The following is a 115,343-nucleotide window of genomic DNA, read 5'->3' as shown; positions in this document are numbered from 1 at the left end:
CCGGTGGCGGCGGCGCTGGGCTGGTGGGTGTCGCGCATCCCTCTTCAGCGGGGTCGGCTCGCGGCCGCGGCGGTCGCTGTCGCCGTTGCGGTGCTGGGCGGTGTGTTCGGCGGCCCGAGCCCGTATCTGCCGAGGAACCTGGTGTGGGTGGCCGTGGCCATCGGGGCGATCCTGGCACTCACCGCGTTGGGCATCGGCTCGATATTGGGTTGGGCCGCCCGGGTGACCCTCGCGCATCTGAGCGCGGCGGGCTCACTGCTGCTGCGGGCGCTGCCCGTGCTGCTGCTGACGTTCCTGGTGTTCTTCAACTCGCCGGTGTGGCTGATGGCGGCGACGATCTCGCGCTCCCGGCTCTGGTTGGCGCTGTCATTCCTCACCGCGATCGCGGCGGCGTTCGTCGCGTCGGTGATCGTGGACCGGTTGCGCCCCATGGTCAACGACACCGATCCGGACCCGGGTCACGCCGCAATGCTGGACGGGACTCCGTTCGCCGACATGCCCGACCCTGCGCGGGTGAAGCCGCTGAGCCGGCCCGAGCGGTGGAACGTGTACTTCGTGCTCGCGGTGTCGCAATTGGCCCACATCCTGGTCGTGGCCACGGTCACCGCGCTGTTGTTCCTGGTGTTGGGGTTGATACTGCTCTCGCCCGAGCTGCTCGCGGCATGGACGCGAAACGGATCCAGCGACGGGCAATTCCTCGGCATGACGATCCCTGTTCCGGATGCCCTGATCCAGGTGACGTTGTTCCTGGGCGCCTTGACGTTCATGTACGTCAGCGCCCGCGCGGTGGGCGACGACGCCTATCACGACCGGTTCATCGCCCCTCTGCTCGACGATCTGTGGCTCACGCTGACCGCCCGCAACCGCTACCGGGCCGCCGTTCCGGCGCGGTGAGCGCCTGCCGGAGCGAATCTCGCGCACAATATGCCCGTGTCGGACATGCGTCGGGTGCACAACTGGTTCCTGCATCGCGGGCTGCCGCTGGTTCTCACGCGACGGGTTCGCTCCGGGGCGCTGATCGAACGCTCCGCCCCGACGGTGAGCGGTGTCGGAGCGGTGATTTCGCTGACGATGTTGCTGGCCGATCTCACCGGCGATGATCCCGACATCGGCTATGCGATCCGGTTGGGGGTGCTGACCGCGCTGTTGGTGGCGGCTCCGTTCGGGTTGCATCTTCTGCACCGCATCGGCACCGCGCACAGCGAGACCGGACGACGCTCAGCGGCGTTGGTGGTGATGGCGGTGTTCGTGCTGGGACTTCCGTTCGCCGACAGCGGTTTTTCGGGCATCGCGGCTGTCGAGGCGGTGGGGTTCGCGGTCGTCGCCGTCGTCGCGATCTGGCTCACCTATCTCGGTATCGGCGCGATCGCGTTGTGGGCGCTGCGGTTCGCCTGGGTGCAACTCGGTGCGCTCGGAACACTGATGAGTCGGGCGCTGCCGCTGCTGATGCTCACCGTCGTCGTGTACTTTACCGGCGAGCTTTGGCAGCTGGCCGCCCGGATGCCACGCCAACGGCTCTGGCAGACAATCGGTTTCCTGGCCCTGGTCGGGCTTATCTTCGTGGTCACCACGATTCGCGACGAGGTTCGGGCGCTGCGCGAAGATCGCGCCGAACAAAACGACCCGGCCACGCTGCTCGAGGGCACACCGCTGGCCGTCGCGCCCGGCACGCGCCTGGAACGCACGCCGCTGTCGCTGGCCGAACAGGTCAATGTCGTTGCGGTGATGGTGTTTTCCCAGACGATCCAGGTGGTGTTCTTCACGACCGGACTGTTCATATTCTTCCTCGCGCTCGGCATCGTCGCCGTGCCTGACGATGTCGCGGTGCTGTGGGCATCGGAGCAGTCCTGTCCGGTCGGCGAACCACCTTGTCCGGGAACGTGGTTCGGCGTCAACGTGCCGGTGCCGCAGACCATCGTGCACGTATCGCTTTTCGTCGCCGTGTTGTCGGGGTTGTACTTCACCGTCAGCACCAGCGTGGACCCGTTGTACCGCGAGCGCTTCTTCGACCCGCTGATCGCCGACGTCGCGGTCAGCCTGGCCGGCCGCGACGCCTATCTCATGCTTGAGAATCGGTCCTGATCAGGCACTGTGCTCGACGGTATTCGGGTAGCTCGCAGTCAGCGGGAAGCATCCCGATCGCCTCGGTCAACGCATCAACGGCCGAGATGCCTCGCAGTTCGAAATCATCGATGGCAGACCGTAATTCGAACAGAGGGTTCCCCTGGCGACGACTCAACGCGATCGCTGCGGCGAAGTCGCGATGTCGATCGGCCGGCTCGGCCCAGGTATGAGCGCGGGTCCTCAAGAGCTCCGCGTCGTACATGTGCATCTCGGTATTTCTCGCGATATCGAGTGCGATCTCGACTCGGTCGCGCGCTTCATCGAGACGCCCAGCTGCGACAAGAAGTTGAGCGAGCAGACAGTCGTAGTGGGTCTGGTAGGCGTACAAGCCGACCGAGCGCCAGAATTCGATGAACCCAGTGACCGCATCGATTTGGGTCTGCAAAGCGCCGGCCTCGGGTTGGGCGTCGGTCAGCAACTCGGTGGCCTCGACGAGCGTCTGCTCGGTTGCTCCGAAGAGCTGCCAAAAATCGAACCCATAGCGTTCCGCCCGTTCGATCATGTCGGTGACAAGCGCCCTGGCCTCATCGAATTGCTGGGCCTCGGCCCGCATCCAGATCTCGATGTCGATCGCATACACATGGTTATAAGGGCCTTGCGGAAATTCGAGTTTCTGAGCGCGACGCACCGCATTGGCGAACTCGGCTTCGGCGCCGGAGATGTCGCCCTGAAATAAGCGGTTCATCGCCAGATGCTCATGGGCTAGTGCAATCGGATCGTCCGGAATGAACCATAGTGCGCCGATTTGATGTGCATCGTCTTCGGCCAGTCCGGTAGTCGCTTGCTCGAAACGGATCTGAGCGTCACCGAAGTCACCTCTTAGGAAGGCCACCATGCCGAATGCACTCTGTATCGCCGGACGGAACCAATGCCGCTCGCCCTCAGCGCCGGCATCTACCAGCTCCAGCACCTGGGAGGCGCGACGTAGGTCGGCGCGCGGGACATAGTAGCTACTGAGTGCCACCAGCGTCGCGAAGACTTCGTCGGCGCGGATGTCGGTACCGGCAAGTTGCAGGCAGCGTTCGAAGTCCTCCGCTACAGCAGGGCTCTGGTAGCCCTCCACAGCCGATGCGAGAAACCCGCGCACGAGCCGGGGCGCTATCTCCAGGCGATCACGATGCGTGCTCGGTGGGCACTTGCCGAGTTCCTCGAGCGCATGCCCCAGGTGGGACCGTGCCTCGCCGAGCGCACCCCGCAGGCGCGCATCCGCGGATGCCTTCTGGAAGGCCGAAGCCGCGTCGGTGTGTCGTTCGGCGTGTCGGTAGTGGGCGGCGACCAGACGCCAGTCCGGCTCACCCGCCGCTTGCTCGATCAGCTCGTCGGCGATCTTGGCGTGCAAACCTCGCCGCACGCTCGGCGGCGCCAACTCGGCTGCCACCTCGCGCAGCAACTCGTGGCGGAACCGGAATTCGGATATCCCGTGCGGCTCAATGACTCGTGCTTTTTCGAGCTCGTCGAGAACGTCGTCTACCTCATCCTCGTCCAGAGATGTCACAGCGCACAGCAGGCTGCGATCTACGTGGCGACCGATGACCGCGGCCGCTTCGACCACCGGCACCACGTTCGGCGCCGAGAGCAACCGTGCGAAAAGCGGTTCGTAGAGCGGGTCAGGCACCTGGGACAGGTCGTCTGCTCCAGCAGATGACGTAAGCCCGGCCACCACTTGTTCGATGTAGAAGGGCACTCCGTCACATCGGCGGCGCACAGAGGCACATTGTTCTGCGGTCACGCCGGGATTGAGAGTCTGGATGAGTTCATCCGTCTCTGCGTCGCTCAACGGCTTGAGGTCGAAAAGTTTGACCTGCCATTGCGGATCCAGCCAGGTACCGTCGCGCCCGGTGATCACTACCAGGAGCCGCCCCTCAGCGCCGCCGAGCACCTGTCCGAGCACCTCGAGCGTGGAACTGTCGAACCAGTGCGCGTCCTCAGCGAGCAGCAGGCCAGGTGCTTCTCCAAAGCAAGCTCGGAGATAACCCTCCACGGCGTCGTTGATCATCTCTTGTAGCTTTCGGCCTTCTGCGGGCACCGGACGGTATCCGTGCTCCGGTGCGATGCCGAGGACCGGCGCAAGAAGCGGAGCAACGGCTTCGGGATCCAGTGAAAGGGCCGCGATCTCGTCATGCAGCCTGCTGAGTCGCTGCGCGGCGTCGGTCTGGCGGTCGATGCCACAATGGCCCTCGAGCAGGGCACGGACCGGATGCAACCCGGCGTCAGGATGGAACGGTGAACCCACCAGCTCGACGACCCTCCCACCGTCTCGCCTGACGAGATTGGTTGCGGCCGCCGCGAGTCGCGACTTTCCGATCCCGGCCTCCCCGCGGAAGGTCACCCCGGGCGTCGTCAGTGTCCCAGCTTTTGCTCGGGCCCAGCTTTTCTCGAGCCGAGCGAGTTCGCGATCGCGACCGACAACCGGCCCTGATTGACCACTCGAAGTGGTCTGTCGCTCACCGACGACGCGGTAGTGCCGGATCAACTCCTCGACGCCCTTGACGGGTGCGGGAGCCAGTTCCTCGACTTGGAACTCCGCCTTGATCAACGGCTCTACTGCGTCCGAGACGACGAGGGTGCCCGGCGCGGCCAGACCTGACACTCGTGCTGCCAGATTCGCCGCGAGCCCGTAGACGTCGTCTTGAGCCGTGTCGAGGTACACGACACCGCGATGCACGCCGACTCGTACATTCACCTGCAGACCGAAACGGCGCTCCGCTTGCTCGCTCAGGCGGCTGACCTCCCGGGTGATCTCAAGACCGGCCTGTACTGCACGGCGCACATCGTTCTCGTGAGCCGTTGGGTAGCCGAACACCACGAGGAGACCGTCGCCCTTTGTTGAACCCACGTGGCCTTCGTAGCGGTCTACGATACGAAGAACCTGTTCGCGATAGCGGCCCACTAGCAGCCGATACGTCTCGGGCTCAACCCGCGTGGACAACACCGTCGAATCGACAAGATCCGCGAAAAGAATTGTCAGGCGCCGTATCTCACCCGCATCGGGAGGAGCGGTGAGAAGATCCTCAGCGTCGATGTTTCCGTCATCGACTGCAAGCACCTGTTCGACCAGAGCCGACGCCGCCTCCCGGTCACCGCGGTTGATAGCTGCGACAGCGCGCTCAAGGAGGTCATCGATTCCGACATGCTCGTCGTCACCCGATGGATCCTCGACGGCGGCGGAGGTGACGGGGTCGAACAGCGGCGTTCCCGCGGCGGCGACGGTGGGTGCGATGCGGTAATCACGTTCGAGTCCGAACAACTCGGCTATCACCGAACTAGGGTCAGCAGTCGAATCGGGCCGGGCCGATTCGCCCGCATATTTCGTTGGTGGGGGCATGTCTGCCAGGATGCTGTCGATCTCGACGGCGACCTTGAGCGTGACGTCGTCGCGATTGCGCAGCGCGCTTAACAGGCGATGAATGTCGTGCTGCGTCGTCGGGGCTTCTTCATCACTGGCGGCACGCAATTCGAGCAGGAGCTCCAGTTGATCGGACGGCGTCAAACCGGCTTCATCGTGCACCTGAGCGTCCAATCGATGCAGGTACTCACGCGGCATGGGAGGCGGCTGTGGTAGCGGGTCTGGCAGCTCCCGACGCTCGCAGGCGTTCTCGTGTAGAGCGGAGACGAGGTCGATGCCGCAACGTCGCGACGGTTCGCGGTAGTCGATCATGTGCGTATTCGAGATCTGTTCGCCCTGATAGCCGGAAACCTCACCGACCTGAACCGGCAGGACCGGCAACCCGAGGGTCTTGGCGTAGGCGAGTTCGGCGCGGCAGCGTTCGGAATTCAGCGCCTGGTTCGAGACGGCGAGAACGAACACCTCGGAGTGACGAATCTGCTTGAGGATGGTCGTCCACCGAGCGTCGTCGCGTTGAGAGGCCGTGGTGGGCCACGCCTGCATCCTGGCTTGGCGGACATCGGCAAGCAGAGAGTCGACCACGCTCTCGTCGAGGGACGAGCAGCTGACGAATACTGTGACCACGCTGGGCTCCCTGAGCTAGATCGGAGCGTAACTCGCAGCATAACGACCTACGGCACCCACGCGGCCTGATTGCGCAGTGTCGCCCCTCGGCGAAGCTTGCGACAGCAATTACATTGGGTCTCAACGATTCACGCGCGGCAGTCCCAATTTAGACACGAAGATGGTCTCGCACTACCAATGCGCAGGGGAGTGCGTAGATAGCCCACGCTTTCTACGTCTGCAACGAGTAGCTGTTGGCGAGATCGTCCTGCGTCACGCAGGCGTCCTCGGTGGCGGTGTCGACGACGAGCGGCGATGTCGGCGTGCGCGCCCGATACGACCAGCCATCGGGTAGCGACAGCCTTTCGGCAAGGCCGGGAAGGTCTCCCAGCGTGAGCGACGGGTCGACCGTCTGGCTGAACGTCTGCATGACCCAGCACCGGCCGTCCGGGTCGACGAGTTCGTAGATCTCGCGGCCCGCATCGAAGGTGAAGACCGCCTTCCGGTCCACCCGGTTCAGTTGATACGGAGCGGGGTTCATCGACGCGAGCTTGACGGTGGCTTGCCGCAGCATCTCGATACCACCGAAGCTCTTGCGCTCCAATGTCTCCCGGCCTCTCTTACCGATGCTGCTCATCAGCCAGTACCGCGGCCCGTTGAGCAGTGTGGCCACCGCGCCGTTCTCCTGGGCGATCGCCTTCGCGTCGAGCGCGTTCCACAAGTCGGCCGGGCAGTCGTTGAGCGGAAACGTGTTGTACACCGTGGCCTCGGCGCCGGACGGCGTGGATTTGACGAGCAGCACTTCGCCGTACCGCTTGCCGAAAACGCCGTCGGTGACCGACAGCTCGTCCGCAGACATGACGCGACGGTAGCGCTCGACGGGCGCGAGCGTGCGCGAATTGCTGCACAACCGCGGCGGGTTGTGTGCAGACACGCCCGCTCGCGGAAGAAAGCGGAGGTGGGCTACAGGTACTGACCCAGGTTGGACTCGGTATCAATAGCCCGGCTGGCCGACGAGCTCTTGCCGGTGACCAACGTGCGGATGTAGACGATCCGCTCGCCCTTCTTGCCCGAGATCCGTGCCCAGTCATCGGGATTGGTGGTGTTGGGCAGGTCCTCGTTCTCGGCGAACTCGTCGACGATCGAGTCCAGCAGATGCTGGATCCGCAGACCCTTGCTGCCGGTCTCCAGCACCGACTTGATCGCGTACTTCTTGGCCCGGTCGACGACGTTTTGGATCATCGCACCGGAGTTGAAGTCCTTGAAGTACATGACCTCTTTGTCGCCGTTGGCGTAGGTCACCTCGAGGAAGCGGTTGTCGTCGATCTCGGCGTACATCCGGTCGACAACCTTCTCGATCATCGCCTTGATCGTCAGCGAGCGGTCGCCGTCGAACTCCGCGAGGTCGTCCTCGTTGACCGGCAGTTCTTCGGTGAGGTACTTGCTGAAGATGTCTTGGGCCGCTTCGGCATCCGGCCGCTCGATCTTGATCTTGACGTCCAGGCGGCCGGGCCGCAGGATCGCCGGATCGATCATGTCCTCGCGGTTGGAGGCGCCGATGACGATGACGTTCTCCAGCCCCTCGACGCCGTCGATCTCCGAAAGCAGCTGCGGCACAACCGTCGTCTCCACATCGGAGCTCACACCGGTGCCACGGGTGCGGAAGATCGAGTCCATCTCGTCGAAGAACACGATCACCGGGGTGCCTTCGGACGCCTTCTCTCGCGCGCGCTGGAAGATCAACCGGATGTGACGCTCGGTCTCACCGACGAACTTGTTCAACAGCTCCGGGCCCTTGATGTTGAGGAAGTAGCTCTTCGCCTCGCGGGCGTCGTCGCCACGCACCTCGGCCATCTTCTTGGCCAGCGAGTTGGCCACTGCCTTGGCGATCAGCGTCTTACCGCAACCGGGCGGACCGTAGAGCAGCACACCCTTGGGCGGGCGCAGTGAGTACTCCCGGTACAGCTCCTTGTGCAGGAACGGCAGTTCGACGGCGTCGCGGATCTGCTCGATCTGGCGACCCAGGCCGCCGATGTCGTTGTAGCTGACGTCGGGCACCTCTTCGAGCACGAGGTCCTCGACCTCGGCCTTGGGAATGCGCTCGAACGCATATCCGGCCTTGGTGTCGACCAGCAGCGAGTCCCCCGGGCGCAGCTTTCGCGGACGGGTGTCGTCGTTCAGGTCGTCGTCGTAGCGCTCCGGCAGGTCCTCGGCCGCCACCAGCGGCTCGGCGAGCCAGACGATGCGCTCCTCGTCGGCGTGCCCGACCACCAGCGCGCGGTGTCCGTCGGAGAGGATCTCGCGCAGCGTGCTGATCTCGCCGACCGCTTCGAAGTTGCCGGCCTCCACGACCGTCAGGGCCTCGTTGAGGCGGACGGTCTGGCCCTGCTTGAGCGACTTGGTGTCGATGTTCGGCGAGCACGTCAGCCGCATCTTGCGCCCGGACGTGAACACGTCGACGGTTTCATCGTCCTGGACGCCGAGCAGTACGCCGTATCCGCTCGGCGGCTGGCCCAGGCGGTCGACCTCTTCGCGCAATGCGAGCAGCTGCTGACGGGCCTCTTTGAGGGTCTCCATCAGCTTGGTGTTGCGGGCGGCGAGGGAGTCGATGCGCGCCTCGAGCTGGTGAACATCTCGGGCGCTGCGCAACCCACTCAGGGGCCCGACCGCGTTCTCCAACTGCTCTCGCAAGACGGCAGCCTCCCGGCGGAGCTCCTCGAGCTCGGCCGCGTCCTCACTGGACAGGCCGGATCCTCGGGCGTCAAAACCCTCTGCGAAAGCGTCAGAACGGTCTGATTCACTCATATTGCGCCCCTCCCCGCACCGAAAGTTGGTGCAGTAACAACTTCAAAGCTACCGGCGATTCAGCCTTTGTGTGCGGTGTAGCAATTCGACACACCTGCACCACTGTTAACCTCTCTGATGTGTTGGTCCGATCGAAAGGAAAATCGTGACCCTGAAAGCCCTCGTTACCGGCGTCGCAGCGGTTGCTGTTGTCGGCGGTGCTGCGGCAGGTGTGACGTCCATTGCATCCTCCAACGTAGCCGCCGCACCGACCGTCACCCCGGTCGTTTGGGACATCCCGATGCCGCAGGCCCCGGCTCCCGAACTCGAAGGCGCGCTTCTGCAGACGCTGCAGGCGCTCGGCACGTCCGGCACGGCCGCCAGCAAAGCGCCGTACATCCAGGGTGGCATCGGGCGCATCGAGAGCCGCGTTGCCGACACCAAGCTTCGTGAGGCGGCCGCCGAAGGCAAGTTCCCGTTGAGCTTCTCGGTGGCCAACATCGACCAGAACGGCCCCGTCGTGTCGGCCGATGTCACCGCGACCGCCGCCACCGGCGGCACGGCCAGCCAGAACATCCAGTTCGTGCCCGGCCCGAGCCCGACCGGCTGGCAGATGGCCAAGCAGTCGCTGATGGCGCTGCTGTCCGCCGTCGGCTAGGAGCCCGGTGCGCCGCACCAACCGTTTCGCAGTCCTGAGCGCCGTCGCGTTAGCGGCGGCGCTCGGGCTTTGCGGATGTGGCGCCGACGAACCGGCAACCGAATCCCCCGCGGCGACCGAGCCGCCGGTCGCGACGTCGCCGACGGTGCAGCCGCCGGACCCGGGGGCGACGAGCGCACCCCTGCCGCCTCCCGAGGCGCTCACCGACGTGCTGGCGCGCATCGCCGACGCCAACGTTCCCGGGGCCGAGAAGCTCCACCTGATCGAGGACGCCACCGCGGCCGACGGTGAATCGATGGACAAGTTCGCCGTCGCGCTGCGCGACGGCGGCTACGCACCGGCGACGTTCGAGGCCAAGGATCTGACGTGGTCCGACGGCGCGGACGGTGTCGTTCAGGCGATGGTCACCGTGCGGACCGCCAACCCGGCGGCGGGCGAGTTCACGTTCCCGATGCAGTTCCGCTTCGCCGACAACCATTGGCAGCTGACCCGTTCGACGACCGATGCGCTGTTGCAGCTCGGTCCGGCCCCAACGCCGACACCGACGCCGTGAGCCGCCGATGTGGATCGGTTGGCTCGAATTCGACCTGCTGCTCGGCGACGTGCGCTCGCTCAAGCAGAAGCGCTCGGCGATCCGGCCGGTAATCGCCGAACTGCATCGCCGATTCGCCGTCTCGGCCGCCGAAACCGGCGCCCAGGAACTGCACCGGCGGGCCAACGTCGGGGTGGCTCTGGTGGCCGCCGACCGTGGGCATGTCGTCGAGGTGCTCGACGCCGCCGAACGTCTGGTGGCCGCGCGCCCGGAGTTCGAGCTGCTGTCGGCCCGGCGCGGCCTGCGGCGCAGCACCGACGACTGACTATCGCGCCCTAGCTGGTTGATCGCCCTCACCTGGTGCGTGTAACCAACCCGTCAAGGTCAGCTGCCGAGTTGCCGTTTACGCCGCAGCGGCATCGGCGCCACCGCGCCAGGCGCCAGCTTGCGCGCGCATACCAAAAACGCCGTGTGGCCGCGCATCGTGTGTTGCGGGCGCACCGCCAGACCGACGACGTGCCAGTTGCGTTGCATGCTCTCCCAGGCCCGGGGCTCGGTCCAGCACTGCTGCTCGCGCAGCGCCTCCACCACTCGCGACAACTGCGTGACGGTCGCGACGTAGACCATCAGCACGCCTCCGGCGACCAGTGCATCGGCGACCGTGCCCAACACCTCCCATGGAGCGAGCATGTCCAGGACGACGCGGTCGACCTCCGGACCGCTGAAGGTGGTCAGGTCGGCGACCACCAGATCCCAATTCGCCGGGGGCTCACCGAAAAAGGTCGCGACGTTGCGCTCGGCGTGGTGAGCGTGGTCCTCGCGGACCTCGTAGGAGATCACCCGCCCCTCGGGGCCGACGGCCCGTAGCAGCGAGCACGTCAGCGCGCCGGAGCCGGCACCGGCCTCCAACACCCGGGCACCGGGGAAGATGTCGCCCTCGTGCACGATCTGCGCGGCGTCCTTGGGGTAGACGACCTGGGCGCCGCGCGGCATCGACATCACGTAGTCGACCAGCAGCGGCCGCAGCACGAGGAACTGGTCGCCGTTGGTGGACTTGACCACGCTGCCCTCGGGCAGCCCGATCACGGAGTCGAGGGCGATGACGCCGCGATGGGTGTGGAACTCCCCGCCGGGCGTCAACACCATCGTGTAGTGACGACCCTTGGCGTCGGTGAGCTGCACCCGATCGCCGACGGCGAACGGACCGGTTCTTGGCACAGTCGTTCAGCCTGCCAGTAGACGCGCCGCCGTGGGTACCGGGGTTGTCGGACACCGGTCTTAGGCTGGCGCTATGAACGAGCAGGGCGAGCAGAAGCCGCGGCGCCCGGCGCTGTCGCCCTCGCGGGCCGCCGACTTCAAGCAGTGCCCGCTGCTGTACCGCTTCCGCGCGATCGACCGGCTGCCGGAGCCGTCCTCGGTCGCCCAGGTCCGCGGTTCGGTGGTGCACGCGGCACTCGAGCAGCTGTACGCGCTGCCGGCCGCCCACCGCGGTCCGGAAACCGCGATGACGCTTGTCGAGCCGGCCTGGGACCGCGTGGTCGCCGAACGCCCGGACATCGCCGACGAGTTCGCCCCCGAGGTGCGGGCCACGCTGCTGAGGGAGGCGCGCGACCTGCTGGCCGGCTATTACCGGCTCGAGGATCCCACCCGCTTCGACCCGGACAGTTGTGAGCAGCGCGTCGAGGTCGAACTGGCGGACGGGACGCTGCTGCGCGGCTTCGTCGATCGCATCGACGTCGCCTCGACCGGTGAGCTGCGGGTGGTCGATTACAAGACCGGCAAGGCGCCGCCCGAGGCGCGCGCGCTCGCGGAGTTCAAGGCCATGTTCCAGATGAAGTTCTACGCGGTGGCGCTGCTGCGTTCGCGTGGCGTGCTGCCTGCGCGGCTGCGGCTGCTGTACCTGGCCGACGGTCAGATCCTCGACTACACCCCGGACCTCAACGAGTTGACGCGGTTCGAGAAGACGCTGACCGCCATCTGGCGAGCCATCCAGGACGCCGGAGCCACCGGTGATTTCCGCCCGAAGCCGTCGGCGATGTGCGACTGGTGCGCCCACCACGCGCATTGCCCCGTGTTCGGCGGCACCCCGCCGCCGTACCCGGGTTGGCCCGAGGCCCCCGACGAGGGGTCGCCGACCGCCGAGGACATCGTGCTGCGCGCGGCGGAGCCTGCGGCGTGATCGCACGAAGGCGACCGCGAGCGAGGATCGCAGCGCAGCGAGGACCGGAACGAGCGGGAGTCGAGGCTTGATCGATTGCCACTACCGCCGAACGGGCACCGACGACGAATTCGAGGTCTTCGAGTCCACAGACGGCACCCGCAGCAACTGGAATCCCGAAATCCAGCACGGCTCACCGCCGTTGGCGCTGATGACCAAACGCATCGAGGAGCTGGCCGGCGACTCGGGACTGCGCATCGGGCGCTTGACTCTGGACATCCTGGGGGCGATTCCGGTCGAGCAGGTGCGGGTCCGGGCTTGGTTGGAACGCCCGGGCGCGCGAATATCGCTGATGGCCGCCGAGATGCTCCACACCCGGCCCGACGGCACACGGCGCGCGGTGGCCCGCGTGACGGCATGGCTGTTGGCGACCAGCGACACCGCCGACGCGGCCACCGACCGCTATCCCCCACTCGTGGAGGGCACCGCCGTGGAGGTGCCGCACGGCTGGGTCGGCGCGAAAGGCTACCTGGAGACGGTGAGCTGGCGGCGCCAACCCGAGACCGGCGAGACCGGACACGTGGTGTGGATGAGTCCGCTTGTCGCGCTTGTTGATTCGGAGCCGACGACCGCGCTGCAGCGGCTCGCGATGGTCGTGGACAGCGCCAACGGTGCAGGTGCGGCGTTGGACCCGGAGTCGTTCGTGTTCATGAACACCGACACCGCGGTGCATCTGCACCGCCTGCCGACGGGTGACGACTTCGCGGTGCGCGCCCGTGGCTCGATCGGCCCCGACGGCATCGGGGTGACCACGGCCGAACTCTTCGATCGGCAGGGCTTCATCGGCACCTCGGCGCAGACCCTGCTGGTGCAGCGCCGCCCGTGACCGTCGACCTCCAGTGGCAGTTCGAACTCGTGTGGGCGCTGGCCGACCTGCACTTGGCCGCCCTCGCCGATGACGACTTCCTCTGGGAGCCGGCCGAGGTGACGTGGACGGTACGGCCGGATGCGGACGGTGTGTGGCGTGCGGACTGGTCGGTCACGGAACCCCAGCCCATCCCGGCGCCGACGGTCGCATGGCTCACGTGGCACGTCGACTGGTGGTGGTCGAGCGCGATCGATCATCTGACCGGCGAAGCACCGCGGGAGCCCGGCGTCGTCACCTGGCCGGGTGAGGGCGCCGCCGCCGTCTCCCGCCTGCGTCACCTCGCCGACCGCTGGCGAGAGGTGTTGGCCGGCGTCGACCCGAACACCCCCTCGGCGTACCCGTGGGGCGAGGACTCGGGCCACACCGTCGCGCACACCGCGCTGTGGGTGAACGTCGAATTGACCAGGAACACCGCAGAGATCGGCCAGTTGCGCCTGATACGCGCGGCACACAGGTCGAAGGTCGGGTAGTTCTACCTACCCCCGCCGTCCGCTGCGCCTGCAGGCTGGCGGCATGGACACACCTACCACCTCGCGGACCACCGCCGCCTACTTCCTCCAAGCCGCAATCGCTTTCGGCGTCAGCCTGCTCGGACTGGTCGGCGGGATCTTGTTCCTTCCCCTGGACTCCTGGCAGCGACTGTTCCTGGGCATGACGGCGCTGTTTCTAGTCACCAGTTCGTTCACCCTGGCCAAGGTGATCCGCGACCAACAGGAAGCCGCCACCATCCGGGTGAGGCTCGACGAGGCCCGGCTCGAGAAACTCATCGCCGAGTACAACCCCTTCAGCGCGAGCTGAACAATATGTGCTTGCGTCTATATAGATGACCTGTAATACTAGCCGCATGGACGTCTTCGAAGCGGTCGCCGAGCCGAGTCGTCGCGCACTGCTCGACCAGCTCGTCAACGGTGAACGCACCGCGGGTGAACTGGTCGCGAGCCTGCCGGGGCTGACCCAGCCGACGGTGTCCCGGCATCTTCGGGTGCTGCGGGAAGTCGGCCTGGTGGAGGTGCGGCCCGATGCGCAGCGCCGCATCTATGCGCTTCGCGCCGACGGACTGATGGCAATCGACGACTGGATCGCGCGTTACCGCCGCATCTGGACCGACCACCTCGACGCACTGGAGCGTCATCTGGAAGCAAGGCACGGGAGCGGCGATGAATGACCGCAACGGCCGGTTGACCATCGACGGCGAGCGCGCCGTCCTGACGTTCGAACGCCGGCTGCCCTTTCCGATCGAGGCGGTCTGGTCCGCGATCGCCGACCCCGACGAACGCCGAGAGTGGTTCGGCGCGACGACGATCGAACCGCGGCGAGGCGGGACGATCGAGATGGTGCCCATCGGACCACCACTACCCCCGGACCGGATGCGCATGACCGGGCGCATTCTGGTGTGGGATCCGCCGCACGTCCTCGAACACGAGTGGCGTCAGCCCATCGTCGAGGACAGCACCGTGCGCTACGAACTGACTCCCGACGGCACCGGCACCCTGCTGAAGTTCACCCATCGGGGACTCGGTGTGCGCAACGCCGGCGGGTTCCTCGGCGGATCCCACGCCTATCTGGATCGGCTGCAGGCATACCTGGAGCACGCACCGCTACCGGACTGGCTGCGCAGGCGCGCAGAGATCAACAGCACGCAGACAGGATGAGTTGACATGACGCACAACGGATCTGACATCGCCGCACCTGCCGTCGCGGTTGCCTACCACTCGGGTTTCGGGCACACCGCGACACTCGCCGAAGCCGTGGCCGCGGGAGCGCGCGAGGCGGGCGCGGTCGTGGCGACCGTTGCCGTCGACCGGATGACCGACGCCGACTGGGACGTTCTGGATTCGGCCGACGGCATCGTGCTCGGGAGCGCGACCTATATGGGCAACGTGTCCGCGGCGTTCCAGGGCTTCGCCGAGTCGACCGGGCGGCGTTGCTTCACCGGCGCGTGGCGCGACAAGGTCGCGGCCGGGTTCACCAATTCCGGCGGTAAGAGCGGCGACAAGTTGAACACGTTGGTGTCGTTGGCGGTATTCGCCGCGCAGCACCACATGCACTGGGTCAGCCTCGGTCTGCCTCCGGGCTGGAACCATTCGGAGGCGAGCGAGAACGACCTCAACCGGCTCGGCTTCTTCCTCGGCGCCGGCGCGCAGACCGACGTCGACGCCGACCCCGACGGGGTCCACCCCGCCGATGTTGCCACCCACCGTCACCTCGGTCACCGGTTCGCCTTGGTGACACGGCAATTCATCGTCGGCCGCTCGGTCACGGCAGCGGCGTCATCGCCTGCGGCCTCGTAGGCTACGCCCGGTCACCGCGTGGAAATGCAGTGAAGAACGCGTACGAGGGGTCCTGCTCGTCCATGCGCCCCTCGGCCAGCTTGCCGGACACCGGGTTATTGACATCGGTCGCGAGCGGCGACGAGAACTCGTGTGTCCAGTCGGCTACGCATTTGCGGTGGGCGAACTTCCACCGACCTTCCCGCTTTGAATAGAGGTCGAGATAGCGGCCACCGGTGATCAGCACATACCCGACACCAGCACGCTCGGCGCGGTGGTAGGCGACCACGTAGACCTCTCCTTCGGCGGTATCGGGTCCGGTGATCCGGATGAGGTGATTTGTGACGTTGTGCTGGAGCGCCGCCAGTCCCCCGATTAAGGCTCCAATCGAGTCGATGAACTCTTGGGCGGTGTTCGTCGCGTTGAAGCCGTGCTCGTCGCGGGCGCCTTGTTCGTACAGCGTTGCGGCCAGCGCGACGTCGCCGCGATCCATCGCGCGACAGTATTGAAGGACGAGATCTCGGATCTCGTCCTTGGCGATCAGTGCATCGAGACTCGGCAGCGCGGTGGGCATGCGTCGACGATATTCGATCGTCGCCACGTTCCGGTCAGTTGATGCGGCCGATAATCACCTGCGAGATATCGGAGGCGATCCGTTCGGCATCCGATAAAGCCATTACCGAGACTTCAGACAGGATCGCTGATTTCACGACGAAGACGAACGCCCAGCCGCCGGTGCTGTTGGTGTACACCGCGGTATCGGGATCGCGATGCGCGACGGTGCCGCTGTAGCCAGGAATGTTCAACCCGACGCACTCGGTCATGGCTGCGACACGACGGTCGAACACATTGCGTGCCTCGACGTCGCTCGGGTAGAGCGCGATGGTTTGCAAGGCGGATGCCACCACGGGCACCGTCGAGGGAGCGACGGCGGGACCCGGCGCCCTCGTGCGCGGCCGACCGCTGACCAACTCACCGTTGTCGGCGATCGATCGAAACCGGATCCAGGTGTCTCCGAACGCGACCCGTTGGTCCGCGAGCGCCTGACAAGGCCCGTCGGGCACATACGTGTCGGCAGCGGGTCGCTCGGTATCGGCGTCGCGTGTGAATCCGTCGAATCCGCTGATCTGCTTCACTTCGTCGAGGCTGAGAGGGAGCCGGTCGACGGCGTCATCAGCGCCAGGTTCGCTGTGACGTTGGCACGCGAGCGTACCCAGCGCCATGACGCATCCGACAGCAACCATCTTCGGCATCAAGTCGGCGTTGCCTTTCCGGCAGCGGTTGACGGATATCTGCCCACTGGCCAGGCTACCCAGCCGTCACGTCAGCGGCGTCATCTCCTGCAGCATCGTAGGCACCAGCTCGCTGACCGTCGGATGGATGTGCATCGTGCGCGAGATCGCGGTGTAGGGCTTCTCGGCGGTCATGATGTCGAGGATCGAGTGGATCACCTCGTCACCGCCGACGCCGAGGATCGCCGCACCCAGAATCTGCTCGGTCTCGGCGTCGACGACCACCTTCATGAAGCCCTGCGTCTCCCCTTTTTCCACCGCGCGGCCGACCCGTGTCATCGGACGCTTGCCGACCAACGCATTTCGACCCGACTCGCGCACCTGCGCCTCGGTCAGACCGGCGCGTCCCAGCGGCGGGTCGATGTAAAGCGCATACGTCGTGATGCGGTCGCTGACCCGGCGCGGGTCGTCGTCGAGCAGGTTCGCCGCGACGATCTCGAAGTCGTTGTACGACGTATGCGTGAACGCCCCCTTGCCGTTGCAGTCGCCCATGGCCCAGATGTGTTCGACGTTGGTGCGCAATTGATCGTCGACGACGATGTAACCGCGGGCGTCGGTTTCGACCCCGGCGTTCTCGAGCCCCAGGTCGTCGGTGTTGGGGGTGCGCCCGACCGCGATGAGCAGATGGGTTCCTGCGATGGGTGCCGCACCGTCGCTCGGGATGACCTCGAAACCGCTGTCGGTCTTGGTGAATTGGATCGCGTCGGCGTCGAGGACGATATCGATGCCCTCGGCCTCCAGGATGTCTTTGACCGCGGCCGAGACGTCCCCATCCTCACGTGATGTCAGCCGCGGCCCCTTCTCGATCACGGTGACCCCGGCCCCGAAGCGGCGGTACATCTGCGCGAACTCCAACGCGATGTAGCTGCCGCCGATGATGACAAGATGTTCGGGCACCGTGTCGAGTTCGAGAATGCCGACGTTGGTCAGGTAGTCGATGTCGGCGAGCCCAGGCATGTCGGGTGCGACGGCGCGACCGCCGACGTTGAGGAAGATCCTGTCCGCGTGCAGGACTCGGTCGTCGACGCGGATAGTGTGCGGGTCGGAGAAGCGTGCGTGGCCGCGGATGAACGTGCATCCATCCATGCCTTCGAGCCAGGACTCGACGCCGTCGCGGTCATCGAGCACGATCTTGTCCTTGCGCGCCTTGACCTTTGTCATGTCGACGCCGATATCGCCTGTGCTGACACCGTATTCGGCGCCGCGGCGGGCCAGATGGGCGGCGTGCGCGCTGGCGACCAGGGTCTTGGTCGGAATACATCCGTAGTTCACGCATGTCCCGCCGACGAGTTTGCGTTCGATCACCGCGACCTTCTGCCCCGCCTGCGTGAGCCGGCCCGCCAATGGTGGCCCGGCCTGTCCCGCACCGACGATGATCGCGTCGAAGCGTTCTGTCACCTCAGCCATTTCAAACGGCATCCGTTCACACCAGGCTGACCAGGAACACGATCAGGAAGCCGCCACCCACCGCGACGATGTCTTCGAGGATCGCGCCAGGGCGGTCCTGGCCGTTGCGCAGGTCGGCGAACCGCTGACGTGCCGCCGCGCCGCCCATCGTGCCGAGCACCGCGCCGATGACACCCGCGCCGAGCGCACTGAACGTGTGGAAGTACGCACTGCCGATCACCGCGCCGGCGAAGGCGCCCGTGATGAGACGCGTCGCGAACTGGGGAGTCGTCTTACGGCTGGGGGTTTTCGGCAGCTGATCGGTGACCAGCTCGACGAGCAGGAAGATGGTCAACACGGTGACGGTGATCGGATGCGCCGTCCACTCCGACCATTTCCCGTCTACGTCGATCCACCCCAGCAGCGCGCCCCAGGACACCACCGCCGGTGCGGTCAGTGCGCGCAGGCCGGCGATGACGCCGATCAACAGTGCGAGTACCAGAATCAGGACCTGCGTCATGGCGACCTCCGGCCGGTGTTATGGACCTCCGGACGCTAACACGCAGGCCGGAAGGGTTCGCGCTGAATCACAGGCGACAGAATCGGATGTCAGAAGCCAGAATCGCCTTGGCGCCGATGGCGGCGAGTTCGTCCATGATCTTATTGACGTCGCGGCGGGGCACCAGAGCGCGCACCGCCGCCCACGCCGGGTCGGCGAGCGGAGCGATCGTCGGCGACTCCAGGCCGGGGGTCACCGCGACCGCACGGTCGAGAACGCTGCGCGGGCAATCGTAATCGAGCATCAGGTACTGCTGGCCGCGAACCACGCCCTGCACACGGGCCACCAGCTGGGCACCGGTGGGGCTGTCCGGCGCGCCGTCCCGCTCGATCAGCACCGCCTCGGAGTCACACAGGGAATCTCCGAACGCCACCAGGTTGTGCAGTCCCAGTGTTCGTCCGGAGCCCACCACATCGGCGATCGCGTCGGCGACGCCGAGCTGCACGGAGATCTCCACCGCGCCGTCGAGCCGGATCACCGTCGCCTCGATGCCGTGCGCGGCCAGGTCTTTTCGCACCAGGTTGGGGAACGCGGTCGCGATCCGCTTTCCCGCGAGATCCTCGACCCGCCAATCGGGCCCGGCCGGGGCCGCATACCGGAACGTCGACGAGCCGAAGCCCAGCGCCAACCGCTCCCGCACCGGCGCATCCGATTCGGCGGCCAGATCGCGGCCGGTAATTCCGAAGTCGAGTTGCCCCGAGCCGACATAGATCGCAATGTCTTTGGGCCGCAGGAAGAAGAACTCGACGTTGTTGGCCGGGTCGATGACCGTCAGGTCTTTTTGGTCGGTGCGGCGACGGTAACCGGCTTCGGACAGGACCTCGCTGGCGGGTTCGGAGAGTGTGCCCTTGTTGGGGACCGCGACGCGAAGCATGCGATTCACAGCTTCCGGTAGACGTCGTCGAGGGTGAGTCCGCGAGCGATCATCAGCACCTGCGTCCAGTACAGGAGCTGGCTGATCTCTTCGGTGAGCGCGTCATCGCTCTCGTGTTCGGCCGCCAGCCACACCTCGCCGGCTTCCTCGAGGACCTTCTTGCCGATCCCGTGCACGCCGCCGTCCAGTGCGGCGACGGTGCCGCTACCGGCGGGGCGGGTCCGGGCGCGTTCGCTGAGCTCAGCGAACAGGGCGTCGAAGGTCTTCACGGCACGCGATTGTGTCACGCTCGCACCCGTCGGGTCACGCCGGTTTGCCCGACCCCGGTCACGTACGCGCCATGTGCAGTGCGGCGCGGTGGCTGAACAACAGCGACGCCCCGATCGGGTTTCCTCCACCGGGGTAGGTCTCCCCCGAGACGGCCGCCATCGTGTTCCCCGCCGCATACAGACCCGCGATGGGCCGGTCGGAGGTGTCCAGGACGCGGGCATCGGTGTCGGTGCGTAGCCCGCCCTTGGTGCCGAGGTCGGATATGCCGAACGCCGCCGCGCGGTAGGGCGGGGTGTCGATCGGCACCAGCGGCGACGCGCCGCCGGTGAAGGCCCGGTCGAACGATTCGCGGCCGCGACCGAAGTCCTCGTCGACACCGCGCGCCGCGAACTCGTTGAAACGACGCACGGTGTCTTCCAATTGCGTTGCCGGAACATCGATCTGATCGGCGAGTGCGGCCAGGGTGTCGGCCTGCACCCACAGACCCCCGGCGAAATACTGTTCGGTTGGGGAGAAGGAGACGTTGGTGGCCATCACGGGCGGTTGTTCGCCGGTTCGGCTGTCATAGACCATCCAGTACCGCGACCCGACCGTGCCGTCGCGCATCGCGCGCAGGATCGCGCGGCCCAACCGGTCGTAGGCCGCCGACTCGTTGGCGAAGCGGCGGCCGGAACGGTCGACGAAGATGCCGCCGGTGAAGCACAGCGCGAACGCGGCGCGGCCGTCCGGATGGATCAGCCCCGGCGACCACCACGCCTGGTCCATCAGGTCCACGTCGGCCCCGACGGCAATCGCCGCCCGATGGGCCAATCCCGTGTTGGCCGGGGCGCCCATGGTGTCGCGGGCGCTTCCCGGGACGCCGAATTCGGCCCGCATGTCGGGGTTCTGTTCGAAACCACCCGTGGCGAGCAGCACGCCGCGCCGCGCCGTGATCGTGCGGCGCTCGCCGTCATGCTCCACGACCGCTCCGACCACGCCATCTCCCTCGACGACCAACTCGACCAGGCTCGTGGACAGATGCGCCGTCACCGCCGGGTTGTCGGCCATAGCCCACAGAAACCGTCCGACCAGCGCACGCCCGCCGGTGAGCAGATCGGGCTGCGGCGCCCCGAGGCGCTCATGGTCCAGCGGCCCACGAACCAGGCCCGCGAACCGGCCGAGACGCTCGTCGGGCACCGCCTTGGAGACGATGTGGCGCATGCCGTCGGTGCGGGCGCCGGCCGCCGAACTGTAGTAGTCGGGCCACGGCAGGATCTTGAACGCGAAGTGCTCGTCGCGTTCGAGGTAGTCGATCAGGGCGGCACCGCCGCGGACGTAGGTCTCCTGAAGAGCCGCGGGTGTGCGGTCGCCGACGACCTCGCGGTAGTAACGCAGCGCGTCGGAGATCGTGTCGTCGCATCCGGCGCGGGTGAGCACCGCATTGCACGGATACCACATGCCGCCGCCCCCGGAGTAGGCGAAGGTGCCGCCGAACCGGTCGCTCGCCTCCACGATCGCGACCGAGAGTCCTTCCCGCGCAGCGGTATAGGCTCCGGCCAGTGCCCCGGCAGAGCCGGCGACGAGGACGTCGACCGACTCGTCGATGCCGCTCAGACGGTTTCCTGCTGCGATGCGACCTCGTTGCCCATGTCCTCGAGGTGTTTGCCCTTGGTCTCGGCGACGAACTTCCACACGAACAGCAACGACAGCACCGCGCAGATCGCGTAGAAGCCGTAGGCGATGCCGAGCGAGAAGTCACCGAGTGCGGGGAACGACGCGGTGATCGCACAGTTGGCGAGCCACTGCGCTGCGGCGGCCAGACCCAGCGCGGCGCCGCGGATGCGGTTCGGGAACATCTCGCCGAGCAGCACCCAGACCACCGGGCCCCACGACATGCCGAACGACACCACAAAGAGGTTCGCGGCGACCAGTGCAATCGGACCGGCGATGCCGTCCAGGCTCGGCTGCCCGTCGACCACCGGCGCCGTGCCGAAGATGACTGCCATCGTGCCGAGGGTGATGGCCATACCCGTCGACCCGACCAACAACAACGGCTTGCGTCCGACCTTGTCGATCAGCGCGATCGCGATGAGCGTGGTCACGATGTTGGTCACCGACGTGATCACGGTGATCAGGAACGCCTGCTGCTCCCCGAAGCCGACGGCCTCCCACAGCACGTTCGAGTAGTAGAAGATCACGTTGATGCCGACGAACTGCTGGAACACCGACAGCAGCACACCCACCCAGACGATGCCGTAGAGCCCTCCGGTCGGCTTACGCAGATCGCGCCACGACGGCGGTTTCTCCGACTTCAGCGATTCCTTGATGCGCGTGATCGTCAGCTCGAGGTTCTTCTCCCCCAGCAGCTTCGTCAGCACCCGCCGCGCCTCCGGAATCCGGTACCTGGCAACGAGATAACGTGGTGATTCGGGGATTGTGAACGCCAGAACGCCGTAGACCACGGCGGGCACCGCCATCACGAGGAACATCCACCGCCAGGCCGCCATCCCCAGCCAGAGTTCCTCGCGCGACCCGCCCGCGAGGTGGGCCAGCAGCGCATCGATCGCCAGCGAGATGAAAATGCCGGAGACGATGGCCAGCTGTTGCAGCGAGCCCAACCTGCCCCGGATCCGCGGCGGCGAGGTTTCGGCGATGTAGGCCGGTGCGATGACCGAAGCCACACCGACGCCGATACCACCCACGATGCGGAAGATCGTGAACATCCAGACGTTTGTCGCCAGGCCGGTGCCGAAGGCGCTGATGAAGAACAGCAGCGCGGCGACCTTCATCACCGACAGCCGACCGATCTTGTCCGCGAGACGGCCGGCGACCAGCGCACCCAACGCGGCGCCGATCAGGGCCGCCGCCACGGCCACGCCCGTTACCGCCTTGCTGATCTGGAAGTGGTCCTCGACCGCCGCAACCGCGCCGTTGATGACCGCGCTGTCGTAGCCGAACAGCAGGCCGCCGAGCGCGGCGACGGACGCGATGAGAACGACGCGGCCGCTGTGCTCCGACTCCTCGTAATCCACAGCTGTCGAGGAGTCACCTGCGGGTCCGTGAGTCATGTGAGACCTTTCCACAGCGCGTGATGGACGTCACATTCAATCACAGACCGGTACTCAGGCGGTGCGTTCTCCCGGCCTGTTCACCAGTTCGGAATGGACCCGGCGAAGGTCCGCGGCACGCAGCCCGGCGAGGGAGGAAACGTGGTGTCGACGTGGCCCGCTGGGTACCGCTACGTCGTTGGGCACCACCAGCACCGGGCATCCGGCACGTTCGGCGGCCGCCGAGCCGGTGACGGAGTCTTCGACCGCCAGACACGCCACCGGATCGAAACCCAGCAGTGCGGCCGCGCGTTCGTATACGTCGGGTGCGGGTTTGCCGCGGGTAACCTCGTCACCGCAGACGGACACCGAAAAGTAGTGCGCACCAATGCTGTTCAGTGCCTTGTCAGTCAAAGCACGCAGCGTGTTAGTGACGAGTGCCATCGGGACTTCTTCTGCGGCAAGCTCATCCAGCAATTCTTCCGCACCGTCACACCACTGCAGGCCGCCGTCGAACAGCTCGGCGGTGTAGGCGTGCAGCCATCGGTTCGATTCGGCCATCGCGCGAGCATCGTGGTCGAGGCCGAGGTCGGTGTACACGGTCCGAATGGTGTCCTCGGCCGAGCCGCCGACCAACGCCTCGCGCACCTGTGGGGTCAGCTCGCCCCCGAGTTCGGCGTAGAGCGCGGCCAGCGAGACGTCCCACAGCTTTTCCGAATCGACAAGGGTGCCATCCATATCGAAGAGGACGGCGCGCAGCACCGCCTCCATTCAGTCCTCCGGGTTGTAGCCGAGGTTGGGCGCGAGCCAGCGCTCGGCCTCCTTCAGCGTCCAACCCTTGCGCTTGGCGTAGTCGGCGACCTGGTCCTGGGCCAACCGGCCGACCACGAAGTACTGGGACTGCGGGTGCGAGAAGTACCAGCCGCTGACCGCGGCCCCCGGCCACATCGCCATCGAATCGGTCAGCTCGATGCCGGTGCGCTTCGTGACGTCCAGCAGGTTGAACAGCGTCGCCTTCTCGGTGTGCTCCGGGCATGCCGGATAACCCGGCGCGGGACGGATGCCCACGTATTTCTCGCCAATGAGCGCGTCGTTGTCCAGCTGCTCGTCGGGCTGGTATCCCCAGAACTCCTTGCGGACCCGTTGGTGCATCCGTTCGGCGAACGCCTCGGCGAGCCGGTCGGCGACCGACTCCAACAGGATGGCGCTGTAATCGTCCAGCGCTGCCTTGAACTCCATGATCTTGTCCTGGCTGCCGAGCCCCGCGGTGACGGCGAAACCGCCGACGTAGTCGGCCAGACCGGTGTCTTTGGGTGCGACGAAGTCGCCGAGCGACCGGTTCGGGATGCCCTCGCGGTGCTCGCCCTGCTGGCGCAGGTTGTGCAGTGTGGTCAGCACCTCGGTGCGGGTGTCGTCGGTGTAGACCTCGACGTCGTCACCGACGGCGTTGGCCGCGAAGAAACCGATCACCCCGTTCGCGGTCAGCCATTTCTCCTTGATCGCCGTGTCGAGCATCTCCTGCGCGTCGTCGTAGAGCTTGCGGGCGGCCTCCCCCGTGGCCGGGTTGTTGAGGATGTCGGGGAATCGGCCCTTCATCTCCCAGGCGTTGAAGAACGGCTGCCAGTCGATGTACTCGCGCAATTCGGCGAGGTCGTAGTCAACGAACTCGCGCACGCCGAGCCCCTGAGCGGGCACCGGCGGCGTGTAGCCGTCCCAGTCGATCGGCGTCCGGTTCGCGCGGGCCTTCTCCAGGGTCAGCATCGGCCGGTCGTTCTTCTGGGCGTGCCGCTCGCGCAGGGATGCGTAGTCCTTCTCGGTGGCCTCCAGCAGTCCCGGCCGCTGTTTGTCGTCGAGCAGCGCGGCGGCCACCGGAACCGAGCGGGACGCGTCCTTGACCCAGACCACCGGACCGCTGCGGCGCGGCGAGATCTTCACCGCCGTGTGCGCGCGCGAGGTGGTCGCACCGCCGATGAGCAGTGGGATCTCCAGCCCTGCGCGTTCCATCTCGACGGCGAAGTTGGACATCTCGTCCAGCGACGGGGTGATCAGGCCGGACAGCCCGACGATGTCGGCGTCGTGCTCCTTCACCGCGTCCAGGATCTTCTGCGCGGGCACCATCACCCCGAGGTCGATCACTTCGAAGTTGTTGCACTGCAGGACAACCCCGACGATGTTCTTGCCGATGTCGTGGACGTCGCCCTTGACGGTCGCCATCACGATCGTGCCGTTGGTGTCTTTGGAACCCGTCGTGCCGGACTCCTCCTTCTCCGCCTCGATGAACGGAAGCAGGTATGCGACGGCCTTCTTCATCACCCGGGCCGACTTCACGACCTGGGGCAAAAACATCTTGCCCGAGCCGAACAGGTCGCCGACGACGTTCATACCGTCCATCAGCGGACCCTCGATCACCTCGATCGGTCGCCCGCCCGCGTCGGCGATCTCGACCCGCAGTTCCTCGGTGTCGTCCTCGACGTGGGCGTCGATGCCCTTGACCAGCGCGTGCGTGATCCGCTCGCGGACCGGTAGGGACCGCCACTCCGCTGCCGCCGGGTCGTCGGCCTTGTCCTTGGTGTTGAAGCGCTCGGCGATCTCGAGCAGCCGTTCGGCCGCATCCTCGCGACGGTTCAGCACGACGTCCTCGATGCGCTCCCGTAGTTCGGCGTCGATCGAGTCGTAGGGCACCAGCGCGCCTGCGTTGACGATGCCCATGTCCAGGCCCGCCTTGATGGCGTGGAAGAGGAATACCGCGTGGATCGCCTCGCGGACCGGGTTGTTGCCGCGGAACGAGAACGACACGTTCGAGATGCCGCCGGAGAGGTGCACCCCGGGCAGGTTCTCCTTGATCCAGGCGCACGCCTCGATGAAGTCGATCCCGTAGGTCGCATGCTCCTCGATGCCGGTGGCCAGCGCGAAGCAGTTCGGGTCGAAGATGATGTCCTCGGCGGGGAAGCCGACCTCTTCGGTCAGGACCCGGTAGGCGCGACCGCAGATCTCCTTGCGGCGCTCCAGGTTGTCGGCCTGCCCCTCCTCGTCGAAGGCCATCACGACGACGGCGGCGCCGTACTTGCGGCACAACCGAGCCTCGCGGATGAACTTCTCCTCGCCCTCCTTCAGGGAGATCGAGTTGACGATCGGCTTGCCCTGCACGTTCTTCAGGCCGGCCTCGATGACCTCCCACTTGGAGGAGTCGATCATCACCGGCACGCGGCTGATGTCGGGTTCGGACGCGATCAGCCGGGTGAACCGGTCCATCGCGGCGACGCCGTCGATCATGCCCTCGTCCATGTTGATGTCGATGACCTGCGCACCGACCTCCACCTGCTGCAGGGCCACCGACAGCGCGGTGTCGTAGTCCTCGGCCTTGATGAGGTTGCGGAACCGGGCCGAGCCGGTGATGTTGGTGCGCTCACCGATGTTGACGAACAAGGTGTCGTCGTCGATGTTGAGCGGTTCCAGGCCCGACAGCCGGGTGGCCACCGGGACCTCAGGCACCTGGCGCGGTGGCTTGCCCTCGACGGCCTCGGCGATCTTGGCGATGTGCGCGGGCGTCGTTCCACAGCAACCACCGACCAGGTTGACGAAGCCCGCCTCGGCGAAGTCCGCGACGTAGCCGGCCTGACGCTCGGGGGTTTCGTCGTACTCGGCGAACGCGTTGGGCAGCCCGGCGTTCGGGTAGCAGGAGACGAACGTGTCCGCGATTCGCGACATCTCGGCGATGTAAGGCCTCATCTCCGGTGCACCGAGCGCGCAGTTGAGGCCGATCGCGAGCGGCCTGGCGTGCCTGACCGAGTTCCAGAACGCCTCGGTGACCTGGCCGGACAGCGTCCGCCCGGAAGCGTCGGTGATGGTGCCCGAGATGACGACGGGCCAGCGGCGGCCGCGTTCCTCGAACAGCGTCTCGATCGCGAACACGGCGGCCTTGGCGTTGAGCGTGTCGAAGATCGTCTCGACCAGGATGATGTCGGCACCACCGTCGACCAGGCCGTTGGCGGCTTCGAGGTAGGCGTCGACCAACCGGTCGTAGGTGATGTTGCGGGCGCCGGGATCGTTGACGTCCGGCGAGATCGAGGCGGTCCGCGTGGTCGGTCCCAGCGCTCCGGCGACGTAGCGGGGCCGGTCACCGGTGCCGACCTCGTCGCAGGCCTTCCGCGCCAGCGCCGCGCCGGCGTAGTTCACCTCGTAGCTGAGCTCTTCCATGCCGTAGTCGGAGAGCGAGATCGCGTTCGCGTTGAACGTGTTGGTCTCAATGATGTCGGCGCCGGCGTCGAGGTATTCGCGGTGAATCGCCTCGATGATCTGCGGCTGGGTCAGGTTGAGCAGGTCGTTGTTGCCCTGGACGTCGCTCGGCCAGTCCTTGAACCGTTCGCCGCGGTATCCGGCCTCGTCGGGCCGGTCCCGCTGGATCGCCGTGCCCATCGCGCCGTCGATCACCATGATCCGCTGACCCAGTGTCGCGGTCAGTTCGTCGGTGCAGTCGGGGCGGATGTCCGGCGTGAGAGTGTTCGACTCAACGGCAGTCATGCGCGCTCCTTCCCTAGGGGAAGGCGTCCTTGAGTCTGCCGAGCGTGGCGGATAACGGTGAAGACCGGAATCCGTTGCAACGCCTCTCGACAGGCAAAGTCTACGTTGTCAGCCAAACGATTCTCGGACGCCCGCCTCGACGTGGCGATCGGTCCGACCCGCACGGCGACGCGCGCCCATGAGCGAACGCTGGCGGATCTTGTCGGCACTGTCGTCGACACCATGGTTAACCAGATTGCAGCCGAGCGTATTTCGTCTTGGCTGGCAGCCGGGTGCACATCGCGCGGCCACCGATTACGAGGGCGTCGAGCAAATCGGTGGTGTACGCGCGGTCCTTCACATCAGCCACGAATCCAGGGTAGTCGGCGAATCAAGTCAGCACGTGTGGCGATGGCGCTCCTACCCGCCTCAGAGGGCTTACGCTGGCGTTGTGACCTTGTCGGATGCGAGCGGTTTGAGACCGCCCGACCTGCCCGAACTGAACGACACCATCGTCGTCGCAGCGTTCGAGGGCTGGAACGACGCCGGCGACGCGGCCAGCGATGCGGTGGAGCACCTCGACGCGATCTGGGAAGCCGAGACGATCGTCGAGATCGACGACGAGGCCTACTACGACTACCAGGTGAATCGGCCGGTGATCAGGCAGGTCGACGGGGTCACGCGGGAACTGGTGTGGCCGTCGATGCGGATTTCGCACTGCCGTCCCCCGGGTTCCGACCGTGACATCGTGCTGATGCACGGCGTCGAGCCCAACATGCGCTGGCGCACGTTCTGCTCGGAGTTGTTGGCGATCGCCGACAAGCTCAACGTGCAGACCGTCGTCATCCTCGGCGCCCTGCTGGCCGATACGCCCCACACTCGGCCGGTGCCGGTGTCCGGCGCGGCCTACTCGTCGGATTCCGCGGCGGTGTTCGGGCTGGAGGAGACGCGGTACGAAGGCCCGACCGGCATCGCCGGCGTGTTCCAGGACGCGTGTGTGCAGGCCGGGATCCCCGCGGTGACGTTCTGGGCCGCGGTGCCCCACTACGTTTCCCAGCCGCCGAACCCGAAGGCGACCGTGGCCTTGCTGCGCCGCGTCGAGGACGTGCTCGACATCGAGGTGCCGCTGGCCGACCTGCCGACCGCGGCCGAGGAGTGGGAGCAGGCGGTTTCGGAGATGACCGCCGAGGACGACGAGATCGCCGAGTACGTGCAGTCGCTGGAGGAACGCGGCGACGCCGAGGTCGACATGACCGAGGCGCTCGGCAAGATCGACGGCGACGCGCTGGCCGCCGAGTTCGAGCGCTACCTGCGCCGCCGCGGCCCGGGCTTCAGGGGCTGAGGGGCTTCACCCCGCGCGAGCGACCACTTTTGCACGGCAAAGTGCGGCCTGTCGCGGTACAGACACGGTCGCTCGCGGCAGGGAGGGTTAGCGCTTTTCCAGCGCCTCGGTGCGCGCGCTCATCGACCGGCCCAACGCGGCGACCTCGGCGTCCATCTTCGGCAGCAGATCGGGCACCGTCTTGAGCGTGGCCCGCTCCCCCAGCCGCGACGCCAGCAGCGGCTTGAGCCAGCGCATCAGGCCGACGAACCGCGGGCAGTTGATCTGCCGCTTGCGGGCCTCGATGCCAGCGACGAACAGCTCACCGCACTTGTCCACCGAGGTGGTCTTGCCCAGCGGCCCGGGCAGAGAGTCGAGCATCTTGCGCGCGCTCGGCAGGTCCGAGCGACTCTCCCGGACCAGCGGCGTGTCGATCCACAGCATGTGCGCCGACCCGACGTCGACACCGTGGTGCGCGACCTCCAGGCGCAGCGCGTTGGCGAAATGCTCGGCGGCCGCCTTCGAGGCGTCATAAGGAGCCATGCCGGCCGAGGCGGCGTAGGCGGCCGCCGACGACACCACCAGGACGTAGCCGCGCCGGTCGATCACCGAGGGCAGCGCAGCGCGCACGGTGTGGAACACACCGACGACGTTGACGTCCATGATCGTCTGGAACGCCTGCGGGTCGACCCCGAGCACCGACCCGTAGGTCGCGATGCCGGCGTTGGCCATCACGATGTCGATGCCGCCGAACCGTTCGACCCCCTTGGCGACCGCCGCCTCCATCGCCGCCAGGTCGCGCACGTCGGCGACCGCTGTCACCACCCCGTCCTCGCCGAACCGGGCAGCGACCTGGGCCAACCGGTCGGCGTCGAGGTCGGTCAGCACGAGCTTGGCGCCCTTGTCGTGCAGCCGCCGGGCCACCTCTTCGCCGATGCCGTTCGCCCCGCCGGTGATCAACGCGACTTTGCCGTTCAGTGAACTCATGGCGGCTAAGGTACCGCGCCGGCGGCGACGTTCGACGCACGTTCAGCGCGCCGCGAGGGTGCACAAATGGCTGGAAACCAGCGGCGCGTCGTCGACAGACGCGCACACTCGCCGCAACGGGGTTACAACCGAATGCCCAGCAAGGCGTCGACGGCGGTCGCCACCGTGTGCCCCGCCTCGGGGTCGTGGCCGCCGTAGCTCAGCGCGTCGGTGGTCCAACCGTCCAGCGCCGCAAGCGCTTTCGGGGTGTCCAGATCGTCGGCGAGGTACCGGCGAACCCGCTGCACGACATCGGTCGCATCCGGCGCGCCGGGCAGCGCGACCGCCGCACGCCAACGACCCAGCCGCTCGATCGCCTCGGCCAGCACCGCGTCACTCCAGTACCGGTCGGCACGGTAGTGACCGGCGAACAGCCCGAGCCGGATCGCTGCGGGGTCGACGCCCTCGGCGCGGAGCCGCGAGACCAGCACCAGGTTCCCGCGGCTCTTGCTCATCTTGTGGCCGTCCCAGCCGATCATGCCGGCGTGCACGTAGTGACGCGCGAATCTGCGCTCGCCGGTGACGGATTCGGCGTGCGCGGCGGAGAACTCGTGGTGCGGGAAGATCAGGTCGCTGCCGCCGCCCTGGATGTCGAGGTCGGTGCCGATGCGGCTCAGGGCGATGGCCGCACATTCGACGTGCCATCCCGGGCGGCCCGGCCCGAACGGCGACGGCCAACTCGGCTCCCCCGGCCGTTGCGCCTGCCACAGCAGCGCGTCGAGTTCGTCGCCCTTCCCCGGTCGCTCCGGGTCGCCTCCGCGTTCGGCGAACAACCGAGCCATGGTGTCGCGGTCGTAGCCGGACTCGTAACCGAACTGTGCGGTGGCGTCGGCGCGGAAGTACACGTCGGGATACTCGGCGTCGTCGACGATGTAGGCGGCACCTGAGGCCAACAGCTTCTCCACCACCTCGATGACCTCGGCGATGGCCTCGGTGGCCGCGACGTAGTCGTGCGGTGGCAGCACCCGCAGCGCGGCCATGTCCTCGCTGAACAGCCGGGTCTCGCGGTCGGCGAGTTCGCGCCAGTCGATGCCGTCGCGCTGCGCGCGTTCGAACAGCGGGTCGTCGACGTCGGTGATGTTCTGCACGTAGTGCACCCGATGTCCGGCGTCCAGCCAGATGCGGTGCACGAGGTCGAAGGCGAGGTAGGTGGCGGCGTGGCCGAGGTGGGTCGCGTCGTAGGGCGTGATGCCGCAGACGTACATCGTGGCCGTTTCGCCCGCACTGACGGGACGGACCTGCCGATCGGCGCTGTCGTAGAGACGCAGCTGCGGTCCCCGGCCCGGCAGCGCCGGGACGACGGGAGCCGGCCACGAATTCATAGTCTCGACTCTAGGCATCGATCTGACCGACATCGCGGGCGGCCGTTTCATTCCCGGTCAGTCCCTCCAGCGGCTCCGATACGCCGAGAGGATCTCCTTGAGCAGCGCCTCGCTGAGCTCGGGCCGGCACATCAGCAGGTCGGGCAGATAGGGGTCGCGCCGGTTGTAGACCAGCTCCGAGCCGTCGATGCGCGACGCGTGCAGACCCGCGGCCTGCACCACGCCGGCGGGCGCGGCCGAATCCCACTCCCACTGTCCGCCGGCGTGCAGGTAGGCGTCGACGTCACCGCGCACCACCGCCATCGCCTTGGCGCCCGCGGACCCGATGCGCACCAGCTGGATGTCCATCCGGTCGCGCAGCCACCACAGCACCGGCGGCGGCCGGTTGGAGCTGGCCGTGATCAGGATGGGGCCGTCGGCGCGGGGCGGCGGCGGGATGACGGTGTCGGTGCGGTAGACCTCGTTGCGCGCGGGTAGCGCGACCGCGGCGTCGGTGATGCGCCCGTTCGGCCCGCCGTCGCGTCGCCACAGCGCGATGTGCACCGCCCAGTCCGTGCGCCGCGGCATCGAGTACTCGTGGGTGCCGTCGACAGGGTCGACGATCCACACCCGGTCGGCGTCGACGCGCGACAGATCGTCGACCGCTTCTTCGGAGAGCACCTTGTCGTCGGGCCGCTCAGCGCGAAGCCGCTCGAGGATCAGCCGGTTGGCCAGCTTGTCGCCGGTGTCGCCGAGGTCGTACGGGTCGTAGAAACCCACTTCCTCGCGGACCTTCAGCAGCATCTCGCCCGCCTCGGCGGCCACCTCGGCGGCCAACGCCGCATCAGTCAGGGTCATCGCTCAGAACGCCGGCCACGGGATCGGGCGATGCCGATCGGGTGTGGGCATCACCGGATCGGTCAGCAGCGCAACGGTTCTGGAGAGCAACGCGGCGATCTCGCGCTCGGTGATGAGGGCGCACAGTTCGTCGCCTAACCCGTTGCGCAGCTGATCGCGCAGCGCCGCCACCGATTCCAGCGTCTGATCGTCGACGGGTTTACCGGCCCAACCCCACAGCACGGTGCGCAGCTTGTCCTGGCTGTGCAGGGTCACCCCGTGGTCGACGCCGTACACCCGACCGTCGACGCCGGACAGGATGTGTCCGCCCTTGCGGTCGGCGTTGTTGACCAGCACGTCGAACACCGCCATCCGGCGCAACCGGTCGTCGTCGGCGTGTACCAGGGTGACCTCGTCGCCCGCGTAGTCGTAGGCCTGAAGGATCGGCAGAAAGCCCGGCGGAATGCGGCCCGCGGGAAGCAGATCCACCAGATCCGGCCCGTCCGGTCGTGCGTCGTCGACCTCATCGCCCGGCTGGTCCACCCACAGCTGCACCATGCCCTCACCCGCCGGCCCCTCACGAATAATGGTGTAGGGCACGACATTCCATCCCAACGCGGCCGACACCAGATAGGCCCCGCGCTCACGACCGGCCAGCGTGCCGTCGGGGAAGTCCCACAGCGGCGCCTCGCCCGCCACCGGCTTGTAGACGCAATGGACTTGGTGCTGCCCGAGATTCGCCTCGCACAAGAAGGTCGCGTTGCTGGCCGATCGGATGCGCCCGATGACGGTCAGTTCACCGCGCCGCAACACCTCTTCGCGGACCGCATCGGCCCCGCCGTCAGATGTCGACGTCATCGTCGGACTCGGCGAAGGCGCCGCGCCGATAGCCGTTGGTGCGCACGCAGATGTGACCTTCGGGGTCCAGCGGTTCGTCACAGAGAGGACAGGGCGGGCGGCCTGCCGAGATCACCCGGTTGGAGCGCGTCGCGAACTCGCGCGCGGATTCCGGTGTGAGGAACACACGGACCGCGTCGGGGCCCTCCTCTGCGTCGTCGAGCACCACCGACGCGTCGAATTCGGTTTCCGACACCGCCAGCAGTTCGACGACGACCGTCTGGGCTTCGGAGTCCCAGCCCAGTCCCATCGTGCCCACGCGGAACTCCGCGTCGACCGGAGTGATCAGCGGGCTGAGATCCTCGACCTCACCGGTGTCGGGCGGAATCGGCGTTCCGAACCGGCGATTGATCTCGAGCAGCAGTGCGGCAATCCGTTCGGCGAGCACAGCGACCTGCTGCTTCTCCAGAACCACCGACACGACGCGCTTGTCGTGGACGGCCTGCAAGTAGAACGTGCGATTGCCGGGTTGGCCGACGGTCCCGGCCACGAATCGGTCGGGTGTGCGGAAGACGTGGATTGCGCGGGCCATGGCACTTCCCAAAATACCGGTTGGGGCTCCTCAGCCGTAATTGCGACTAGCCGGTGGACCCGCCGACGACGGCATCCTCCGGCGGCACCTCGCCGTCTTCCGCGTCGCTTTTCGCGGGTTTGGGCGCCAGCCCCGACGTGAGTTGGTCACCAGTGTGGTTGACGTGGATCACGAACGGCCGCACCGCCGTGTAACGGATCACGCTCATCGACGCCGGGTCGGCGGTGATCCGTTGAAAGCTGTCGAGATGGGTGCCGAGCGCGTCGGCGACGATGGCTTTGATCACATCGCCGTGAGTGCAGGCGACCCACAGCACGTCGCCCTCGTGCTCCTCGGCGAGTCGACGGTCGTGCTCGCGGATCGCGGCCACCGCGCGGGCCTGCACGTGGGCCAGTCCCTCCCCGTCGGGGAACACCGCGGCGCTGGGCTGCTGCTGCACCACCGCCCACAACGGCTCGGAGACCAAGTCAGCGATCTTGCGCCCGGTCCAGGCCCCGTAGTCGACCTCCGAGATCCGGTCGTCGACGATCGGCGTCAGGCCCAGCGCTGCGGCCAGCGGTTCCACGGTTCGTTCGCAGCGCAACAGCGGCGAGCGCACGATCGCGCGGATCGGCAGCGAACCGATGCGGGTTGTAACCGCATGCGCCTGTTCGCGCCCCTTGTCGTCGAGGTCGACGCCCTCGGACCGGCCCGCCAGCGTGTGCGCGGTGTTGGACGTCGAGCGGCCGTGCCGCAACAGGATCACCGTCATGTCGCTGCCACCACACCCGTCCCCAACAAGATCAGCACCACGGTGCCCAGCATGACGCGATACCCGACGAACCAGTACATGCTGTGCCTGACCAGGAACCGCAGGAACCAGGCCACTGCGGCGAAACCGACCACGAACGCGATCACCGTGGCCACCAGCAACTGCGGGCCGGTCGCGCTCATCCCCTCTCCGACGGGATGGAACGCGTCGGGAAGCGAGAACAACCCGGAGGCGAACACCGCGGGGATGGCCAGAAGAAAACCGAACCGGGCCGCCAGCTCGCGGTTGAGACCGAGGAAGAGCCCGGCGCTGATCGTCGCGCCGGAACGGGACACACCGGGCAGCAGAGCCAGGCACTGCGCGAAGCCCACGATGATGCTGTCCTTCCACGTCAGCTGTTCGACGGTGCGCGCCTGGCGGCCGAAGTACTCGGCGGCGGCGATGACGGCCGAGAACACGATCAGCGCGATCGCGATCGCCCACAGATTGCGTGCGCCGGTGCGGATCTGGTCCTTGAACAGCAGCCCGAGGACGGCGATGGGGATGGTCCCGACGATCACATACCAACCCAACCAATAGTCGGCGTTGCGGTGCGCGGTGACGAACAAGCCGTTGAACCAGGCCTTGACGATGCGCCCGATGTCCTTGGCGAAGTAGAGCAGGACAGCGAACTCGGTGCCCAACTGGGTGACGGCGGTGAACGAGGCCCCGGCGTCGTCGGCGAAGAACACGCGCGACGTGATCGCCAGGTGCCCTGAGGAGCTGACGGGCAGGAACTCGGTCAGCCCCTGCACAATCGCGAGGACGACGACCTGCACCCACGACATCGCCGGCACGTCCGTCACGACGACGACCGTACCGTGGGCGGGTGTTAGCGACCGGTCCGCGCCACCGGCTCTGCGGACGCGACGAGATCACGCACCGCCGCGCCCACGCTTCGTCGGTCGGTGAGGTCGATGTCGGTCAGCTTGCGGCTGGACACGGCGACCACGTCCTCCTCGTGCGGGACCGGTCCCGCCAACCGCGGGCGGTAGATCTCGACCACCAGCATCTGGCGCTCGACATGGAACGAGAAGCTGCGGCCGTCGCCCACCTGGCCGAAGCCGCTGGCATACAGGCCGGTGGTCATGTCCTCGATGACAAACTCACCGGCGCCGGTCGCACGGTCCGTGGCGAGGGTCATGATCGCACCATACCGTTGACGCGGCCGCTAATTGGGAGGGCACGGCGAGCGGACGAAAGCCGACGCGCAGTTGTCTGCCTAGACTGGCCGTTCAGTCGCTTAACCGTACGCACGACCGAGAGCTACCCCTTGGCGCCCGTGGTAAACACATCGAATCAGCCGATTCGCCGGATCGTGGCGGCGCTGGCTATCGTGCCGGCATTTGTGCTGGTCGGGGGCTGCTCATCGGAAAGCACCGACGCTCCTGCCACCATCGCTCCCGCGCAGGCCGCGGTGTCCCCACCGGTGGCCGGCCGGCCCGACGGCGTCGTGCGCCCGCTGGGTGCCGATGCGCAGGCGGCGATCGTCGACGCGGAAAGCGGCTCACTGGCGGTGCTGGCGCCCGATCCGGCGGACCGATCGCAGGTCACGGTGTATTCCACCGGCGGCGAGGACGCGGCGACGGTGTCGTTGTCCAGTCCCGCAACGGCGTTGACGGGTGACGGCGACGGCCAGGTCTACGCGGCGACGCGCGGCGGCTACCACCGGATCGACGTCGCCGGTCGCACCGCCACCAAGGTCGAGGTCGAGGGCCTGCCTGACACCGACTTCACCGCGATCGCGCGGCGCGCGGACGGCCGACTGGTGCTCGGAAGCGCCGACGGCGCCGTCTACACGTTGGGCTCAGATACCGCCGTAGCCGCTACGCTGAAGATCTTTGCCCGTGTCGATGCGCTTGTCACACAGGGGAATACGGCCGTGGTACTGGATCGCGCCCAGACGTCGGTGACGGCGCTCACCGAGAACGGCGATGAGCAGGCGCAGGCGCTGCGGGCGGGCGAGGGTGCGACGACGATGGTCGCCGACCCGGCCGGTCGGGTGCTGGTGGCCGACACCCGCGGCGAGGGTCTCCTGGTCTTCGGCACCGATCCGCTGATCCTGCGTCAGCGGTACCCGGTGCGCGACGCCCCCTACGGCCTTGCCGGGTCGTCGACGCTGGCCTGGGTGTCGCAGACTGCGGCGAACGAGGTCGTTGGCTACGATCTGGCCACCGGCATTCCCGTCGAGAAGGTGCGATATCGAACCGTGCAGCAACCGAACTCCCTGGCATTCGACGAATCCTCTGGCACGCTGTATGTGGTGTCCGGATCGGGAGCGGGTGTGCAGGTGATCGTCGACGCGGCGAGAGCGCACGCATGAGCGCACTTCACCGCGGACGGATGCCGGCGGCCTGGGAGGACGCCGTCAAATCAGACCTCTCAGACGACTACGAATGGATTCCGCTGCGGTTGCCGCCGGACGTCACGCGAGTCAGCGCCTCGACCCGGTTGTCGATCGAGGCCGAATACCGAGGCTGGGAACTCACCCGCGTCAGGCTCTACACCGACGGTTCGCGACGGGTGTTGCTGCGCCGCAAGAAAACCGCAGCCAGCCGGATGAATATCCCGGAGCAGCCCGCACAGTGAAGCGATGATGTACGGCGCGCTGCGGCGGGCGCTGTTTCTCGTTGCACCCGAACGGATTCACACGTGGGTGTTCGCGCTGCTGCGGGCCGTCACGTATCCGCCGTGGACCAGGCGCGCGTTGAGACGGTGGTTGGGACCCCGCGATCCGATACTGGCCAGCACGGTGTTCGGTGTCCGGTTCCCCGGGCCGCTGGGCCTGGCCGCCGGGTTCGACAAGAACGGCAGCGGACTGCACACGTGGGGCGCACTCGGCTTCGGGTACGCCGAGGTGGGCACCGTCACCGCCCAAGCCCAGCCCGGCAATCCGAAACCGCGGATGTTCCGGCTGCCCGACGACCGTGCGCTGTTGAACCGGATGGGATTCAACAACCACGGCGCGGGCGAACTCGCCGTGAGGCTCGCCCGGCACCTTCCCGATGTTCCCATCGGCGTGAACATCGGCAAGACGAAGATCACGCCGCCGGAGGAGGCGGTACAGGATTACGCGACATCGGCGCGCCTGCTGGGACCGCTCGCCTCGTTCGTGGTGGTCAACGTCAGCTCTCCGAACACCCCGGGGCTGCGCGACCTGCAGGCGGTTTCGTCGTTGCGCCCGATCCTGACCGCGGTGCTGGCGGAGACGTCGAAACCGGTGCTGGTGAAGATCGCCCCGGACCTGTCCGACGAGGACGTCGATGAAATCGCCGACCTGGCAGTCGATCTCGGCCTGGCAGGCATCGTCGCCACCAACACGACCGTGTCGCGCGACGGGTTGGCCACCCCGGGCCTCGACGAACTGGGGCCCGGCGGGATCTCCGGGCGGCCGGTGGCCACACGTTCGGTCGAGGTGCTGCGCAGGCTCTATCGCCGCGTCGGGGACAGGCTGGTGCTGATCAGTGTCGGCGGCATCGAAACCGCCGACGACGCGTGGGACCGGATCATCTCCGGAGCCTCACTCCTGCAGGGCTACACCGGATTCGTGTACGGCGGCGGGCTGTGGGCCAAAGGCATCCACGATGGAATCGCCCGCCGCCTTCACGAGGGGGGCTTCGGCTCACTGGCCGAAGCGGTAGGTTCTGCGGCCTAGCTTGCGCGCTTGCGCTTGCGGATGAACTCACCCGCCTCGGCTTCGCGGTGACGCTTCTCAGCGCGCCGGTCCTTGAGGGACCGTTCAGCCTTCTTCAGGCTTCTACCGGGTTTCTTGTCAGCCATTGTCGCTCCTTAAGCAGAAGTGGCAATCACTCACCTGCGACCATACGTCAGTTCCTCAGAAAAGCCAGTCGTGCAGGAAATCGGAGCGCGCAGAGCAGATTTCGGCGTTCTGCTACTTCTGCTCGTAGGTGCCGTGGATCAGCGCCCGCGCGATCGCGTGCTGAAACAGGTTGAACCCGAGGTACGCCGGGGTCGCATCCTCGGGCAGATCGAGCTTTTCCACGTCGACGGCGTGCACGGCGACGATGTAGCGGTGAGGGCCGTGTCCCGGAGGCGGGGCGGCGCCGATGAAGCGCTTGAGGCCGGCGTCGTTGCGCAGCGTGAGCGCATCGCCGGGAAGGCCGCTGCCGTCACCCACTCCCTCGGGCAGTTCGGTGACGGTGGCGGGCAGGTTGGCCACCGCCCAGTGCCAGAAGCCGGACGCGGTCGGGGCGTCGGGGTCATAGACCGTGACCGCGAAGCTGCGGGTCTCCTCGGGGAAGCCCGACCAGGTCAGGTGCGGCGAGACGTCGTTGCCTCCGGCGCCCATGATGCCGCTGACCTGGTCGTTGCCCAGCGCGTCTCCGTCGTTGAAGGTGTCCGAGGACACCGTGAACGAGGGCAACTCGGGGAGGAACTCGTAGGGGTTGTAGTCAAACGCCATGACTCGTCCTTTCTGGATCAGCAGTGCAACAGGAAGTGTTCGAGGACCTGGGTACCGAACTTCAACGCGTCAACGGGTACCCGTTCGTCGACGCCGTGGAACAACGCGGTGAAGTCGAGGTCGGGCGGCAACTGCAGCGGAGCGAAGCCGAAGCAGCGAATTCCCAACTGCGCGAAGGCTTTTGCGTCGGTTCCGCCGGATAGCATGTACGGCACGATGCGGGCGTCGGGGTCCACGGACAGGATCGCGCCGTTCATCGCGTCGACCAGGTCGCCGTCGAAGGTGGTCTCGTAGGACGGCAGTTCGGTGACCCACTCGCGGGTGACGTTCGGGCCGATCAGCTCGTCGACCTCGCGTTCGAAGGCGGCCTGGCGCCCCGGCAGGATCCGGCAGTCCACCACCGCTTCGGCGGAGGCCGGGATGACGTTGGCCTTGTACCCGGCCTTGAGCATCGTCGGATTGGCGGTGTCGCGCAGGGTGGCGCCGACGACGCGGGCGATCGGGCCCAGCTTGGCGATCGCGCCGGCCAGATCCGGCGAGTCGACGTCGAACGAATAGCCGGTCTCCTCGGTGACCGCCTGCAGGAACTGGCTGACGGCGTCGGTCATCACCAGCGGGAACTCGTGGCGGCCCAGCTTGGCCACCGCTTCGGCCACCGCGGTCACCGAGTTGCTGTCGTGGATCATCGAGCCGTGGCCGGCGTGGCTGCGCGCGGTCAGCTTCATCCAGTTCATCGACTTCTCGGCGGTCTCGACGAGGTAGAGGCGCCGCTCGCCGCCGTCCTGGCGCGGCACGGTCAACGAGAAGCCGCCGACCTCTCCGACCGCCTCGGTGACCCCGGCGAACAGGTCGGGCCGGTTTTTGACCAGCCAGTGTGAGCCGAACTTGCCGCCGGCCTCCTCGTCGGACAGGAACGCGAAGATCAGGTCGCGCGGCGGGGTGATGCGCGCGCGCTTGAAGTGCCGCGCGATCGCGATCATCATGCCGCACATATCTTTCATGTCGACCGCGCCGCGACCCCACACATAGCCGTTCTCGACCGCGCCGGAGAACGGGTGCACGCTCCAGTCGGACGCCTCGGCGGGCACGACATCGAGGTGGCCGTGGAGAAGCAGCGACCCACGCGAGCTGTCGGAGCCCTCGAGCCGGGCGAACACGTTGCCCCTGCCCGGCGCGCCGGCCTCCACGTACTCGGTCGCATAGCCGACTTCTTCGAGCTGTTCGGCCACCCAGCGCGCGCATTCGCCCTCACCCACGGTGGTGGCCGGGTCGCCGGTGTTGGACGTGTCGAACCGGATGAGCGCGCTGACGAGGTCGACGACCTCCGCTTCGGCGTTGACGGGACCAGTCACAGTCACCATTCGTACCATTGACCTGGCGGCTGGGTTTGGGTCACGCCTCAGTGATCCGATAGCCTTAGCTGCCCACAACGAGTCCGAGTGGCGGAATGGCAGACGCGCTAGCTTGAGGTGCTAGTGCCCTATTAACGGGCGTGGGGGTTCAAGTCCCCCCTCGGACACTCAATCACTGCCGCCATGCGCGCATGGCCCCCAACCGAATTGGCTCACCGAAGGGTGCTTGCCGATCGTCAATCACCGGCTCGGCTCGGCTTCGAGCGCGGCCTTCGCGTCATGGTCTCGACCGGGGCGAACACCGCGATCAACACCACGAGGACGGCAAGCGGTGCCAGCAGCCAGAGCCATCGCTGCGCCCACCAGTCGGCGGTCGGCTCCACCGGAAGCGTGTGGCCCAGGCCTTCGTAGACCCACACCACGACGAGGTATGCGGTCATGTGCCACAGGAACACGGTGATCGCCACCACGTTGAGGGCGACCACCGGCTTCCACACACGGGGTCGGCGCAACACACGCGCGGCCGTCGGCGTGATGAGCGCTACCAGTCCGAGCTGGAACACGGCGAGCGCCGCGATGGCGGCGTTGGTCGGGAAGATGTTCGACTCGTTCTCACCGACCGTGGCGACCATTGATCGTGGGTAGCCGGCGAACATCGTCAGCACCACCAGCGTCAGCAGGCCGGCCCCGGCAACGGCCAGCCGCTGCGCCACCGGCTTGGTTCCGAGCTGCCAGCTCCGCCAGGCGAAGCCGAGCTGGTGGCAGAACAGCCACACCAGGGGGACAGTCGCCCACTCGGCCCAGGCCAGGCCCACACCGCGACCGAGCACGCTGCCGACGCCGATGAGGACGACGAACACCACCAGGACGCGGGAACCGAAGCGGGCGTGCAGGGTCGCGGTGACCGGGACGGTGGCGATCAACAGGCCGTAAACGCCGAGGAACCACAGCGGCACCAGGTAACCGGGGAACCACTCCCACATCCAGCGGTGCGGTCCCGGCAGCATCGCGGCGATCAACTCCCCCGCGAGCCACACCGCGGCCCATACCGCGGTGGGCACCAACAACCGGCGAAGCCGGTCAGTGACGAACCGTGAACTGGAAATTCCGTTCGCCCGCGCGCGCTGCCAGCCGACGAGGTTCGCGTAACCGCCGACCAGGAAGAACAACGGCATGACTTGCAGCACCCAGGTGGCCAACCAGCCACCGGGCACGGTGTGGATCGGGTTGGGCATCGCGAGAGCGCCGTCAGAGGTGCGATGGGTGACCGAAAGCGTCCAATGCCAGAGGGTGACGACCCCGATGCTGAGTGCTCGGGCGGCGTCGACGACGCGGTCTCGGGAGTCCGGTGTGGCGCTCACCAGCCGGTCAAGTGGGCGGGGCGCCCCACTTGACCGACGCCACCGTCGCAAGTGCGCGGTCACGGCGGCGATCATGCGAAGCGTTCGAGGCAGTGGTCCTGGTCGCTCAGCACGCCGGTGCGAAACGCATCGATGCGAGCAAAACCCGCAGGCGCCGACTGCCCGTTGGCGTCACTGGCCGCCAAACCATTCGTGAGCAGGCCGGCGACGGCTTCGTCGAGGTCACCCGCGGTTAGGGCGACGGTATTGCCGTCCGGTGTGTTCACTTGCTGACTGAGCTTGCGCGTGGCGACACCGGTGAGGCAGGCGGTCCGCAGACCGGTCTCGGCGGTATCCAGGGGTAGCCCCAATCCCTTCTGCACGGCCAGCACGTACCGCGATATCACCACCGAATACGCGGTGTTGTCACCGGTCAGCCCGGTCGGACCCTCGCTGGCGGCGCCCAGCTTCTTCAGCGCCGCGAGATCGACCGCGATGGTGTTGGTTGCGGGGCAGAACGAGGCAGGTGGTGTCGACCGGGCGTCGGGGCACCTTTTCGCCGCGGCCGGATCGAAGGTGAGCCGCGGCGGACTCGCAGGCTTGAACAAGATGTTCATCGCTGCGATGACGGACCTCACGGAGTTCTGCGATACCGGCCAGTTGCCGGTCTCACCGCGCTGCAGCGCCACCGGCAGGTCGCCGCGTCGCGACCGGACCTCCTCCACGTCGATCCCTTTACATGTCTGCGGCCCGTCGGTGAATCCGAATTGGAACGCCGAGACGCGCTCGAAGGCCGACCCGTGTTCGCCGCCGCCCGAGGACACTCCGTTGCGGTTGAACAACGGGTCTCGGAACGAGATCACGCTGGCGAGAAGCGAATTGAGCCCGTCGCCCGTGGACAACCTGAAGCGGCGCGAGTGTCCCTCCGCTACCCAGCGCATGTAGGCGCCTGCGAAACAGTCGGCCTGTTGCTCGGCGACCAGCGTCGGTGTGTTCGGCCGGTTCAGTTCGGCCTGGTATTGCACGGAGTGGCCGTACTCGTGGGCCAGCACCATGGCCACCGCCATTTCACCGTAGGACTTGCGCAGCGACGGCAACAGCACGCCGCGGTCCCAGCCGATGGAGCTGTCCGGCGGACAGAACGCGGCGTTGACCAGTCCCGCGGTGGTCTCACCGCAGAACGACGTGGACCTGTCCCGACGATTGGCATCCCAGGACAGCAGTTTGCGGACAGGCGTGAATTCCCCTGCGAGAGCACGGGCGAACGTGCCGTTCCAGTAGTCCTCGACGTCGCTGACGGACTGCACAGCGAGCGTGTCGATGGGCCCGCCGTCGGTGTTGGTGACGGTTCGCGACGGTGGGGGCGCCCCGGCCTTCAATCCCGACGGTCCATCGGCGACTTGCATGCCCGCCACTGTGAACGCGTCGGCGGGCTTCTGAGTTGCGCCGCACGCCGTGGCCAACGCTGCCGCGGTCAGCACGGCAGCGCTCTTGGCCGCAATGTGAATACAGCGATTCACGAACCGTCATTATTCGCGCCCGCGATCGTCGCTCGTCGCACTTTCTCGATATGGCCAGCATCTTGTGGTGCTGAGCGCCTCAGTACACGTCGCGTACGTAGCGTTTGGCCGCGACCAGTTCGCGTTTGTAGTCGTGGGCCTGTTCGTGTGACATGCCGCCGTGCCGCTCGATGATCGTGGTCAATGCGGCGTCGACGTCCTTGGCCATGCGGCCGGCGTCGCCGCACACGTAGAAGTGCGCGCCGTCGTCGAGCCAGCGCCACACCTCGGCGCCGCGGTCGAGCATCCGGTGCTGCACGTAGACCCGCGACGCCTGATCGCGGGAAAACGCGAGGTCCAACCGGTCGAGCAGCCCCTCTCGAGCCATGTCCTCGAAATCGTCGCGATAGTAGTAGTTCTGAGCGCGGTGCTGCTCGCCGAAGAACAACCAGTTGCGGCCGCCGTGGCCGAGGGCCCGTCGCTCCTGCAGGAAGCCACGGAAGGGCGCGACGCCCGTGCCGGGGCCCACCATGATCATCGGGACCGCGCCGTCCTCGGGCGGGCGAAAATGTGGTGAGCGCTGCAGAAAAACCGGCACCGACGACGCGCGGTCGGCCAGGAAGGTCGAGCAGACGCCGCCCCGATGACCGCCGTCGGCGCCGCGGTAGCGCACCACCGACACCGTCAGCTGCACCTCGTGCGGGCTGACCAGCGGGCTCGACGAAATGGAATAGCTGCGCGGAGTCAAGCGGACCAGCACCTCGCGCCACTCGTCGGGATCGGCGTGCACGACGAATTCCTGGACGAGGTCAAGGCCGTTGCGCCCGGCCAGCCACTTGTCCAGCTTGGCCTTGGGCGCCCGCAGCGCCTTGGCGTCGCGGCTGTGCTCGGCGATGAAGCGCACCAGGTCGGGAGTGATCCGGCAGAAGTCGAAGTGCGAGATGAGCGCATCGCGCAACGACATCTCGGCGCCGTCGACCTCGACGGTGTGCTGAGCCGGCATTCCGGTGGCCGCCAGCCACGCGTCGACCATCACTGGGTCGTTGGTGGCGCACACTCCCAGCGAATCACCTGCTGCGTAGGTCACGTCGTGTTCGGAGATGTCGAATCCGAACTGCCGCACCTCTTTTCGAGACGCCGGTCCGGTGAGCGCTACGTTGCGGGACAGCGGCACCACGAGGGGGCGCGCGCGGGTGAACGGCTGAGCGACGGTGGCTGGGCGCGCGAGTGTCGTGACGCCTCCCCTGGGCGGCGATGTGTCGATGCCGAGGGTGAGCAGTGCGGTGACATCGTCGGCCCAGCGTCGCATCCGCTCGTCGTCGTAGGCCTCGCAGTCGGCGCGTTCGAGCAACCGGACGGCGCCGAGGTCCGCCAGCCTCGTGTCGACGGCCTTGGCGTGTCCGCAGAAGTCGTCGTAGGACCGGTCACCGATGCCCAGCACCGCATACCGCACGCCGGTCAGCGGCGTCGCCTCCGAGGACTGCAGCCGCTGCCAGAAGCTCGCGCCGTTATCGGGCGGTCCGCCGTCGCCGAACGTGCTCGTGACCACGAGTACGTCACGGGCCGCCGCGAGGTCGGCTGGCGCGAGGTCGTCCATGTTCACCAACTGGGCGTTGCCGAGCCGCTCGGCGAGTCGGGAGGCGAAGTCCTCGGCGTTGCCGGTCTGCGACGCCCACAGCACGAGCGGCCCATCGTCGAGTTCTGGTCGAGGGACCGGTCCTTCGGAGGAACGGTGGGCCTGGCCCGCGAGCAGGCCGTTGATCCACTGTCGTACCTCGGTGCATACGGGCGCCGAATTGGGCAGCACCGGAACATCGGCCCCGGCCTCGGCCAGTCCGCTGAAAAAGCCTGACACGTAGAGCGATTCCTGCTCGCTGAGCGTCGGCGACGCGACCGGTCGCAGGTCGACCGCGCAGACCTTGAACTCGGGCTGCAGCGAGTCGGGGTCGACCGCGTCGTTGGTCAACGCGTTGACGGTGAGGTTCTGACCGTGCTCGTCGTTCCAGTGGAAAGGCACGAAACAGCTGCCAGCACGAATGCGTTCGGTGACGACGGCAGTCAGCACCGCGCCCCCGCGCCGCGTCGTGAGCTCGACGGGTCGCCCGTTCTCGATGCCCAGCCGCAGCGCATCCTCGGGATGCACCTCGACGAACGGCTCACCGGTGAGTTTGTTGAGCGACTCGACGCGTCCCGTCTTGGTCATGGTGTGCCACTGATGTTGCAGCCGACCGGTGTTGAGCACCATCGGGTAGTCATCGTCGGGCAGTTCCCGCGCGTCCATATGCGGGCGGGCGTGAAAGATCGCCCGCCGCGACGGGGTCGGGAAGGCCAGTCGCGGCGCCTGCCCGTGCGCGTCGACGAAGTACTCCTGGCTGACGCCGTCGTTGACGTAGCGGATGGGATGGCGATCAGACTCGTCGTCCGGCGGGCACGGCCATTGCACCGAGGTCTCCCGCAGCCGCGTGTAGCTGGCACCGCGAATGTCGTAGCCGGTCTTCGGGTTCGAGAACCGCCGGATCTCGTCGAAGATCTGCTCGCTGGAGGTGTAGGCGAAATGCTCGCCGAAACCCATGTGGGCCGCGACCTGGCAGATCAGTTGCCAGTCGGGCCTGGCCTGTCCCGGCGCCGGAATGGACTGCTGCAGCAGCGTGAGGTTACGTTCGGAGTTGACCATCACCGCATCGGATTCCGCCCACATGGTCGCGGGTAGCACGATGTCGGCGTAGGTGTTGGTGGCGGTCGCGCTGTAGGTGTCCTGCGTGATGACGAGCTCGGCGGCACGTAACCCATCGATGACTGTCGACCGGTTGGCCACGCTGGCAACGGGATTGGTACAGATGATCCAGCACGCTTTGATGTCGCCGTCAGCGAGTTGCCGGAACATGTCGACGGTGCCTGGGCCGACGTCCGCACGGATCGTGCCGGGGGCCACGCCCCACTGCTTCTCGACGAATGCGCGGTCCTGCGCCGAGGTCACCGAGCGCTGACCCGGCAGCCCCGGGCCCATATAACCCATTTCGCGTCCGCCCATCGCGTTGGGTTGTCCCGTCAGCGACATCGGCCCGCTGCCCGGTCGGCAGATCGCGCCCGTGGCCAGATGCAGGTTGCAGATCGCGTTCGTGTTCCACGTACCGTGAGTGCTCTGGTTGAGCCCCATCGTCCAGCAGCTCAGCCACTCCCCCGCGTCGGCGATCATCTGAGCGGCGAGCCGGATGCCGGCCTCCGCCAAACCCGTGACGCGAGCGACCTTTTCGGGCGTGTAGTCGGCGAGAAACGCCGGCATCGCCTCCCAACCCTCGGTGTGTTGGTCGATGAAATCGCGGTCGATGTCACCGTTTTCGACCAACAGGTGCAGCAGCCCGTTCAGCAGCGCGAGATCAGTTCCCGGCTTGATCTGCAGGAACAGGTCGGCGCGTTCGGCGGTCGTCGTGCGGCGGGGGTCGACGACGATCAGCCTGGCGCCTGCCTTGAGCCGGTCGGCCATGCGCAGGTACAGGATGGGATGACAGTCGGCCATGTTGGAACCGATGACGAAAAACAGGTCGGTGCAATCGAAGTCGGCGTACGACCCCGGCGGGCCATCGGCACCCAGCGATTGTTTGAAGCCGGTTCCGGCGCTGGCCATGCACAGCCGTGAGTTCGACTCGATATGCACCGTACGCAGGAACCCCTTGGCCAGTTTGGTCGCGAGATACTGCGCCTCGATGGACATTTGGCCCGACACGTACAGCGCCACCGCGTCGGGACCGTGCTGTTCGACGATCTCCCGCAGCCGCCGGCCGGCCTCGGCGACGGCATCGTCGACGGGCGTGGGAACCAGTTCCTCGTCGCGGCTGGGCCGCAGCATCGCCGACGTCAGCCGGCCGTCGGTAGCGCGCATCAACTCGGCGTGGGTGGCGCCCTTGGTGCACAGCCTGCCGAAGTTGGCCGGGTGCAGCTTGTCCCCGGACACCCGCGCGATCACCGGGTTACCGGTCTGCCGATCGGTGGTGGTGTGCACCTCGATACCGCAGCCCACGCCGCAGTACGAGCACGCCGTCCGAGTCACCATGGGCGTCAGGCGGGCACCGGTGAAGCGACGCGGCCGACCTGCTCACCGGCGCCGGCCCGCGAGGTCTGCATGCGCAGGAACACGAACCACGTGACGATCGCGCAGATCACGTAGAAGCCGAGGAACACCCAGAACGCGTTGGTCGCGGACTTGGCGTCGCTGACATACGACGCGCGCAGGACGACGTTGATGAACACGCCGCCGAGAGCGCCGACCGCACCCGCGAAGCCGATCAACGCGCCGGACATGCTGCGCGACCAGGCGGCCTTGTCCTCGCGGCTCCAGTCGTCGCGGCCCTGGGCCTTGGCTTCGAAGATCGACGGGATCATCTTGTAGGTCGAGCCGTTGCCGATGCCCGACAAGACGAACAACAGGATGAAACCGGTTACGTAGGCGGCCATCTGCCCGCTGGAAGCCGCACCTGCCATACCGTCGTCGAGCACGCCGGCCGCCACCAGGATTGCGGCGGCGAAGATCATCGCGATGAAGGTGTAGAGGGTGACCCTGCCCCCGCCGACCCGGTCGGACAGCTTGCCGCCGAACGGACGCGAGATCGAACCCAGCAGCGGACCGATAAACGCGATCTGGGCGGCGTGCAGCGAGGCCTGCGCGGGGGTGTCGCCGCCGGCGAGGAAGTTGATCTGCAGCACCTGCCCGAAGGCGAACGAGAAGCCGATGAACGAGCCGAACGTGCCGATGTAGAGAAAGCTCATCACCCAGGAGTGCTTGAACCGCAACGCCTCTGCCATGGCGCCCAGATTCGACCGCTGATTGCCGAGGTTGTCCATGAACAGGGCGGCCCCCAGCGCAGCCAACGCGATCAGGACAAGGTAGATGGCGCAGACGATTTCGGGTGCCGTGTTGCTGACGGTGGCGATCACCAGAAGCCCGACCAGCTGGATCACCGGAACCCCGATGTTGCCGCCACCGGCGTTCAGGCCGAGCGCCCAGCCCTTGAGCCGCTGCGGATAGAACGCGTTGATGTTGGTCATCGACGACGCGAAGTTGCCGCCGCCGACTCCCGCGACCGCGGCCACGATCATGAACGTGGTGTAGGACGTGCCGGGGGTGTTCATCACCCACAGCGTCAGCACGGTGGGGATCAACAGCAGCAGGGCGCTGACGATGGTCCAGTTACGCCCGCCGAACCTTGCGGGTGCGATGGTGTACGGGATCCGCATGAATGCGCCCACCAGGGTGGGCATGGCGACCAGGTAGAACTTGCCCGCCGCATCGATGCCGTAGATGTCCTGCGGCATGAACAGCACCATCACCGACCAGATCGACCACACCGAGAATCCGACGTGCTCGGCGAAGATCGACCAGATCAGGTTCCGCTTGGCGATCTTCTTGCCACCGGATTCCCAGGCCTCGACGTCCTCGGCGTCCCATTTGTCGATGGTGCGGCGGCGGCTCAGAGTCTTCACAAGCATCACGATGAAGTGCGGCCATTCCGTAGCCGTTGCACGTCCGTGACCGAAAGGTCAACTCCCGCTCACATGGGCGGTGGACGGCGGTCCGGTCGCTGGAAACGTCGACGAAACAAATGTGGCGTGGGTTACGCCGTCTCGCAGGCGATCAGAACGGTGGGATGTCCGCGGCGTAGCGTGCGGCGTTGATGGCGCGTAGCCGGCTGATGCGATACGCGCGATCCTGAGCGCGGGTGCGTTTTCGCTTCGGCATCGCCAGACCGCGCCATTCATTGGGCGGCGGTCCGGTGCTCGAGGTGAGGACACCTGTAGGAGTCGCGAGTTGGGTGAACAGCTGCGCCCCGAGCGGTTCGGTGCGGTACTTGCGACCGCTTGGCGAGGTGAAAATTATTGTGCCGTCCGGTGATTGCTGCTCGGCCCAGCCGCCGGGACCACAGTGGAACGTTTTCATGAGGTGGTGGAAGCGGCAGTAGCAGGCGTTGTTCGACGGATGCGTCGGCCCCGCCGGGTAGGGCACCGTGTGGTCGATATCGGCTTTCCAGGCCGGCTTGTCGCATCCGGGCCATCTGCAGGTCAGATCGCGGCAGCGGACGAAGTCGGCGAGTGCGGCCGACGGTCGATACCGACGATCGGCGACCGTATCCTTCGGGATGACGAGGGGCTTGAGCTTGGCGGTTCTGGCCAGGTCGCGCACCATCGGCGCCGGCACCGGGCCGACGCCGGCCACGTATCCCGGTGTGTTCTTCTCACCGCTCACGGTCGCGGCCTCGGCGATCATGTGGATCACGACATCCGTCGTCGCGGTGCGGCGACCCGCCGCGGCACACCGTTGTGTTTCGCACCGGCATGCCATCGAGGTTTCCCTGTTGACGAGCGCCATCACGGCATCGGCACGGCGTTGTCGTGCGGTGCGCGGGTCGTCGCGGCAGACGGTGGCGGTGAGCTGGCTGAGTGTCTCGTCCAGTGCGGCGGCGTCGGTCGCGCGGATCTTGCCCTCGATATCGGCCATCCCGTACTTGTCGAAGGTGATGTCGATGTAGCGGTCGTCGTCGCGTTCCTTGGCGACGCGCAGCGCGTCGGGATCGACGTCGAGCACCATCCAGTCGACCAACTGAGCGATCTTCTTGTCGGACAGCTTGTTCCACGACGGCGCCTTGTGCGCCACCATCTCGTCGATCGCGGCGATCGCCTCGTCGTCGACGACCAATCCGGCCCGGTAGTCGATGATGCTGATCACCCGAAAGTCGACCTGCCCCCCGAGGAAGACCTCACCCAGCCGCGGCATGTGCTCGATAAGATTTCGGCCGTAACCGATCATCGAGGACGCCCGCCCCCGACTCATCCCGAGTTCGGCCGCGACCTCGGAGGCGATGACATCCCAATCGTCGACGCACCAGTTGTCGTGTGTGTTGCCCATCGCAGCGAAGCGTTGCAAAGCAAACCGGCCTGCGGCGAGGAACCTCCGCGCGACGGCGACGCGCTCGGCACGCTGCGCATCGCGCATCGTGTCGAGCAACTCCCCATCGCCCGCGGATTCGAACATGTCTTCGACACTAGTCGCGGGGTGTGACAGGTCGGCCCCGTCAGGCAGCCGTCTCCCAGAATCGGGTAAGAACCTCGGCTCCGCGTGCGGGATCCTGCACCATCCACCAGTGCCCTAAGCCGTCGAGAACCTCTGTGCGTGCACCTGCTCGCGCCGCAGCACGCCGGCGCATCTCCTCGGTACCCACGTACGGGTCCTCGGTGGCGAGAAACGACAACCCCGGACGGGCGGCGGCCTTCTCGAGCTGGCGGGCCGCCTCGGACAGCACCGGCTGGGCCGCAGATCGGTACAGCGCCAGGATCGCGCGACCCATCTCGGGACCTTGCGCCCGGGCGAGCGCGGTCGCGATATCGGGTGGGAGCCCCAGATCGGCCATCTGGGCCGTCCGGTCTTCGACCGTGCCGTCCATCATCGCCTCGACCAGTTCCTCACCGGCTCCGGGCGTCTGCCACACCTGAGCGAGGTCGTGCCACACGTAATCGGGATCGAACAGCCCCACGACGTCGCTGGCCCAGGTACGCAAGAGTTCGGGACGGTGCATCGCCACGTTGACGACGTGACCGCCGCCCAGTCGTGTCCGACCAGGTCGACCGGCTCGTCGAAGCGCTCCAGCTCGCGCTCGAGCCAGTCGCGATAGTCGAGGTAGGTCGCTCCGAAGCCGTCGGGCACTGGTGCACCGAATCCGGGCGGGGAAAGCCGCACCACGTCGTCGCGTCCGAGCGCGTCGACCATGGGACCCCATATTGCGTCCGTCTCCGGATTACCATGCACCAGAACCACAGTCATACCGCGATACTAGGCGTGCCGTGCGGCTTCCTGAGCCAGCTGCACGCGCGAGGCCAGTCCGAGCTTGGTGTAGACGTGGGTCAGATGCGTCTGCACCGTCCGATGAGACACGAAAAGCCTTGCGGCGATGTCCTTGTTAGCGAGCCCCTCGGCGACCAATCGGACCACGCCGAGCTCGGTCGGCGTCAACGAGGCCCAGCCACTGGACGGACGCTTGCGCTCACCGCGTCCGCGTAGCGCGTACGCGATCGCTTCCTCGATGGACAGTGCTGATCCTTCGTCCCATAACGCCTCGAAGTCGCCCTCCCCGAGGGACTCCTCGAGAACGGACACCGATTCCGCATACGCCGCATCGTGCACCCGGAGTCGAACCAGACCCATGCGTTTGCCCATGGCATCGGCGGCACCGAAGAACCGCGCCGCGTTGCGGTGATCGCCGGTCGCACAGGTCAACTCGCCCAGCACCTCGAAGGCGTCGGGCGCAGCTTGATATGACTCATGACCGGCAATGCAGTCGAGCGCTCGACGCAGGTCTTCATCGGCCTGCGCGAGTTCACCCTGCGCGATCGCGACGCGAGCGCGGATCACCAAGGCCCGTGCCAGGTGCCATCCATGCATCAGCGGCACGTCGACGTCGGCGTACTCTCTGGCGGCGCGCAGATCACCTTTGGCGAGTTCCAGCAATGCCAGCGGATTGACGTTCGTTATCGCCGTTTCCGGCTGCGCGTTGATGCGTTGCCACGCCCAGTCACACGCTTGGCCGGCAGCAGTCAGATCGCCCTCGGCGAGAGCCGCATAAGCCAGCGGCGCATACGCCCACGGTTCGAGGTAAGGACCGACCACGGACGCGGTTTCGATGGCCGCCTCGGCGAAACTTCGACCCGCGGCGGGATCGCCCGTCAATGCGTATACGTGCGCAAGACCGATGCGCGCAAGCAGGCCGTGCAGCACGTCCCCTGATGCGTCGGCCTCTGCGAGAAGTTTCTGCAGCGACGCCGTGCCCTCTTTCAGATCGCCGTGCTGAAACGACGCCATTGCGGGGCCCCAATACTGGTTCATGCGTGACATGAAGACGTCACCTACCGCGTCGGCCAGTGAAAGACCCTCCTCGCCGGCGGCGCGGCCTGACACCGGGTCACCTAGGAGGATGGCGATGAAGGCCTTCCAGCCGAGGATCTGGCAGAGGCGCCACCGATCGTCCAATCGCCGTGCCAGCTCCAGAGCTTCGTCAACGTACGGGTAGGCCGCCTGGGCATCGAAGGCGGCCGCCCCTATGCACGACACCAGCACCCGAAGCAACAGCGCGGGGTTGTCGAGCTCCCTTGCTGTGGCCAGGGCCTGTTCGAGGTCGTCCGTGACGCCGACGGTGACCGCCCACGCGTGGAGCACCGCCCGATCGGCGATCGCACTGAGCCGCGCCACAACATCGGACGCCCCCTCCGGCGCCGGATCGCTCAGTACGGCGTTGAACCAGGACAACCCCTCTTTGACCCGCCCTCGCATGAGCCACAGCGGTTGCAGCGAACTCGCCAACCGCAACGCCGCGTCGACGTCCTGACGCTCGAGGCTCCAGGCGAAAGCCGCACGCAGATTGTCTATTTCGGTCTCGGCCAGCGCGATGAGATGCTCGTACTCACTGCATCCGGGCGCCTCGAGTCGCGCAGTCATGGAGGTGTAGTGGTCCCGGTGGCGACTGCGCACGGTGTCGGCTTCGCCGGACTCACCGAGTTTGTCCAAGGCGTACTGGCGCACCGTCTCCAGCAACCGGTATCTCACTCGTTCACTGGAAGATTCCGCCAACACCAGCGACTTGTCCACCAGGAGCATCAGCAGATCGAGCACCTGGAAGCGCTCGACCTCGCCGCCCGTGGCCACCGCCTGCGCGGCCTCGAGGTCGAAGTCTCCTGCGAACGCCGCCAGCCGTCGGAAGACCACACGCTCGGGTTCGGTCAGCATCTGATGTGACCAGTCCACGGACGCCTTGAGGGTCTGCTGGCGGCGCACCGCTTTTCGTGATCCACCTGTCAACAGACGGAACCTGTCGTGCAGGCCGTCGAGGATCTCCCGCACCGAGAGCGCGCGTACCCGGGCGGCCGCCAGTTCGATGGCCAGCGGCATGCCGTCCAGACGCCTGCATATCTCGCCGATGACCGCGAGTTCCCCGTCACGGGGAGTGAAATCCGACTGAACGTGGCGGGCGCGGTCGACGAACAACTCGACGGCCTCGTCGTCTATCGCCAGGGAGGCCACCCGCCAGACGAGCTCACCCTCGACGCCGATCGGTTCCCGGCTGGTGACCAGCAGCCTCAGCGCCGGACATCGCTCCAGCAGGGTGGTGATCAGCTCGGCACTGACCTCGAGCAGGTGTTCACAGTTGTCGAGCACCGCCAGTCCCGCACGCTCGCCGATGAACTCGGCGATGCTGTCCGTCGTCGAGCGACCCGGTTGATCCGGTACTCCGAGTGCCCTGAGCATGGCGACGGAAACGAGAGCAGGGTCGCTGATCGGAGCCAGGTCCACATACCAAACCGACTGCAGATCCGTGCGATCCGCGATCTGCACGGCCAGGCGCGTCTTACCGACCCCACCCGCACCGGTCAACGTCACCAGCCGGCTGCCGGTCAGCAGGTCACCAATCTCGCCGATCTGCTTGCGGCGTCCGATGAATCGCGTGAGTTGCGCGGGCAGATTGTGTCTCAGCACGGCCTCGGCCGTCCGCAGAGGCGGGAAGTCGTTGCGGATGTCGGGGTGGCACAGCTGCACCACGCGTTCGGGCCGGGGCAAATCCCGTAGCGGATGTGATCCGAGATCACCCAGCCACGCGCCCTCGGGCAGGTAGTCGACGACCATCGATTCCGTCGCACCCGTCAGCACCGTCTGCCCGCCGTGCGCGAGATCGCGTACCCGCGCCGTGCGATTGATGGTCGCGCCGATGTAGTTGCCCTCGTCGCGCAATTGGATCTCACCGGTGTGCACGCCGATCCGCAGCCGGATCGGGGCCAGCGGCGCCTGCTGCAGTGCCAACGCGCAGGCCACCGCATCGCTGGCCCGTGCGAAAGCCAGCACGAAGCTATCGCCCTCACCCTGCTCGACCGGGCGGGCACCGTTGTTCATGACGACGAGATCGGCCAGTGTCGCGTCGAGCCGGCGGATAGCCGCACGCATCTCTTCTGGCTGCGAGTCCCATAACCGCGTCGACCCCTCGACGTCGGCCAGCAGCAACGTCACCGTCCCGGTCGGCAGTCCGCTCACACCAAGTTCGCTCCACTCGAGTGCGCTCATGCTAGCCAGCATGCGACCCGGTTATCGGCAAAACATCAGCGCAAACGCGTAGATTTCGGCCCGGACCGCGGATATCGCCGTTTCACAACCGCCGTTTCAGCCGGTCCCGGTACGACCGCCCGTCCGGGTCGTACATGAACCGGTACACGGGCTCGGCCCACAGCCGCGTCAGCAGCCCGAGTCGTTCGGCCTTGTGCGGGCGCAAGCGGCCGGGCGGTCTCGGCCCTCGCCGACCCGACGCGTACCACGCCTCCAGCGCCTCTGCGGTTTCAACGATCTCGGACACCGCCGTGACCGGATCGACCAGGCCGCCGTCCTCGCTGCCGTCCTCGGCGCGGTCCAGATGCTCGCGCATCAGCTTCAGCCTGAAATCCCGTGCGAACACACCCTCGGAATCCAGTACCGCACAGGACAACTCGCTGTCATGCGTCCACGATCGCCGGTTGAAGTTGTCGCTACCCGAACACGCCCACACATCGTCGATCACACACACCTTCGCATGCACGTACACCGGTGTGCCCTCGTGGTTTTCGACGTCGAATACGTGCACCCGGTCCGGTGCGGCACGGTGACACGTCTCGATGGCCTGCCAACGCCCGACCTGGTTGGGCGGCAGGGCCAGCCGGCCGTCGACATCGGGGTAACGCGGCACCACCGCGACCAGATGCAGATCGGGATTGGCCCGTAGCGCAGCCGCGAACAGGTCGGCCACCCGCTTAGACCACAGATACTGGTCCTCCAGGTAGATCAGCCGGCGGGCCCGCGGGACCGCCTTGCTGTACGCGCGGGCGATGCTGCGTTCGCCCTGCGGTGCGAAGTCGTAGGTGAAATGGGCGTCCGGGTAGGTCCGCAGCACCTGCACGCTGTGCGGACCGCACCGTGGCGGGTCCGGCGGTTGCTCCGGCAGCGCATCGGCCGTCATGTCCGTGCCGCTGAACTTGTCCCGCAGCCACGCCAGGGGGTTCAGCATGTCCAGGGACGCAGGGTCGTTCCACCGTTCGCGAAACGTCATGTCCAGCGCGCCGACGACAGGACCCTGCAGCCGTAGCTGCACGTCGTGCCACGGCGGATTGTCGCCGTAGCGCGGCGACATCTCGATCGCCTGAGGGTCGCCGCGGTGCGACGCGTCGTCTCGCCGCGAGTGACACAGGTCGATGCCTCCCGCGAACGCCACATCGCGCTGCGGGGAACCGGGATGGCGGATCACGACCAGCTTCTGGTGATGCGAACCGCCGATCCGCACCCGCTGGTCCAACAGGACCTCCCCACCGGCCTTCTCGATGTGCTCGCCGAGATGGCGGTTCTCCTCCTCGCTGTAGGAGAGCTCATCGAGATGCGACCGCCACACCAGGCCCTTGACCACCACACCGCGTTCGGCTGCGCGACAGAACAACTCGCGAACCGTCGGACCGTTGTCACGCAACTTCTCGTCGGGGTCGCCACGCCAGTCGGTGAAGAACACGTAGTCACCCGGCGCGAGCGCCTCCACTTCAGTGGCAAGGTGGTCGAAATAGGTCGAGCCGTGCACCAGCGGTTCGACGCGGTTGCCGTCACACCAGACTGGGATGTCCGACGCGGGGTTTCCGCGCTCCTGCGCGGTCAGGAACCACTGCTCGACGTTCATGGGCGCCGCCGCAACAGCCGGTCGCGGTACGAGCGACCGTCGGGGTCGAAGATCATCCGGTAGGCGGGTTCGGCCCACAGCCGTGTCAGCGGATCGACCCGTTCGCTCTCATGCGGTCGCAATCGTCCCGGCGGTCGCGACCCGGAGCGGCCCGACCGATGCCAATCCTCCAAAATCGCTGCGCACGCGATCATCTCATCGACGGCGGCGACCGGGTCGACCAGACCCTCGTCTTCGCTGCCGTCCTCGGCCCGGTCGAGATGCTCGCGCAACAACCGCAGCCGTAGATCACGCGCGAACCGGTCGTCGGCGTCGAGCACCGCGCACGACAGTTCGCTGTCATGCGTCCACGACCGGCGATTGAAGTTGTCGCTGCCGATGCAGGCCCAGGTGTCGTCGATGACGCACACCTTCGAGTGCACATAAACCGGTGTGCCCTCGTGGTTTTCGACGTCGAACACGTGCACCCGGTCAGGCGCGGCGCGGCGGCACGCGTCGAGCGCCAGTTGACGCCCGACCAGCGTCGGCGGGCGGCCAAGACCACCTTCCAGATCGAAGTAGCGCGGTACGACCGCCACCAGTTGCAGTTCGGGATTGTTGCTCAACGCCGCGACCAAGAGGTTGGCGATCTCATCGGACCACAGATACTGGTCCTCCAGATAGATCAGGCTCCTGGCGCGCCGAATCGCCTTCGTGTAGCCGCGTGCGATGCTGCGTTCACCCTCCTTGGCGAACTCGTACTGAATCAAGGCGTCGCCGTAGGTGCGAAGCACCTGCACCGCGTGCGGTCCGCAGGCCGGCGGGTCCGGCGGTTGCTCCGGTAGCGGGCGCGGCCGCTGGTCCTCGCCCCCGAACCTGTCGCGAAGCCACGCAAGCGGGTTGAACAGATCCAGCGGCGCGCGCGCCGTCCACCGCTCCCGGAAGGTGACGTCCAGCGCCCCGATGACCGGACCGCGCACCTGCAGCTGCACGTCGTGCCACGGCGGGCGCTCCCCGTACCGCTTCGACATCTGCACCGCCTGCGGGTCACCGCGGTGCGACGCGTCGTCGCGACGCGAGTGGCACAGGTCGATGCCTCCGATGAACGCCACGTCCCGCTCCGGTTCGCCGGGATGGCGGAGCAACACCAGCCGTTGATGATGTGATCCGCCCACCAGCACCCGCTGATCGAGCAGCACCTCCCCACCGGCGCGCTCGATGGTCTCGGCCAGGTGGCGGTTCTGCTCCTCGTTGAACTGCAAGCGATTCGGATACGACCGCCACATCAGACCCTTGACGAGCACGCCGCGCTCGGCAGCCGAGCGGAACAGTTCGGCGACGGTAGGGCCGTTGTCGCGCAACCTCTGGTCGGCATCGCCGCGCCAGTCGGCGAAGAACAGGTGATCTCCCGCGCGAAGCGCCTCAACCTCGGTGACGAGCCGATCGAAGTACGACGCGCCGTGAATCAGAGCCTCGGCCTGGTTGCCCTCGCTCCATGCCGGCAGCTCCCAATCGGGGTTGCCGCGTTCACCGGCGGTGAGGAACCATTCGGCCAGCACTGACACCCCGTGGGATGCCCACTCGACGCCGGATCTACGCGCGGAACAATGGGGCGCGTGACGGCAAGAGCCCTGTTCCTCCACAACGACCACCTCGCGACCGAGGCACTGTTGGGCCAGGCGTTCGTCGACGAGGGCTTCGACGTGCACACCTTCGAGGTGGTGCCCCCCGAGCGCGCACACTCCCCCGCCGGCGACGTCCCCTTCCCCGACCCGACCCACTATGACGTGCTCGTACCCCTCGGCGCGCGCTGGCCCGTCTACGACGACGCGCTGCGCCGCACCTGGGTCGGCGAGGAGATGGCGATGATGCGCCGCGCCGCCGACGCGGGCATCGCGATCCTCGGCATCTGCTTCGGCGGACAACTGCTGGCGCAGAGCTTCGGCGGGACGGTCACACGCTCGCTGTCCCCCGAGATCGGTTGGTATGACGTCGAGTCCACCGATCCGGAACTGGTGCCCGGCGGCCGATGGTTCCAATGGCACTACGACCGCTGGACACTGCCGCCCGGCGCCACCGAACTGGCCCGCACCGCCAACGCATCCCAGGCGTTCCAGTTCGGCCGCGCGCTCGCGCTGCAGTTCCACCCCGAGGTCGACCTCGAGTTGCTGGACCGATGGCTGGCCGACGACGATATCGGCGAGGTCGCCGCCTTCGGCCTCACTCCCGACGAATTACGTTCTCAGACAGAGATATTCGCAGGCGACGCGGCAAGTCGGGTGCGGCGTCTCGTACACGGCTTCGTGAGGCGCGTGGTCGGTCAACCGTGCCCGAGCTCGTGAGCGAGCGCACCGTCCAGCGACGGATGACGGAAGCGGTGGCCCAGCGCCTGCAATGCGGCGGGCAGCACACGTTGATTGGCTTCGGCGAGTTCGCGCGCTCCCTGCTTCCCGAGCAGTAGTCGCGGCCCGAACGACGGAACCGGCACGACGGCGGGACGGCGCAGCACCCGCGCCAGCGTCCTGGTGTAGTCGGCGTTGCGCACGGGATGTGGGGCCACCGCGTTGACGGGACCGGCCATCCGGTCGTCGTAGAGCGCGCGGAGATACACGTCGAGCAGATCGTCGAGCGCGATCCACGCCAACCACTGCCTGCCGCTGCCCAGCCGACCACCCAGGCCGGCGGCGAACAACGGCCGCATCAGGCGCAGCGTGCCGCCGCGCGCGGACTGCACGATCCCCGTCCGGACGGTGACGACCCGCAACCTCGCCTCAGCGGCCGGAGCCGTCGCCGCCTCCCAGTCCCGGACCACCTCGGCCAGGAAGCCGTCCCCGACCACGCTTTCCTCGGTCAGCGCTGCGTCGCCGCGGTCGAAACCGTAGATGCCGACCGCCGACGCGCTGACGAAGATTCTCGGTCCTTTATCGGCCCGCGCCGCCGCCTCGGCGAGCCGACGGGTCGGTTCGAGGCGGCTGGCGCGGATCGCGTCCTTATGGGCGTCGGTGAACCGGCCGGCGATCGACGCACCCGCCAGGTGCACGACCGCGTCGACCCCGGTCAACAGCTCGGGATCCGGCCGATCGGGGTTCCACTGCCGCTCGCCCGGGCCCGCCGCCGCCCGTCGCACAAGCCGGATCACTTGGTGCCCTCCCGTGCTCAGGAATGCGGTCAACGCCGACCCGACCAGACCCGATGCGCCGCTGACCGCGACCGTGAGCGGGCGAAGCCCTGCGTCGGCGGCGTCGCGATGGGCGGCAAGGTCGTCGGCCAGCTGGCGGTGGCGGTAGACGAACATCGGCCGTAGCGCCGCCGCCGGCACCGGCGCCTCGATGCGGTCATAGACCCGGGTGCCGCCGGAGGCCTCGCCGAACTCGTGAACGTGGGTCCACCGGCCGACAAGTCGCGGCGGCCAGGAGGCCGGCCCGTCCGAGGACAGCACGTCGACGAAGCGGCGCGGCGGGTCATAGCGGTCCGGGTCGTGCTGGGCGATCCAGCGCAGACCACCCGGCAACCCGAGCACCGCGCGCCCGTCGGCCAACGACTCGGCTTCCGCGATCGCCTTCATCGGCTGCCACGGCGGAATCAGCCGCCTCATCGCGCCGGGCCGTGCGTACCAGCCGAACACCTCGTCGAGCGGGTGCCCGACGACGCTCTCGTATTCGATTCCCATGTGTCGATATTCGTCGCCGTCATGCCGATGGATTGCTTCAGGGTGGGGTACCCACGGTCGTAGTCATGAACGGATGGAGCGGGCTCGCCCGCCGAAGCGGCAAACGCCTGTATCAGGACCGCCGGGAGGCCGGCGAGGTTCTGGCCCGCGAGTTGTCGTCCTACCGCGGTCACGATGTGATGGTGTTGGGACTCGCACGCGGCGGCGTTCCGGTCGCCGCGCAGGTGGCCCGCTCGCTGCAGGCTCCCCTCGACGTCTTTCTGGTCCGCAAGCTCGGTGTGCCGCAATGGGAGGAGCTCGCGATGGGCGCGCTCGCCAGCGGGGGCGGTGTCGTCGTCAACGAGAACCTCGTGCGCAACCTCGGCATCGGTGACGAGGCGATACAGGCCGCGATCGCTCGCGAGACCGAGGAGTTGAACCGGCGCGAGCAGGCCTATCGCGGTGACCGCCCGCCTCCCGAGCTGACGGGCAGGACGGTGATCCTGGTCGACGACGGAATCGCCACCGGAGCCAGCATGCTCGCCGCGGTGCGTGCCGTGCGGTCCAAGAACCCGGCGCGGATCGTCGTCGCCGTACCGGTCGGACCGCCGTCGGCGTGCCGCGAGCTGGCCAAGGAAGCCGACGACGTGGTCTGCGCGAGCATGCCGCCGGGATTCGAAGCCGTCGGCCAGGTGTTCGCCGACTTCCATCAGGTCAGCGACGACGAAGTGCGCGAACTACTGGCCCCCGGCGAGCCGGACCAGCAAGGGCGGCAAGGGAATTAGCGGCGGTCTTCCCCGGAGTCGGCTTGTTCGACGACCGTGGTCTCGTCGTTTGCGCCGGGCTCGCCCGCGTATTCGGATTGCTCCGTGACGGCCTCGTCGTCGGGATAGTCCTCGTAGTACTCCGGTTCGGCATCGGTCTGCGCGTCGGGGGCGGCGTCGGCCTTGCGGCCCGAGCGCTCCCGCACCGCATCGACGATCAGCAGCACCACACCGATCACGCTGGCCGCGATACAGACCCAGGCGATCAGTTCATTGCTTGTGACGACGGCCGTCACCAGTGCCGCGAGGCCGATGACAGCGAGGACGAGCGCAACGATCAGCATTGATCAACCCTAGGCCAAAGCGGGTTTCAGTTGTTTCCCCGGTTGAACTGATTGAAGCCACCGCCGTCGTTTCCGGCGCTGGAGTCGACGGGTGCGGCCGAACCGCGCTGGCCGAGCTCCTCGAGCTGGGACTCCAGATAAGTCTTGAGCCGGGTGCGGTATTCGCGCTCGAACGTGCGCAACTGTTCGAGGCGGCCCTCCAGCACGGTGCGCTGCTGATTGATGGTGCCCATGATCTCGGAGTGCTTGCGCTCCGCGTCGGCCTGCAGGGCGTCGGCCTTCTCCTGCGCCTGGCGCAGCTGCGCCTCGGACCGGGTCTGGGCGTCGGCGAGCATCGCGTCGGCGCGCTGACGAGCATCGGCGACGGTGGTCTCGGCGGTCTGCCGCGCCTCGCTCACCAGGGCGTCGGCCTGCGCCCGCGCATCGGCGAGCAGCTTCTCCGACTCGGCCTTGGCGGTGCTGGTCAACCGGTCCGCGGTGTCCTGGGCCAGGCTCAACACCTTGGCCGCCTTCAACGCCTGATCCTCGCTGGGCTGCGAGGAAGGCGCCTCGTAGGCCGGCTGCGGAGTCGGAGCGGGCTCGGGGGCGGGCTGCTCGTAGACGGGCATGGCCTGTGTCGACTGGCTTCCGCCGGAGCCGGCGGAAGCCAACTCCTGCTCCAGCTCGGCGACACGCTGCCGAAGATCCGCGTTCTCCTCGATGAGGCGCGTCAGCTCGTTCTCGACCAGATCGAGGAAAGCGTCAACCTCATCCTCGTTGTAGCCGCGCTTGCCAATGGGTGGCTTGCTGAACGCGACGTTGTGAACGTCGGCGGGTGTGAGCGGCATTGTCGCCCCCTTGAAGTCTGGACAGTCAACCGGTCTCAAAGTGTAGAGCGTGGGTGGAACGTAACTGGCGTCCATCCTGTCACACCAGACGCGGCCGTAGCAGAAGAGGATGAAATTAAGAGCGAATTTCAAACACGGCCCGACACGCGGCGACCATTTCGCCGCTCAATTTCTTGCCGGCAAACGGCCCGTTCTCCACTCGCCGGACGAGCCGATTCCGGCTGGCTCGATGCGGTCTCAGGCCGCCGCGCCGAAGGCCAGTTGCATGCCGATGAAGGCGACGAGCAGCAGCACCATGATCGACAGGTCGAAGCGCACCGCACCTATCGTGAGCTGGGGAATGAGCCGCCGCAGTAGCTTCACCGGCGGATCGGTCAACGTCATGATGATCTCGAGGATCACCACGGTGGCGCCCTTCGGATGCCAGTCCCGGGAGAACGATCGGATGAACTCGACCACCACCCGGGCAATCAGCAGCAGCCAGAAGACGAACAGGGCGAAGCCCAGGATCTCGAAAAAGAGCGACAACGCCGACGGTCCTCACTACGGGCACAGATGTGACTTTTACAACAGGCTTGATACAGGCAAGTCGTGCCCGAGACCTCTCAAGCCCGCACGCGACGCCAGCCTACCCGTCTGTGAGACGACCTATTGATAGGAGTAGAAGCCGGCCTCGGCGATGCGGCGGCGCTCCTCGGCCGTCACGTCGATGTCCGCCGGCGACAGCAGGAACACCTTGGTGGCCACCTTGTCGAACGACCCCCTCAGTGCGAACGCCAGGCCTGCCGCGAAGTCGACGAGGCGCTTGGCATCGGCGTTGTCCATCGACACCAGGTCCATGATCACCGGGGTTCCGTCGCGGAACCGTTCGCCGATCGTGCGGGCCTCGCTGTAGTCCTTCGGCCGCAGCGTGGTGATCTTCGCCAGCGGGCTGCCCGCCTCGAACAGCTCGGCCATCCTCCGGGGGTCCATGGCCAGCGCGCCGCGGGTGGCGCCGCGCATCGGGGCGAAACGGGGTGCCGGGCGCTCGAATTCGCGCGGTGCGCGCAGCCTCGGCTCGAAGCGGTCCTCGTAGCCGCGGTAACCGCCTGGCGCATCGTCGTAGTCGCGGTCGTCGTAACCGCGGTGGCCTGGGCCGTACCCGTCGTCGTCGAAGTGTTCGTCTCGACCACGGCGCGAATATCCACGTGAGGCGCCGCGGTCGTCGTCCTCGTAGTACTCGTCGTCGTAGTCGTCCATCGGGGCCATACCGAAGTAGGCCTTGACCTTGTGAAGTGTGCTCATCGTTCGACCCTTCTCATGCCCTGGACTCTGGTGTCTGTGATGAAGATGTGACTGGAGTGACTACTTCTGGTGACGGTAAAGGACGTTGTCCCAATAACGCGGTACCGACACGCACACATGTCGAGCCGTGTTTGACCGCCGCTTCGAGATCGTTCGACATCCCGGCCGACAGCTCGAGGCGCTGCGGATAGTTCGCTTGGACCCGCCTGTACTCGGCGTTCACGCGGGCGAACGCCGCATCGGCGTCCTCGTCGAGCGGAGGGATCGCCATCAGCCCGGCGAACTCCAATCCCGGTGCGGCGTGCGCCGCGGCGCACAATTCGTCGACCGAATCGGGTTCGTCGATGTCGACGCCGCCGCGGCTTTCGTCCCCGTCGAGGCTCAGCTGGATGAAGACGCGCAGCGGTTCGTTGCGCCTGCCCTCGTCGAGCGCGGTGGACGCCGCGCGGCTCAGCGCGTCGATCAATCTGCGGGTCTCGACCGAGTGCGCCGCATGAGCCCAGCCGGCAATGGATCGCGCTTTATTGCGCTGTATCCGGCCGACCATATGCCAGCGAATGGATCCGACATCGGGAATAGCGGCGATTTCTCGGACTTTATTCGACGCTTCCTGTTCGCGTGATTCGCCGAAAGCCTCACAACCCAAACGGCGAAGAATAATGACATCGTCGGCGGGAAAGAATTTGGTTACCGGTAACAATTCAATGTCGGCGATATCGCGTCCTGCGGCCTCGGCGGCAGCGGCCAGGCGTTTGCGCACGGCCGCCAGCGCTTCGCTCAGCTCGACTTCGCGGGATGACGGCACGTTGTCGCTCACTCCATCCACACCAGTGAGGCGAACCGCCCGGTCGGGGCGTCGCGTCGATGGCTGAACAAGTTGCGGTCCTCGATCGTGCAGCGAGGGTCGACGTCGATGGCGGTGACACCCAAAGTGGTTAATTGCCGGTGGATTCCGGCTCGCAGGTCCAGCGCGGGCGTGTTCTTCGCGCTCAACGTGCGGCTGCCGGGCAGCGCGATCTCGACTTCGGCGGCCATGGCCTCCGGGACCTCGTAGTTGCGCCCGCTGGCCGCGGGTCCGAGCAACGCCGAGATGTCCTCGGCGTGCGCGCCGAGCGACAGCATCGCCTCGACGGTGCGCGCCACGACGCCAATTTGCGCACCGACGCGACCGGCGTGCACGGCGGCCACCACGCCGGCGCGCGCGTCGCCCAATAAAACGGGGACGCAGTCGGCGGTGACCACCGCCAAAGCCAAACGCGGTGTGGCGGTGACCAATGCGTCAGTTTTTTCGACCGGACGATCCTTGGCGTCGTCGACCACGGCGACGTGATCCCCGTGCACCTGATTCATCCACACGATTGCGTCGGCGCCCAATCCGATGGCGCCGCCGAGCCGTTTGCGGTTGGCGGCCACGGCCTGCGGATCGTCGCCGACGTGGTCGCCGAGGTTGAAGGTGTCGAACGGCGGCGCGGAGACGCCGCCGGCCCGTGTCGTGGTCACGCGCCGTATGCGAACCGTCACGGTCGCCAGTATTGCCGGATCAGTGGCGCATGAACGGCGGCACGTCGACGTCGTCGTCATCGTCCCCGCCGATACTGACCGTCGCGCCGTTGGTGTGAACCGGCACGCTCGCCGGATCCGCGGGCTCGAACAGCGATGTGCTCACCTTGCCGGCCTTGCCCGGGGTGATGCCCTGGACCTGCCCTTCGGCCGGGCTGACCACCGGTTTGCGTCCCGGACCGGCGGAGTCGAAGCCCGCGGCGATCACGGTGACCCGCACCTCGTCGCCGAGCGAGTCGTCGATGACCGTGCCGAAGATGATGTTGGCGTCGGGGTGCGCGGCGTCCTGCACCAGCGACGCGGCTTCGTTGATCTCGAACAGACCCAGGTCGCTGCCGCCGGCGACCGAGAGCAGCACACCCTGCGCCCCCTCCATCGAGGCCTCCAGCAGCGGCGAGTTGATCGCGATCTCGGCGGCCTTGAGCGCACGGCCGTCACCGCGCGCCGAACCGATGCCCATCAGCGCGGTGCCCGCCCCGCTCATCACGCCCTTGACGTCGGCGAAGTCGACGTTGATCAGGCCGGGTGTGGTGATCAGGTCGGTGATCCCCTGCACGCCGTTGAGCAGCACCTCGTCGGCGCTGCGGAACGCGTCCATCAGCGAGACCGCGGCATCGCCCATCTGCAGCAGCCGGTCGTTGGGGATCACGATGAGCGTGTCGCAGCTCTCCCGCAACGCCTGGATGCCGTTCTCGGCCTGGTTGCTGCGCCGCTTGCCCTCGAACGAGAACGGCCGCGTCACCACGCCCACGGTCAACGCGCCGAGCTTGCGCGCGATCGACGCCACCACCGGCGCGCCACCCGTGCCGGTGCCGCCGCCCTCGCCCGCCGTGACGAACACCATGTCGGCGCCGCGCAGCAGCTCCTCGATGTCGTCCTTGGCGTCTTCGGCGGCCTTGCGCCCCACCTCGGGATCGGCGCCGGCGCCGAGACCGCGCGTGGAATCGCGACCGACGTCGAGCTTGACGTCGGCGTCGCTCATCAACAACGCCTGCGCGTCGGTGTTGATGGCGATGAACTCCACGCCCTTGAGGCCCTGCTCGATCATCCGGTTGACGGCATTCACGCCGCCGCCACCGATGCCGACCACCTTGATGACGGCGAGGTAGTTATGTGGGGGGGTCATCGCGATCCCTTCCTCCCAAGTTGTCCGACGACACGCCGAGCCTTGGCAAACCCTAAACCTCAACCAGAGGGTTATAGTTATGTCAAGTTGTTCCGCGCAACCAGAACGGTAGGGCGGGCTCGCGACCTAGCGATGCAGGCGCGCCGACACGCGCGACAAATTTTTCGTGCAACTTCGCGATTGCCGCGCAACGGCGCGTCGGCCGCGCACGGTCTCACTTCACGGTCGGCAGGTCCGGACTCGACACGTCGTAGGTCTTTCCCGGCTGAGTGAGCAACGCTCCCAGTTTGAGCGCCTTCTCCTCGGTCCGGTCGGTGGTCCCCCACACCACCTCCCTGCCGTCGATGAGCTGCAGGGTGATGGACGCGACCGAGGGCGCCGCGACGCGGGCGACCTGCGCGGCGACCTCCGGGCGCAGCGACGTCATCACCTGCAGCGCCGCCTTGGTCGGTGCGTCGTTGGGACCGGGATTGTCGGTGTCGAGGTAGGGCACCCCCGGCGGCGGCGGGCCGATCGCGAAGTCGACGCCGTCGCGGTCGAACAGGTGCGGCCCGTCCGGATAGTCCTTGACCACCACCGGAACTCGCTCGACGACGGTGATCCGCAGGGTGGACGGATACTGGCGCTGAACACGCGCGCTGGCGATCCGCCGGATCGCGGCCACCCGTTCGGCGACGTTGTCGGTGTTCACCTGCAGCAGCGGCGTGCCCGGCGCGACGGCCGCCGCGGCGACGATCTCCTCCTGCGTCACCGCGCCCACACCGGTGACCACCGTGTTGCGCACCGCCATGACCGGGGTGAAGTACAGCAGCAGTCCGAGCCCGACGACGATGACGCTGATCAGCGCCGACCACATCAGCACCTTCAGGCCACGGACCGTACCCCTCCGCAGTTTGCGGGTGTCGCCCGCGGGCTTGCCCAGTGCGCGCCGCTTGGCCTCCCTGCGGGCCTGCTCGATCGCCGTGGCGCGGGCTTGCGCCGCGCGCCGCTCCTCACGCTCGCGGCGCGCGCGCCGGCGCGGACCTTCGAAATCCGGTGTCTGGTCCGAAGTTTCAGAGTCTGCCGGCGTTTCCTGCGGCGGTGCCGCCTCCTCCCCCGGGTCAGGCTCTGCCGGCGGCTCCGGAGTCTCCGCGGGCTCCGAGGGCTCCGGGTCACGGTCGCTCGGGCCGGTCATCGCGACCCCGGTGTGCTCCGGTTGGCCTTGACGCGCAGCGCGGTGAGGATCTCCGGGCCGAGCATCGTGACGTCCCCGGCGCCCATCGTGACGACGACGTCGCCCGGTGCGGCGGCCTCAGCCACCCGCGCTGAGACCGCCGAGAAGTCGGGCACATAGGTTCCCGGCACGCTGACGTGCTCGACGATGCTTGCTCCGCTGACGCCGGCGATCGGCTGCTCGCGCGCGGCGTAGACGTCGAGCACGAATACTTCGTCAGCACCGTCGAGCGCCTGTCCGAACTCGCGGGCGAATGTCTGTGTGCGCGAATACAAGTGCGGCTGGAAGACGACGATCGAACGACCACCGGCCTGCTCGGTGACGGTGTGCAGCGCACCGAGCGTGGCGCGCACCTCGGTCGGATGGTGCGCGTAGTCGTCGAAGACCCGCACGCCGTTCGCCTCTCCGACCAACTCGAACCGGCGCCGCACCCCTTCGAAGCCGGCCAGCCCGTCGAGCACCGCATCGACCGGCGCGCCCGCTTCGATCGCGGCGAGCATCGCGCCGATCGCGTTGAGCGCCATGTGCCGTCCCGGCACCGCGAGGCGCATCACCCTCGGGTGCGGTTCGTCGCCGAACTGAATGTGGGCCACCGCGCCGGTGTCGTGCTGCTCCCAGTTCAGCAAGATCCCCTGCAGCGGTCGGCTCGGGTCGCTGCCGTAGCGCAGCACGCGGATGCCCAGCTCCTCGGTGCGCTCGGCCAGGCCCGCGCCGCCGGGGTCGTCGGTGCAGACCACAAGCGCACCACCGGGTTTGAGGCGTTCGACGAAGTCGTCGAAGACGGCGCCGTAGGCTTCGGCGCTTCCGAAGAAGTCGAGATGGTCGGCCTCGATGTTCGTCACCACCGCAACGTCGGGGCTGTACTCCAGCAGCGAGCCGTCGCTTTCGTCGGCCTCCGCCACGAAGACGTCGCCGCTGCCGTTGTGGGCGTTGGTGCCCGCCTCGCCGAGATCCCCGCCCACCGCGAACGACGGGTCGAACCCGCTGTGCTGCAACGCCACGATGAGCATCGACGTCGTGGTGGTCTTGCCGTGGGTGCCCGTCACCATCAGCGTGGTGTGGCCTGCCATCAGCTTGGCCAGGACCACCGGCCGCAGGATCACCGGGATACCGCGTCGACGGGCCTCGACCAGTTCGGGATTGGTCTTGGGGATGGCGGCGTGGGTGGTGACGACGGCGGTCGGGCCGTTCGGCAACAGGTCCAGCGAGGAGGCGTCGTGTCCGATCCGGATCGCCGCACCGCGGGCCCGCAACGCGGCCACCGCCCGCGACTCCTTGGCATCGGAGCCCGACACCAGCCCGCCGCGGTCGAGCAGGATGCGTGCGATGCCCGACATGCCGGCACCGCCGATGCCCACCATGTGCACCCGCTGCAGCTCCTCGGGCAACGACTTCGGTTTCACCGCAGACCCTTTCGGGGCTCGGCTCGCGCCACCTCGATGGCGATCTCGGCGACCCGCCTTGCCGCGTCGCGGTGACCGGCCAGGGCGGCGCCCGCCGTCATCGTCTGCAACCGGCCGGTGTCGGTGAGCAGGTCGACGACGGTTTCGGCGACGAAACCCGGCGACAGATCGGCGTCGTCGACGATCAGCCCGCCCCCGGCCTCGACGACGGGAAGTGCGTTGAGCCGTTGTTCGCCGTTGCCGATCGGCAGCGGAACGTATACCGCGGGCAACCCGACCGCGGTCAGTTCGGCGACCGTCATCGCCCCGGACCGGCACATCGCGACGTCGGCGGCGGCGTACGCGAGGTCCATCCGGTTCAGGTAGGGCACAGGGACATACGGCGGGTCGCCGTCGGCGGGCTCGCGCAGATCGAGGGTGTTCTTGGGGCCGTGGGCGTGCAGCACCGAGATACCAGCCGCCGCAAGGTCTTTGGCAGCGCCCGAAACGGCCCTGTTCAGCGACTGCGCGCCCTGCGACCCGCCGAACACCAACAGCACCCGGGCATCAGGGGCGAAACCGAAGTGGGCGCGCGCCTCGGCCCGCAACGCCGTGCGGTCCAGCGAGGTGATCGCCGCGCGCACCGGAACCCCGATCACCTCGGCAGGCTTGCCCAGTCCAGGGTCGGCGACGGCCGAGAGCACCCGTCGCGCCGAACGGGCACCGACCCGGTTGGCCCAGCCCGCGCGAGCGTTCGCCTCGTGCACCACCACCGGCACGCGCTTGCTTCTGCGCACGCTACGCGCGGCCAGATAGGCGGGCAGCGCGACGTAACCGCCGAAGCCGATCACCACGTCGGCCTCGACCTCGTCGAGCAGCGCCCGGGTCTCGCGCACCGCCCGCCGCACCCGCAAGGGCAGGCGCAGGAGGTCGCCGGATAGTTTTCGCGGCAGCGGCACCGGCGTGATCAGCTCGAGGTGATAGCCGCGTTCGGGGACCAGCCGGGTCTCCAAACCCCGCTCGGTGCCCAGTGCGGTGATCCGCACGTCGGGCACCAATTCGGTCAGGGCGTCGGCCACCGCCATCGCCGGTTCGACGTGTCCCGCGGTACCACCGCCCGCGAGGACCACGGAGACTCCCCGGTCGTCCCCCGGCCGCCGAGGGACGGGACCCGTGTCGTTCACCCGTAACGCTGACCTTCCAGTGCGCGCCGCCGGCTGCTGTCCGCGCGGCCGCCTCCATGATGCCTTGCCGCCCGGGCCGGCTTACCGGCCGTCTGGCGTTTGCGGGCGGACTTGGGCGTCTGTTTGGCCGCGGGCTTGGGTGCCCGGGTGCGCTTTCCCGCCGGCGGTTTGCCGGGTCGCTCCGAACCGCGCCTGTTGAGCCGGTCGCGTACCGCCTCGGTCCGCGACGGCACGTAGGGCGCGGGCAGCGGCAGCCGCAACAGCCTGTTGACCCGGTCGTCGCGCCCGGCCCGCAACGCCGCCACCGCCTCGGGTTCGTGCCGCGCCGCGCTCGCCATGATGCCGATCATCAGAAGCGTTGTCGCCGTTGAGGTTCCGCCCGCCGAGATGAGCGGCAGCTGAAGCCCGGTCACGGGAAGCAGGCCCACCACATAGCCGACGTTGATGAACACCTGGCCCATGATCCACAGCGTCGCGGTGGCGGTGAGCAGGCGCAGGAACGGGTCCGCGGAGCGCCGCGCGATGCGCATCCCGGTGTAGGCGAACAGGCCGAACAGGCACAGCAGGCCGCCGGCTCCGATGAAACCGAGTTCCTCGCCGATGATCGCGAAGATGAAGTCGTTGTGCGCGTTGGGCAGGTAGTTCCACTTGGCAGCGCCCTGGCCCAGGCCGTCGCCGAACACACCGCCGTTGGCCAGCGCGAACCGTGCCTGGCGGGCCTGATAGCCCGAACCCTGCGTGTCGGCGGCGGGGTTCAACCAGGACTGCACCCGCGCGGACCGGTACCCCTCGGCCATCGCCAGCACCGCGGCCGACACGACGACCATGAACAGCGAGGACACGAACACCCGCAGCGGCAGGCCGGCGTACCAGAGCAGGCCCAGCAGGATGATGCCCAGCGACACCGTCTGCCCGAGGTCGGGCTGGGCGACGATGAGCGCCAGCGCGACGAATGCGGCAGGTACCAACGGGATCAGCATCTCGCGCAGCGAGGCCTGCTCCATGCGGCGCGCGGCCAGCAGGTGCGCGCCCCAGATGGCGAACGCGATCTTAGCCAGTTCGGAGGGCTGCATCGAGAACCCCGCGACCACGAACCACCCGCGCGAACCGTTGGCCACGGTGCCGATTCCCGGGATCAGCACCAGGATCAGCAGCACGATGGTGAGCGCGAAGCTGGAGAAGGCCATGCGCCGCATCAGCTGCACCGGGAGGCGCATCGCGATGTAGAACCCGAACAGCCCGATGACCGTCCACAAGACCTGCTTGGCGAAGACGACCCACGGCGACCCGTCCTGGTCGTAGGAGTACACCCCCGACGCCGACAGCACCATCGTCAGACCCAGCGTGGTCAGCAGCGCGGCCACCGCGATGATCAGGTGGAACGACGTCATCGGGCGGCCGAGCCACGCCCCGACCCGGGTCCGATGCCCGGCGGTCGCGGACACCGGCTCGGCCGGTTTGTCTTCGGCGCCCGTCCTGCGAAGCCGCAGCCGGGTCAGGATGGTGGTCATCGGCGTCTAGCGAGTGAGGGCGCGCACGGCGTCGGCGAACGCGTCGCCGCGGTGGCTGTAGCCGCTGAACTGGTCGAAAGAGGCGCCTGCGGGAGCCAGCAGCACGGTGTCGCCGGGCCGGGCGAGGCCGCGGGCGGCGTCGACCACCGCGGCCATGATCTCGTCACCGGATTGCGTTCCCTCGAGCCTGATCACAGGAGCAACAGAATTAACATCCGACCCACTTGTCCCTTGCACCCCAAAATCCTCCCCCGTCACAACCTCGATGACGGGGACATCCGGGGCGTGTCGCGATAACGCCTCGGCGATCAGGGCCCGGTCGCGGCCGATCAACACCGCTCCGACCAGCCGATTCGACATCGAAGTGAGCAGCTCGTCGACCGAGGCGCCCTTGAGCAGCCCACCGGCCACCCACACCACCCGTGGGTACGCGGCGATGGATGCCCGCGCGGCGTGTGGGTTGGTCGCCTTCGAATCGTCGACGTACGTGACGCCGTCGACCGTGCCGATTACCTCGGCGCGGTGTCTGCCCACCCGGAAATCGGCGAGCGCGTCGGCGATGGCCGCCGGTGGCACGTCGACCGCGCGGGCCAGTGCGGCGGCACCGAGCGCGTTGAGCACTCCGACCGGGCCGACCACCGGGATCGACGCGGCCTGGGCCAGTGTCCAGCCGCCCTCGGGTGGGTCGCCGAATGCGTTGTCCACCAGCGCGCCCTCCACCACGCCCAGTTCGCCGGGGCCGGGCTCCGCCAGCCGGAACCCGACGCGAGTCGGGGCGGCCGCCGTGTCCAGCAGGCCTGCGGCCACCGGGTCGTCGAGTCCGACCACGGCGACACGGCCGTCGAGCACGCGGGCCTTGGCACCGGCGTAGGCGGCCATGGACCCGTGCCAGTCGAGGTGGTCCTCGGCGACGTTGAGCACCACGCCCGCGTCCGGCCGCAGCGATGGCGCCCAGTGCAGCTGGAAGCTGGACAGCTCCACCGCGAGCAGGTCGGACGGTTCGGCGAGGACGTCGATGACGGGGTTGCCGATGTTGCCGCACAGCGCCGCGTTTCGCCCGGCGGCAACGAGCATCGCGTGCAGCATCGAGGTGGTCGTGGTCTTGCCGTTGGTCCCGGTGACGACGAGCCAGCGCCGCGACGGCCCGAACCAGCCCGCCCGGTCCAGGCGCCAGGCCAGTTCCACGTCGCCCCAGACCGGTACGCCCGCGGTAGCCGCCGCGGCCAGCACGGGAGCGGTCGGCGCGAAGCCGGGGCTGGTGATCACCAGCGCGTATTCGCCGATGGTGGCCTGGGCCTCGGCGGTGGTGACGACCCTCGCGGGCGTGATCAACCGCTGCAGCGCCAGTGGATCGTCGTCGCAGATCGTCAACCGCACGCCGGTGGGCTCCAGTACGGCGCTCACCGAGCGGCCGGTCAGTCCCGCGCCGGTCACCAGCACCCGGGCGCCGGGGACCAGCGGCTCGAGATGCGTCATGTCAGGCACCGACGGTCGTCAGCCACTCGCTGTAGAACAACGCGACGCCGAGCCCGCAGGCGATCGCGGTGAGCAACCAGAACCGGATGATCACCGTGGTCTCGGCCCACCCCACCAGCTCGAAGTGATGGTGGAACGGCGCCATCCGGAAGACCCTGCGGCCCGTGGTGCGGAACGCCAGGATCTGCACGACGACCGAGACCACCTCGGCGACGAACAGGGCACCGAGCACCACGGCCAGCATCTCAGTGCGGCTGGCCACCGACAGCCCGGCGATGATGCCGCCGAGGGCGAGCGAGCCGGTGTCACCCATGAAGATCTTGGCGGGCGCGGCGTTCCACCACAGGAATCCGATGCAGGCGCCCGCGGTGGCCGCGGCGATGATCGCCAGGTCCAAAGGGTCGCGCACGTTGTAACAGCCCAGGCCCGGACTCGTCGCGCAGGCGTTGCGGAACTGCCAGAACGTGATCAGCACGTAGGCCGCGCACACCATCGCCATCGCGCCCGCGGCCAGCCCGTCCAGCCCGTCGGTGAAGTTGACCGCGTTCGACCACGCGCTGACCACCACGATGCAGAACAACACGAACAGTGCGGGCGGCAGTGTGACCGTGGCGATCTCGCGCACATAGGACAGTTCGGCGCTGCCGGGTGTCAGCCCGTCGGCGTTGCGGAACTGCAGGGCCAGCACGCCGAAGATCACGGCGGCGGTCAGGATGCCGACGGTTTTGGCGGTCTTGTTGAGCCCGAGGTTGCGCGAGCGCCGGATCTTGATCAGGTCGTCGACGAAACCGACGACGGCCAGGGCGCTGGCCAGAAACAGCACGAGAAGGCCGGAAGCCGACGGTCCCCGGCCGTCGATCACGACGCCCACGAGGTGGGTACCCAGGTAGCTGGCCCAGATGCCCGCGACGATCGCCACGCCACCCATCGAGGGGGTGCCGCGCTTCTTGGCGTGGGTGGGCGGTCCGTCCTCGCGGATCTCGTGGCCGAACCCCTGGCGGGTGAACAGCCGGATCAGCACCGGGGTGAGCAGGATCGAGACCGTCAGCGCGATGCCGACGGCGATGAGGATCTGCCTCATGCGTGCGGATCCCGGGATTCGGCGAGCAGCGCTTCGGCCAGCGCGCCGAGTCCGGCCGCGTTCGACGCCTTCACCAGCACCACGTCGGACGGTCGCAGTTCAACGCGCAGGAGGTCCAGCGCCGCGTCGGCGTCGGCGACCATGGTGGCCTCAGCCCCCCACGATCCCTCCATCACCGCGCCGTGGTGCATGGCGCTCATAGTCCTCCCGGTTCCGACGACGATGAGTCGTGACACATCTAAGCGCACGGCCAGTCGGCCGATGCGGTCATGCTCGGATATCGCGTCGTCGCCGAGTTCGGCCATCTCGCCGAGCACCGCCCAACTGCGGCGCCGCCCCCCGCCCACGCGGGCCATCCACGCCAGCGCCTTGAGGCCCGCGCCCATCGAGTCGGGGTTGGCGTTGTAGGCGTCGTTGATGACGGTGACGCCGTCGCTGCGGGTGGCGACCTGCATGCGGTGTTTGGACACCGGACCCGCGGTGGCCAGCGCGGTGGCGACCTGCTCGAGGGAGGCGCCGCACTCCAGCGCCACGGCCGCCGCGCACAGCGCGTTGGACACCTGATGGTCCCCGTGGACGGCCAGCGCGACGTCGACGGACCCGGCGCCGGTGTGCATGCTGAACCGCGGCCTGGCCAGCTCGTCGAGCGTGATCGCTTCGGCCCACACGTCCACGTCGCGGCCGCCCGGCTCCCGCGACACCTGCACGATCCGCGCGGCGGTCTTGGCGGCCATCGCCGCCACCGCGGCGTCGTCAACGTTGAGGACGACGGCCCCGGATGCTGGAACTGCTTGTGGCAGTTCGGATTTGGTTTCGGCGATGGCCTCCCGCGACCCGAATTCGCCCAGGTGTGCGGTGCCCACGTTGAGCACCACCGCGATCGAGGGCGGGGCGATTGCGGCCAGCGCGGCGATGTTGCCGCGATGCCGTGCCGACATCTCCAACACGAGGAAGTCGGTGGACCGCGTCGCGCGCAGCACCGTCCACGGATGTCCGAGTTCGTTGTTGAACGAACCCGGCGGCGCGATCACCTCGCCGAGCGGGGCCAGCACCGCGGCGACCAGGTCCTTGGTCGAGGTCTTACCCGACGATCCGGTGATTCCGATGATCGTGAGCCCGCCCGCGACGAGTTCTGCGGCGACCGCACCGGCCAGCTTCGCCAACGCCGCGAGTACGGCTGCACCCGAACCGTCGGCGTCGTGTTCGAGCACGCCCGCTGCGCGGTCGGACGTCTCCGGCGTCGGGTCGACGACGATCGCAGGCACCCCGACCGGCCGGGCGGCCAGTACCGCCGCCGCGCCGGCCTTTACCGCCGCGGCGGCGAAGTCGTGTCCGTCCGAACGGGCTCCCGGCAGCGCGAGGAACAGACCGCCGGGTGTGACGGCCCGCGAGTCGAACTCGACGGTGCCGGTGACCCTGGTGGTCGCGGCGTCCGCTTCGGAGATGTCGGCGAGGCGGCCGCCGACGATCTCGGCGATCCGGGCCAGCGTCAGGTTGATCACGGCAGAGGTCCCCGTGCCTCGAGGGCGCGCGCCAACTCCTCGCGGTCGTCGAAGGGTCGGGTGATCCCGGCACCGGTTTGCCCTGCCTCGTGGCCCTTGCCCGCGACGAGCACGACGTCCCCCGGTCGCGCCCACGCCACCGCGTGCTCGATCGCGGCGCGGCGATCGCCGATCTCGACGACCTCCGCACGGCCCGCCGCGCCGGCCACGATCGCCGCGCGGATCGCGGCAGGGTCCTCATCGCGCGGATTGTCGTCGGTCACCACCACAAGATCGGCCAATTCGGCGGCGACGCGGCCCATCGGGCCGCGCTTGCCGGGATCGCGGTTACCGCCCGCCCCGAACACGACCGCCAAGCGGCCGTCGGTGTCTGCCCGCAACGTCTCCAGCACGGCCTGCAGGGCACCCGGCTTGTGCGCGTAGTCGACGACCGCCAGGAAGTCCTGCCCGCACTCGACGGACTCCATCCGCCCCGGCACCGTCGCGGTCCGCAGACCGGGCACGGCTTGTTCGGGCGACACCCCGACCGCGTCGAGCAGCGCGATCGCGAGCAGGCAGTTGGCCACGTTGTAGCGCCCCGGCAACCCGATCTGCAGGTGGTGGTGCACACCCGCCGGGTCCACCGCGAAGAACTCCTGTGCGTTGCGACCGACGGTGCGGATGTCCTCGATACGCCAGTCGGCGACCCTGCCCGTCGCGCTGACCGTCACGGGCTCGCGCGCCAGCCTGGCCATCTCCCGGCCGGCGTCGTCGTCGACGCACAGCACGGAAAGCTCTGCGCGGTTGGGAGATTCGGGAGCGAACAGTCGCGCCTTGGCCTCGAAGTAGTCCCGCATCGTCGGGTGGAAGTCGAGATGGTCGCGCGACAGATTGGTGAACCCGCCGACCGCAAAGCGCACCCCGTCGACGCGGCCGAGGGTGAGCGCGTGGCTCGACACCTCCATCACGACAGTGTCGACGCCCTGCTCGACCATCACCGCGAGCAGCGCCTGCAGGTCCGGCGCCTCGGGCGTGGTGAGGACGCTGGCCTGGTCGCGGCCGTCGATCCGGATGCCGACGGTGCCGACGAGTCCCGCCACCCGCTCCGCCGACCGCAGCCCGGCCTCCACGAGATAGGTGGTGGTGGTCTTGCCGGAGGTGCCGGTGACCCCGATGACGCGCAGCCGCTCGGACGGTCGCCCGTACACCTCGGCGGCCACCGCGCCGAGCACCGACCGCGGATCCGGGTGGACCACGACCGGGATGTCCGCATCGGATCCCAGCAGCGCCAGCCCGTCGGGGTCTGTGAGGATCGCTGCCGCACCGCGTGCGACCGCCTCGGCGGCGTAGCGGCCGCCGTGTGACGACGCCCCCGGCAGCGCCGCGAACAGGTCACCGGGTTCGACGTCCCCGCTGCGCAGCGTGACGCCGGTGACGCGGACATCCGGTACGGCACCGCGCGCGGGCACCGCCTGGACCTGCCCGGCCAGCGGCCCGAGCGCCGCGCCGGCGGGATGGCTGGGTCGCAGGTTCATGGCGTTGACACAGTACCCAGTCGCCCTGGCGACCCCCGCGACATATCGGGGCCGCCGGCACCCTCGTCAGTCGGCTACCAGGGTCAACCGCGAGTCGGGATCCGGCGACAGCGGCACGTTCTCGCGCTGCAGCAGCCAGGAGGCGATGTTGTGAAACAGCGGCGCCGACGTGGTGCCGGGCTGGCCGTCGGCCGTGCGCTGCGGGTGGTCCATCATGATGGCGACGACATAGCGCGGGTCGTCGGTGGTGGCGATGCCTGCGAACGTGATCCAGTAGACGTCGCTGTAGTAGCAGCCGCAGGCCGGGTTGATCTGCTGTGCGGTACCGGTCTTCCCGGAGATCTGGTAGCCCTCGACGGCCGCCTGCGAACCCGTGCCCTGCTGCACCCCTGTCGGGTCGCGCTGCACGGTTGCCCGCAACATGTGCCGCACGGTCTTGGCCGTTTCCGGCGAGACCACCCGAATGCCCTCGGGGCGAGGCTCGTCGGTGCGGGTGCCGTCGGAGGCGATAGTGGTCTTGACGATGCGCGGCGGGACGCGCACACCGTCGTTGGCGATGGTCTGATACATACCCGCCATCTGCAGCAGGGTCATCGAAAGGCCCTGTCCGATGGGCAGGTTGGCGAATGTGCTGCCCGACCACTGGTCGATCGGCGGGACCAGGCCGGCGCTCTCACCCGGCAGGCCCACCCCGGTCCGCTGACCGAGACCGAACTTGCGGACCATCTCGAAGAAGCGCTCAGGGCCGAGTCGCTGCGCCAACATCAGCGTGCCGACGTTGGAGGACTTACCGAAGATGCCCGTCGTGGTGTACGGCATCGTCCCGTGCTCCCAGGCGTCACCGACGGTGACCCCGCCCATGTGGATCGACCCCGGCACCTGCAGGACCTCGTCGGGATGCGACAGCCCGTACTCGATGACCGATGCGGCGGTGACGATCTTGTTGACCGAACCCGGTTCATAAGGCGAGGACACCGCGGGGTTGCCCAGCTGGCGGTGTTCCTGCCTGCCGATATCCTGGCTCGGGTCGAACGTGTTGTCATTCGCCATCGCCAGCACCTCAGCGGTTTTCGCGTCGAGGACGACCGCAGAGACGTTCTTGGCGCCGGACAGGTTTTTGGCCTGCTGCACCTGCTGCTGGACATAGAACTGGATGTCGTCGTCGATGGTCAGCATGACCGTGGAACCGTCGACCGCGTCGTGGCGGTTGCGGTAACTGCCCGGGATGACCACGCCGTCGGACCCGCGGTCGTAGGTGATCGATCCGTCGGTGCCCGCCAGCACGGCATCGAGCGAATCCTCCAGTCCCAGCAGGCCGTGTCCATCCCAGTCGATACCGCCGACGATGTTGGCCGCCAGCGAGCCGCCCGGATACTGGCGCAAATCCTGGCGCTCCGAACCGACCTCGGGGAACTTCTTGGTGATCGCCTCGGCGATGGCGGGATCGACCGCACGGGCGAGATAGACGAACGTCTCGTTGCTCTTGAGCTTCTTGAGCACGGTGGCCGAGTCCGGCTTGTTGTTCAGCCGCAGCGCCACCTCGGCGGCGATGTCGCGCAGCCTGCGGTCGGGTTCGGGCGCCTCGGTGCTTTTCGCCCTGGCCTCCTCCAACTGCTTGCGGACCTTCTGCGGCTGGAAGGTCAGCGCGCGCGCCTCGATGGTGAAGGCCAGCTTGTCGTTGTTGCGGTCGACGATCGCCCCGCGAACGGCCTTGTCGACGTCGGTGACCTTGAGCTGGCTGGCCGCCTCGGCCCGCAATCCGTCGGCGCGGGGCACCTGGAGATGGAACAGCTGCCCCGCCGCGACGATCAGGACGAGGAAGATCGCCGCGTTGCCCACTCGATGCCGGAACACGAAAGAGGCACTGCGCAGCCCGGTTTCAGTGATCGGAGCGCGAGTCCGCCGCGCTTTGGCCGAGCGCTCCTGAGGGCCGGCGGCCGGTGCGGCCTTGCGGGGCCGACGCTCGCGGCTCATGCGCCGGGACCCGCCGGAGGAACGACCGCGGGGGGCGCCACCGCGGGGGGCACGACCGCCGGACTGAACTGTTCGGCGCCGGGCACGGGACCCGGCAGCACCTGCGAGTTCGGGATGTGCAGCGCGTCGGTCGGGGCCATCGGTGCCGCGGGCGGGACCGTCGGCCCCGGTGCGGCACCGGGCACCGGCGGCTGACCCGGAAGCGCCTGCGGCACCGCCGGCATCGCCGACGGCACCGCGGCGCCGGGCGCATTCTGGGTGGCCGCATTCGGGGTGGGCACCGTACGCGTCGGCATCCGGACGGTGACCTCGCGGGGATCGACGACCCGCGGTGCGGGCGGCCGCGGTCCCGGTGGCGGCGCCTGCGGCGTCGCGTCGGGCAACGGCGTGTTCAGTGGCGGCGGCGGAACGCCCTCCGCCGGCTTGGGTGTGCCGACCACCACCCAGTTACCCGCCGGGTCCTGCACGAGGTGTGCGGTGTCGCGGGACGGGATCATCCCGAGCTCGCGTGCGGCTTCTGCCAACGCCGGGGCGGCCTGCGCCTCGAGCACATCGCGCTCGAGCGCTTCCTTCTGTTGCAGCAGAGCCTGATTCGTCTCGCGAGCGTTGCCCAGTTGATAGGACCGCTCGGCGGCGTCGGTGGACAGCCACAGCGTCGTGCCCAGTCCCACACCCAGCGCGCCGATCACCAGCACCACAAACGGCACCCTGGCCACCAGTGCCCGCGGGCTGAGCTCCACCGAGGCCAGTTTGACGATGATGCGCTGGCGTAATGGTGTCCGAACGACCTTTGGCGCCTTGGCCTTCCGCGCCTTGGCACGCGCCTTGGCCTGGCTGGCGTTCTTGGGCCTGCTCGGTGCGCCGGTCGGGCGCGGGATGGGGTTGGTCTGCGGCGCTGAGCGCTGCGGTCGCTGCTCGCGGGTCGGCTTGCGGCGCGCCTGCGCGTCGGCTGAGCGCCGCTCAGCGCCGGTGCGCCGCCGTTCGTCGGCGCTGCGCACCGCTTTTGCCCGCTTGGCCGGCTTAGCCGGTTTGCGCTGTTTGGTCTGCTTGGCCTGCTTGGCCTGCTTGGCGTTCACCTGGGTGCCCCCACCTTCTCCAGTGCTCGTAGCCGCACAGGCGCGCTACGCGGGTTCCGTTCGATCTCCTCGGGAGCTGCACGCTCGGCACCGCGAGTCAGTGCGACGAACTCCGGCTCGTGACCCGGCAGTTCCACCGGTAGGCCGGGCGGCGTCCTGGACGCCGTTGCGGAGGCGAAGGCCGCCTTGACGACGCGGTCCTCCAGGGACTGGTAGGCCATCACGACGATGCGGCCGCCGGGAGCCAGAGCATTGAGCGCCGCAGGCAACGCGTCGCGCAGCGAGTCCAATTCGCCGTTGACCGCGATGCGAAGCGCTTGAAACGTGCGCTTCGCCGGGTGGCCGCCGGTACGGCGCGCCGGCGCGGGGATCGCCTGATACAGCAGCTCGACGAGCTCCCCGGTGGTACGGAACGGCTGGCGGGCGCGCCTGCGGATGAGCTGGGCGGCGATCCGGCTCGCGAAGCGTTCCTCGCCGAACTCCCGCAGAAGCCGGGTCAGCGATTTCTGGTCGTAGGTGTTCACCACCTCGGCGGCGGTCAGTTCCGCGTCGGGATCCATCCGCATGTCCAGTGGCGCGTCGGCGGCGTAGGAGAAGCCGCGTTCGGTGCGGTCGAGCTGCATCGAGGACACGCCGAGGTCGAACAGGATTCCATCGGCATGGCCGACCCGGTAGCGGTCGTCGCCAAGCACCCTGCCGATGCCGTCGTACCGCGTACGGACCAGCGTCACCCGGTCACCGAACCGCGACAGGCGCTCGCCGGCGATCCACAACGCATTGGGGTCGCGGTCCAAGCCGATCAGCCGCAGACCGGGCAGTGCGGTCAGGAAGCGCTCCGCATGCCCGCCGGCTCCGAGGGTGGCGTCGACGAGCACCGCACCCTCACCATCGGAACTCCGCCGTGTCAGTGCGGGTGTGAGCAGCTCGACGCAGCGGTCCAGCAGGACGGGGACGTGTCCGTGGTCGCCGCTGCGCCGTTCCATCGCGTTGCCTCCGTCCCACGCCCCTGCACCGGGGTCCCTGTCCGAGAGCGCGGACCTGGCGTCGGGGAAGTACGCCAGGGCCGGTTCGGGCAGAGGCCGCGATGCACGGGCTGGATGCCTGTGCCGGTCGACCGCCGAATCAGATGATGTCGTGCAGAGCTTCATCGGTGGCCGCGGAGAAGTTCTCTTCGTGAGTCTGCTGGTACTCCTGCCATGCGGTGGAGTCCCAGATTTCCAGGTAGTCGACCGATCCGATCACCACGCAGTCCTTCGAAAGGTTCGCGTAGCGGCGATGATCGGCCGACAGCGTGATTCGGCCTTGTGCGTCGGGATGCTGTTCGTCGGTGGCCGCGGCCAGGTTCCGCAGGAATGCGCGTGCTTCCGGATTGCTACGCGATGCCTGCGACGCCCGTCGGGCCAGCTTCTCGAACTCGGCGCGCGGGTAGACGGCAAGGCTGTGATCTTGGCTTTTGGTGACCATCAACCCTCCTGCCAGCGCGTCGCGGAACTTGGCGGGCAGCGTGAGCCGCCCCTTGTCGTCGAGCTTTGGCGTGTAGGTGCCGAGAAACATCTCGCCACCTCCCTGCCGATCAACAGAACCCCGGTCGCTCCGTTGTCCGCCACTTTACCCCACAATCCCCCACCATCCACCATTTGCGTGTCAATTTTCCTAGTGAGTCCCCACTCGTCGCCCCACAGCTGACGTGGCGAGGGCGGCAACGTCCCGGCGTCGACCGCGTCAGTGAAGAAAAGCGCAGGTGGACGCGGCGACGGAGGCGGTGGGGTGAAGTGGGGCGATCAGCTGTCGGACACACGAAAAAGGGGCAGCCCGCGGTGCGGGCTACCCCTGTGTCGCGTCAGCGCCTATTCGTCGAACCGGCGACGGAAGCGATCCTCCATGCGGCTGGCAAACGATCCACCCGAACCCTTGCCCCGCTTCTGCCGGGGAGCGCCGGGTTCGGCGACCGACCGGTCGCGTCCACCGGGGACGCGCGGGCCGGTGATCGCGAACACCACACCGCCGAACATCACGATGAATCCGAGTACCGAGAGCGCTGGGAAGCCACTGATCTGGGTGGCAGGGATCGCGACACCGGACACCAGCATCGCGAGGCCGAGCACGAAGAGCGCGGCACCCTGCAGGCGACGCCGGGTCGAGGGTGCGCGCAGGGTTCCGCCGCGGACACTCGAAGCGAACTTCGGGTCCTCAGCATAGAGCGCGCTCTCGATCTGGTCGAGCATGCGCTGCTCATGATCGGAGAGTGGCATTCGTCCCTCCCTCGGAACCCAGGGGCCCACCGTGGCCATCTCATTGTTCAAAGTCTTGTGTGCCCGCGTTCACGGGCATCTAACAGTCATGATACGAGGTCGATCTGAGCCGTACCACCTTGTTCGACGCCCGATTGTATGACGGACGCCGCCGCATGGGAGGCGCAGGCGGATCCACTCGATAATGGTTGGGACGACACCGCCCCGATACGCGGAGAGGCAGACACAGTTGGCGACATTTCTCATCGATCTGTCGCCGAGCGATATGCAACGCCGGCTCGGTGACGCACTCGCCGTCTACGTCGACGCAATGCGCTATCCGCGGGGCACCGAGGCGCAGCGGGCGTCAATGTGGCTCGAGCACACCCGCAGGCCCGGGTGGAAGGCCGTGGCGGCAGTGATCATCGGCGATTCCGACGACGCACCCGTCGGTGAGGCCGAACTGGCCTCAGCCCCGATGGTCGGCATCGCCTACGGCTACTGCGGCGCCCCTGACCAGTGGTGGCAGCAGCAGGTGGTGGCCGGGCTGCAGCGGGTCGGCACCGACCGCAACTCCATCGCTGCGTTGATGACGAGCTACTTCGAGCTCACCGAACTGCACATCCACCCGCGCGCCCAGGGACAGGGGCTCGGTGAGGCGCTGGCACGCCGACTGCTCTCCGACCGCCAGGAGTCCCACGTGTTGTTGTCGACGCCGGAGATCAACGGTGAGGCGAACCGGGCGTGGCGGCTGTACCGCAGGCTCGGCTTCACCGACGTCATCCGTGGCTACCATTTCGCGGGCGATCCGCGGGCTTTCGCGATCCTGGGCCGGTCATTGCCGCTGTGACACGGATTTGATGTCGCCGACGCCTCGGCTCGGCTCGGTCTGGCACGATGACCACGTGCCGACCCGCCACCGCAGCAGCAGAACCCGCCTGCTCGCACTCGTGATGCTGATCCTCGTCGTGCTTCCGACCGCCGTCGGCTGCGTCCGGGTGCGGGCCTCGATCACGGTCTCCCCCGACGACCGGGTGTCCGGTCAGATCGTCGCGGCGGCAAAGCCGCGCAACGCCGACGACAAGGGCCCGCAGCTGCTGAACAACCTGCCGTTCGCCAACAAGGTGGCGGTCTCGGAGTACAGCCGCGACGACTACGTCGGCTCTCAGGCGGTGTTCTCCGACCTCACCTTCGCCGAACTGCCTCAGCTGGCCAACATGAACCGCGACGCCGCCGGTGTCGACCTCTCGTTGCGCCGGGCGGGTGACCTCGTCATCCTCGAGGGTCGCGCCGACCTCACCTCGCTCAGCGATTCGGAGGCCGACGTGTCGGTGACCGTGTCGTTCCCCGGCGAAGTCACCTCCACCAACGGTGATCAGGTGTCGGCCGAGATCGTCGAGTGGCAGTTGCGGCCCGGCGTGGTCAGCACCATGAACGCCCAGGCCCGCTACACCGACCCCAGCGCACGGTCCTTCACCGGGGCCGCGATCTGGCTCGGCCTCGGCTCCTTCGTGGTGGCGGCCATCATCGGAACCCTGGCGTACATGAGCCGTGACCAATCGCCGAAAGTGGGCGAAGCCCGCGATTAGCGCAGGCTCTACGCTGAAGGCGTTCGGGGCAGGGTGGTCGCACAGAGAAAGGGGCGCCCGCTGAGCGTGCATGCCACGGCACCGTCGGCCGTCGAGTTGGCGGGGGCCGTCACCGATCAGCTGCGAGACTATCTGCAGCAGCGTCGCAGCGAATGCGCCTATATGGGCGACGACTACGCCGAAATGACCGCCGCGTTGGAGGAATTCGTGCTGCGCGGCGGCAAGCGGCTGCGGCCCGCGTTCGCCTACTGGGGGTGGCGGGCGGTCGCCGAGCAGCCCGGGGACCCCCTCAATCCGGACGTCCTGCGGTTGTGTTCGGCGCTCGAGCTGCTGCACGCCTGCGCATTGGTCCACGACGATGTCATCGACGCCTCGGCGACCCGCCGAGGGCTGCCGACAGTGCACCGGCTGTTCACCGAGCGGCATCGCACGCACGGCTGGCACGGCTCGGCCGAGCAGTTCGGCATGTCGGCGGCGATCCTGCTCGGCGATCTGGCGCTGGTCTGGGCTGATGACGTCGTCGCCACGGCGAACCTGTCGACCGAGGCCGCCGTGCGGGTCCGCCGGGTGTGGAGCGCGATCCGCACCGAGGTGCTCGGCGGCCAGTACCTCGACATCGTCGCCGAGGCCAGCGGAGCCGATTCGGTGGCTTCGGCGCTGACGGTCAACATCTACAAGACCGCCTCGTACACGATCACCCGGCCGCTGCAACTCGGCGCCGCCGCGGCCGCCGACCGGCCCGACGTCCATGCCGCCTTCCAGCAGTTCGGCACCGACCTCGGTGTGGCGTTCCAGCTGCGCGACGACGTGCTCGGGGTGTTCGGCGACCCCGCGGTCACCGGCAAGCCGTCCGGTGACGATCTGCGAGCAGGCAAGCGCACGGTGCTGTTGGCCGAGGCGGTCGAGCTGGCCGAAGAGGCCGACCCCGCGGCGGCGAAGCTGCTGCGCACCTCCATCGGGTCGAAACTCTCCGACGCCCAGGTCAAGGAACTGTGCACAGTGATCGAGTCCGTCGGCGCGCTCGCCGCGGTGGAGAACCGCATCTCCGAGCTCACCCGCCGCGCGCTCGACACCCTCGATTCCGCCGACATCGACGCCCATGCCAAGGCGGGGTTGTCCGAGCTCGCCCGATTGGTCGCGAATCGAACCGCATAACGATGACGACCTCCCCATCGACCTCCCCATCGACACGGCCGTCGAAAGCCGGCTTCACTGCCCACCTTTCACGGTTGACCTCGTTTGCGACGTCACCACAGGCCCAACCGGCCCGGCTGGGCTTCCTCGGCGCCGTGTTGATCACCGCCGGAGGGCTGGGCGCGGGAAGCACGCGCCTGCACGACCCGCTGCTGGAGTCGCTGCACCTGTCGTGGCTGCGGTTCGGGCACGGCCTGGTGCTGTCGTCGATCCTGTTGTGGGGCGGTGTGGCACTGATGCTGGCGGCGTGGTTGTGGCTGGGACGCCGGGTGATCGACCGCACCGCAACCGAATACACGATGGTGGCCACCACCGGCATCTGGCTGGCGCCGCTGCTGCTGAGCGTCCCGCTGTTCAGCCGCGACACCTACTCCTACCTCGCGCAGGGGGCACTGCTGCGCGACGGCCTCGACCCGTACGCGGTCGGGCCCGTCGACAACCCGAACTCGTTGCTGGACAACGTCAGTCCCATCTGGACCACCACCACCGCACCGTACGGGCCGGGTTTCATCCTGATCGCCAAGTTCGTCACGATGCTGGTCGGCAACGATGTCGTCGCGGGCACGATGTTGTTGCGGCTGGGCATGCTTCCCGGCTTGGCGCTGCTGATCTGGGCCGCGCCGCGCGTCGCAAGACATATCGGCGCCGACGGTGCGACCGCGCTGTGGATCTGCGTGCTCAACCCGCTGGTGATCATCCACCTGATGGGCGGCGTGCACAACGAGATGCTGATGGTCGGCCTGATGATGGCAGGCATCGCGTTGACGTTCTCCGGCCGCCACCTGTGGGGCGTGAGCCTGATCGCCGCGGCGGTCGCGGTGAAAGCGACCGCGGGACTGGCGCTTCCGTTCATGGTCTGGGTGTGGGCGCGGGACCTGCGCAACAGACGCGACGTCTCGGCGGTCAAGGCGTTCGTGACGGCGTCGGCGGGCTCGGCGTTGATCTTCACCGCGGTGTTCGCCGTGCTGTCGTTGGCCGCGGGGGTCGGGCTGGGCTGGCTGACGGCCTTGGCAGGCTCGGTGAAGATCATCAACTGGCTGACCCTGCCCACCGCGGCGGCCAACGTGATCAACGCGGTCGGCGGCCTGTTCCTGCCGGTGAACTTCTACGCGGTGCTCGACGTCGCCAGGATCATCGGCATCGCGCTCATCGCACTGTCACTTCCGTTCGTGTGGTGGCGGTTTCGGCACACCGACCGCGAAGCGCTGACCGGTATCGCGGTGGTGATGGTGATCGTGGTGCTTCTCGTGCCCGCGGCGCTGCCCTGGTACTACACCTGGCCGCTGGCCGTGGTGGCCGCGCTGGCTCAGAGCAGGCGGTCGATCGCGATCATCGCGGGCCTGTCGACGTGGATCATGGTGATCTGGAAACCCGATGGGGCGCACGGGATGTACTCGTGGCCCCACGTGCTGCTCTCGCTGGCATGCGCGGCGGTGGCGTGGTACTCGCTGAAGAACGCGCCTCAAGGACCGCGGGCGGTCAATAAGCCACGACCGCGGGCGGTCAATAAGCCATCGCCTGGGCCCGGCGCACCACCTCACGGGCCTGATGCGAGTGAAGAGCATCAACGGGCCGAGCGTTAGGCAGTTCGCCGGTCGCGCCGTCGCGCCTGATGGTCAGGGATGCGTCGGGCGTGAACAGCCAGCGCACGATCTCGGTGTGGTGGTAGCCCCCGTCGCGCAGCACGACGAGTAGTCCGGGCAGGCTCTTGGCGACGTGGCCGGTGTCGTCGAAGAACACCTTCGGAACCACGACGACCCCGTCGCGCCGGACGCCGATCAGATGGCCGTCCCGCAGCTGCTGATGCACTTTCGTCACCGCGACACCGAGCATCTCGGCGACGGTGGGTAGGTCGTAGACGTCCTCGGCGGGATCGAGGACATCCTCGGAGGCCGGAATACTGCTCACCGCACCGAGTCTAAATCTCCTAACCGTCGGCCGGAGCCACAAAGCCGCCGGTGTCGTGCTCCGTAACATGTCTCCGGTGGAGGCCTACCCGCGGACGGACCCGCTGCTGGGAACCGTGCTCGACGGTCGGTACCGCGTCGACGTGATGATCGCGACCGGGGGCATGTCGTCCGTGTACCGCGGACTCGATCTGCGGCTGGATCGTCCGGTCGCGCTGAAGGTGATGGACAGCCGCTATGCGGGCGACTCTCAGTTCCTCACCAGGTTCCAGCGCGAGGCGCGCGCGGTGGCGCGGTTGACCGATCCGGGTCTGGTCGCGGTGTACGACCAGGGCGGCGGACGCACGGGCGGTCCTCCCCCGTTCCTGGTGATGGAACTCGTCGAGGGCGGCACGCTGCGGGAGCTGCTGCGCGAGCGTGGGCCGATGCCGCCGCACGCCGCCGCTGCGGTGCTCGGCCCGGTTCTCGGCGGGCTGGCCGCAGCACACCGCGCAGGCCTGGTGCACCGCGACGTCAAACCCGAGAACGTGCTGATCTCCGACGACGGCGACGTCAAGATCGCCGACTTCGGACTGGTGCGGGCGGTGGCCGAAGCGAAGATCACCTCGACCAGCGTCATCCTGGGCACCGCGGCGTACCTGTCACCCGAACAGGTCAGCACCGGTGACGCCGATCCCCGCAGCGACGTCTACGCGGCGGGCATCTTGACCTACGAACTGCTGACCGGCCGCACCCCGTTCGCGGGCGACTCGGCGCTGGCCGTGGCGTATCAGCGGATGGACAACGACGTCCCGGCTCCGGGCTCGGTGATCGCGGGCGTGCCCGCGCAGTTCGACGAGCTGGTGTTGCGCGCGACCGCCCGCGATCCGGCCCGGCGCTATGCCGATGCCCGAGAGATGGGTGAGGACCTCGAAGCGATCGTCGACGAACTCGGCTTGCCATCGTTTCGGGTGCCGGCACCACGCAACTCCGCTCAGAACGCGTCGGTTCCACTTCACCCGCCTGCGGCTGCGGCCCCGCCCGCACCACGCCAGGCGACCCGGACGCTACCGCGCGACGACTGGCAGGCCCCCGAACTCGAATACGAACCGGTGACAGGACGGTTCGCCGGAATCGAGCTCGAGGAGTTCTACTGGGCGCGGCAGCGCGCCAGGCGCGCACTGCTGTTCTGGGTGACCGCGGTGATCACGCTGACGGCACTGGTTGCGGCGGCTGCGTGGACGACCGGCAGCAACCTGTCCAACCTGATCTAGTTGTACTGTCGGACTCCTCAACGCGGCTCGTCCCTCGCCGCTTGATCGTCGTCCGACTAGTCGCGCAGCATCTCCGCGACCAGGAACGCCAACTCCAGGCTCTGCTGGGTGTTCAACCGCGGGTCGCAGGCCGTCTCGTAACGCCCGGCGAGGTCGGCGTCCGAGATGTCCTGCGCCCCACCGAGGCATTCGGTGACGTTCTCGCCGGTGATCTCGACGTGGATGCCGCCGGGATGGGTGCCCAGCGCCCTGTGCACCTCGAAGTAACCCTGCACCTCGTCGACGATCCGGTCGAAGTGGCGGGTCTTGTAGCCGGTCGAGGACTCGTGGGTGTTGCCGTGCATCGGGTCGCACTGCCAAACCACCTGATGGCCGGTGGCCTGCACCTTCTCGATGATCGGCGGCAGCATGTCGCGCACCTTGTTGTTACCCATGCGGGTGACCAGCGTCAGCCGTCCCGGCTCGTTGTTCGGGTCGAGGCGTTCGACGTACTCGACAGCCAGCTCCGGTGTCATGGTCGGGCCGAGCTTGACCCCGATCGGATTCGCAATCACCTCCGCGAACGCGATGTGGGCGCCGTCGAGCTGACGGGTGCGCTCACCGATCCACACGTAATGCGCGGACAGGTCGTAGAGCTTCGAGCCCTGCTCAGTCTCCGACAGCCGCAGCATCGCGCGCTCGTAATCGAGCACCAACGCCTCGTGGCTTGCGTAGATCTCGGCGGTCTCCAGGTTGCGGTTGTCGACCCCGCACGCGCTCATGAACGTCAGCGCGCGGTCGATCTCACCGGCCAGCGCCTCGTACCGGGCACCGGCAGGCGACGTGCGGACGAACTCGCGGTTCCAGTCGTGCACCAGATGCAGCGACGCCAGGCCCGAACCGGTCAGGGCGCGCACCAGGTTCATCGCGGCGCTGGCGTTGGCGTACGCGCGGACCAGCCGCGACGGGTCGTGCTCACGCACTGCGGCGTCGGGCGCGAATCCGTTGATCATGTCGCCGCGGTAGGACCGCAGACCGAGCGCGTCGATGTCGGCCGAGCGCGGTTTGGCGTACTGGCCTGCGATGCGGGCCACCTTGACCACCGGCACGCTGGCGCCGTAGGTCAGCACCACGGCCATCTGCAGCAGCGCCCGCAGGTTCGCCCGGATGTGGGGCTCGGTGTTGTTGACGAAGGTCTCGGCGCAGTCGCCGCCCTGTAGCAGGAACGCCTCGCCACGGGCCACGGCGGCCAGCAGGTCCTTAAGTCGTTCCACCTCGGCGGGCACCGTCACCGGCGGGACGCTCTCGAGCACGGTGCGCATGTTCTTCGCCGCTTCGACATTCCAGGTCGGCTGCTGCACCGCGGGCTTGGCGAGCGCGGCGTCGAGCCGCTGTCGCAGCTCATCGGGCAGCGGCGGCAACGAGGGCAGCTGTTCGATGGGTACGTCGACGGTCCAGTTCACCCGTTCATGGTAACGGCCCGCGACATGTGCTTTTCACCGCTGGCCCGGCGCTTCACCGGTGGTCATCAGCTGGAACCGCCGCAAATTGTGGCGAGCGTCGACCAACGCATCGTGGGCGTCACGCGGGCGCGGGGGCATGCGCGGCGAACCGCGCTCCTCCCAGAACTGGCGCAACTCGCGGGTGAAGCGCGGTATCGCCGGCGGAAGATCGGTCATCGGGCCCCAGAGCTGACACAACACGACGTGGTCGTAGGCGCCCACCCAGGCCCACAGCTCGATCGGCTCGTCCCCGTCGATTCCGAAGAAGTCCTCCAGCTCCGAGCGGATCTGCCGACGCGAGCGCCACAGCTGTGAGGACGGCGGCGGAAGCTTGGGCAACACATGCCTGCGGACCCAGCTGCCTGCCCGGTCAGGGTCGAATTCGGTTGACACCGCGTAATACTCGCGGCCGTCCTCGGCGGCGACACCGATCGAGATCAGGTCGATGGTGCGCCCGTTGTCGATGAACTCCGTGTCGTAGAAGTAGCGCACTACGCGGGTTCCTTCTGGGGCGCGGCCGCGACCGACCGATCCTTCGGGGCGGGTGCGGCGTGGATCTCGCGGTCGAGTTGCTCGTCGACCTTAGCGTCGTCGGGAAACTTGGGCATACCCGCGATGGCGTCCTGCAGCCACAGTTTGGCCTGGACCACCGGGCGCCGCAGCCAGCGCTCGCGCTCCAGCGCCCGATGCATCTTGCGCGGGCGGTTCGTGTAGCGCCAGCGCGCCCACGGCGCATGCGGCCTCGACAACCGGATCGCTCCGATAAACAGCAGCGGCGTCACGAACATCCCCACCAGCCCGGTCCACACCTTGCCCTTGAGCAACACGACGACGGCCAGCATCAGCGTCAGCACGGCCGCCGCGACCACCCCGGCCCGCGCCAGCAGCGATGGGTCGTTGCGCCAGATGTCGATGTCAAAGAACGACAACGGGTTGAAACCCAAGATCAGCAGGCCTGCGACGGCGACGGCGGCGAAGACCGCGTCGACCGAGGTTCTGCCGTCCTCGGCCCAGTACACGTCCTGGAGGTGCAGAATCAGCGCGAACTCGTCGAGCACCAGCGCTGCACCGATTCCGAAAAAGATTGCAGCCACCGAGAACTCGGGTACTCCCCCGTCAACGCCCAACGTCACCATCGTCACACCGGAGATCATGACCAGCACCACGCCGATCACCACGTGGTGGATGTGCAGTCCACTACCAGTTCCGATGTTGCGCGGCTGCCACCACTTGCGGGGCGCGTCACTTCCGGCCTGGCTGCGGATGTACCGCACGATCGTGCGGGTCACGAAGAACGTCAGGATGAACGCGATCAGGCAGTACACGAGCGGCATCCGCGCGTGCGGGATGCCGAACACGAGGTGTAAGTCCGCGAGCACCCAGAAAACTTACGCCGACCTGCGCGTGTCGCGCCCGGGATACCGACCGACGCGCCGGGGCGCCCCGATAGTCTGGTCAGCGACATGAGTACGTGGCGGTCGCCCGGCGGGGCTGGTTGGGGGCCAACGCTCGCCTGGCGGCTGTTCCAGCTGCTGACCCTGGCGGCGTTGGCCTGGGCGGGCTGGCGTGTGCTCGGCCGGGTCCCCTACCGCATCGACGTCGACGTCTACCGGATGGGCGGGCAGGCCTGGCTGGACGGCAGGCCGCTCTACGCCGACGGCGCGATGTTCCATACCAGGGGCGGCCTCGATCTGCCGTTCACCTATCCCCCGCTTGCGGCCGTGGTGTTCGCGCCCTTCGCGTTGCTGTCGCTGGAAGCGGCAAGCGTCGCGATCACGGTGATCACGCTGGTGCTGCTCATCGTCGCGGTGACTATCGTGCTGCACCGGTGCGATGTCTGGTCGACGACGTCGGTGACGACCGAACCCGCGTGGCTGCGGCAGGCGTGGCTGGCCGCCGCGATCGTCGCCCCGGCGGTGGTCTATTTGGAGCCCATCCGGTCGAACTTCGACTTCGGCCAGATCAACGTCGTGCTGATGACGCTGGTGATCGCCGACTGCGTGCCACGCAGGACACCCTGGCCGCGGGGCATGCTTTTGGGGCTGGCCATCGCGCTGAAGCTGACCCCGGCGGTCTTCCTGCTGTATTTCGTGCTGCGCCGCGACGTTCGCGCGGTGGTCGTCACCGCGGTGTCCGCCGTCGTCGCCACGCTGATCGGGGTGGCGTTCGCCTGGCGTGACTCCCTGGAGTACTGGACCGAGACCGTGCGCAACACCGATCGCATCGGCACGGCGACGCTGAACACCAACCAGAACATCGCCGGGGCCCTGGCTCGGCTGGGGCTGAGCGAAGGGCCACGGTTCGTGTTGTGGACCGCGGCCTGCTTCGCGGTGCTCGCGATCACCGTGTGGGCGGTGCGACGCGTGCTCAAGGCCGACGAACCGGTGCTGGCGCTGATCTGCGTGGCGATGTTCGGGTTGGTGGTGTCGCCGGTGTCGTGGTCGCACCACTGGGTGTGGGCGCTGCCGACTCTGCTGGTCACGGCGCTGGTGGCCTATCGGAGGCGCCATGCGGCGCTGGGTGTGGTCGCGGCCGCGGGATTTGCGTTGATGGTGTGGACACCGATCACGCTGATGCCCGAGCACCAGGAGACGGCTGCGTCGCTGTGGCGACAGCTGGTCGGCGGTTCCTATGTGTGGTGGGCGGTCGCGGTGATCGTGGTTGCCGGGTCGCTGACGGCGGCGCCCGCGATGCGCAGTAGGCCGGTCGTCGACGAGGCGCCGGTACCCGCGGTCAACTAGGTGGCCTCAGCCGGCCCCCGTTGAATTACCGGCTCAGCCGGCCCCGGTTGAATTACCGGCTCAGCCCTGCCGGCTCAGCCGGCGGCCACCTCCGGCATGCGGGCCGACGGCTTTGCCGTGTCGTCGGCGTTGCCTTCTTTGACGTCGGCGGCGTAGAGGTCGACGTACTCCTGACCCGACAGCCGCATCAGCTCGTACATCACCTCGTCGATGACCGCGCGCTCGATGAAGCGGTTGCCCGCCATCCCCTCGAAGCGCGTGAAGTCCATCGGCTTGCCGAACTTCACGTGGACCTTGCCGAATCGCCACATCTTGCTTCCGGGCGGGTTGACGGAGTCGGTGCCGATCATCGCGACCGGGATCACCGGCACGCCCGTTTGCAGCGCGAGCCGCGCCAGTCCGGTCTTGCCCTTGTAAAGTCGCCCGTCCGGGGACCGGGTGCCCTCCGGATACATCCCGAGCAGCTTGCCCTCACCGAGGATGCGTTCTGCGGTGGTCAGTGCGGCCTGTGCCGAATCCGCGTCGGTGCGGTCGATCGGCACCTGACCGGCGACGGTGTAGAACCAGCGCTGGAACCAGCCCTTGAGCCCGGTGCCGGTGAAGTACTCGGCCTTGGCCAGGAATGTGATGCGCCGGCTGACAACGAGCGGCTTGTAGAAACTGTCCGCGACCGCAAGGTGGTTACTCGCCAAGATCGCCGCGCCCGAAGGCGGAACATGCTCCAGCCCTTCGACTTTCGGCCGTCCCAACAACGTCAGCAAGGGTCCCATGAAGATGTACTTGAACAGCCAATACCACATGGGCCCTCCCGGTGATCGAACACCGGCCGGTGTTCTGCGCCAACTTTACCCACGCACTGTGGATGCGACCACAGCGCGCAAGACTACTCCTCGACAGTTACCGGAATTTGCTGATATCGCCCCGGCGCAGGAGGCGGAGCCGAGCCGTTCGGACCCGGGTCATCCGGCGGCCCAGGCGGGCCGTCCGGAGGTGTGTCCGGCCCCGTCGGGCCTTCTGCTGCCTGGTCCAGAATCGCCCGAACCACGGCAAGCAGGGCGACGCTGTGCTCGGCGACGACGGTGAGCAACGGATGCTGCTCGCCCGCGGCCAGGGCGGCGAGCGCACACACCGGGCACCAGACCTGCTGACACTTGCCCGCCGTACCGGTCGTCGCGCGCGCCGCGGCCAGTCGCACCGCGGGGTCCAGCCGGTCCAGGATGGCCTGCGCGAGCGCCCGCAGCTCCGGTCCGAGATCGCCGTGTGGCGTCGTCACTTCGGCCACACCTCCGGATTCGGTCGGAACCGCACGATCAACTCACTCCCACGCAGCTGCGCGTCCACGACGATGCATCGCCGCAACACGGACGCCAATCGGACCCGGCGCCGCAATCCGCCCGCGCCGACTATCAGATCGTCGTCGACCCGGCCCAGCGTTAGCGCCGAGGAGTCGACCTGCGGCAACTCTAGCCGTAACCGGTACACCGATTCGAGGCCGGAGCCGGACTCGCGGTCGACGATCGGGCGCAACGGACCGGGCGGGGGCGACCCGTCGCGGCGGCGTGCGCAGTCCAGCAGTTCACCGAGCGCCTTCGCCCCTATCGGCTCGCCTGCCAGATGCGGGACCAGGACCAGTTGCACATCGCCGATGGTCGCGTCGAGCTGCTCGAGGACGGCCCGCTGCTCGGATATCCGCTCGGTGTACCAGTCGAAGGCGGGATGTTCAGGCAGGTTGCGGTATTCGAACGAATCGTCTTGTACGAGTATCTGGTTGACGATCAACTCGGCTACCGAAACGCCCATCAGCGCCAACGAACCCAGTGTCCGCGCGGCCTCGGCGGCCACCACCCGCTCGGCGGTCATCACCAGATGCGCGCTGACCTTCGAACCGTCGGTGAGCATCGCGCTCAATGATTCGGTGCCGGCGCTGATGCGTTCGAACAGGGCGACGACGGCCGCGCTGTGCGGATCGTCGAAGCCGGTGGACAGCCGCCGGTGCCGCGGCCACGCCCGCTCCAGGTACAGACCGAACGTCGCGGGCAGGGTGAGCATGCGCAACGCGTCGGCGGTCGACGCGCAGTCGACCACAATCCGGTCCCAGTCCCCAGAGGCCGCCAGTTCGCCCACCTCGTAGAGGCCGAGCACCTCCTGGACGCCCGGTAGGGCCGAAAGTTCCTCGGGGGCAACGCTTCCTAATTCGGACTCGGGGAACCTGTCGGACAGCAGGCCCGCGATCTCGCGCCACCGCGCTTCGAGCAGGGCCAATGTGTCCAACGCCAGCGCGTCCAGTGCTCCGCCACCGGCGTCGGCGTCGTCGGTGAACACCCGGGTGGGCCGGCGCGTGCCGGTCGGTGTCACGGTCACCCCGAGCACGTCGCCGATGGAGTGCGCCTGATCGGTCGAGACGATCAGCACCCGCAGCCCCGCGCGTGCGTCACGCACGGCGGTGGCGGTCGCCAACGTCGACTTGCCGACCCCGCCCTTACCGACGAACAGGTCGATCTTGGCGACAGGCGGGTCGGGGGCATTCAGCTCACTCAGCCTCGACTCGTTTCTTGAGGTCCTTCAACGCGGTGTCGGTGAGGCGCCGTTCGGCTTTGCGCTTCAACAGCCCGATCATCGGAATGATCAGATCCACCGACAGCTCATAGGTGACATCCGTCCCGGATCCCTTGGGCGACAGTCGATATGCGCCTTCCAGCGACCTCAGCAGGGAGCTCGACACCAGCGACCACGTCACCGACTTGCGGTCGGGCGGCCAGTTGTAGGACAACACCATGGTGTCCTTGAGGACGGCGGCATCCAGCACGAGCCGGGCGGTCTTCGGATAGCCCTCGGCGTCGGCCTCGAGCACCTCGGTCTCCTTGTATTCGGCCACCCAGTCCGGATAGGACCCGATGTCCGCGATGACGTCCATGACCGTCGAGGGATCGGCATCGATGTAGATGGTCTGCGCCGTCTTGTCCGCCACGTTGAAAATCTACCCTCCCCTGTTGTCGGCGGCCGAAGCCTCAGGCCAACGGCGAAACACCCACCGGGCGCGTGGCCTCCAGCCGCTGCTTCACCTCGAATGCCATGTTCTTACCCGCGACCCGTCGCCGGTGGTTCATCTTCGCCAGATTCATCTTGGCCAGCTGCCACGCCGCCACCCCCGCCGGCTCGGCGTGCAGGAAGTAGTGCAGCACGACCCCGTCGAGCACCGGTTCCAGCCAGATCTCCATGGTCCCGACGAGCGCCCCGGTGACAGTCCACCGGTGGCCCTTGTCGCCGCGGTCCTCCACCACGGACAGCCGCAGGTCCGGCCACCAGCGACGCCAGCTCGCGGGTTCGGCGATGTAGCGGCCGACCTCGGCGGGGTCAGCCGCGACGAACGTGTCGTCCGCGATCTGAATGCTGTGCATGGCATACCAGCTTCACATACGAGCCTGCCCACCCGGATACCGGCCGACTAGGGTGGATACGGCAAGAGCAGCCGGATCGAGAGGCCAGGACCGTGCGTGAGTTCAGTGTGCCAGCGTCCTTCACGGTTGAGGAGCACGACAACGTCGTCACCGCCGTGTTCGACCATGAGCGCGACGATCCCGACCATGTGATCTTCCAGCGCCTCGTCGACGGTTCGTGGACAGATGTGACGTGCAGGCAGGCCGCCGACCAGATTCGCTCCGCCGCGCTCGGCCTGATCGCCAAGGGCGTGCAACCGGGCGACCGCGTGGCGCTGCTGTCGGCCACCCGCTACGAATGGCCCATCCTGGACTTCGCGATCCTGGCCACCGGTGCGCTCACCGTGCCGATCTATGAGACCAGTTCGCCCGAGCAGGTGAAGTTCGTGCTCTCGGACTCCGAATCCGTGCTGCTGATCGTCGAGACCGACGCGCACGCCGACAGGATCGAGCACCTCAAGGACGAACTGCCCGGGCTGCGAGAGGTGCTGCGCATCGAGAGCGCGGGCACATCGGCGCTCGACGAACTCGCCGAGGCGGGCATGTCGGTCGACGCCAAACAACTCGACGCCCGGGTGGCCGGTCTGGCGGCCGCCGATCCCGCGACGCTGATCTACACCTCGGGCACCACCGGCCAGCCGAAGGGGTGCCAGCTCACCCACTCCAACCTGGTCTACGAGATCCGCGGCTCCAAGGAGTGCTTCCCGACGCTGCTGGCCAAGGGCGAGCGCATGCTGGTGTTCCTGCCGCTCGCGCACGTGCTGGCCAGGGCGATCACGCTCGCCGCGCTCGCCAACAAGGTCACGTTGGGGTTCACCAGCGACATCAAGAACCTGGTCGCGACGTTCGCGGTGTTCAAGCCGACCGTGGTGGTGTCGGTGCCGCGGGTGTTCGAGAAGGTCTACAACACCGCCGAGCAGAACGCCCACAACGACGGCAAGGGCCGGATCTTCGAGATGGCCGTCAACACCGCGATCGAGTGGAGCAAGTCGCTGGACACCGGCAAGGCCGGCCTGCTGCTGCGCGCCAGGCACGCGGTGTTCGACCGCCTGGTCTACGGCAAACTACGGGCGGCGCTGGGCGGTGACTGCCGCGCCGCCATCTCCGGCGGCGCTCCGCTGGGCGCACGGCTCGGCCACTTCTACCGCGGGGTGGGGCTGACGATCTACGAGGGCTACGGGCTGACCGAGACCAGCGCCGCGATCACCGTCAACCGGATCGACAACGTCAAGGTCGGTTCGGTCGGAACGCCGTTGCCTGGCAACAGCATGCGCATCAACGACGATGATGAGTTGCTGGTCAGGGGCGGCGTGGTGTTCAACGGGTACTGGAAGAACGAGGAGGAGACCAAGGCGGTGTTCTCCTCCGACGGCTGGTTCCACACCGGTGACCTCGGCGCGATCGACGACGACGGCTTCCTGACCATCATCGGCCGCAAGAAGGAGATCATCGTGACCGCGGGCGGCAAGAACGTCGCCCCGGCGATCCTCGAGGACCGGTTGCGCGCGCACCCGCTGATCAGCCAGGCGATGGCGGTCGGCGATGCCAAACCCTTCGTCGGCGCGTTGATCACCATCGACCCCGAGGCGATCGAGGGCTGGAAGGAACGCAACAGCAAGAACGCGGACGCGTCGGTGGGCGACCTGGCCACCGACCCGGACCTGGTCGCCGAGATCGACCTCGCCGTCAAGGACGCCAATCAGGCGGTGTCCAAGGCCGAGGGGATCCGCAAGTTCCGCATCCTGCCGGTGGACTTCACCGAGGACAGCGGTGAGCTGACCCCGACGATGAAGGTCAAGCGCAAGGTGGTGGCGGAGAAGTTCGCCAGCGACATCGAGGCGCTCTACTCGGGGTAGAGCAGGTTCGACAGTCGCCTCGCCTGGGTGTGCCACTGCCAGTTCTCGACCACCCAGCGCCGGCCCGCCGCACCCATCCGCCCAGCACGGTCGGGATCGGCCAGCAGGTCGCTGACAGCCGCCGCTATCGCGCCGACGTCCCAGCCGTCGACCACCACGCCGGTCTCGCCGTCCCGCACGGTCTCCGGCGCGCCACCCGACCGGCCCGCCACGACCGGAACACCTGTCGCCGACGCCTCGAGATAAACGATGCCCAGTCCCTCGACGTCCAGCCCGGCGCCGCGGGTCCGGCACGGCATCGCAAATACATCGGCCATGGCGTGGTGTGCGGGCAACTCGTCGCCGGGGACGGCGTCGGTGAAGACGACGTCGTCGGCCACCCCGAAGCTGCGCGCCAGCTTGTGCAGGGTCGACCGGTAGGGCCCGCCGCCGACGATCACCAGCGCCGCATCGGGCACGCGCTGCCGGATCGCGGGCATCGCCCGAATCAGCATGTCCTGCCCTTTGCGCGGAACCAGTCGCGACAGGCATACGACGACGCGGCGGTTGCCGAGCCGGTAGCGGGCGCGTAGTTCGGCTCGCGCGACCTCGTCGGGCGTGAACCGGTCGGTGTCGACCCCCGGCGGCAGATGCTCGAGCGCGGCGCGTGGCCCGAACGCCGAGGCGAACCGGCGCCGGGTGTACTGGCTGACATAGGTGAGCGCATCGGTGGCGGATCCGATGCGCCGCAGCGCGTTTCGAGCCAGGGGCAACATCGACCAGCCGACCTCGTGACCGTGCGTGCTGGCGATCACCCGGCGTGCGCCCGCGTCGCGGGCCAGCGGCGCCATCAGCGCCAGCGGAGCCGCTGCACCGAACCAAACCGTCTCGGCCCCGGTCTGCTCGATGAGGCGCCGCATCCGGCCGCTCACCGACGGTTCGGGCAGCATGAGGGTGGTCGGGTGCCGCACGACCCGATACGACGCGTCCCGGTCGAACGCGTCGGAACCCTTCCATTTCGGCGCGTACACCGTCAGCGTGTGCCGCCCTTCGGCCTCGAGGTGGTCGACCAACTCCTGCAGATAGGACTGGATGCCGCCGCGCCGCGGCGGAAAGTCGTTGGTGACCAACAGAACCCGCGTCACGTCATCGGCTCGCCCACTGCCGCCACTCGGCCAGCACTGTATCGAGATCCGTTCCGAGGGTGTCGCGCACCGCCGTCGCGACGTCGGGGTGGCCGGCTCCGCAGGCCCGCTGGTACAGCGCGAGCAGCGTGGCCGCGCCGAACCGGTCGGCGACGAACCTGCTGAACCACCACGCCCGGTCGTAGGCCAGCGAACGCTGTGGCCCGGACAGTTCGGCGTCACCGGGCAGCGTGAGAAGCGAAGGGTCCGGCACCGGTGTCGCGGGCCGGGCCACGAAGTCGGCCACTCCCTCGGTGAGCCAACGCGGAGCGTCCGACGCGGTTCGCGTGCGGGCAGCGTAATGAAACAGCTCGTGGCGCAACACGATTCGCAACGCGGCGTCGCTCAGATCGGCAGCGCCGGGGGCGAACATGATCCGCTCGGGCGTGGTGGTGGCCGCGGTGTGGGAGTCACCGCCGCCGATCGCCGCGAACTGCGCGCCGGTGCCTGCGACGGCGATGACGATCTCGCGCGGCCACTCCGGTCCCCAGAACGCGGTGACCGCCGCCGCGGCCCCGTCCGTCTCGGCCGCGATCCGGGACAACAACCGCTCGGTCCGCGGCCCGCCGAGATTCACCAACCGGACCGCACGGCCGTCAGCGAGCGTGTGGACGCGCGATGCCGCGGTCGGCGTGGTCAGCGACGCCGGAGCCGCGGGCGTGGCCACCACCGGACCGGACGGGGCCTCGGAGCGGCCGACGATCAGCAGCGCGAAGATCAGTTCGGCGATGAGCAGCGCCGCGAGCCGAGACCTGCTTCTCGCGTGCGCGACACCCCGGCGGTCAGTAACGGCGGACGTTGTAGATCGGCGCATTGTCCACCGGGGCGACCCGCACCGGCGTGCCGTAGGTCGAGGCGTGCACCATCATTCCGTCACCGATGTAGATCGCCGAGTGCGACGCGTCGGAGTAGTAGTTGACGACGTCCCCCGGCTGCATTTGGTCCTGCGACACCGGCTGACCGCCGCGGGCCAGCGCCTGGCTGGAGTGGGGCAGCGAGATGCCGGCTTGTTGGAACGCCCACATCACCAGCCCCGAGCAGTCGAACGCGCTCGGTCCGGATCCGCCCCAGGAGTACGGCGAGCCGATACGGCTCAGCGCGGCCTGGATCACGGTCGCGGAGTGTCCGGCCCCGGGGGCCGCGACGTCTCCGGGCGGGATGGCGCCGGGCGCGGGCGGCGCGGCCAGGACCGCGGGATCATCGCCGGGTGGCACCGGCGCCGGCGCAGGCACCGGAGGCATGGGCGGGAGGGCGGCGAGCGCCTCACGCTGGTTCGGTGTCAGCGCCTCGTACTGCGACTTCACGACCGCGATCTGCACCTGCAGCGTGCTCTGCTTGGACTGCAGATCGGCCCGGACGGCAGCGGCCTGTTCGGCCGCGGTCTTCGCCTCGGCGGCCGACTTCGCGGAGGCTTCTTCGGCCAGGGCGGCCTGCCTGCCCATTTCGCGGTAGCTCTTCATCTGCGCCGACATCTGGGCGGCCATCACGCGTTGCACGGACAGCTGATCGATGAGGCCCTGCGGCGATCCGGCGGTCAGGATCGCGTCCAGTCCATCGGTTCTGCCGCCCATGTATTGGGCCGCGGCAACCTTGTCGACGGCGATCTGAAACTTTGCCAGCTGTTCGCGGGCCGCGTTCGCCGCTGCCGCGTCGGCGGCGTGCTTGGCCTCCGCATCCCGCTGGATGGCCAGCTTGTTGTCGAGATCGAGCTGCGCCGAGTGCATCGCCTCGGTGGTCTGCTCGGCCTGACGCGACAGTTCGTTGAGCTTCGCCAGCGCGTCGTCGGCCGGATCGGCCTGCACACTGACCGCGAAGAGACTTGCGAAAAAAGTGATACCGACTATCGCGCTGACGAAGGGGCGAAGGAACCCACGAATGGTCAAACGCGTGCGGTCGAGCCTCAAGATTTTGCGTCCTTCAACTTCCGGAACGAAGCCGTGTCGAATAGCCCTTAGGTCTCAGACAGGTTACGAAACGGCATCGGCGTTGTCCAACAGAAGACGCAAATTTAACAGGCAGCTCATATTTCGTTCCGTCGCCCGTCGCGCCGCGTGTCATCAGGCGACACCTGAACTGCCCTCCCGCCGGATGGGTACCAGGCGCAGCCGCGGTGCCAGGCCCACGTCGGCGAGCACCTCCAACGCTCGACGCTCGTCGTCCAGCAAGGTGTCGGGTACGCCCAGCAGAACACTCACGACGCAGTCCTGACAGCCCGGTCCGCGGACCGCGCAGTCGTCGCAGTCGATCTTCACCGTGCCCACGAATGGCTCCTCTCGGTCGGTGCGGTCCGCACGCTATCGGGAGGTACCGACAAGTCCTGCGCGCCCGCGTGGCAACCCGAAGCTGTCGGTGGGGTTTTCTACGGTCGACCCGTGAGCCAGCTCAGCTTCGCCGATGTCGATCGGCAGGCTGACGTCTCACTGCGCGACACCACGTTCGTCGTCGTCGACCTCGAGACCACCGGAGGCCGGGCCAGCGGCGACAACCACGACCAGATCACCGAGATCGGGGCGGTCAAGGTGCGCGGCGGCGTCGTGCTCGGCGAACTGGCGACGCTGGTGGACCCGGGCCGCAGCATCCCGCCGCAGATCGTGGCGCTCACCGGGATCACCACCGCGATGGTGTGCAACGCGCCGCGGATCGAGTCGGTGTTGCCGGCATTCCTGGAGTTCTCGCGCGGGGCCGTGCTGGTCGCCCACAACGCCGGATTCGACATCGGGTTCCTGCGGGCCGCCGCCGAACGCGCTCAGATCGCCTGGCCGCGGCCGCCGGTGCTGTGCACGGTCAAACTGGCCCGCCGGGTCCTCACCCGCGACGAGGCGCCCAGCGTGCGCCTCTCCGCGCTGGCCCGCTTGTTCGGCGCGAGCACCACCCCGACGCACCGCGCACTCGACGACGCGCGCGCCACGGTCGACGTGCTGCACGGGCTGATCGAGCGCGTGGGCAACCAGGGCGTGCACACGTACACGGAGTTGCGTTCGTACCTGCCCGACGTCACCCCGGCGCAGCGGCGCAACCGCCACCTCGCCGCCGCGCTGCCCCACCGGCCCGGCGTCTACCTGTTCCGCGGCCCCGGCGCCGAGGTGCTCTACGTCGGCACGGCCGTCAACCTGCGACGACGCGTCGGGCAGTACTTCAACGGCTCCGACTCGCGCACCCGCATCAAGGAGATGGCGTCGCTGGCCACCGCGGTCGACCACGTCGAGTGCGCGCACGATCTCGAGGCTGGCGTGCGCGAGCTGCGCCTGCTGGCCGCGCACGCCCCGCCCTACAACCGCCGGTCGAAGTTCCCGCACCGATGGTGGTGGATCACGTTGACCGGCGAGGCCTTTCCCCGCTTCTCGATCGTGCGCACCCCCAAGCACGACGCGGTGATCGGCCCGTTCCGCGCGCGTGCCGACGCCGTCGACACCGCCGCCCTGCTGGCTCGGTTCACCGGGGTGCGGACGTGCACCAACAAGCTGGGGCGCGCCGCGGTGCACGGCCCGGCCTGCCCCGACCGGGAGTTGTCGCCGTGCCCGGCACCCCGCGACGTGGGCGCCGACGAGTACGCGGAGACGGTCGCGCAGGCGGCCGACCTGATGGCCGGCCGCGACGGCCGGGCGCTGGCCGCGGTGCTGGCCCACGTCGCCGACCTCGCCGACCGCGGCCGCTACGAGACCGCGGCGCGACTACGCGATCACGCCGCCGGCGCGATCGACGGACTGTGGCGAGGCCAGCGACTGCGGGCGCTGGTCGCCGTCACCGAGTTGGTGGCGGCCCGCCCCGACGGCAGCGGCGGATGGCACCTCGCGGTGATCCGCAACGGCCAACTGGCCGCGGCGGGAAACGCGCCGCGCGGGGTTCCTCCGATGCCCGTTGTCGACGCGATTTGCGCAGGCGCACAGACCGTTCTGCTGTCGACGGCACCGTTGGGCGGCGCGCTGGTCGAGGAGACGGCACTGATCGCGCGGTGGCTGCACCAACCCGGGGTGCGTATCGTGCGCGCCGACGAGGGCTACTGGTCGCCTGCGCATGCAGCGGGCCGGTGGGCGGCGTGGGCCGCGTCGGCGCGCTCGGCGCGGCTCGCCGCCGACCAGGTCGAGAGGACAACCCGCTCAGGCTTTTTGAGTGAACCGCACCCAACGCGCGAGGAGCTGTTCGGCCGCCCCGGAGTCGATGGCCTCGGCCGCCTTGGCGAGCCCGCTCTCCCAGGCCGGCAACCATTTGGCGTCGCTGGCTAGGCCCGCGTGCGCCACCAACGCGCCCGCGGCGTTGAGGATCACGGCGTCGCGCACCGCCCCCGGCGCACCGCCGAGCACCGCGCGCACCGAGGCCGCGTTGGCCTCGGCGTCGCCACCGACCAGTTCGGAGATCTCGGCGCGCTTGAAGCCGAACGCGGCGGGGTCGAACTTCAGTTGCTCGACCGTGCCCGCCTGTACGCGCCAGATCGTGCTGGTTGTGGTGGTGGTGAGCTCGTCGAGACCGTCGTCGCCATGGACCACCAGCACGCTGGACCCGCGGGCCGCGAACACGCCGGCCATCACCTCGGCCAGGTCGGCCCATGCGCAGCCGACCAGCCCGGCCCGCGGCGCGGCCGGGTTGGTCAGCGGGCCGAGCAGGTTGAACACCGTCGGCACCCCGAGCTCGCGGCGCACCACGCCGGCGTGCCGGTACGACGGATGGAAGTGGGGCGCGAACGCGAACCCGATGCCGATCTCGGCGACGCTGCGCGCGACTTCGTCGGGACCCAGATCGATGCGCACCCCGAGCGCCTCGAGCGTGTCGGCGCCGCCGGACAGCGACGACGCGGCACGGTTCCCGTGCTTGATCACCGGCACGCCCGCGGCCGCGACGATGATGGCCGCCATCGTGGACAGGTTCTGGGTGTTGGCGCCGTCCCCGCCGGTCCCCACGACGTCGACGGTCGCGGTGCCGATCTCGTCGGTGGGGACACGGCGCGCGTGTTTGAGCATGATGTCGGCCAGCTCCGTCACCTCAGCCGACGTCGGGCGTTTCATCCGCATCGACACCCCGAAACCGGCGATCTGGGCAGGGGTGGCCGCGCCGGTCATGATCTGGTCCATCGCCCACGCCGCCTGGCCATTCTCCAGCGACTGACCGGTGGTGAGGCGGCCAAGGATCCGGGGCCAGGTGAAGGAATCGGGGTTTTTGGGAGAAGCCACCACGCGATTATTGACGAAACTGCGGACCCGGGTGGTGATCGACAACTACAAAGCGTCATACTTGCTCCTGTGACGAGCGCTGTAGGTACCTCCGGAACCGCAATCACGTCGCGAGTACATTCGCTGAACCGGCCGAACATGGTCAGTGTCGGCACCATCGTCTGGCTGTCCAGCGAGCTGATGTTCTTTGCTGGCCTGTTCGCGATGTACTTCACCGCGCGTTCGCAAGCGGCGGGCGAATGGCCGCCGCCGCCTACCGAGTTGAACCTCATGCAGGCCGTACCGGTCACGCTGGTTCTGATCGCCTCGTCGTTCACCTGCCAGATGGGCGTGTTCGCCGCCGAACGCGGCGACGTGTTCGGGCTGCGCCGCTGGTACACCCTCACCTTCGCGATGGGGTTGTTCTTCGTCCTCGGCCAGGGTTACGAGTACATCGAACTGGTCAAGCACGGCACCACCATCTCCAGCAGCGCCTACGGCTCGGTGTTCTACCTGGCCACGGGCTTCCACGGATTGCACGTGATCGGCGGCCTGGTCGCCTTCCTCATCCTGCTGGCCCGAACCCGGATGAGTAAGTTCACTCCGGCTCAGGCCACCGCCGCGATCGTGGTGTCGTACTACTGGCACTTTGTCGACATCGTCTGGATCGCATTGTTTGCCGTCATTTACTTCGTCCGTTGATCGGCTCGCCGATGAATCCGATGAGAAGGAGTTCGATGACCGACAAGTCGCGCCGTCGGCTACGCCGGCGCCTGTCAGGTGCTGTGCTGCTGCTGCTCGGACTGGGCGTCGCCGGCGGTCTCGCCGCGACCCTGACGCCCGCGCCGCAAGTCGCGGTCGCCGACGAATCGCAGTCGGCGCTGTTGCGCACGGGTAAGCAGCTGTTCGACACCTCGTGCGTGACCTGCCACGGCGTCAACCTCCAGGGTGTGCCCGACCGCGGGCCCAGCCTCATCGGCGTCGGCGAGGCGGCGGTCTACTTCCAGGTCTCCACCGGCCGCATGCCCGCGATGCGCGGCGAGGCGCAGGCCCCGGAGAAGCCCCCGCTGTTCGACGAGGCGCAGACCGACGCGCTCGGCGCCTACGTGCAGGCCAACGGCGGCGGCCCGGTCGTTCCGCGCGACGACAACGGACGCGTCGCACAGGAGTCGCTGCTGGGCGACAACGTCGCACGCGGCGGCGACCTGTTCCGGCTGAACTGCGCCTCGTGTCACAACTTCACCGGCAAGGGCGGCGCCCTGTCGTCGGGCAAGTACGCGCCCGACCTCGGCGCCGCCACGCCCGCGCAGATCTACACCGCGATGCTCACCGGCCCACAGAACATGCCGAAGTTCTCCGACCGGCAGCTGTCGCCGGATGAGAAGCGCGACATCGTCGCCTACGTCCGCGAGTCGGCGGAGTCACCGAGCTACGGCGGCTACGGCCTCGGCGGGTTCGGCCCGGCGCCCGAGGGCATGGCGGCCTGGATCATCGGCATGGTGGCCGTCATCGCCGCGGCCCTGTGGATCGGAGCGCGAGCATGAGCGAGCCGGGCAACGGCACCGAGAACACCCCGAAGGGCACCGACGCACCGGGTCAGGCCGGTGTGCCGGGTCAGCCCACCGACGCCGAACTGGCGGCGATGTCCCGCGAGGAGCTGGTCGAACTCGGCGGCAAACTCGACGGCGTCGAGATCGTCTACAAGGAGGATCGCTGGCCGGTCCCCGACACCAAGGCCGAGAAGCGCGCCAGCCGCGTGGTCTCGTACTGGCTTCTGCTGGGCGGCTTTTCGGGCCTGGCCCTGCTGCTGGTGTTCCTGTTCTGGCCGTGGGAGTACGTGCCCTACGGCGGCGAGGGCGAGCTGCTGTTCGCCCTGACCACGCCGCTCTACGGCTTGACGTTCGGGCTGTCGATCCTGGCGATCGGCATCGGTGCGGTGCTGTACCAGAAGAAGTTCATCCCCGAGGAGATCTCGATTCAGGAACGCCATGACGGCGCCTCCCCCGAGATTCACCGCAAGACGGTCGTGGCCAACCTGACCGACGCGCTGGAAGGCTCGACGATCAAGCGGCGCAAGCTGGTCGGCCTGTCGCTGGGCATCGGCCTCGGCGCGTTCGGCCTCGGCACGTTGGTGGCGTTCGCGGGCGGTCTGATCAAGAACCCGTGGAAACCCGTCGTCCAGACCGCCGAAGGCAAGAAGGCGGTGCTGTGGACGTCCGGATGGACGCCGCGGTACGAGGGCGAGACCATCTTCCTGGCCCGCTCCACCGGCAGCGGCACCTTCGTCAAGATGCGACCCGAGGACATCGACGCCGGCGGTATGGAGACGGTGTTCCCGTGGCGCGAATCCGACGGCGACGGAACCACTGTCGAGTCGCACCACCACCTCGCCGAGATCGCGATGGGTGTGCGCAATCCCGTCATGCTGATCAGAATCAAGGCGCAAGACCTGCCCAGGGTGGTCAAGCGCAAGGGTCAGGAGAGCTTCAACTTCGGCGACCTGTTCGCCTACACGAAGGTCTGCTCTCACCTGGGATGCCCCTCGTCGCTGTACGAGCAGCAGTCGTATCGCATCCTCTGCCCGTGCCACCAGTCGCAGTTCGACGCGTTGCACTTCGCTAAACCCATATTCGGCCCGGCTGCGCGCGCGTTGGCGCAGCTGCCCATCACCATCGACCAGGACGGGTACCTCGTCGCCAACGGCGACTTCATCGAACCCGTCGGGCCGGCCTTCTGGGAACGGAAAACAGCATGAGTCCGAAATTGCCGAAACCGCCGAACCTCGCCGAAGTCGCAGCGGGCCAAGGGAATGCGATTGATTCGCGCTACCACCCGTCCGCGGCGGTGCGACGCCAGCTGAACAAGGTGTTCCCGACCCACTGGTCCTTCCTGCTGGGCGAGATCGCGCTGTACAGCTTCATCGTGCTGCTGATCACCGGCGTGTACCTGACGCTGTTCTTCGACCCGTCGATGGCCGAGGTCACCTACGACGGCGTGTACCAGCCGCTGCGCGGTGTGCAGATGTCGAAGGCCTACGAGTCGACGCTCGACATCAGCTTCGAGATCCGCGGCGGACTGTTCGTCCGCCAGATACACCACTGGGCCGCACTGCTGTTCGCCGCGGCGATCATGGTGCACCTGGCCCGCATCTTCTTCACCGGCGCCTTCCGGCGCCCGCGTGAGGCGAACTGGGTGATCGGTGCGCTGCTGCTGATCCTGGCGATGTTCGAGGGCTACTTCGGTTACTCGCTGCCCGACGACCTGCTGTCCGGCATCGGACTGCGGGCCGCCCTCTCGTCGATCTCACTCGGCATGCCGGTGATCGGCACCTGGTTGCACTGGGCCCTGTTCGGCGGCGACTTCCCCTGCGGCGGCGTCGGTTACGAGTGTGCGACCGACGGATTCTGGATCCCCAGGATGTACGCACTGCACATCCTGCTGCTCCCGGGAATCATGTTGGCGCTCATCGGGCTTCATCTCGCGCTGGTGTGGTTCCAGAAGCACACCCAGTTCCCCGGCCCCGGCCGCACCGAGACCAACGTCGTCGGCGTGCGCGTCATGCCCGTGTTCGCGGTCAAGTCCGGCGCCTTCTTCGCCATGACCGTCGGCATCCTCGGTCTGATGGGCGGTCTTCTGACCATCAACCCGGTCTGGAATCTGGGGCCGTACAAGCCATCTCAGGTGTCGGCGGGTAGCCAGCCGGACTTCTACATGATGTGGACGGAGGGTGTGGCGCGTATCTTCCCGCCGTGGGAGCTCTACTTCGGCAACTACACAGTTCCGGCGTCCACCTGGGTGGCCTTGTTCATGGGCCTGGTGTTCATGCTGCTGATCGCCTACCCGTACATCGAGAAGAAGCTCACCGGCGACACCGCTCACCACAACCTGCTGCAGCGTCCGCGTGACGCCCCGGTGCGAACCGCGTTGGGGTCAGCGGCGATCGCGCTGTACATGCTGTTCACGCTGTGCGCGATGAACGACATCATCGCGCTGAAGTTCCACATCTCGCTGAACGCGACGACGTGGATCGGCCGCATCGGCATGGTGGTGCTGCCGGCGATCGTCTACTACATCGCCTACCGGTGGGCCGTCGGCCTCCAGCGCAGCGACCGGGAGGTGCTCGAACACGGCATCGAGACCGGCATCATCAAGCGGCTGCCGCACGGTGCCTACATCGAGCTGCACCAGCCGCTGGGTCCGGTGGACGAGCACGGTCATCCGATTCCGTTGGAGTACCAGGGCGCTGCCATCCCGAAGCGGATGAACAAGCTGGGCTCCGCGGGCGCGCCCGGCACCGGCAGCTTCCTCACGGCCGATCCGATCGAAGAGCACGACGCGCTGACCGCGGCTCTGCACGCCGGCGAGCGCAAGGCGCTCACCGCGCTGGCCGAGCACCAGGAGCGCAACGGCTCGTCGAACGGGCATGGCTCTCGCGAAGGAGACTCGTCCAACGGCCACCACTGAGGCAGCCGGCACCCTCGAAAAGTGCCTGCTGTAAAGGACTTACGCGCCCTGCTGATCGAGCAGGGCGCGTAGTTCTTTGAGGTAGAACCACGGCAGAACGGGCATGGCGAGCGTGACCAGAGCGGTCAACCCATAAAAGACCCAGGCCGCGACATTGCTGTCGACCGCCATCAGATAGGTGGCCACACCGATGGCCACCATGGCGACGCCGATCGCGCAGGCGATCGCCACGGCGCAGCGCAGCCCCAGCAGGTCGACGGCCGCGGACGCGGGCGTCGGCGCAGGCGTCGGCGCAGCCGCCTCGAGGGTGCGCTCCTGGCGCGGCGCCGCGTACGGCAACTTCTCCGTGGGCGGTGTCGGGTCGATCGGCCGCCCCCGGCCGGACGCCGCCGAGGCGGCCGGCGCGGGTCCGGCGGGTTGGGGCTGCGGCGATTCGGCCAGCGCGTCCCGGCGGGCGCGCAACAGCAGCGGAACCGCGCCGATGATCACCACGGCGGAGATCCCGATGACGGTGTAGAGCAGCCACGGCGTGCCGGCATCCCCGGACGACTCGGCCGGCCCTCGCCCGAGGTCGACCAGCGCGACCGTCGCGGCGACCCCGGTGCCGAGCGCCACCAGCCAGATCGCCGCGCACGAGCCGAGCAGGATGCGATCGGTGCGGTCGAGTTCGCGGGGATCCAGTGCCGGGGTCAACCGCGAGCGCCCCGACGCGTCCGTTTCGTATGTCATCAGCAGCTGGTCTGTGCGGCGTTGTTGGTGTTCGACGACAGCACCGTGCCGTCGCTCGTGGTTATCGAGCAGTTCAACCGGCTGACCAGGAACAGGCTCGACGCCTGCACCGAGCCGACCTCGGACTGCGAGATCGGTGTCACGGTCAGGGACCACGGAATGTAGACGTTGCGCTGGGTCCGGCTTCGGCCCGACGCGTCGATGTAGGTCACGGTGATGATGTCTCCCGGTGCTTTGGTTCCCGTCACCGAATAGGTGACCTGTCGCGGGCCCGAACGGGTCGTCGTGGGTGGTGGTGGCGCCGGCGGCGACGTGGTCTCCGGAGGCGGTGGCGGCGGTGGCGGTTCGGCCGGTGCGGGCGGCGGAGGCGGCTCCTGGGTCACCGTCACCGTTTCGGGCGGTGGCGGTGGTGGCTCTTCGCTCGGTGGAGGCGGCGGAGGCGGTGGCGGCGGCGTGGTGGTCGTGATCTCGTCCTGCACCGGGGGCGCCACGGTCGTGGTCGAGGTCTCGGGTGTTGCGAGGTTGTCGGTGTCGGTGCGGGTCACCAAGACCGAAACCGAGACCACCAGCGCGATGGCCGCGATGATGGCCGCCACGCCGACGACCCACGGCCACCGTGGCGGTGCGGGTTGGTCGACCGGTTCGGCCGGCTCGTAGTTGTCGTAGTCGTACAGCGACGAGTCGGCCGGTACATAGGGGCCCGCCGTGAACTGCTCGGACTCTGGCGCCGAATAGGCCCGCGAGTAGAAGTCGGTGTCGCTGCTATCGGGCGCGGGCTGGTCACCGCCGGTCTGGTTTGGTTCTTGACTCGGCTCCCGACTCGGAAAATCCGACCCTTCGTCATCCGGGGGATTCGGCCCGCTCATTTACGCCTATCCTTCTCGACTACTCAACCGGCGCGGCACGCCACAGACTCCCGGCTCAGCGGCGGCGACTGACCGTGCCTCGGCAACATTACCCAACGCCGTAACCGGGCGTGATCACCCGCCACGGTTCCCGCCGCAAGTGGTGGCCCGATTGTGACCTTGACTGTGGCCTTGGCCGTCCGCACCGAACGGCAGGGCAGCCGATTCGACGGTCAGTGCTTCTCGGGGCCGGTGTAGTACTCGAAGGTCAGGCCCGCAACCGTTGCGATCACGAAGCAGGCACCGGCCACGATGAGCCACGGCAGCCAGAGCGCCACACCGACCGCGGCGATCGAGGCCGACAGCGCGATCATCACCGGCCACCAGCTGTGCGGGCTGAAGAAACCCAGCTCACCTGCGCCGTCGCTGATCTCGGCGTCCTCGTAGTCCTCGGGTCGGGTGTCCAGGCGCCGTGCCACGAACCGGAAGAACGTGCCAGTGATCAGGGTCAGGCCGGCGGTCAACACCAGCGCGGTAGTGCCGGCCCACTCGATGCCGCCGTACTGGAACATCGCCGTCAGCACCGCGTAGACGACGGCAGCGAGAACGAAGAACGCGGTCAAGAACTCGAAAAGCCGGGCTTCGATATGCATGTGGTGTCCCTACTTGCTGGCCTGCGATAGCTGGGGCGCCAGTTCACCGCGACGGGTGTCGAACGGCTTCGTGGTGACGGCGGTCGGCGGCTGGTTGATCGCCTGCAGCGCCTGGGCGTTGGTCCTGCCGTCGATGCGCTGCTGCAGATAGGCCTTGAAGTCGTTGGGCTCCACCACGCGCAGTTCGAAGTTCATCATCGCGTGGTAGGTGCCGCACATCTCGGTGCACCGCCCGACGAACGCCCCGGTCTGGGTGATCTCGCTGATCTGGAAGGTGTTGTCGGAGTTGTTGGCCCGCGGGTTCGGCATCACGTCGCGCTTGAACAAAAACTCCGGCACCCAGAATCCGTGGATGACGTCGGCGGAGGCGATCTGGAACTCGATGCGCTTGCCGGACGGCACCACCAGCACCGGGATCTCCGAGGACGTACCGAGCGTCTCGACCTTGTCGAACGCCAGGTACGAGCGGTCCTGCGGGTGCTTGCCTGCGATCACGCCGAATGCCGGGTCGTGTGAACCGAATTCGCCGCCGTGCTCACCCTCCAGACCCTCGGGGCCGGACGCCACGGCAGCCGCGCGCTCGGGGTCGGCGCCGTCATAGGTGAGGGTGCCGTCGGAGAAGTTCACCGACTTATAGCCGAACTTCCAGTTCCACTGGAAGGCGGTGACGTCGACGACGACTTCGGGGTTGGACTCCTCGTGCAGCATCCTTTCCTGCACCACCACGGTGAAGTAGAACAGCACCGAGATGATCAGGAACGGTATGACGGTCAGCACCAGTTCCAGCGGCATGTTGTAGCCGAACTGGCGGGGCAGCTCGGTGTCGGTCTTCTTGGCCCGGTGGAACGCCGAGGACCAGAAGATGAGGCCCCAGACGATCGCGCCGACAACCAGCGAGGCGATTACCGAACCGATCCACAGTTCGCGGTTGACGTGCGCTTCGGGCGTGATGCCCTTCGGCCATCCCAGGCCCAGCACCTCCGACCAGCTGCAACCGCTGAGCAGCAACGCCGTAGCACCCAGGACGATTGACAGCGACGCGGTTCGCGCCACCGCCTTCAGCCCGCGAGGTGTCACGTTGGAGCCTCCTAGAAGTCAGTGACGCGCGACCGCGGTGCGGTCAATTTCTGGAGCGAATACTACGCAGCGTAGACCACGCCCGGGTGCAGGTCTCAACACACCTCACGATTAGGCATACTGGCGCCGTGTGCGGACTGCTGGCCCTGGTACGTGACCCGTCCGCTGACGTCTCCCCCGCGCTGATCGACGCGGTGTCCGGTGCGTCCCACCTCATGCGTCATCGCGGCCCCGACGAGCCCGGGACCTGGTCCGACGACCGCGTCGTGCTCGGGTTCAACCGGTTGTCGATCATCGACATCGCCCACAGCCACCAACCCCTGCGGTGGGGGCCGCCGGACACGCCCGACCGCTATGTGCTCGTGTTCAACGGCGAGATCTACAACTACCTCGAGCTACGCGAGGAACTGTCGGCCCGGCACGGCGTGACGTTCAACACCGACGGTGACGGCGAGACGATCATCGCGGCCTACCACCACTGGGGCACCGAGGCGCTGACCCGGCTGCGCGGCATGTTCGCCTTCGCGTTGTGGGACACCGTCGGCGGTGAGCTGTTCTGCGCCCGGGACCCGTTCGGCATCAAGCCGCTCTATCTGGCCACCGGCCCCGGCGGCACGGCGGTGGGCAGCGAGAAGAAGTGCCTGCTCGAGCTCGCCGACGAGCTGGGTCTCGACCTCGACATCGATCAGCGCGCCGTTCAGCACTACACGGTGCTGCAGTACGTGCCCGAACCCGAGACGCTGCACGTCGGGATCCGGCGGCTGGAGTCGGGTAGCTACGGGCGCGTGCGCCCCGGCGGTGAACTCGAGGTGACCCGCTACTTCCACCCGCGGTTCACCGCTGTGCCGTTCATACAGGGCCGCGAGCAGGAGCGCTACGACGAGATCACCGCGGTGCTCGAGGATTCGGTGGCCAAGCACATGCGGGCCGACGTGACAGTGGGCGCGTTCCTGTCCGGCGGCATCGACTCGACGGCGATCGCCGCGCTGGCCATGCGGCACAACCCGCGGTTGATCACGTTCACCACCGGATTCGAGCGGGAAGGTTTCTCCGAGGTCGACGTCGCGGTCGCCTCGGCGGAGGCGATCGGCGCCAGGCATGTGGCCAAGGTCGTCAGCCAGTCCGAGTTCGTCGCCGCGCTGCCCGAAATCGTCTGGTATCTCGACGAACCCGTGGCCGACCCGGCGCTGGTTCCGTTGTTCTTCATCGCCCGCGAAGCCCGCAAACACGTCAAGGTGGTGCTCTCCGGCGAGGGCGCCGACGAGTTGTTCGGCGGCTACACCATCTACCGGGAACCGTTGTCGCTGAAGCCGTTCGAATACCTGCCGCGGCCGCTGCGACGGTCGCTGGGGCGCGCGTCGCGACCGCTGCCCGAGGGGATGCGGGGCAAGAGCCTGCTGCACCGCGGTTCGCTCACGCTCGAGGAGCGTTACTACGGCAATGCGCGCAGCTTCTCCGACGAGCAACTGCGCGCGGTGCTTCCCGGCTTCCGCCAGGAGTGGACGCACACCGACGTGACCGCACCGGTGTACGCCGCGTCGCAGGGGTGGGACCCGGTCGCGCGCATGCAGCACGTCGACCTGTTCACCTGGTTGCGCGGCGACATCCTGGTCAAGGCGGACAAGATGACGATGGCGAACTCGCTCGAACTGCGGGTGCCCTTCCTGGACCCCGAGGTTTTCGCGGTCGCTTCCCGTCTGCCGTATGACCAGAAGATCACCAGGGCCACAACGAAGTTCGCATTACGGCGGGCATTGGAGCCGATCGTTCCCGAGCACGTGCTCAACCGGCCCAAGCTCGGCTTCCCCGTCCCGATCCGGCACTGGCTGCGGGCCGGCGACCTGCAGGACTGGGCGTACTCGATGGTCAGCTCGTCACAGGCCGGCGATCTGGTCGACCTGGCGACCGTTCGCGCCATGCTCGACGAACACCGCGACGGCACAAGCGATCACAGCCGCCGGTTGTGGACCGTGCTGATCTTCATGCTGTGGCACGCGATCTTCGTCGAGCACGCCATCACTCCGCAGATCGGCGAGCCGACCTACCCGGTGCAGCTCTAGCTACTTGAGCGCCTGCGATATCTCGGCGGCCGCTTCGTCGCCGTAGGCGTCGCCGAGGCGCTGAATCGCCTCGTTGCGGTCCCAGCCCCATTCCTGCGGGCCGGGCGCCTCAAACACGAGCACGGCCACCAGCGAGGCGAGCTGCGCCGAACGCTCCAGGTTCAGCCCGGCGCTGCGACCGGTCAGGAAGCCGGCACGGAACGCATCCCCGATACCGGTCGGATCGGCCTGGTGCTTCTCGGGCACCACCCCGACGTGAATGAAGGTGCCGTCCGAACTGACCAGGTCCACGCCCTTGGGGCCGAGGGTGGTGACGCGAATCCCGATCTGGCTCATCACCTGCGCCTCGCTCCAGCCTGACTTCTGCAGCAGCAGGTCCCACTCGTAGTCGTTGGTGAACAGGTACGTGGCACCGTCGATCAGCCTGCGGATCTCCTCACCGGAGAGCCGCGCCAGCTGCTGGGAGGGGTCGGCGGCGAAAGGCAGGCCGAGATTGCGGCACTCCTCGGTGTGCAGGAACATCGCCTCGGGGTCATTGGCACCGATGATCACCAGCTCAGGCGTACCGATCCGCTTCGTCAGATCGGCCAGCGAGATATTGCGCGCCTCCGACATCGCACCCGGATAGAACGACGCGATCTGCGCCATGGCGTCGTCGGTGGTGCAGACGAACCGGGCGGTGTAGGCGGTCTCGGAGACCAACACGCACTCGGTGTCGACACCGACGGCCTCCAGCCAGCTGCGGTAGTCGTCGAAGTCGCGCCCGACGGCGCCCACGAGTGCGACGTCACCGCCGAGCACACCGATCGCGAAGGCCATGTTGCCCGCGACGCCGCCGCGGTGCACGACGAGGTCGTCGACCAGGAAGCTGAGCGAGACTTTCTGCAGGTGTTCGGGGAGCAGCTGTTCGGAGAACTTTCCGGGGAACCGCATCAGATGGTCGGTTGCAATCGATCCGGTCACCGCAATTGTCACGAACTACACCCTTCATTTATTAAGTCGCCTAGGTATTCTAGTGCGCTAACCTGCGTACAAAAGCCCGCCAGCAACTGTAGACAGGCGCATTCCGACCCACATCTCGGGGGAGCAAATCTATGACCGGCCCGTACCCGCCCGAATACGGCGCTGGACCGACCGGCCCGCAAATGTATCCGCAATCACTTCCGTATCCGGAAAACGTGCCGTCGGCGTATCCGGGCATGCTGCCGCCGCCGGTGCCGTACCGGAAGAAGAAGCGCTGGCCGATCGTCCTGGCAGCGGTGGTGGCGGTCGCGTTGGTCGCAGCGGTCGTCGCGGTCATCGCCATGGCGGGCGGGGACGAGGAGCCGGCCAGTTCGAACGCGCTGAGCGAATCCTCGGCAACGGCGGCCATCCAGGACTACCTGGATGCGCTGACCAATGGTGACGACGAGACGGTCGCCCGCCACACCCTGTGTGGGCTGTTCGATGCGGTGAAGGAGAAGCGCTCGGATCTGGCGCTGGCGCGCCTGTCGGGTGACGCGTTCCGCAAGCAGTACAGGCAGGCCGAGGTGATATCGATCGACAAGATCGTCCAGCCCTCGCCCCATCAGGCGCAGGTGCTGTTCACCATGCGGGTGACGCCGGCAGGCGGATCGCGCCGAGGACAGAACGACACCCGGGAACAGCAGGCCGTCGCCCAGCTGTTGGCCCAAGACAACGAAATCCTGGTGTGTTCCTACCTGCCGCGCACGTCAGGTCAGTACTGACCGACCGGGTCAAAAATCAGTTGAACGAGTCGCCGCAGGCGCACGAGCCGGTGGCGTTGGGGTTGTCGATGGTGAAACCCTGCTTCTCGATCGTGTCGACGAAGTCGATGGTCGCGCCCTGCACATACGGGGCGCTCATCCGGTCCACCGTCAGGTTCACGCCGCCGAACTCCACGGACAGGTCGCCGTCGAGCGACCGGTCGTCGAAGAACAGGTTGTAGCGCAGTCCGGCACACCCACCCGGCTGCACGGCGATGCGCAGGGCGAGGTCGTCGCGGCCCTCCTGGTCCAGCAACGCCTTGGCCTTCGCGGCAGCGGCGTCGGTCAGGGTCACGCCGTGGGCGGCGGTCGCCGTCCCTGGAGTTCCTGCCGACTCTTCCTGAACTGTCATTACGTCTCCTGTAGGCCTCATTGTCGTGGCGCGTACAAATCAACGGTACCTCGTCTCGACGCTATTCCCGAGTTTGTCCCCAGGCCTCCTCCCCTGGCAGTACCGCTCCTCGCGACGGAAGTAACCTGGCAGGCGTGAAGCTGCTGGGCCGCAAGAAAGACGACAAGCCGACCGCCGACGCGTCGAGCGCCGATGTGTCGGAGAACACCTCCGCCGACGCGCAGGAAACCGCCCGGCCTGGCACCACCCCACCGAAGGGCAGGCCGACCCCCAAGCGCGACCAGGCGGCCCGCAAGCGCGGCCCGGTGGCACCCGCCCCGATGACGGCCGCCGAAGCGCGTCGCCGCCGCAAAGAGATGCGCAACACGATGAGCCGTGAGGAACGCCGCGAGGAGAAGGCGGCGCGCCGCGAGCAGATGACCGAGCGCCGCGAGAAGATGATGGCCGGCGAAGAGGCCTACCTGCTCCCCCGGGACAAGGGACCGGTACGCCGCTATGTCCGCGACGTGGTGGACGCCCGGCGCAATGTGCTCGGGCTGTTCATGCCGTCGGCCCTTGGCCTGATCTTCGTGATGCTCGCGGTGCCCTCGGTCGAGGTGCAGCGCCTGCTC

The 115,343-nt window shown here is 67.8% G+C and carries 107 protein-coding genes, 1 tRNA gene and 2 pseudogenes (2 of these 110 cut by a window edge); 34 read left to right on the top strand and 76 right to left on the bottom strand.

The window, feature by feature from the left end:
* Together CEX88_RS11175 and CEX88_RS11170 are read left to right on the top strand one after the other, a co-directional pair.
* On the top strand, positions 1-894 hold the 3' portion of the coding sequence (locus tag CEX88_RS11175; protein WP_238382041.1) for a hypothetical protein. 276 nt of this gene lie to the left of the window's left edge; only the last 894 of its 1,170 coding nucleotides appear in the window; the start codon falls outside the window, past its left edge; its stop codon occupies positions 892-894.
* A gap of 30 nt (positions 895-924) precedes the next feature.
* On the top strand, positions 925-2,082 hold the full coding sequence (locus CEX88_RS11170) for a hypothetical protein (RefSeq protein WP_094293535.1): 1,158 nt from the start codon (positions 925-927) through the stop codon (positions 2,080-2,082).
* Here CEX88_RS11170 and CEX88_RS11165 read toward each other — a convergent pair.
* From CEX88_RS11165 to arc, 3 genes are all read right to left on the bottom strand, one after another.
* Positions 2,060-6,094, bottom strand: a complete 4,035-nt coding sequence (locus CEX88_RS11165; protein ID WP_094293534.1) for an adenylate/guanylate cyclase domain-containing protein — start codon at positions 6,092-6,094, stop codon at positions 2,060-2,062. The genes CEX88_RS11170 and CEX88_RS11165 overlap by 23 nt on opposite strands.
* A 211-nt stretch (positions 6,095-6,305) precedes the next feature.
* Entirely contained in the window at positions 6,306-6,932 is a 627-nt protein-coding gene (locus CEX88_RS11160) for a hypothetical protein (RefSeq protein ID WP_094293582.1), read from the bottom strand.
* Positions 6,933-7,036: 104 nt separating this feature from the next.
* Positions 7,037-8,878, bottom strand: a complete 1,842-nt coding sequence (gene arc, locus CEX88_RS11155; protein WP_094293533.1) for a proteasome ATPase — start codon at positions 8,876-8,878, stop codon at positions 7,037-7,039.
* A gap of 145 nt (positions 8,879-9,023) precedes the next feature.
* Here arc and CEX88_RS11150 point away from each other — a divergent pair, with 145 nt between their 5' ends.
* From CEX88_RS11150 to CEX88_RS11140, 3 genes are read left to right on the top strand one after another with little or no spacing between them, the layout of a single operon-like run.
* Entirely contained in the window at positions 9,024-9,515 is a 492-nt protein-coding gene (locus CEX88_RS11150) for an MTB12 family secreted protein (protein WP_064418279.1), read from the top strand.
* A gap of 7 nt (positions 9,516-9,522) precedes the next feature.
* Entirely contained in the window at positions 9,523-10,068 is a 546-nt protein-coding gene (gene lppK, locus CEX88_RS11145) for a lipoprotein LppK (protein WP_202931453.1), read from the top strand.
* A gap of 7 nt (positions 10,069-10,075) precedes the next feature.
* The gene (locus CEX88_RS11140; RefSeq protein ID WP_064418281.1) at positions 10,076-10,372 is read left to right on the top strand and encodes a DUF503 domain-containing protein; all 297 of its coding nucleotides are present in this window, start codon (positions 10,076-10,078) and stop codon (positions 10,370-10,372) included.
* A 59-nt stretch (positions 10,373-10,431) separates the two neighbouring features.
* Here CEX88_RS11140 and CEX88_RS11135 read toward each other — a convergent pair whose 3' ends face one another.
* Entirely contained in the window at positions 10,432-11,265 is an 834-nt protein-coding gene (locus CEX88_RS11135) for a tRNA (adenine-N1)-methyltransferase (protein ID WP_066842641.1), read from the bottom strand.
* A 73-nt stretch (positions 11,266-11,338) separates the two neighbouring features.
* On the opposite strand from CEX88_RS11135, the gene CEX88_RS11130 reads away from it, so the two are divergent.
* The 7 genes from CEX88_RS11130 (at position 11,339) to CEX88_RS11100 (ending at position 15,424) form a co-directional block, all read left to right on the top strand.
* Entirely contained in the window at positions 11,339-12,226 is an 888-nt protein-coding gene (locus CEX88_RS11130; RefSeq protein WP_094293532.1) for a RecB family exonuclease, read from the top strand.
* A 67-nt stretch (positions 12,227-12,293) separates the two neighbouring features.
* Positions 12,294-13,091, top strand: coding sequence for a thioesterase family protein (locus tag CEX88_RS11125; protein ID WP_094293531.1), 798 nt, complete (start codon positions 12,294-12,296; stop codon positions 13,089-13,091).
* On the top strand, positions 13,088-13,603 hold the full coding sequence (locus CEX88_RS11120) for a DinB family protein (protein WP_094293530.1): 516 nt from the start codon (positions 13,088-13,090) through the stop codon (positions 13,601-13,603). The genes CEX88_RS11125 and CEX88_RS11120 overlap by 4 nt, the downstream gene beginning before the upstream one ends.
* A gap of 43 nt (positions 13,604-13,646) precedes the next feature.
* A complete protein-coding gene (locus CEX88_RS11115; protein ID WP_066842650.1) occupies positions 13,647-13,931 on the top strand; it encodes a YiaA/YiaB family inner membrane protein in 285 nt (94 codons plus the stop codon).
* 46 nt (positions 13,932-13,977) lie between these two features.
* Positions 13,978-14,298: an ArsR/SmtB family transcription factor gene (locus CEX88_RS11110; RefSeq protein ID WP_094293529.1), complete on the top strand. Its 321-nt coding sequence runs from the start codon at positions 13,978-13,980 to the stop codon at positions 14,296-14,298.
* Entirely contained in the window at positions 14,291-14,785 is a 495-nt protein-coding gene (locus CEX88_RS11105) for an SRPBCC family protein (RefSeq protein WP_094293528.1), read from the top strand. The genes CEX88_RS11110 and CEX88_RS11105 overlap by 8 nt, the downstream gene beginning before the upstream one ends.
* 6 nt (positions 14,786-14,791) lie before the next feature.
* Complete coding sequence (locus tag CEX88_RS11100) at positions 14,792-15,424, top strand: flavodoxin family protein (protein WP_094293527.1); 633 nt, start codon at positions 14,792-14,794, stop codon at positions 15,422-15,424.
* Position 15,425: 1 nt separating this feature from the next.
* Here CEX88_RS11100 and CEX88_RS11095 read toward each other — a convergent pair whose 3' ends face one another.
* The 11 genes from CEX88_RS11095 to CEX88_RS26520 form a co-directional block, all read right to left on the bottom strand.
* Positions 15,426-15,977 (bottom strand): nuclear transport factor 2 family protein, encoded by a 552-nt coding sequence (locus tag CEX88_RS11095; protein WP_094293526.1) that lies wholly within the window; start codon positions 15,975-15,977, stop codon positions 15,426-15,428.
* A 34-nt stretch (positions 15,978-16,011) separates the two neighbouring features.
* A complete protein-coding gene (locus tag CEX88_RS11090; protein WP_202931452.1) occupies positions 16,012-16,626 on the bottom strand; it encodes a sensor domain-containing protein in 615 nt (204 codons plus the stop codon).
* A 96-nt stretch (positions 16,627-16,722) separates the two neighbouring features.
* Positions 16,723-18,093 (bottom strand): FAD-containing oxidoreductase, encoded by a 1,371-nt coding sequence (locus CEX88_RS11085; RefSeq protein ID WP_094293580.1) that lies wholly within the window; start codon positions 18,091-18,093, stop codon positions 16,723-16,725.
* Positions 18,094-18,118: 25 nt separating this feature from the next.
* Positions 18,119-18,601 carry a DUF4126 family protein gene (locus CEX88_RS11080; RefSeq protein WP_094293524.1) on the bottom strand — a complete coding sequence of 161 codons (483 nt, stop codon included), beginning with the start codon at positions 18,599-18,601 and terminating at the stop codon, positions 18,119-18,121.
* Between the two features lie 67 nt (positions 18,602-18,668).
* Positions 18,669-19,514, bottom strand: coding sequence for an ATP phosphoribosyltransferase (hisG, locus tag CEX88_RS11075; RefSeq protein ID WP_094293579.1), 846 nt, complete (start codon positions 19,512-19,514; stop codon positions 18,669-18,671).
* A 5-nt stretch (positions 19,515-19,519) separates the two neighbouring features.
* Positions 19,520-19,801, bottom strand: a complete 282-nt coding sequence (locus CEX88_RS11070) for a phosphoribosyl-ATP diphosphatase (RefSeq protein ID WP_094293523.1) — start codon at positions 19,799-19,801, stop codon at positions 19,520-19,522.
* Between the two features lie 40 nt (positions 19,802-19,841).
* Positions 19,842-21,377 (bottom strand): FAD-binding protein, encoded by a 1,536-nt coding sequence (locus tag CEX88_RS11065; RefSeq protein ID WP_094293578.1) that lies wholly within the window; start codon positions 21,375-21,377, stop codon positions 19,842-19,844.
* On the bottom strand, positions 21,374-22,831 hold the full coding sequence (locus CEX88_RS11060; protein WP_094293522.1) for a sugar porter family MFS transporter: 1,458 nt from the start codon (positions 22,829-22,831) through the stop codon (positions 21,374-21,376). Before CEX88_RS11060 ends, CEX88_RS11065 begins: the two co-directional genes overlap by 4 nt.
* Positions 22,832-22,885: 54 nt before the next feature.
* Complete coding sequence (locus CEX88_RS11055) at positions 22,886-23,569, bottom strand: HAD family hydrolase (RefSeq protein WP_094293577.1); 684 nt, start codon at positions 23,567-23,569, stop codon at positions 22,886-22,888.
* Positions 23,570-23,581: 12 nt separating this feature from the next.
* Complete coding sequence (metH, locus tag CEX88_RS11050; RefSeq protein WP_094293521.1) at positions 23,582-27,331, bottom strand: methionine synthase; 3,750 nt, start codon at positions 27,329-27,331, stop codon at positions 23,582-23,584.
* A gap of 226 nt (positions 27,332-27,557) precedes the next feature.
* Positions 27,558-27,680 carry a hypothetical protein gene (locus CEX88_RS26520; RefSeq protein WP_255392535.1) on the bottom strand — a complete coding sequence of 41 codons (123 nt, stop codon included), beginning with the start codon at positions 27,678-27,680 and terminating at the stop codon, positions 27,558-27,560.
* Between the two features lie 105 nt (positions 27,681-27,785).
* Here CEX88_RS26520 and CEX88_RS11045 point away from each other — a divergent pair, with 105 nt between their 5' ends.
* Entirely contained in the window at positions 27,786-28,652 is an 867-nt protein-coding gene (locus tag CEX88_RS11045) for a PAC2 family protein (RefSeq protein ID WP_197696749.1), read from the top strand.
* An 87-nt stretch (positions 28,653-28,739) separates the two neighbouring features.
* Here CEX88_RS11045 and CEX88_RS11040 read toward each other — a convergent pair whose 3' ends face one another.
* The 8 genes from CEX88_RS11040 to CEX88_RS11005 form a co-directional block, all read right to left on the bottom strand.
* Complete coding sequence (locus CEX88_RS11040) at positions 28,740-29,618, bottom strand: SDR family oxidoreductase (protein WP_094293520.1); 879 nt, start codon at positions 29,616-29,618, stop codon at positions 28,740-28,742.
* Between the two features lie 122 nt (positions 29,619-29,740).
* Complete coding sequence (mshC, locus tag CEX88_RS11035) at positions 29,741-30,979, bottom strand: cysteine--1-D-myo-inosityl 2-amino-2-deoxy-alpha-D-glucopyranoside ligase (protein ID WP_094293519.1); 1,239 nt, start codon at positions 30,977-30,979, stop codon at positions 29,741-29,743.
* A gap of 57 nt (positions 30,980-31,036) precedes the next feature.
* Positions 31,037-31,816, bottom strand: a complete 780-nt coding sequence (locus CEX88_RS11030) for a 3'(2'),5'-bisphosphate nucleotidase CysQ (protein WP_066842675.1) — start codon at positions 31,814-31,816, stop codon at positions 31,037-31,039.
* Between the two features lie 3 nt (positions 31,817-31,819).
* Positions 31,820-32,653, bottom strand: a complete 834-nt coding sequence (locus tag CEX88_RS11025; RefSeq protein ID WP_094293518.1) for an SCO1664 family protein — start codon at positions 32,651-32,653, stop codon at positions 31,820-31,822.
* The gene (locus CEX88_RS11020) at positions 32,637-33,224 is read right to left on the bottom strand and encodes a DUF3090 domain-containing protein (RefSeq protein ID WP_066842677.1); all 588 of its coding nucleotides are present in this window, start codon (positions 33,222-33,224) and stop codon (positions 32,637-32,639) included. Before CEX88_RS11020 ends, CEX88_RS11025 begins: the two co-directional genes overlap by 17 nt.
* Positions 33,225-33,270: 46 nt before the next feature.
* Complete coding sequence (locus CEX88_RS11015; RefSeq protein ID WP_066842679.1) at positions 33,271-33,975, bottom strand: histidine phosphatase family protein; 705 nt, start codon at positions 33,973-33,975, stop codon at positions 33,271-33,273.
* Complete coding sequence (locus tag CEX88_RS11010; RefSeq protein WP_064404503.1) at positions 33,972-34,802, bottom strand: undecaprenyl-diphosphate phosphatase; 831 nt, start codon at positions 34,800-34,802, stop codon at positions 33,972-33,974. The genes CEX88_RS11015 and CEX88_RS11010 overlap by 4 nt, the downstream gene beginning before the upstream one ends.
* 44 nt (positions 34,803-34,846) lie before the next feature.
* Positions 34,847-35,158 carry a hypothetical protein gene (locus tag CEX88_RS11005; RefSeq protein ID WP_064393972.1) on the bottom strand — a complete coding sequence of 104 codons (312 nt, stop codon included), beginning with the start codon at positions 35,156-35,158 and terminating at the stop codon, positions 34,847-34,849.
* Between the two features lie 189 nt (positions 35,159-35,347).
* Here CEX88_RS11005 and CEX88_RS11000 point away from each other — a divergent pair, with 189 nt between their 5' ends.
* The 3 genes from CEX88_RS11000 to CEX88_RS10990 are packed head-to-tail and all read left to right on the top strand — an operon-like array spanning position 35,348 to position 37,669.
* On the top strand, positions 35,348-36,337 hold the full coding sequence (locus tag CEX88_RS11000; protein ID WP_238382048.1) for a ligand-binding sensor domain-containing protein: 990 nt from the start codon (positions 35,348-35,350) through the stop codon (positions 36,335-36,337).
* Complete coding sequence (locus tag CEX88_RS10995; protein ID WP_064393974.1) at positions 36,334-36,603, top strand: DUF5703 family protein; 270 nt, start codon at positions 36,334-36,336, stop codon at positions 36,601-36,603. The genes CEX88_RS11000 and CEX88_RS10995 overlap by 4 nt, the downstream gene beginning before the upstream one ends.
* 7 nt (positions 36,604-36,610) lie before the next feature.
* A complete protein-coding gene (locus CEX88_RS10990) occupies positions 36,611-37,669 on the top strand; it encodes a quinone-dependent dihydroorotate dehydrogenase (RefSeq protein WP_202931458.1) in 1,059 nt (352 codons plus the stop codon).
* Here CEX88_RS10990 and CEX88_RS26515 read toward each other — a convergent pair.
* The 3 genes from CEX88_RS26515 to CEX88_RS10980 form a co-directional block, all read right to left on the bottom strand.
* Positions 37,666-37,794 carry a hypothetical protein gene (locus tag CEX88_RS26515; RefSeq protein ID WP_274381105.1) on the bottom strand — a complete coding sequence of 43 codons (129 nt, stop codon included), beginning with the start codon at positions 37,792-37,794 and terminating at the stop codon, positions 37,666-37,668. The genes CEX88_RS10990 and CEX88_RS26515 overlap by 4 nt on opposite strands.
* 112 nt (positions 37,795-37,906) lie before the next feature.
* Positions 37,907-38,437, bottom strand: coding sequence for a YbhB/YbcL family Raf kinase inhibitor-like protein (locus tag CEX88_RS10985; protein WP_094293515.1), 531 nt, complete (start codon positions 38,435-38,437; stop codon positions 37,907-37,909).
* Between the two features lie 17 nt (positions 38,438-38,454).
* The gene (locus tag CEX88_RS10980) at positions 38,455-39,798 is read right to left on the bottom strand and encodes a M20/M25/M40 family metallo-hydrolase (protein WP_094293514.1); all 1,344 of its coding nucleotides are present in this window, start codon (positions 39,796-39,798) and stop codon (positions 38,455-38,457) included.
* Between the two features lie 72 nt (positions 39,799-39,870).
* Between CEX88_RS10980 and CEX88_RS10975 the strand changes: the two genes are divergently transcribed.
* A tRNA-Leu gene (locus tag CEX88_RS10975) sits at positions 39,871-39,956 on the top strand.
* A 69-nt stretch (positions 39,957-40,025) separates the two neighbouring features.
* Here CEX88_RS10975 and CEX88_RS10970 read toward each other — a convergent pair.
* The 9 genes and pseudogenes from CEX88_RS10970 to CEX88_RS10930 form a co-directional block, all read right to left on the bottom strand.
* Positions 40,026-41,150 carry an acyltransferase family protein gene (locus tag CEX88_RS10970; protein ID WP_202931450.1) on the bottom strand — a complete coding sequence of 375 codons (1,125 nt, stop codon included), beginning with the start codon at positions 41,148-41,150 and terminating at the stop codon, positions 40,026-40,028.
* A gap of 71 nt (positions 41,151-41,221) precedes the next feature.
* Positions 41,222-42,649: a neutral zinc metallopeptidase gene (locus CEX88_RS10965; RefSeq protein WP_420799210.1), complete on the bottom strand. Its 1,428-nt coding sequence runs from the start codon at positions 42,647-42,649 to the stop codon at positions 41,222-41,224.
* Between the two features lie 79 nt (positions 42,650-42,728).
* The gene (locus CEX88_RS10960) at positions 42,729-46,679 is read right to left on the bottom strand and encodes a bifunctional nitrate reductase/sulfite reductase flavoprotein subunit alpha (RefSeq protein ID WP_202931449.1); all 3,951 of its coding nucleotides are present in this window, start codon (positions 46,677-46,679) and stop codon (positions 42,729-42,731) included.
* A 5-nt stretch (positions 46,680-46,684) separates the two neighbouring features.
* A complete protein-coding gene (locus CEX88_RS10955; RefSeq protein WP_094293512.1) occupies positions 46,685-48,112 on the bottom strand; it encodes a nitrate/nitrite transporter in 1,428 nt (475 codons plus the stop codon).
* A 145-nt stretch (positions 48,113-48,257) separates the two neighbouring features.
* On the bottom strand, positions 48,258-49,652 hold the full coding sequence (locus tag CEX88_RS10950) for an HNH endonuclease signature motif containing protein (protein WP_094293511.1): 1,395 nt from the start codon (positions 49,650-49,652) through the stop codon (positions 48,258-48,260).
* Between the two features lie 40 nt (positions 49,653-49,692).
* A pseudogene (locus CEX88_RS10945) lies at positions 49,693-50,438 on the bottom strand (alpha/beta fold hydrolase).
* Between the two features lie 9 nt (positions 50,439-50,447).
* On the bottom strand, positions 50,448-53,720 hold the full coding sequence (locus tag CEX88_RS10940; RefSeq protein WP_238382040.1) for a helix-turn-helix transcriptional regulator: 3,273 nt from the start codon (positions 53,718-53,720) through the stop codon (positions 50,448-50,450).
* A gap of 82 nt (positions 53,721-53,802) precedes the next feature.
* Entirely contained in the window at positions 53,803-55,344 is a 1,542-nt protein-coding gene (locus tag CEX88_RS10935; RefSeq protein ID WP_094293509.1) for a phospholipase D family protein, read from the bottom strand.
* Positions 55,341-56,888 (bottom strand): phospholipase D family protein, encoded by a 1,548-nt coding sequence (locus tag CEX88_RS10930; RefSeq protein WP_094293508.1) that lies wholly within the window; start codon positions 56,886-56,888, stop codon positions 55,341-55,343. The genes CEX88_RS10935 and CEX88_RS10930 overlap by 4 nt, the downstream gene beginning before the upstream one ends.
* 42 nt (positions 56,889-56,930) lie before the next feature.
* On the opposite strand from CEX88_RS10930, the gene CEX88_RS10925 reads away from it, so the two are divergent.
* Positions 56,931-57,665, top strand: a complete 735-nt coding sequence (locus tag CEX88_RS10925) for a type 1 glutamine amidotransferase (RefSeq protein ID WP_094293507.1) — start codon at positions 56,931-56,933, stop codon at positions 57,663-57,665.
* Here the strand turns inward: CEX88_RS10925 and CEX88_RS10920 are convergent.
* A complete protein-coding gene (locus CEX88_RS10920; RefSeq protein ID WP_094293506.1) occupies positions 57,644-58,993 on the bottom strand; it encodes a TIGR01777 family oxidoreductase in 1,350 nt (449 codons plus the stop codon). The two genes, CEX88_RS10925 and CEX88_RS10920, sit on opposite strands and share 22 nt — an antisense overlap.
* A 65-nt stretch (positions 58,994-59,058) precedes the next feature.
* Between CEX88_RS10920 and CEX88_RS10915 the strand changes: the two genes are divergently transcribed.
* Positions 59,059-59,757: a phosphoribosyltransferase gene (locus CEX88_RS10915; protein ID WP_094293505.1), complete on the top strand. Its 699-nt coding sequence runs from the start codon at positions 59,059-59,061 to the stop codon at positions 59,755-59,757.
* Here the strand turns inward: CEX88_RS10915 and CEX88_RS10910 are convergent.
* The 20 genes from CEX88_RS10910 to CEX88_RS10815 form a co-directional block, all read right to left on the bottom strand.
* On the bottom strand, positions 59,754-60,080 hold the full coding sequence (locus CEX88_RS10910) for a hypothetical protein (RefSeq protein ID WP_094293504.1): 327 nt from the start codon (positions 60,078-60,080) through the stop codon (positions 59,754-59,756). The two genes, CEX88_RS10915 and CEX88_RS10910, sit on opposite strands and share 4 nt — an antisense overlap.
* A 26-nt stretch (positions 60,081-60,106) precedes the next feature.
* The gene (wag31, locus tag CEX88_RS10905) at positions 60,107-60,907 is read right to left on the bottom strand and encodes a DivIVA-like cell division protein Wag31 (protein WP_094293503.1); all 801 of its coding nucleotides are present in this window, start codon (positions 60,905-60,907) and stop codon (positions 60,107-60,109) included.
* 237 nt (positions 60,908-61,144) lie between these two features.
* On the bottom strand, positions 61,145-61,435 hold the full coding sequence (locus CEX88_RS10900) for a YggT family protein (RefSeq protein ID WP_064349985.1): 291 nt from the start codon (positions 61,433-61,435) through the stop codon (positions 61,145-61,147).
* Between the two features lie 120 nt (positions 61,436-61,555).
* On the bottom strand, positions 61,556-62,191 hold the full coding sequence (locus CEX88_RS10895) for a cell division protein SepF (RefSeq protein WP_094293502.1): 636 nt from the start codon (positions 62,189-62,191) through the stop codon (positions 61,556-61,558).
* Between the two features lie 13 nt (positions 62,192-62,204).
* Complete coding sequence (locus CEX88_RS10890) at positions 62,205-63,008, bottom strand: YggS family pyridoxal phosphate-dependent enzyme (RefSeq protein WP_238382039.1); 804 nt, start codon at positions 63,006-63,008, stop codon at positions 62,205-62,207.
* The gene (gene pgeF / locus CEX88_RS10885; protein ID WP_094293501.1) at positions 63,005-63,712 is read right to left on the bottom strand and encodes a peptidoglycan editing factor PgeF; all 708 of its coding nucleotides are present in this window, start codon (positions 63,710-63,712) and stop codon (positions 63,005-63,007) included. Before pgeF ends, CEX88_RS10890 begins: the two co-directional genes overlap by 4 nt.
* Before the next feature lie 19 nt (positions 63,713-63,731).
* Positions 63,732-64,877 (bottom strand): cell division protein FtsZ, encoded by a 1,146-nt coding sequence (ftsZ, locus tag CEX88_RS10880; RefSeq protein ID WP_094293500.1) that lies wholly within the window; start codon positions 64,875-64,877, stop codon positions 63,732-63,734.
* A 214-nt stretch (positions 64,878-65,091) separates the two neighbouring features.
* Complete coding sequence (locus CEX88_RS10875; RefSeq protein WP_094293499.1) at positions 65,092-66,051, bottom strand: cell division protein FtsQ/DivIB; 960 nt, start codon at positions 66,049-66,051, stop codon at positions 65,092-65,094.
* A complete protein-coding gene (gene murC / locus CEX88_RS10870) occupies positions 66,048-67,451 on the bottom strand; it encodes a UDP-N-acetylmuramate--L-alanine ligase (RefSeq protein ID WP_318284654.1) in 1,404 nt (467 codons plus the stop codon). Before murC ends, CEX88_RS10875 begins: the two co-directional genes overlap by 4 nt.
* Positions 67,452-67,489: 38 nt before the next feature.
* Entirely contained in the window at positions 67,490-68,656 is a 1,167-nt protein-coding gene (murG, locus tag CEX88_RS10865; RefSeq protein WP_094293497.1) for an undecaprenyldiphospho-muramoylpentapeptide beta-N-acetylglucosaminyltransferase, read from the bottom strand.
* Positions 68,653-70,158: a putative lipid II flippase FtsW gene (gene ftsW, locus CEX88_RS10860; protein ID WP_202931457.1), complete on the bottom strand. Its 1,506-nt coding sequence runs from the start codon at positions 70,156-70,158 to the stop codon at positions 68,653-68,655. The genes murG and ftsW overlap by 4 nt, the downstream gene beginning before the upstream one ends.
* A 15-nt stretch (positions 70,159-70,173) precedes the next feature.
* Positions 70,174-71,652 (bottom strand): UDP-N-acetylmuramoyl-L-alanine--D-glutamate ligase, encoded by a 1,479-nt coding sequence (gene murD / locus CEX88_RS10855; protein WP_202931448.1) that lies wholly within the window; start codon positions 71,650-71,652, stop codon positions 70,174-70,176.
* The gene (gene mraY / locus CEX88_RS10850; protein ID WP_064393994.1) at positions 71,645-72,724 is read right to left on the bottom strand and encodes a phospho-N-acetylmuramoyl-pentapeptide-transferase; all 1,080 of its coding nucleotides are present in this window, start codon (positions 72,722-72,724) and stop codon (positions 71,645-71,647) included. Before mraY ends, murD begins: the two co-directional genes overlap by 8 nt.
* The gene (locus CEX88_RS10845; RefSeq protein WP_094293494.1) at positions 72,721-74,226 is read right to left on the bottom strand and encodes a UDP-N-acetylmuramoyl-tripeptide--D-alanyl-D-alanine ligase; all 1,506 of its coding nucleotides are present in this window, start codon (positions 74,224-74,226) and stop codon (positions 72,721-72,723) included. The genes mraY and CEX88_RS10845 overlap by 4 nt, the downstream gene beginning before the upstream one ends.
* Positions 74,223-75,740, bottom strand: coding sequence for a UDP-N-acetylmuramoyl-L-alanyl-D-glutamate--2,6-diaminopimelate ligase (locus CEX88_RS10840; protein WP_094293493.1), 1,518 nt, complete (start codon positions 75,738-75,740; stop codon positions 74,223-74,225). The genes CEX88_RS10845 and CEX88_RS10840 overlap by 4 nt, the downstream gene beginning before the upstream one ends.
* A 66-nt stretch (positions 75,741-75,806) precedes the next feature.
* Complete coding sequence (locus CEX88_RS10835) at positions 75,807-77,714, bottom strand: peptidoglycan D,D-transpeptidase FtsI family protein (protein WP_094293492.1); 1,908 nt, start codon at positions 77,712-77,714, stop codon at positions 75,807-75,809.
* Complete coding sequence (gene ftsL, locus CEX88_RS10830; protein ID WP_094293491.1) at positions 77,711-78,790, bottom strand: cell division protein FtsL; 1,080 nt, start codon at positions 78,788-78,790, stop codon at positions 77,711-77,713. Before ftsL ends, CEX88_RS10835 begins: the two co-directional genes overlap by 4 nt.
* Entirely contained in the window at positions 78,787-79,938 is a 1,152-nt protein-coding gene (gene rsmH, locus CEX88_RS10825) for a 16S rRNA (cytosine(1402)-N(4))-methyltransferase RsmH (RefSeq protein ID WP_202931447.1), read from the bottom strand. Before rsmH ends, ftsL begins: the two co-directional genes overlap by 4 nt.
* Positions 79,913-80,344, bottom strand: coding sequence for a division/cell wall cluster transcriptional repressor MraZ (gene mraZ, locus CEX88_RS10820; RefSeq protein WP_059098924.1), 432 nt, complete (start codon positions 80,342-80,344; stop codon positions 79,913-79,915). Before mraZ ends, rsmH begins: the two co-directional genes overlap by 26 nt.
* 293 nt (positions 80,345-80,637) lie before the next feature.
* Entirely contained in the window at positions 80,638-81,042 is a 405-nt protein-coding gene (locus CEX88_RS10815; RefSeq protein WP_066842743.1) for a DUF3040 domain-containing protein, read from the bottom strand.
* Positions 81,043-81,271: 229 nt separating this feature from the next.
* On the opposite strand from CEX88_RS10815, the gene CEX88_RS10810 reads away from it, so the two are divergent.
* The 4 genes from CEX88_RS10810 to CEX88_RS10795 all read left to right on the top strand — a co-directional run bounded on the left by CEX88_RS10810 (position 81,272) and on the right by CEX88_RS10795 (position 85,387).
* The gene (locus tag CEX88_RS10810; protein ID WP_202931446.1) at positions 81,272-81,871 is read left to right on the top strand and encodes a GNAT family N-acetyltransferase; all 600 of its coding nucleotides are present in this window, start codon (positions 81,272-81,274) and stop codon (positions 81,869-81,871) included.
* A 10-nt stretch (positions 81,872-81,881) separates the two neighbouring features.
* Positions 81,882-82,610, top strand: coding sequence for an LppM family (lipo)protein (locus CEX88_RS10805; protein WP_126315851.1), 729 nt, complete (start codon positions 81,882-81,884; stop codon positions 82,608-82,610).
* Between the two features lie 66 nt (positions 82,611-82,676).
* Entirely contained in the window at positions 82,677-83,765 is a 1,089-nt protein-coding gene (idsA2, locus tag CEX88_RS10800) for a bifunctional (2E,6E)-farnesyl/geranyl diphosphate synthase (protein ID WP_094293488.1), read from the top strand.
* A 2-nt stretch (positions 83,766-83,767) separates the two neighbouring features.
* A complete protein-coding gene (locus tag CEX88_RS10795) occupies positions 83,768-85,387 on the top strand; it encodes an alpha-(1->6)-mannopyranosyltransferase A (RefSeq protein WP_066842751.1) in 1,620 nt (539 codons plus the stop codon).
* Here the strand turns inward: CEX88_RS10795 and CEX88_RS10790 are convergent.
* Positions 85,308-85,712, bottom strand: coding sequence for an Rv2175c family DNA-binding protein (locus CEX88_RS10790; RefSeq protein WP_066842753.1), 405 nt, complete (start codon positions 85,710-85,712; stop codon positions 85,308-85,310). The two genes, CEX88_RS10795 and CEX88_RS10790, sit on opposite strands and share 80 nt — an antisense overlap.
* 67 nt (positions 85,713-85,779) lie before the next feature.
* Between CEX88_RS10790 and CEX88_RS10785 the strand changes: the two genes are divergently transcribed.
* Positions 85,780-86,964, top strand: a complete 1,185-nt coding sequence (locus tag CEX88_RS10785) for a protein kinase domain-containing protein (RefSeq protein WP_094293487.1) — start codon at positions 85,780-85,782, stop codon at positions 86,962-86,964.
* 56 nt (positions 86,965-87,020) lie between these two features.
* Here the strand turns inward: CEX88_RS10785 and CEX88_RS10780 are convergent, their stop codons facing one another.
* The 3 genes from CEX88_RS10780 to CEX88_RS10770 are packed head-to-tail and all read right to left on the bottom strand — an operon-like array spanning position 87,021 to position 89,779.
* Complete coding sequence (locus CEX88_RS10780; protein WP_094293486.1) at positions 87,021-88,406, bottom strand: class II 3-deoxy-7-phosphoheptulonate synthase; 1,386 nt, start codon at positions 88,404-88,406, stop codon at positions 87,021-87,023.
* A gap of 33 nt (positions 88,407-88,439) precedes the next feature.
* Positions 88,440-88,937 (bottom strand): polyadenylate-specific 3'-exoribonuclease AS, encoded by a 498-nt coding sequence (locus CEX88_RS10775; protein WP_094293485.1) that lies wholly within the window; start codon positions 88,935-88,937, stop codon positions 88,440-88,442.
* Positions 88,937-89,779, bottom strand: a complete 843-nt coding sequence (locus CEX88_RS10770) for a hypothetical protein (RefSeq protein ID WP_202931456.1) — start codon at positions 89,777-89,779, stop codon at positions 88,937-88,939. The genes CEX88_RS10775 and CEX88_RS10770 overlap by 1 nt, the downstream gene beginning before the upstream one ends.
* Positions 89,780-89,908: 129 nt before the next feature.
* Between CEX88_RS10770 and CEX88_RS10765 the strand changes: the two genes are divergently transcribed.
* Positions 89,909-91,186 (top strand): glycosyltransferase family 87 protein, encoded by a 1,278-nt coding sequence (locus tag CEX88_RS10765; RefSeq protein ID WP_094293483.1) that lies wholly within the window; start codon positions 89,909-89,911, stop codon positions 91,184-91,186.
* Between the two features lie 74 nt (positions 91,187-91,260).
* On the opposite strand, the gene CEX88_RS10760 is transcribed toward CEX88_RS10765, so the two are convergent.
* From CEX88_RS10760 to CEX88_RS10740, 5 genes are all read right to left on the bottom strand, one after another.
* Entirely contained in the window at positions 91,261-91,986 is a 726-nt protein-coding gene (locus CEX88_RS10760; protein WP_066842761.1) for a lysophospholipid acyltransferase family protein, read from the bottom strand.
* A gap of 83 nt (positions 91,987-92,069) precedes the next feature.
* Positions 92,070-92,459 (bottom strand): hypothetical protein, encoded by a 390-nt coding sequence (locus CEX88_RS10755; RefSeq protein ID WP_094293573.1) that lies wholly within the window; start codon positions 92,457-92,459, stop codon positions 92,070-92,072.
* Positions 92,456-93,715, bottom strand: coding sequence for an ArsA family ATPase (locus CEX88_RS10750; protein ID WP_094293482.1), 1,260 nt, complete (start codon positions 93,713-93,715; stop codon positions 92,456-92,458). The genes CEX88_RS10755 and CEX88_RS10750 overlap by 4 nt, the downstream gene beginning before the upstream one ends.
* 1 nt (position 93,716) lies before the next feature.
* On the bottom strand, positions 93,717-94,154 hold the full coding sequence (locus CEX88_RS10745; protein ID WP_064394010.1) for an SRPBCC family protein: 438 nt from the start codon (positions 94,152-94,154) through the stop codon (positions 93,717-93,719).
* A 40-nt stretch (positions 94,155-94,194) separates the two neighbouring features.
* Entirely contained in the window at positions 94,195-94,584 is a 390-nt protein-coding gene (locus CEX88_RS10740; RefSeq protein WP_066842764.1) for a polyketide cyclase / dehydrase and lipid transport, read from the bottom strand.
* Between the two features lie 92 nt (positions 94,585-94,676).
* On the opposite strand from CEX88_RS10740, the gene CEX88_RS10735 reads away from it, so the two are divergent.
* Entirely contained in the window at positions 94,677-96,479 is a 1,803-nt protein-coding gene (locus tag CEX88_RS10735; protein WP_094293481.1) for an AMP-dependent synthetase/ligase, read from the top strand.
* Here CEX88_RS10735 and CEX88_RS10730 read toward each other — a convergent pair.
* The 4 genes from CEX88_RS10730 to CEX88_RS10715 form a co-directional block, all read right to left on the bottom strand.
* Complete coding sequence (locus CEX88_RS10730; protein WP_094293480.1) at positions 96,467-97,603, bottom strand: glycosyltransferase family 4 protein; 1,137 nt, start codon at positions 97,601-97,603, stop codon at positions 96,467-96,469. The two genes, CEX88_RS10735 and CEX88_RS10730, sit on opposite strands and share 13 nt — an antisense overlap.
* Before the next feature lies 1 nt (position 97,604).
* A complete protein-coding gene (locus tag CEX88_RS10725) occupies positions 97,605-98,456 on the bottom strand; it encodes a peptidase (protein WP_094293479.1) in 852 nt (283 codons plus the stop codon).
* A complete protein-coding gene (ripC, locus tag CEX88_RS10720; protein ID WP_094293478.1) occupies positions 98,425-99,546 on the bottom strand; it encodes a peptidoglycan hydrolase RipC in 1,122 nt (373 codons plus the stop codon). Before ripC ends, CEX88_RS10725 begins: the two co-directional genes overlap by 32 nt.
* Positions 99,547-99,699: 153 nt before the next feature.
* Entirely contained in the window at positions 99,700-99,903 is a 204-nt protein-coding gene (locus tag CEX88_RS10715; protein ID WP_064349930.1) for a hypothetical protein, read from the bottom strand.
* A 111-nt stretch (positions 99,904-100,014) separates the two neighbouring features.
* Between CEX88_RS10715 and CEX88_RS10710 the strand changes: the two are divergent.
* Positions 100,015-101,802: pseudogene (locus CEX88_RS10710) on the top strand (DEDD exonuclease domain-containing protein); the annotation flags it as partial.
* On the opposite strand, the gene trpD reads toward CEX88_RS10710, so the two are convergent.
* Complete coding sequence (gene trpD / locus CEX88_RS10705; RefSeq protein ID WP_238382038.1) at positions 101,740-102,807, bottom strand: anthranilate phosphoribosyltransferase; 1,068 nt, start codon at positions 102,805-102,807, stop codon at positions 101,740-101,742. The pseudogene CEX88_RS10710 and the gene trpD sit on opposite strands and share 63 nt — an antisense overlap.
* Positions 102,808-102,876: 69 nt before the next feature.
* Here trpD and ctaE point away from each other — a divergent pair, with 69 nt between their 5' ends.
* From ctaE to qcrB, 4 genes are read left to right on the top strand one after another with little or no spacing between them, the layout of a single operon-like run.
* Positions 102,877-103,488, top strand: coding sequence for an aa3-type cytochrome oxidase subunit III (gene ctaE / locus CEX88_RS10700; protein ID WP_066842775.1), 612 nt, complete (start codon positions 102,877-102,879; stop codon positions 103,486-103,488).
* 11 nt (positions 103,489-103,499) lie between these two features.
* A complete protein-coding gene (gene qcrC, locus CEX88_RS10695) occupies positions 103,500-104,330 on the top strand; it encodes a cytochrome bc1 complex diheme cytochrome c subunit (RefSeq protein WP_202931445.1) in 831 nt (276 codons plus the stop codon).
* Complete coding sequence (gene qcrA / locus CEX88_RS10690; protein WP_066808551.1) at positions 104,327-105,541, top strand: cytochrome bc1 complex Rieske iron-sulfur subunit; 1,215 nt, start codon at positions 104,327-104,329, stop codon at positions 105,539-105,541. Before qcrC ends, qcrA begins: the two co-directional genes overlap by 4 nt.
* Positions 105,538-107,250 (top strand): cytochrome bc1 complex cytochrome b subunit, encoded by a 1,713-nt coding sequence (qcrB, locus tag CEX88_RS10685; RefSeq protein WP_094293473.1) that lies wholly within the window; start codon positions 105,538-105,540, stop codon positions 107,248-107,250. Before qcrA ends, qcrB begins: the two co-directional genes overlap by 4 nt.
* A gap of 39 nt (positions 107,251-107,289) precedes the next feature.
* Here qcrB and CEX88_RS10680 read toward each other — a convergent pair whose 3' ends face one another.
* The 4 genes from CEX88_RS10680 to ctaC all read right to left on the bottom strand — a co-directional run bounded on the left by CEX88_RS10680 (position 107,290) and on the right by ctaC (position 110,554).
* Positions 107,290-107,979, bottom strand: coding sequence for a DUF2561 family protein (locus CEX88_RS10680; RefSeq protein ID WP_094293472.1), 690 nt, complete (start codon positions 107,977-107,979; stop codon positions 107,290-107,292).
* Positions 107,979-108,845 (bottom strand): MmpS family transport accessory protein, encoded by an 867-nt coding sequence (locus CEX88_RS10675; protein ID WP_094293471.1) that lies wholly within the window; start codon positions 108,843-108,845, stop codon positions 107,979-107,981. Before CEX88_RS10675 ends, CEX88_RS10680 begins: the two co-directional genes overlap by 1 nt.
* A 212-nt stretch (positions 108,846-109,057) precedes the next feature.
* Positions 109,058-109,477 carry a cytochrome c oxidase subunit 4 gene (locus CEX88_RS10670; RefSeq protein ID WP_094293470.1) on the bottom strand — a complete coding sequence of 140 codons (420 nt, stop codon included), beginning with the start codon at positions 109,475-109,477 and terminating at the stop codon, positions 109,058-109,060.
* 9 nt (positions 109,478-109,486) lie between these two features.
* On the bottom strand, positions 109,487-110,554 hold the full coding sequence (gene ctaC / locus CEX88_RS10665; RefSeq protein ID WP_094293469.1) for an aa3-type cytochrome oxidase subunit II: 1,068 nt from the start codon (positions 110,552-110,554) through the stop codon (positions 109,487-109,489).
* Positions 110,555-110,682: 128 nt separating this feature from the next.
* Between ctaC and asnB the strand changes: the two genes are divergently transcribed.
* Entirely contained in the window at positions 110,683-112,614 is a 1,932-nt protein-coding gene (asnB, locus tag CEX88_RS10660) for an asparagine synthase (glutamine-hydrolyzing) (RefSeq protein ID WP_094293468.1), read from the top strand.
* On the opposite strand, the gene CEX88_RS10655 is transcribed toward asnB, so the two are convergent.
* Positions 112,615-113,589 carry a carbohydrate kinase family protein gene (locus CEX88_RS10655; RefSeq protein ID WP_094293467.1) on the bottom strand — a complete coding sequence of 325 codons (975 nt, stop codon included), beginning with the start codon at positions 113,587-113,589 and terminating at the stop codon, positions 112,615-112,617. It lies immediately after the preceding gene.
* A gap of 119 nt (positions 113,590-113,708) precedes the next feature.
* On the opposite strand from CEX88_RS10655, the gene CEX88_RS10650 reads away from it, so the two are divergent.
* A complete protein-coding gene (locus CEX88_RS10650) occupies positions 113,709-114,341 on the top strand; it encodes an Rv0361 family membrane protein (RefSeq protein WP_094293466.1) in 633 nt (210 codons plus the stop codon).
* 16 nt (positions 114,342-114,357) lie between these two features.
* Here CEX88_RS10650 and CEX88_RS10645 read toward each other — a convergent pair whose 3' ends face one another.
* Complete coding sequence (locus tag CEX88_RS10645; RefSeq protein ID WP_066842795.1) at positions 114,358-114,732, bottom strand: HesB/IscA family protein; 375 nt, start codon at positions 114,730-114,732, stop codon at positions 114,358-114,360.
* 194 nt (positions 114,733-114,926) lie between these two features.
* Between CEX88_RS10645 and CEX88_RS10640 the strand changes: the two genes are divergently transcribed.
* On the top strand, positions 114,927-115,343 hold the 5' portion of the coding sequence (locus CEX88_RS10640; protein WP_420799211.1) for a DUF3043 domain-containing protein. It continues 207 nt past the right edge of the window; only the first 417 of its 624 coding nucleotides appear in the window; its start codon is at positions 114,927-114,929; its stop codon lies beyond the right edge, outside the window.

The sequence above is a fragment of the Mycobacterium neumannii genome, from assembly GCF_002245615.1.
GTDB classification, from domain to species: Bacteria; Actinomycetota; Actinomycetes; order Mycobacteriales; family Mycobacteriaceae; genus Mycobacterium; species Mycobacterium neumannii_A.
This window is presented reverse-complemented; position numbering and strand designations above follow the sequence as displayed.

Coding starts and splice junctions, on each gene's coding strand:
- CEX88_RS11170 (WP_094293535.1), top strand. CDS start 925: ATGCCCGTGTCGGACATGCGTCGGGTGCACAACTGGTTCCTGCATCGC.
- CEX88_RS11160 (WP_094293582.1), bottom strand. CDS start 6,932: ATGTCTGCGGACGAGCTGTCGGTCACCGACGGCGTTTTCGGCAAGCGG.
- arc (WP_094293533.1), bottom strand. CDS start 8,878: ATGAGTGAATCAGACCGTTCTGACGCTTTCGCAGAGGGTTTTGACGCC.
- CEX88_RS11140 (WP_064418281.1), top strand. CDS start 10,076: ATGTGGATCGGTTGGCTCGAATTCGACCTGCTGCTCGGCGACGTGCGC.
- CEX88_RS11130 (WP_094293532.1), top strand. CDS start 11,339: ATGAACGAGCAGGGCGAGCAGAAGCCGCGGCGCCCGGCGCTGTCGCCC.
- CEX88_RS11115 (WP_066842650.1), top strand. CDS start 13,647: ATGGACACACCTACCACCTCGCGGACCACCGCCGCCTACTTCCTCCAA.
- CEX88_RS11110 (WP_094293529.1), top strand. CDS start 13,978: ATGGACGTCTTCGAAGCGGTCGCCGAGCCGAGTCGTCGCGCACTGCTC.
- CEX88_RS11105 (WP_094293528.1), top strand. CDS start 14,291: ATGAATGACCGCAACGGCCGGTTGACCATCGACGGCGAGCGCGCCGTC.
- CEX88_RS11100 (WP_094293527.1), top strand. CDS start 14,792: ATGACGCACAACGGATCTGACATCGCCGCACCTGCCGTCGCGGTTGCC.
- CEX88_RS11095 (WP_094293526.1), bottom strand. CDS start 15,977: ATGCCCACCGCGCTGCCGAGTCTCGATGCACTGATCGCCAAGGACGAG.
- CEX88_RS11090 (WP_202931452.1), bottom strand. CDS start 16,626: ATGGCGCTGGGTACGCTCGCGTGCCAACGTCACAGCGAACCTGGCGCT.
- CEX88_RS11080 (WP_094293524.1), bottom strand. CDS start 18,601: ATGACGCAGGTCCTGATTCTGGTACTCGCACTGTTGATCGGCGTCATC.
- hisG (WP_094293579.1), bottom strand. CDS start 19,514: ATGCTTCGCGTCGCGGTCCCCAACAAGGGCACACTCTCCGAACCCGCC.
- CEX88_RS11060 (WP_094293522.1), bottom strand. CDS start 22,831: ATGACTCACGGACCCGCAGGTGACTCCTCGACAGCTGTGGATTACGAG.
- metH (WP_094293521.1), bottom strand. CDS start 27,331: ATGACTGCCGTTGAGTCGAACACTCTCACGCCGGACATCCGCCCCGAC.
- CEX88_RS11040 (WP_094293520.1), bottom strand. CDS start 29,618: ATGAGTTCACTGAACGGCAAAGTCGCGTTGATCACCGGCGGGGCGAAC.
- mshC (WP_094293519.1), bottom strand. CDS start 30,979: ATGAATTCGTGGCCGGCTCCCGTCGTCCCGGCGCTGCCGGGCCGGGGA.
- CEX88_RS11030 (WP_066842675.1), bottom strand. CDS start 31,816: ATGACCCTGACTGATGCGGCGTTGGCCGCCGAGGTGGCCGCCGAGGCG.
- CEX88_RS11025 (WP_094293518.1), bottom strand. CDS start 32,653: ATGACGTCGACATCTGACGGCGGGGCCGATGCGGTCCGCGAAGAGGTG.
- CEX88_RS11020 (WP_066842677.1), bottom strand. CDS start 33,224: ATGGCCCGCGCAATCCACGTCTTCCGCACACCCGACCGATTCGTGGCC.
- CEX88_RS11015 (WP_066842679.1), bottom strand. CDS start 33,975: ATGACGGTGATCCTGTTGCGGCACGGCCGCTCGACGTCCAACACCGCG.
- CEX88_RS11010 (WP_064404503.1), bottom strand. CDS start 34,802: ATGTCGTGGGTGCAGGTCGTCGTCCTCGCGATTGTGCAGGGGCTGACC.
- CEX88_RS11005 (WP_064393972.1), bottom strand. CDS start 35,158: ATGACCCTCGCCACGGACCGTGCGACCGGCGCCGGTGAGTTTGTCATC.
- CEX88_RS10995 (WP_064393974.1), top strand. CDS start 36,334: ATGAGCGCACTTCACCGCGGACGGATGCCGGCGGCCTGGGAGGACGCC.
- CEX88_RS10990 (WP_202931458.1), top strand. CDS start 36,611: ATGTACGGCGCGCTGCGGCGGGCGCTGTTTCTCGTTGCACCCGAACGG.
- CEX88_RS26515 (WP_274381105.1), bottom strand. CDS start 37,794: ATGGCTGACAAGAAACCCGGTAGAAGCCTGAAGAAGGCTGAACGGTCC.
- CEX88_RS10985 (WP_094293515.1), bottom strand. CDS start 38,437: ATGGCGTTTGACTACAACCCCTACGAGTTCCTCCCCGAGTTGCCCTCG.
- CEX88_RS10980 (WP_094293514.1), bottom strand. CDS start 39,798: ATGGTGACTGTGACTGGTCCCGTCAACGCCGAAGCGGAGGTCGTCGAC.
- CEX88_RS10960 (WP_202931449.1), bottom strand. CDS start 46,679: ATGGTGACTCGGACGGCGTGCTCGTACTGCGGCGTGGGCTGCGGTATC.
- CEX88_RS10955 (WP_094293512.1), bottom strand. CDS start 48,112: ATGCTTGTGAAGACTCTGAGCCGCCGCCGCACCATCGACAAATGGGAC.
- CEX88_RS10950 (WP_094293511.1), bottom strand. CDS start 49,652: ATGTTCGAATCCGCGGGCGATGGGGAGTTGCTCGACACGATGCGCGAT.
- CEX88_RS10940 (WP_238382040.1), bottom strand. CDS start 53,720: ATGAGCGCACTCGAGTGGAGCGAACTTGGTGTGAGCGGACTGCCGACC.
- CEX88_RS10935 (WP_094293509.1), bottom strand. CDS start 55,344: ATGAACGTCGAGCAGTGGTTCCTGACCGCGCAGGAGCGCGGAAACCCC.
- CEX88_RS10925 (WP_094293507.1), top strand. CDS start 56,931: ATGGGGCGCGTGACGGCAAGAGCCCTGTTCCTCCACAACGACCACCTC.
- CEX88_RS10920 (WP_094293506.1), bottom strand. CDS start 58,993: ATGGGAATCGAATACGAGAGCGTCGTCGGGCACCCGCTCGACGAGGTG.
- CEX88_RS10915 (WP_094293505.1), top strand. CDS start 59,059: ATGAACGGATGGAGCGGGCTCGCCCGCCGAAGCGGCAAACGCCTGTAT.
- CEX88_RS10910 (WP_094293504.1), bottom strand. CDS start 60,080: ATGCTGATCGTTGCGCTCGTCCTCGCTGTCATCGGCCTCGCGGCACTG.
- wag31 (WP_094293503.1), bottom strand. CDS start 60,907: ATGCCGCTCACACCCGCCGACGTTCACAACGTCGCGTTCAGCAAGCCA.
- CEX88_RS10895 (WP_094293502.1), bottom strand. CDS start 62,191: ATGAGCACACTTCACAAGGTCAAGGCCTACTTCGGTATGGCCCCGATG.
- ftsZ (WP_094293500.1), bottom strand. CDS start 64,877: ATGACCCCCCCACATAACTACCTCGCCGTCATCAAGGTGGTCGGCATC.
- CEX88_RS10875 (WP_094293499.1), bottom strand. CDS start 66,051: ATGACCGGCCCGAGCGACCGTGACCCGGAGCCCTCGGAGCCCGCGGAG.
- murC (WP_318284654.1), bottom strand. CDS start 67,451: ATGGTGGGCATCGGCGGTGCCGGCATGTCGGGCATCGCACGCATCCTG.
- mraY (WP_064393994.1), bottom strand. CDS start 72,724: ATGAGGCAGATCCTCATCGCCGTCGGCATCGCGCTGACGGTCTCGATC.
- CEX88_RS10840 (WP_094293493.1), bottom strand. CDS start 75,740: ATGAACCTGCGACCCAGCCATCCCGCCGGCGCGGCGCTCGGGCCGCTG.
- CEX88_RS10835 (WP_094293492.1), bottom strand. CDS start 77,714: ATGAGCCGCGAGCGTCGGCCCCGCAAGGCCGCACCGGCCGCCGGCCCT.
- rsmH (WP_202931447.1), bottom strand. CDS start 79,938: ATGAAGCTCTGCACGACATCATCTGATTCGGCGGTCGACCGGCACAGG.
- mraZ (WP_059098924.1), bottom strand. CDS start 80,344: ATGTTTCTCGGCACCTACACGCCAAAGCTCGACGACAAGGGGCGGCTC.
- CEX88_RS10815 (WP_066842743.1), bottom strand. CDS start 81,042: ATGCCACTCTCCGATCATGAGCAGCGCATGCTCGACCAGATCGAGAGC.
- CEX88_RS10805 (WP_126315851.1), top strand. CDS start 81,882: ATGTCGCCGACGCCTCGGCTCGGCTCGGTCTGGCACGATGACCACGTG.
- CEX88_RS10795 (WP_066842751.1), top strand. CDS start 83,768: ATGACGACCTCCCCATCGACCTCCCCATCGACACGGCCGTCGAAAGCC.
- CEX88_RS10785 (WP_094293487.1), top strand. CDS start 85,780: ATGTCTCCGGTGGAGGCCTACCCGCGGACGGACCCGCTGCTGGGAACC.
- CEX88_RS10770 (WP_202931456.1), bottom strand. CDS start 89,779: ATGCCGCTCGTGTACTGCCTGATCGCGTTCATCCTGACGTTCTTCGTG.
- CEX88_RS10765 (WP_094293483.1), top strand. CDS start 89,909: ATGAGTACGTGGCGGTCGCCCGGCGGGGCTGGTTGGGGGCCAACGCTC.
- CEX88_RS10760 (WP_066842761.1), bottom strand. CDS start 91,986: ATGTGGTATTGGCTGTTCAAGTACATCTTCATGGGACCCTTGCTGACG.
- CEX88_RS10740 (WP_066842764.1), bottom strand. CDS start 94,584: ATGCACAGCATTCAGATCGCGGACGACACGTTCGTCGCGGCTGACCCC.
- CEX88_RS10725 (WP_094293479.1), bottom strand. CDS start 98,456: ATGCGCCGATCTACAACGTCCGCCGTTACTGACCGCCGGGGTGTCGCG.
- qcrC (WP_202931445.1), top strand. CDS start 103,500: ATGAATCCGATGAGAAGGAGTTCGATGACCGACAAGTCGCGCCGTCGG.
- qcrA (WP_066808551.1), top strand. CDS start 104,327: ATGAGCGAGCCGGGCAACGGCACCGAGAACACCCCGAAGGGCACCGAC.
- qcrB (WP_094293473.1), top strand. CDS start 105,538: ATGAGTCCGAAATTGCCGAAACCGCCGAACCTCGCCGAAGTCGCAGCG.
- CEX88_RS10680 (WP_094293472.1), bottom strand. CDS start 107,979: ATGACATACGAAACGGACGCGTCGGGGCGCTCGCGGTTGACCCCGGCA.
- CEX88_RS10675 (WP_094293471.1), bottom strand. CDS start 108,845: ATGAGCGGGCCGAATCCCCCGGATGACGAAGGGTCGGATTTTCCGAGT.
- CEX88_RS10670 (WP_094293470.1), bottom strand. CDS start 109,477: ATGCATATCGAAGCCCGGCTTTTCGAGTTCTTGACCGCGTTCTTCGTT.
- CEX88_RS10650 (WP_094293466.1), top strand. CDS start 113,709: ATGACCGGCCCGTACCCGCCCGAATACGGCGCTGGACCGACCGGCCCG.
- CEX88_RS10645 (WP_066842795.1), bottom strand. CDS start 114,732: ATGACAGTTCAGGAAGAGTCGGCAGGAACTCCAGGGACGGCGACCGCC.